Source organism: Leclercia sp. 1548 (assembly GCF_050435045.1).
In the GTDB taxonomy this organism is placed as follows: domain Bacteria; phylum Pseudomonadota; class Gammaproteobacteria; order Enterobacterales; family Enterobacteriaceae; genus Enterobacter; species Enterobacter adecarboxylatus.
In genome coordinates this window covers 286513-401855 of record NZ_JBNDJP010000003.1, presented here as the reverse complement: position 1 = coordinate 401855, position 115343 = coordinate 286513, and the positions used below count along the sequence as shown (strand labels likewise).

Genomic DNA, 115343 nt, shown 5'->3' with positions numbered 1-115343 from the left:
CTCTTCACCGGCACGCCGCTGGCCTACACCGAAGGGGCGCATATTTATCAAAAAGATGGCTGGTACTATCTGCTGGTGGCCGAAGGGGGCACCAGCTATGAACACGCGGTGGTGGTGCTGCGCGCGAAAAGGCTGGATGGCCCGTACGAGCTGCACCCCGAGGTGTCGATGATGACCAGCTGGCATCTGCCCGAGAACCCGCTGCAAAAAAGCGGGCACGGCTCGCTGCTCCAGACCCACACCGGCGAGTGGTACATGGCCTATCTCACCAGCCGCCCGCAGCGTCTGCCGGGCATGCCGTTGCTGGCCACTGGCGGACGTGGCTACTGTTCGCTGGGGCGTGAGACGGGGATTGCGCGCATCGAATGGCGCGACGGCTGGCCGTACGTGGAAGGCGGCAAACACGCCCGACTGACAGTGCCAGGCCCGCAAATGGCCGAGAGCCAGGGCGTGGTGCCGTCTCACTGGCGGGATGATTTCGACGGCGAGCGCCTCGATCCTGAGCTGCAAACCCTGCGCATTCCGTTCGACGATACGCTTGGCTCCCTGCGCGCGCGCCCGGGTTTTTTACGCCTGTACGGTAACGACTCCCTTAACTCGACCTTTACCCAGTCCACCGTGGCGCGTCGCTGGCAGCATTTTGCCTTCCGCGCGGAAACGTGCATGACGTTCGACCCGCGTCACTTCCAGCAGAGCGCGGGTTTGACCTGCTACTACAACAGCAAAAACTGGAGCTACTGCTTTGTCGATTTCGAGGAGGGGCAGGGCAGGACCCTGAAGGTGATCCAGCTTGACCACAACGTGCCGTCGTGGCCGCTGCACGAGCAGCCCATCCCGGTGCCGGATGAGGCGCAGAGCATATGGCTGCGGGTGGATGTCGATCGTCTGGTCTACCGCTACAGCTATTCGTTTGATGGCGAGACGTGGCAGACCGTGCCCGTGACGTATGAGGCGTGGAAACTGTCGGATGACTATATCGGTGGGCGAGGCTTCTTTACCGGGGCCTTTGTCGGGCTGCACTGTGAGGATATCAGCGGCGACGGCTGCTACGCCGATTTCGCGTACTTCAGCTATGCGCCAGTCACGGCGTAAACCCTCAGGCCGGGTAGCCCAGCGCGCGTGAGAGCTGGCGCCCGGCCTCCTGCAACTGCTCGCGAAAACACGCCAGTTCATCGTCGTTAACGCGGGAGGTCAAGGTCGACAGGCTCAGGGCGGCAATCACGCGGGACTCATGATTACGCACCGGCACCGAGACGCAGCGCACCCCCTGCTCGTTCTCTTCGCTGTCCAGGGCATAACCCTGCTCACGGGTCTGCGCCAGCGCGGCCAGCAGCGCCTCGCGCGAGGCCAGGGTCGCGGGCGTAAAGGTAGTGTACTCATATCCGTCGAGCAGCGTGTTCAGCTCGACGTCGCTCAGCCAGGCGATCAGCACTTTGCCGATGGCGGTGGCATGCACCGGCAGGCGACGGCCAATGCGCGAGTAGGCGATGGCAGCAAGCTTGCCTTCAATCTTCTCGATATAGACCCCTTCGCGCCCGTCCAGAATGCCCAGATGGGTGGTCTGCCCGGTGCGCTCCGACAGGTCTGTCAGCCAGTGCTTCGCTTTCTGGCGAATATCCATCGTACTCACCACAAAGTGGCCGCGTTCCACCAGCTTCATGCCAGGGCGGTATTTACCGTTCTCCGGGTTCTGATCGATATACCCGTGCAGTTGCAGGGTTTTGAGCAGCGAATGGAGCGTGCTCTTACTCAGGCCCATCTGTTTACTGATGTCGGTGATTTTAAGTTCCGTCGCCTGTTCGTTAAACAGATCGAGGATCTGTAAGGCACGTTCAACAGATTGAATAATAGGCATAAGTTCGGCACATCCGCACGGGAATTAAGGCCAAAACGTACCCTGTTTACGCTGAAAAATCAATCGACCCGGCAGGCGGGTTTTTGTTCAGCCTGATATTCATGGCGCAAAAATTTGACTTAAGTGATCGTTAAGGCTTATCGCCCTTGCCTGAAAGGATAGGCTGTACCTATTACCACATTTTCATTGTTCTCTTACACTCATTAAGCGTAAGGCTTTACGCATTTTGCATAGCTCGTTTAAAAGGTATTTGGATGACTGCTTCTAAAACTTGGATCGCTTTAGGTACGATTGCCAGTCCGGCTACTGGGACGTTATTTTCAAAAATTCTCACTTCGCATAATCATAAATATATTCTCTGGTATAACGGCGAGAAGCTTTTTAAGCCCGGCGATGAAATCCATGTTTGCCATAACCGTTTATTCGTTAATGACGAGCTACGTGATATTAATATTCTGCAAATAGACAAATACAGCCACACCCTGTGGCGCGTGATGCACAACATGTCCAGCTGCCCCGGCCATCGTGACCCGGAAAGCAAGGAATGTATTGCCACGGTAAAATGTATTTTTAAGCGGTGCCCTTACGGCAAGGTGCGGGTATCGGCAAGTTAATCAACCGGTGAACTTATATTATCCCGAGCGGATAAGATGAATATCAGGAGGGCCGTCACCCTCCTGCATTTTAAAAATAATAGGGATTATTCACCGAGGGTGGCGACCATCACCGCTTTAATGGTGTGCATGCGGTTTTCTGCCTGGTCAAATACCACGCTCGCCGCCGACTCAAACACCTCGTCCGTCACTTCCATCCCGCCGTGCAGATCGAACTCCTTCGCCATCTGCTTGCCCAGCGTGGTCTGGTCATCGTGGAACGCCGGCAGACAGTGCAGGAACTTCACGGCCGGGTTACCCGTCAGCGCCATCATCTGGCTGTTCACCTGATAGCCACGCAGCAGCGCAATCCGCTCCGCCCACTTCTCTTTGGCTTCCCCCATCGACACCCACACGTCGGTGTAGATAAAGTCTGCGCCCTTCACGCCCGCCGCCACATCTTCGGTGAGGGTGATCTTGCCGCCGTTCTTTTCTGCCAGCGCGCGGCACTCTGCCACCAGGCTCTCTTCCGGCCAGCAGGCTTTGGGTGCCACCAGGCGCAGATCCAGCCCGGTGAGCGCCGCCGCTTCCAGCATCGAGTTACCCATGTTGTTACGCGCATCGCCGGTATAGACCAGCACCATCTCGTTAAAGGCCTTGCCCGGGAGATGTTCCTGCATGGTGAGCAGGTCGGCTAATAGCTGGGTAGGATGGAACTCGTTAGTCAGCCCATTCCACACCGGCACGCCAGCAAATTCCGCCAGGGTTTCGACCACATCCTGGCCATATCCGCGATACTGAATGCCGTCATACATCCGGCCCAGCACGCGCGCGGTATCTTTAATTGATTCTTTATGCCCAATCTGGCTGCCGCTCGGCCCGAGATAGGTCACACGTGCGCCCTGGTCAAACGCGGCAACTTCGAAAGAGCATCTGGTGCGGGTAGAGTCTTTTTCGAAGATGAGCGCGATGTTTTTGCCAGTAAGCTTTTGTACTTCGGTACCTTTTTTCTTGTCGGATTTCAGCTGTGCTGACAGGGCAAGCAGGGAGGTGAGCTGTGCAGGGGTAAAATCGAGCAATTTCAGGAAGTGTTTTTTATACAGTTCAGACATTTTATCCTCACATGGCAAAGGCCACTTATTGAATTAAAATTCACTTTATATGTATCAATATTCACTTGCAACCCCGTATCATAAATCTTTCTTACAAAGGTGGAGGCAAACACATCCGTGTGTGAAAATAGAAGTATCTGCCGCACTTTAAAGAGGAACGAGCCATGGCAAACCCAGAACTGCTGGAAGAACAGCGCGAAGAGACGCGACTGATTATTGAAGAACTGCTGGAAGACGGCAGCGATCCGGATGCGCTGTACACCATCGAGCACCATTTCTCTGCGGATGATTTCGAAGCGCTGGAAAAGCTGGCGGTTGAAGCGTTCCGTCTGGGTTACGAAGTGACCGAGCCAGAAGAGCTGGAAGTGGAAGAGGGCGACACCGTCATCTGCTGCGATATCCTGAGCGAAGGCGCGCTGAAGGCAGAGCTGATTGACGCCCAGGTTGAACAGCTGATGGACCTGGCCGAACGTTTTGAAGTGGAATACGACGGCTGGGGCACCTACTTCGAAGACCCGAACGGCGAAGAGGGTGACGAAGACGACGACGAAGATTTCGTTGATGAAGATGACGACGGCGTGCGTCACTGATTAATTTAATACACGGGACATTCGCGTTGCATCGAGGCGGCAACGGCGTGACTCCCCGGTCGCTTATATAAGTCAGTGACTGGGGGGAACAAAGGCAGCCAACGAAGAGGCAGCGTAAAGAGCGACGTGTATTTGCGGCAGCGGAAGCTGCCGCATCCAAAAGGTTAAAAATGGATTACCCGCAGATACTTGCCCCTGTTCTCAACTTCCTCCAGTGCCCAACCCCGCAAGCATGGATTGATAAAGCCCGCAACCCGGCTAACCTGCCGCTGCTGCTCACCGACCATATGGTGTGCGAACTCAAAGCCGCCCAGACCGCGCTATTATTGGTGCGTAAATACGTCGCTGACGAGAGCGGTGCCGACGCGCTGCTGGAGTGGCTCAAGCCCTACGAAGCCTTTACCTTCCGCGAAGGCCCGGAACCGGATTTTGTCGCCCTGCATAAGCAGATTGGCAAAAGCGTGATGCCGAAGACCGACGACCCCTGGGGCCAGGCGTTGATCGACAGCATGGTGCTGCTGATCAAAGAGGAGCTGCACCATTTCTGGCAGGTGCGGGAGGCGATGCTGATGCGTAACATTCCCTACGTCAAAATCACCGCCAGCCGCTACGCCAAAGGGATGCTCAAAGCCGTGCGCACCCACGAGCCGCTGACGCTGATCGACAAGCTGATTTGCGGAGCCTATATCGAAGCCCGCTCCTGCGAACGCTTCGCCGCGCTGGCGCCGTTCCTCGACGAGGAGTTGCAGAAGTTTTACCTGTCGCTGCTACGCTCTGAGGCGCGGCATTATCAGGACTATCTGCGCCTGGCGCAGCAGGTCAGCGATGACGACATCACCCCGCGCGTGAAGCTTTTTGGCGAGATAGAGGCGGAGCTGATCTTATCCCCGGACAGCGAGTTCCGCTTTCATAGCGGGGTGCCGGTTAACATGACATAAGGACAGGGAACGATGAAAAAGGGTTTACGTATCGCCATTGCCGTGGTGCTGGGTATGGTGGCGGCAGGCTGGATCTACCGCGACAAAGCGCCCAACACCGAACAACAGCTCGACACCGCGCTCAGCAGCATGCCGGTGTGGCAGGTGATTAAAGAGCAGGAACCCGAGTTCCGCAAAAAGGTGCAGGACGAGATGCTGGCCCTGCAAAAAGCGGGCAAAAACGAACAGCAGATTATCGACACCGTGCAGCCGAAGATTTTGCACTTGCAGATGGCGCGCCTGCAAAACGCCCCGGACGCCAACGTGGTCGAGTATATGAAGATCAACATGGAGCAGACCGCCGCCATGCAGAAGGTGAGCGATGACAGCTGCTACCGCTTCCTCTACCCGGAGGTGAAGGGCGGCGTCAACCCGATGCGTCTGCTGGATAAACATCTGATGCAGCGCCGCATGCAGGCCGATGTCGACATGATGCGTGCCGCCGCTGGGCCGGACAAACATACCGTGACCCCGCAGGAGATTCAGCAGGCTGAAACCGACGTGGTGCCGATTATTCAGAAGCTGACCGGGAAGTACGGCGACGATATTGAGCTGCTGCAGATGCCGCAAAAAGGGAAGGGCAAAGAGAAGCAGAGCTGCGACCTGGTGCAGGATCTGTGGAACAACGTACTGGCCCTGCCAGAGCCGAACGCCGCCGGGCTGATACGTTATGCGGTGTCGGATCTGTAACGGCGGTTGGGTTACGATGGTTTTTTGGACACTTAGCTGCGGAACTGCACGTCGCCGCTTGCATGGCGGCGTGCGACAGGTATAATCCACAACGTTTCCGCATCCCCTTCAGTGCCGAAGTGGCGAAATCGGTAGACGCAGTTGATTCAAAATCAACCGTAGAAATACGTGCCGGTTCGAGTCCGGCCTTCGGCACCATAAGATGCAAAGATAAGTCGCTTAAGGGCGGCTTTTTTTGTGTCTATAATCCGTCCTACATAAATCTCTCCGCAATTTTTCTTTCAACAGAAGTCAATCTGAGTCAATTCAAATTGAGTCGCTTGGGAGTTGAAGTCTTTCTCCTTAGGCTATACCTCCTTATTGATCCCCATAAATGAAATTTGTGTTTTCCATATAAGTACAGTTATTCCTTGTAATGGAGCAGCAATGTGATCATGCGCAATAAAGAACAAATCGGTATTGCGGCTTCTCACCATAACTTGAACTGGATCATGCCATCTATCTGAATGTTCTTTAAAAGTAATAGTACGATTGCCAGGTAACTCGATTGAGGGGAACACAATGGATAAAGCATTCTGTACTATTGATGAAAAAGAATGGAGAGCGGATGCATTTTTCGCATTGCCGCACGTTGAGCTCCAATCAAAGAGACGAAGTTTGCTCTGTACCGAATGTAAGGGTGACGCATGGTTTAGGCGGTCAAGTTACGGAAATGACGTACCGCATTTTTGTGCCCATCATCAGGAAAATTGTTCATTGGGGACTACGTATGAAGACGTGGGGGAGGGGGATGAAAATAAAGGGATACCTGTATCAGACCCTGATAGTGGCATAATTTTAGATTTGGGGTTAGCTCGAAGCTATGATATTGATGTTAAAATCTCACGAGATCCTTCTGAAATGACTCCAGAAGGACAAAAGTTCACCGGTAAAAAAACTGTAGATGGTGGCAATTATAAATATCCAGAACATTTTACTCTGAAGAACCTGCTTTACAAATTGGTAAAGTCGAAAGGGTTATGTTATATCGATAAAAAAGTAAGATTTAAAGATCAAGTTTTTGAAAATTTACCTGATAATGGCGCTGAACTGTTTGTTGAATTTAATAATGTTGCGCCATGGATGAATGGTGCTCGTAGGATTTTTTGGGGTTTTATTAGTGATGTAGGGCAAACAAATGATGGCAAGATTTGGTTAAATGCGGGTAATATTAGGTCTGGATTAAGCGTCTGTATCAATAGCGAAATATCAAGCGAATTTAAGGAGCAATTTAAGGTTAAGAACAGCTTTGATGAATTAGATGGTTGCCATGCTCTCATTATTGGTACTTGCACCTATGCTACAACAGGCAAGCCAATACTGAGGTGTGGTGAGCTTAATTATATTGTCCTAAGAAGATACAAATCTGATCAGGATTTATAAAGACATCCTGTTTAATACGATGTCTGCGTACTAAATTGTTTTAACATTGCGAATAAAAAAACACTAAGTTCATCAATGTTCAGTTTCCAACAATAAGGAACCTGAGTATTCTTTTTATTCAATGAACTTGGAAGAAAAACAATTTAGCATTTATACTTATTACATATGTTAATCGTTTAAAATGTGAAGTAATTAATTTCAAAGATTGAGTTGCTAAATATTGCAGTACAATTGTTAAACAATTAAATATGGCTTTTCCCTGTAAGGAAAGTTCCATTATGGCCCATAAAAAGTCGCTGATTTTTGTACCACTAACGGGGATCTCTTGTCTTATTATAATGTGCTTCATGGCTCATAATGCTAGGTATTTAAAAATTTCTGCTGAATAGAAACAGCGGTGGATATCGTAGGCATGATGTAAATTTCCATCAAGTATTTCGGTTTTGGTTAGATAGTATCACTGTTCGACTTAGTTTAGGCAATGACCATGTACAAACGACTATTCTAAAGACTGTATAAGGAAGTAAAAGCAGGAATGCACCTGCTTTGAGCATCGCGAGGGTTGTCAAGTTTTGGTAGGAATTCATCCTCTTATCCCGGATCGGACCGTGGTGTCTGTGGATACTACTTTCGTTTTCCTGGTAAAGGGATGCGATTCGCTGCGTCAATTGCTTTCGGATGAATAGGATGTGTTGGAATGAATTACTCATCCTTATAAAGATATTTTTTATAGATTTTCAACCGCCCTCATTTATATTATATTCCTGAATTTCTTGCAGCAAAGGGGGAAGGTTATAAATATCCTCTGGCGTCATGCCCAGAAAATTTTCAAGCAGCGTTTCAGAAGACAGCACAGGTTGTTTTTTACTCCTTTCATATGTTTTAGCGTAAAATCGGCCTTCATCAACCCAGTCAAAATTCCTGTTAATACTTCCAATAAGGATATTGCAGGTATGCCTGTTACCCATCGAACCACCGATAGAATGTTGCCCGGCTGCATACCCAGTTGCCGATCTTGCAATGTAAACAAGGTCTTTGGCGCTCAGATCTGATGCTTCAACACGTTCAGTTGTTTTCTCATTTAATGAAAATTCCTGAGCCCATCTTTCTACCACGTTGCTCAGATAATACTCGAGTGCGTTATAAAAATAGCCCTTCGTGATAATTCTCCAGAATAACCATGCTACATTCACCAAGTCTTGACGCCGGTTTAATTCATCATATAGAACAGGTAAAGCCTGCGACTTGCTATCCATTATACCTATGATATTGAGATGGAATTTTTCATCAAGAACAATACTATCAAAACAACTTAGTTTATCTTCGTCGAGCGTTAAAAATGCTGATGCTGTGGTTTTAATGACACCTTCAAGAGCTAGTTTTTTATAAAGTTCTATTGTCACTTCTCTGGATGGAAAAATGTATTTTCCTGAGTATTTTAACGGCTTCAAGCCCCAATCATCCCCGCAGCCATGAATAAATGCACACAAAATCATAAGTGTTTTAGTTGTAAGTTGATCAATTGACTTTGGCGGAATATTATCAGGGTTTAAAGGATGGCTGTTTCTTGCCGTAATTTTTGCTTTTAATTCACTTATAGCTTGCTTTATTTTTTTTACTTTATCTTCATCGTCGATATAATCAAGCCAATACTCTGCCTCATCTTCATTAGCCGAGTTAATTGCAACCCATGCTGTGTTAGAGGCTAACGTCTGGAAGTAAGATGTTCCTCGAGAGGATAGATTCGGTACTTTCAGAAAATATTCTGCACTAGGAACTTCAATAATATTAAAGTACGACATAAAGAATAGCAAACTCTGGCAACCATCATCTGTGATCCTATCGCTTATAAAATAGGTTAATTTTTCAAGAATATGTTTATTGTTTGAATCATCCAGCAGGATACGATGTGTTTGCTCATAAAATAACAATAACTGGTTTTCACTGATACAGCTAATATCGAAAATAGGCAATTCTTCATTAAATAAAGGCGATGTTCCCATTAAGCAGTTAAAATAAGCGGGGATCTGCTGTTTTGTACCTGACAAAATAAATGCACGTATAATTGAAATATAATCATCGTTTGTACTCTCACTCGCCAATCGGGTGAATATATTACTGATTTTATCGCTAAGCAATAACTTACTGTTGTTGTTCAATGCACTCTGTATCATCAAGGTCAGTGGGGTGCCCACAAATGAAAGTAAGTTAAGCACTGCCTGCCTTTCAGCCTGAAAAGTTTTGGCCTCTCGGGCCAACATAGCTTTAGAAAAATAGTAATCTGCGGAATTCGTCTTTTTTTCTTCCATTTCTCTTACAATTCGTTCACAAACTGAAAGAAAATCATCCTCCCATAAGGCTGATGTATCTTGCTGCTTAGTTTCCGCTACTATACGTACTTTAGACGTACCTGCTTTATTCCTTTTCCCGTTTCGCTTTTTCATAAATTATACCCCCTGAAATATTACATCAAAGTGTACTGCGAACAGATGCTGGACTCAATGATGTATTTAACCGAGCCCTCCTCGAGTGCATCTTGTCCAATGCTGGGTTTCATATAATTAACTTCATCCGTCATCCCAGACATACAAGAAAATTTTAAAAAAGACTTTTACATCAGAATGAAGAGTGCAGTTTGTATAATAATGCCAAAATATTTCAGGCTATCAAGGAAAATCAAAATGCAATAAAAGCGAATAGTTTACTAAAGTTAACATTTTAATTGTCTGTATCCCAGTGTGTGAAATAAAGCTTTAGCTTATCAACAGTAAAACGCCATTTTGGAGTCGTTGGTTTACAGACCGTGTTTTGGTTGCCGAAGAAACCGACCTCATTTACTGCTTCACTCTCTGATCGGGTTTCCAGCCATTTTACAGGAACAAAATATTCTGACTTATCAGGATCGTCTGCATTCTGGCGGTATAGGTCGCTGTATTTAAGGACATCTCTTGCCAGCATTTCACCGCGATCTGTTTTGAGCGTAAAGCTGCTAGCTGGTTCAACGGCGCTCTGAACAATCCCGACGCCGACATAACCTGTAGCCGGGATTTTTACCCAGACGCGATTGCCCGGCTGAAGCTGTTTTAACGTCTGGCTATACCAGCTTCCACCACCGGCACTGATAAACCCGTAACGACGCGCTTCTTCCCAGACTCGGCTTTGCGGATCGCCGAACGAAACATAAAACTCGCCATTCCAGGGTTCCTTCGCACTGATACTTGTTCCGGCAGTGGCCTGCGCGGCATTGGTTTGCGTTTCGCTCGGATCGATAAGCCAGGCGCGGCTTAAGAACTGTTCGTCACCGTGTTGAAACACTTTGAAGAACAGGACGTTAATCGAGATGCCATTTTTGCTTAGATAGTTGACGATGCGCTCGGTGGAAGGATCCAGTTCTGCTGCCACAATGATGATTTGGTGCGACTGGTTGAGCGACTCTTCTTCCAGCTCAGTATTAAAGCGCTGTCTGAATGCATCGCCTAGATTACCGCCGCCGGAGAATTTTTCATAAATCTGCGACAGACGATCGGCGGTTAAGTCATCGACCCAAGAGGCGTAATCCAGTGCCTGCGCGACCACTTCACGCGGCGTGCGGTCACGCTTAAGCTCAATCAGGATCAGTGAGGCATCCGGCGCAATCGCCAGCAGATCGATACGTCCTTTATCGAGCGTATTTTCCTGATGGCCGATAATCATCCACTGATCAGAGAGGATGGTGGGATCGTTTAAAATCATCTTCTCCAGCAGTTGCTCGCTGGCTAGTTTGCTGATGGTGAGCGGCTGGGGATGCTCCCCTATCCGCCAGATAGCATGATGAACCGGCATCGTCTGTTCCTTAGCTTAGGGCTGCATCTGTGAGAGCGTCTGCGAGATGGAGTTGCGTCTGCTGGGCAGATTGCAGACGGGATTTGAGGGTGTCGCAAACATTCAGAAGTGATATGTATTGATCTAAAATCCTTCTTGTCTCACTAATTGGAGGTAATGCAATAAAACATCCGCGAAGCTGAGTTTTATTTATTGACGCCAAGTTTGTTGTTTGCTTGCTAGCGCCCGCGAAATAATCTCGTGATACAGACGAATTCATAAATGTCTCAAGCCATTTAACGTTCAGCTCATTAACGAGAGGTCTAGCCTTAAAAACATGATTTTGGTTAGCTACATAAAATGTGGCATCAGTCCAAACAGCAGTTCTGCCAACGGTATCCCAATCACCGCCTTCTGTTATTAACAAGTCACCTTTTTGAACATGATATTTATCTTTTTCCTCAACGGGAATTTCAATGCTTTTAATATCTGATAGTTGAAGATAACCTCTTTGTACATTTGCTACGCGGAGATATGGGACTGATATAAGCGTTCGCCCTGCAAGATTTCTACCCTTGGTTATTCCACTTTGAATATCTACAACATCTTCAAAGCGACACCACTCCCACCCAACCGGCAATGCAAAAGGTTTTTCTTCATCACTCACTGGCGGCAAAGGTTTTTGCTTTTTAATTTTGCCTTCTTTTACCAGTTGTGCTTTTTCCTGCTCAATACGTTTAAGCAGTTCAGAAGCAGGTTCGTCGCTTGGATCTTGCGGCACAAGTTTACCCATTACAGCCAGTTGCAGTATGGTTTGCTTCAGCGCATCTATACTCGCTTCGGTGGTGAATAGCGTGTCGAAAGGCAGGCTGATTCGCTCCCAGTTTTCGGCGAGTTCTTCGGTATTTTGGCTATCGGTCAGCGTTGTCAGCAGAGTTTCTACCAGTTGCTGATGGGCATCCAGACTGGTCAGCGATTCCTCTTCCAAGTATTCGCAGAGGGACATGAGCTCGTCAACCTTGCAGATAATTCGATTTTGTTCAGCTTTTGGTGGAAGAGCAAATACTGTGGCAATAAGTTTTTCTCTCGATATATTCGGCTGAGCTCCACCAGCCCCCATCCCAATGAAAATTCTCTTGTAAGCTTTTAAAAGGGTTAACAAATATATATTTGAAATTCCACTATATGGGGTGCAAGCACATACTGCTTGATTAGTCGTACCACGAACATTTAAGATTGATGTCTTACCAATTGTTGCCCCATACATCGCAATTAACACGTCCCCGACTTTATTTTCACGAAGTGAACACTCCTGCAAGGCAAATTCTGTGATTTTCTCCTCTGAATCCGAAATAAAATCCGATGAGAGCTCCCCTGATTTAAACCAAGGAATATCACCATTATAATATTTTGAATTAGAGCGACTTGGCGTGGCTCCGGCCCCCCAATCACCTATATCATTTAAATAACACCATTCCCATCCATCAGGTAAATCAAAGGGGGTATTGGTTATTTCAATTTTTCCAAGAGCTTTAGGTTTCCTAATCACTTTACTCTTAACTAATTCATCTCTTTCTTTCGCAATACGCTTTAACAACTCACACGCCGGTTCATCATTCGAGTCCTGCGGCACCAGTTTGCCGCGCACTGCCAGTTCCAGAATCAGCTCACGCAGTTTCTTAATGCCATAGAGGTCGATTTTGCCGTTGCTGCCGCGCCCGGCGGTAGAGCGGGTTTGCAGGGCAGAGGACCAGATATCGATATTGTCGGTAATCAGCTTCTCAACGGTCATCAGTTCGCCCCCTTGTTGCCCGCCAGTGCGGCACCAAGAATATCGCGTAGCTGGTTACGCAGCTCGCTGATTTCCGCTTGCTGAGTCTGGTACTGCGCCAGCAATTCGTCCGGGTCGTGGCTGATGGTTTGGCCCTGGTACGGGTTTTTGATATCGAGGTTAAAGTTGCGGGCGATGATGTCGCCAATGCTCACTTTCCACGCCTGGTTGTTCTCTTCGCGGCTGGCAAAACCATCGGCTTCGCTGCCCCACCAGTCGATTTCAGTCTGGAACTCTTCAAACTTCATCGGCTTGGTTTTACTGTAGTTCTTCACGCCGTCCGGGTACGGATGCTCGTAGAACCAGACGTCTTTGGTTGGCTGACCTTTGGTGAAGAACAGGATATTGGTTTTGATGCCGGTGTACGGGTTAAACACGCCGTTCGGCAACCGCACGATGGTGTGCAGGTTGCACTCTTCGGTGAGCAGTTTTTTGATTTTAGTTTTTACGCCTTCGCCAAACAGCGTGCCGTCCGGTAACACCACCGCCGCACGGCCTTTGTCTGCCAGCACTTCGATAATCAGTTGCAGGAACAGATCGGCGGTTTCACGGGTCTGCATCTCTGCCGGGAAGTTCTTCTCAATGCCGTCTTCTTCGGTGCCGCCGAACGGTGGGTTGGTAACAATTACATCGACCTGCTCATCCCAGGAAGAGAGCGGTTTATTCAGCGTGTTGTCGTGACGGATTTGCACCGGCACTTCAATGCCGTGCAGCAACATATTGGTGGTACACAGCAGGTGCGGGAGTTGTTTTTTCTCTACGCCGTGGATCTGCTGTTGTAGAGTTTTGTGGTCTTCAGTCGTTTTGACGTATTGCTCTTTGACATGGTCGAACGCGCAGGCGAGGAAGCCCCCGGTTCCACATGCCGGGTCCATAATCGACTCGCCTAGTTTCGGATCAATACGGTTGACCATAAAGCGCGTCACTGCACGCGGGGTATAGAACTCACCTGCATTACCGGCACTTTGCAGGTCGCGCAGGATCTGTTCGTAAATATCGCCAAACAGATGACGTTCAGAGCTGCTGCTGAAGTCGATTTCGTTGAGCTTGTTGATCACCTGGCGCAGTAACGTGCCGTTTTTCATATAGTTGTAGGCATCGCTAAACGCCTGTTTGACCACAAAACCACGCGGATTTTTGTCGATTGGCGCGGTGAGGTTTTTCAGCGTTGGGAACAGGTCGTCATTCACAAACTCCAGTAATTCATCACCGGTAATGCCTTCGCTGTTTGCCGCCCAGGTGCGCCACAGGTAACGTTTAGGGATTGGCAACTGGTAGTCGTCTTGTTCCAGTTCCAGTTCTTCTTCCTGAGTGTCAAAAATTTTCAGGAACAGCAGCCATGAAAGCTGCCCGAGACGCTGGGCATCACCGTCCACGCCTGCGTCTTTACGCATAATGTCCTGAAGGGATTTAATGACTGAGCTAATCGACATGTTTTCTTTCCATACTTAAAAAAGGATGCCACCGGGGGCCAAAGCGCCAGGTGGCAGAATAGGGGGTTTGGTTATCAGGCTGAGCGTGGTGGTAACTGGTAAATTTCGCTTTCCAGTTCGTTCACGGCATCTTCATAGGCCTGTTTGCTACCAAAGCTACTTTTGATGATTTCCAGCGGACGACCGAGCGAGTCGAACGGTTTTAGCTTCAACACCTGGATGTCCTCGATTTCCTGCACACCTTCGTCGGCGTATTTATCCAGAAGCGTGTTTAACACGTTCTGCGCTAGCTCTGAGTATTTAGTGAAATAGTTACGCTTGCGAACGTTATCTACACGCTCTTTCCGCGTCAGCGGCGGCTGGCCGTAAACCACATGGCATAATAGATCGAACGGGTCGAGATCTTTGCCCACTTCTTCGGCCAGCACATCCCAAAGCACACCGAGCTGCTCCAGCTCATCAATGATGAGCTGTTTGCGGTCCGCAGAGTGCCACTTACGGATGAAGTCATCAAGCGATGCGTAATCTTTATCTTTAAGCAGCGTCTTGCGGGTGTAATCCTGGAAAGATTCAGTGACCAGCTTGCCGTCGGCATCGTAATACTGTACGCGTTTTGCCAGGACTTTTACGCTGACACCGTTGACGTGAAACTTACGAACTTTGTTTTCATCGTCTTCTTCAAAAGCCCCATTCCCTTTGCCCGAGGTTGGGTCATAGGTTGCAGGTGTCTCTGCAACCCCATTAACCCAATCAGATGGCTCCAGCTCTGGGACTTCGTCTTCAAGTTGGTCGTCGAAATCTGAATCAGGATCGGTAATTTCTTGCGGCGTGGTGCGTATCACTTTTTCTGGCACACCATCAAAGCGTTCATCAGCGAACAATTCGGTGGCTTTTTTAAAGTCGAGAATGGTGAACCAGAGTTTGCCGAACTTCTCATTGATGCGCGTGCCGCGCCCGATGATTTGCTTAAATTTGGTCATCGACTGAATGTTCTGGTCCAGCACCACCAGTTTGCAGGTCTGCGCATCCACACCGGTACTCATCAATTCTGAGGTGGTTGCTATCACAGGATAGGCTTTCTTTGGGTTGATAAAGTTATCCAGTTGCCCTTTGCCGATATCGTCGTCGCCGGTGATTTTCATCACGTACTTTTCGTTCTTTTTTACCTGCTCTGGGTTGAGATTGATCAGTGCCCGGCGCATACGATCGGCGTGATCGATGTCGTTACAGAAAACGATGGTTTTATCCATAGGGTTGGTGCGCTTGAGATAATCCGTGATGGTCTGTGCCACCAGCCAGGTACGTTCATCAATGACCATCGTGCGATCAAAATCTTTCTGGTTATAAATACGGTCCTCAATCAGTTCACCGTGTTTATCAACCTGTCCTTTGGTTGGACGCCAACCCTGTAAGTCGACATCGATATCTACCCGCACCACTTTGTAGGGTGCGAGGAAACCATCTTCGATGCCTTCTTTGAGCGAGTAGGTGTAAACCGGCTCGCCAAAGTAATCGGTGCTGGAGACTTCTTCGGTTTCTTTTGGTGTGGCTGTCAGGCCAATTTGCGTGGCACTGCTAAAGTATTCGAGGATTTCACGCCATGCGCTGTCTTCTGACGCGCTACCGCGATGGCATTCGTCGATAACAATCAGATCGAAGAAATCAGGGGCAACTTGTTTAAACGCTTTTTGATGTTCTTCCGGACCGGTAATGGCTTGGTAGAGGGCCAGTTGGATTTCATAGGCCGGATCAATCGTTCTGCCAGCCACTTTAGCCATTGCGCTGCCAAAGGGCACGAAGTCATTAGTTTTGGTTTGATCAACAAGGATATTGCGGTCAGCAAGAAACAGGATGCGTTGTTTATTTTTTGCTTTCCATAGACGCCAGATAATCTGGAATGCGGTGTAGGTTTTTCCGGTTCCTGTCGCCATGACGAGTAACAGACGCTTTTGCCCCGCAGAAACAGCTTCGACCGTTTTGTTAATCGCCTGAAGCTGATAGTAACGGGGGGATTTACCGGTGCTGTCGTCGTGATAATCCTGACTGATGACAGGCAATTGTTCGGCGGTGAAACCTTTCCAGACGCAGTATTTATTCCACATCTGTTCCGGGGTTGGGAAATCGTTCAGTGTGATTTCAGATTCAAGCTGTGCGGGATTCGTTTTGTCGTGGAAGACAAAACCATCACCATTTGAAGCAAAGACAAAAGGCACGTCGAGTAGGCGAGCGTAGTCCAGACCCTGCTGCATACCCTTGCCGATCTCATGCTTATTGGCTTTCGCCTCTATGACTGCAAGCGGTAATCCCGGTTTGTGGTAAAGCACAATGTCCGCTGATTTCACTGTCAGACGTGCTGCCAGCTTGCCGCGCACCACCACTTTACCATCGCGGAGTTTCACTTCCTGGCGGATCTGCGACATCACATCCCAGCCCGCGTCTTTAACCGCTGGCAGGATGTATTTGGTGATGATGTCTGTTTCAGTCAGATGAGTTTTGTTTACGCCAGCCATAACAGAACACTCCACGATATTGGTTTAGCTCTGATTTTACACAGATTAGTGCGATGCGTAATGACCTGAAACGATGTTTTATACAGCAATTGAAAAATCTTTATTCGTCCGGAAACACGTCACGTTCTCCGAGATCATTTCTCGGATAGCATGATCGGATCCTGTGATGAACATATAGTGCTATTGGCAGTATCTGACATGCCCCCAGTATTCGACATAACCGCCAGCTAGTAATGGAGTGCCTGGATTTTCCGTGGCTATTCATTCCCATTCAAAGGCTAAACAAATTATTGCGATCGTGCTCGTATCGTGGACAATGCTTAACCATATGTTTTTTATATCAACAAAATCAATAGTTTTAATTAAGTCATGGGATGAGCAATGGACAGAAACACTCAGGGTTTTGCGTCATATTGGCGCAATTCCTTAGCAGATGCCGAGTCTGGCAAAGGGGCATTTGAGCGCAGAGATACGGATACATTTACCCAATGGATGAATATCTCAGCGGGACGATTGGATGAGGAAATTGTCAGCGCATTTTTTGAGGGAGAAGTCGATACGGTGAAAACCGTTGAAGTGATCTTACGCCCCGAAGCATGGATCCGTCTGATACAGCATGGCAAAGAGCGAATGGCTGGTGCACCGGGTATCGTCACTCCGTTAGTGACTTCTGCACTACTGAATCGTGAAGGATTTTTATTCCCTACGGGGGAGACCACCATTCCTCGTGATCTGCTCGAGCCTCTCCCCAAAGGCACCTTCTCAATTGGCGAGATGGCGCAATATGACAAATATAAAACCACGCATAATTCGACTACCTTTGGTGAAGATGACGAACAGCAACGCAGTGAGGAAAATGACGAGCAGCGAGCTGAACGTTTTGAAAAACATCAGCTGCAGTGGCAGAAGTATCTGACTGACTCAAAGAATCTCCTGAAGAGCGTTGCCGAGGCATGGCTCTCTACCCACGAGCAATACGAACCGGCTGGATATGGTTATGTTATCAGAGCGAACCAACCCGGAGGGGCCAGTATCCATATCCTGCGCATGTACGATCATCTGCTGTCGTGCAAAAAAGAGGTTCCATTACTAACGCGCTTTGCTTCGACTGAAATGCCATCTGTAGAACCCCTCCTTGCCGCCAATGCCATGTTCTGCGAGCGTCTCGGGCATTCCGGAGATGAGTTCCCTCTGGCAATGGCGCAGCGAGATGCCCTAAGCCATTACCTTACCCAGCAATCGAGCGATATCCTCGCGGTTAATGGCCCACCGGGAACCGGAAAAACCACTCTGGTTCTCTCTATCATTGCCACTGAATGGGCAAGAGCCGCCCTCAATAAATCCGAGCCGCCAGTGGTGATCGCCGCATCAACTAACAATCAGGCTGTGACCAACATCATTGAAGCGTTTGGTAAGGATTTTTCCACAGGCACTGGAGCAATGGCTGGGCGCTGGTTGCCTGGACTGAAAAGCTATGGCGCTTACTTCCCGTCTTCGGGTCGTAAGGCCGAAGCCGCGAAAAAGTACCAGACTGATGATTTTTTCAACCGTGTTGAATCTCTGGAATACGTTGAGGAGGCACAGGTCTTCTACCTGGAGAAGGCAAGGGCGGCGTTCCCATCGTCGGATTGCAGCTCTCCCGAACGCGTAGTGGATCTTCTACACAAATGCTTAATCGAGCACTCCGAGCAGCTTAAGAAAATCAAGCCAGCATGGGATAGCCTGAACCGTATTCGTGAGGAACGGGCCGCAATCAGCGAAGATCTCGATCATTATATTCAGGACAAAAGTGCGTCACTGCTCGGCAGCACGAATGAAATCGCATTTTTGAACCAAGGCAAAAAACAGTGGCAGCAATATCGTGCGGGCGAGTCGATGGTGTATGCGTTTTTCTCCTGGCTCCCCGCAGTCCGTGCAAAACGCCACTACCAAATTAACCTCTTCCTGGACGAGACGTTTGGCACAAGAATGGCAACATACCGGGGTACCGTACCTGAAGGTATCGACGCGTATATCGACGGCCTTGTTGCCCAGGCGCAAACAGAACGGGATGGATATCAGCAGCAAATCGATCTTGCTCAAGAGGTTTCCCGGCGCGAAAGTGAGGCTACTCAATATTGGCATGAACTGACCCAGTCATTAGGGCATACGAGCGAAGAGGAACTGAGCCTGGCTGAAGCTGATGAGCTTGCCGATATGAAGATTCGATTCTCGGCATTCCTTTTGGCGACACATTACTGGGAAGGTCGTTGGCTGATGGATATGGCGGCGATTGATAATCTTCAAAAAGAAAAAGGCCGCAACGGTGCTAAAACTGTTAAGGCCCGCTGGCAGCGCAGGATGAAGCTCACACCTTGTGTTGTGATGACCTGCTACATGCTACCTCACCATATGAAAACCAGTGAATTTGCAGGAAAGGGCAAGCCATTTGATAAAAGCTATTTTTATAATCTTGCCGATCTGTTGATAGTCGATGAAGCCGGGCAGGTACTTCCCGAAGTGGCCGCAGCCTCTTTCGCACTAGCGAAGAAAGCGTTAGTGATTGGGGACACAGAACAGATCGCGCCCATCTGGAACAGTTTACCCAGCATTGATATCGGTAATATGGTGGAGGAGAGCATTCTCCCCGGCGGTACCCAGGAAGAGCTTACGGATGCGTATGCACTGGTGTGTGATTCCGGAAAAAGTGCAGCGTCGGGCAGCGTAATGAAGATTGCCCAGTTTAATTCTCGCTATCACTACGATCCGGATTTAGCCCGTGGGATGTATCTGTACGAACACCGTCGCTGCTTCGATAATATTATCGGATACTGCAATACGCTGTGTTATCACGGCAAGTTACAACCAAAGCGGGGAATAGAAAATGAAACTCTTTTCCCTGCAATGGGTTATTTACATATTGATGGCAAAGGCATGCATGCAAACAGTGGGAGCCGCTATAACGCTTTTGAAGCAGAGACAATAGCGGCCTGGCTCACGGCTCATAAAGAAGAAATCGAACGTCATTACGACAAACCGTTACATAAAGTGGTTGGAGTCGTGACGCCATTTTCAGCGCAGGTCAACGCTATCAAAGTCGCATTACGCAAGCTCGGCATTAACTGTAGCGGTGATGAGGATTCGCTAACAATTGGTACAGTGCACTCGCTGCAGGGGGCAGAAAGAGCGATCGTGCTCTTCTCCCCGGTCTATTCGAAACATGAAGATGGTGGGTTTATCGACAGCGACAGTAGCATGTTAAACGTTGCCGTATCCCGCGCTAAAGATAGCTTCCTGGTCTTTGGTGATATGGACTTGTTTGAGATCCAGCCAGGCTCTTCGCCACGTGGATTGCTGGCAAAATACCTCTTTGCTTCCACCAGCAATGCATTGCAGTTTGAGTTTCAGAAGCGCAAAGACTTAAGCGCAGCACAAACGCAGATCTCAACTTTGCACGGTGTGGAACAGCATGATGCGTTTCTGAACCATACTTTTGGCACTATCGGAAAGAACATAACTATTGTTTCTCCGTGGTTAGCCTGGAAAAAACTGGAACAAACCGGTTTTCTGGATTCAATGATCCAGGCCCGCTCGCGCGGCATTGATATCACAGTTGTAACGGATAGAAATTTCAATATCGAACATACCGATTATCAAAAGCGTAAAGAAAAGCAGCAGAGTCTTAACGAAGCTGTGGAAAAGCTAACTGAAATAGGCATCACTGCGAAACTGGTCAATCGCGTTCACAGTAAAATTGTGATTGGCGATGACGGGTTATTGTGTGTGGGTTCGTTTAACTGGTTTAGCGCTGCGAGAGAGGATAAGTATCAACGATACGATACGTCGATGGTATACCGTGGCGAAAGCTTAAAAGGCGAAATACAAACGATATATACAAGTTTGGAGCAGCGACAGCTATAAACGGGGAGTCTGTTTTTTAGTTCAGACCTGATCTGGCAGTTATCGGTTATTGCTAAAGATGGCTGTCAGATTATATCTGGCTAATATTTTTCATATATTGTGAAACTGGAACCAAAAGCTTTTATTAAACAATTTTAATTACAGTCCTTTTTCCTCAATATCCCATTAACCCAAATCTCCTTCCTGTCCGGGCGCTTATCTTGTGTCAGCCAAACTTCACCAACCTCCATCGCAGTTAAAGAGCTTACTAACGTGTTCAAATCATCCTCATCCATATCCGTAAACCTCCTCCCATCCACCTCCCGTTCCCCATCCCCATACTTAAACGACACATACCAAACTCCACCAGGCTTAAGCGCATCCGCCAACCTCCGCATCACCCCCGGTAACTCCACCGCCGGAACATGCAACAACGAAGCACAGCACCAAATCCCGTCAAACTCTTCCTTCCAGTCTACCTCCGCAAAGGACATCACCTTCACAGAAAACCCGGTATGCTCCCGCGCCAGCTCAACCATCGCAGGGGACGCATCAAACGCCTCTACCTGATAACCCATCTCCTGAAACGCCTTTGCATCGCGTCCTGAACCGCATCCCGCATCCAGCACCCGCGCCCCAGGTGCAAGATGTTGGGTAAAGGTCTCGTAGAGCGAGGACATATCGACATTCACCGTCCCGTCGAAGAAGGTTTGCGCATTGTCCTGATAATATTTAAGCGTCATTAGAATGTGGCCTCGCCTTCGGCTTTCGGTTCCCAGGTATGGAATAGCCTCACTTTGGCAGCGTTCCAGTTATTTTCAAGAAAGTTTTTCCGCGCGGCGGGCTGGTTTCCGGTCTGTTGGACAATGGTTTCATGCAGCGGAAGTTTGCTCTGAATAAAATACTCGTTACGGGCATTTAACCGTTGCAGGAGTGTACGACCAGGCAGGCGCGCGAACTTCCCTTCAGCACCACGATTACAGCACTGGCAGGCCAGCACCAGGTTCCACACACCATTAATATTGGCAACCTTATCGCGGGCTACCCACGGAATAAAGTGGTCAACATCTGCCAACTCAGGATCGCCTGGCGTCAGGCTGATGGGTTTGAAGCAGTAGAAGCAGCGTCCTTTCTGGTAGCCGTTTAAACTGTCGCGACAGCTGGTGATATTCACCCGGCGCGCATTTACATGACTAAACAGCAGCTGGTTATCCTCGTCAAACTCAACGCCAACAAGGTTGCGGGACACGCCCATCGCCCAGGCCTGTTCGACCAGATTCCAGCGCGCAGTGGTCTCAAAAGCCAGGTTCTGATATTGCTGTCGCTCCCCCAGATGATAGAAGTTATCCGTCAGGCGGATGCCGTTATGGGTCTTGCGCTCATCGATGAAAAAGCGTTTTTCGATCTCGCCGCCATTCACATTGTGAAAGGCATCAATCACGTTGGCAAAACCACGCCGCACCGTGGTCTCAATCAGCTGGTTATGAGAAACCTCTTCGTTATTAAACTGCGCGCAGGTTTCCAGAAACTGGCTGCGGCTCGAGGTGATCTGCTTCGGAGCATGTTTCAGATGTTCGCAAAGATGGCGGCTGAACGGCACGGCGAGTTCGTCGAGGGTGATGATGTCGCTGCCTGTCTTATCGATCTCATACAGGGCATGGGCAAGCGCGAACTTGTAAGATGCGACGTTCTTTCCAAAAAGAATCACCCCGCGCCAGTAGTTCTCCAGCGTAGGGTCAGCCTGGTAAAATTCCATCAATGAAATCCTGTTACGGTGGGGGAGGTAGCGAACTACCGAAACCTGTAACAGGATCACATAACAAATGAAAGGTGATGTAAACCGTGAATCAATGGATTTGATGAATTTGTGATCGGTTGCAATTGAAAAGTAGTACGCTGATTGACTGACATCACTCAATGGCGACCATCGGCGCTTTCAGGAGCGTCATAATCATGTAGCCCTATATCATCTTCACTCCGACAGCCGATTCCGTGCTAAATAACCGAAGTAGTCAGGAATCAATAATAACATTGAACTTACGAGGCGTTTTTAGCCCATCCAAACACTCCCCTAAATAAAAATATTAACCATCAACGCTAAACAAATAATTCCCTTAGGTGCATACATTACATTCTATATACGCAAAACCCCCCGCATTTACCCCCCCAAACTCCGTTTATTAGTAGTTGCCTAACCCATGCAAAGCCATATCATTCTGCCGATAACAAATCTCAATTTAGGGAATGAAGATGAAAGACGCGTGGCTGGATACGTGCTCTACAACCATCCAGGACTTCGTGGAACGCTCTACGAGGCTACAGCCAGATAATCTTGATCTGGAATTGGTCGAAAAAATCGATTTTGACTACCAGATTAACCTAAGTCTGCATTTTCGTGTTGAGACGACAGACCACACTCAGGTGGGAAGAGTCAGCGCCGGGAACGGCACCCGCGTTTTTACCAGTACTTTCCAGTACGCCGAGGCTCTCCAGGCTGAAACCAGCGCTGTCTTATCCCGTGCAGAAACCCTTCGTGAAGCTCAGGCGCTGGTCCTTTCCCATCCTTACGGTGCACTTAAAAAAGATCACGAAATCTACTCCCATCCTACGCGCCTCTGTTTAACTGAAGACTGCACTAACTGTAATGGACGTGGGCAGGTCAATTGCTCCTGGTGCTATGGTACTGGTCGCGTGAGCTGCACCACCTGTGGGGGAAGTGGGCAGGTACTGGAACAGCGAAGCCATTTCGATCACTACACCAATCAGTACCGCACGGAGAGCCACTATCGGATGTGCTACACCTGCTCAGGCGGTAAGGTGAACTGCAACCACTGTAGCGGCTCGGGAAACCAGCGCTGTTCCCCCTGTGACGGAACAGGTGAAACAACCCGCATTACCCGGCTTTCCAGCGTTGCCGTGCCTAAATATCAGTTGATCTACCATCGTGAGGATGTGCCGACATTCATTAAAGATGGCCTCTACAAAGCGGGCATCCCGGAACTGGCGAGTTATGGTGCCGTTGAGCTGGCCGATGCCGGTATTGATGAGGGGTTGCGTAACGTTAATTTTATCTACAACGCCAGCGTCCCCTTCGCCAGGTTTACGAGTCAGCTGCGCCAGGCTCAGCTTGCTGAACAGCCTGTTAACTGGATTGTTTACGGGCGTCGTCCGCAGATACTGGATGCGGGACATGTCGTTGAGTTGATGTTAAAAAACGATCTCAATGAGCTTGTTTATCGAAGCACCAGAGGGAAGTTGCTGAATCCGCTTGTTGCGGCGTGTAGCCGTAAAACGGTGGCCACATTTATGGAATCGGAAGCCCATCAGGACATGCTGGATGCGAACCGCGCGGGTAAATCCGGGGAGATGCTCCGCGAAGCGATGAATCGTGGGGTCACTACGACCTATATTGATGAAGCCCTGACCAGCCTGAAAGCCATTACCCAGGCTGTGCAAAACTGGTCGGTGGTGAAGTGGGCAATCTTCAGCGCTGTCATCATCTATCTTTTTATGCCTCTGTATACTGCTTATGGCGACATCTGGATCAGCGACATTGCGACAGGACGGGTTTATCTTACGCCGTTCCTGCGCTGGGATAGTCAGCAGAATTTACTCGCTTCCCTGGAGGTACTGGCGCGTTACTGTGGCTTGTTTATTGTCATCGCTGCCGTTGTTATCTCGTTCCTGGGGTATTTATGGCGCAGGGGCTGGGTCCGCTGGCGAATGGGTCAGCATCTGTCTAAGTGGGCAGTTAACGAGAAGATTTTACGTAGCGGTTGGTTCAAGAGCCTTCTTCTGACCAGCCTGCTCACGACGTCCCTGTTACTGTTTTTCCCGATCTGGGTGACAAATGAGGGGGAACTCTTTGGGCAGTATTCCTTAATTGAATTACTTCGCTGGGTTGCTCAGTCCCTGAGATAATACGACCAGGGCTCCCGGTATTTTTCAGGGAGCCTTTCGCAACCAACAAAAAAGGCGCCCACCGGCGCCTTTCTCATTCCATCGCAATCTCAAGCTTTTCGAAGCTTCCCGGATATCACCCCAACAAAATCCATCACCTGCTGTTGCTTCTGGTCCGACAGTTGACTCACCTCACGCATCAGCGTCTCTAACTCTGGCTCTCCCTGTCGGGATGTCAGGATCATGCAACTTTTCATCACCTTCACATCCACTTTCGTTCCGGTGCTGAACCCGGCTTCATTGAGCCACAGGCCTTTCATGATAAACGCAGGAATGCGGGTATAATCTCCAAACCGCGTCGCATAACTCACGGTAAATACGCGGTCGGTAGATTCAAATACTTCTGGTTGCAGTGATTCTGCAATACAATCGATATCAGTCATGGTTACTATTCTCTTTCAATAGTGATTGTGATGAGCAATACGGGCATGTTGGCGCATGCCCGTATTGCGTTAAATAACACCTGTAAATCTACCCAGTAGATAAAAATAAGTCCAGATTAATATAAAACGTTATAAGCGCGTTTAGAGCGCTTTTAAAATATTAATAATGATGAATACAAATGAACTTTTTAATTAATTTATATGGCTTAACTGCAATAGGGGATATTAAAGGTTTCGTAATAAATATGCAGACATTGCAACTTAAAAAAGGCACTAAATGGATAGTGCCTGTTTTAGGGTACATTTTCCTCTTCAGGTCGCCAGGCCCACCCCCATTGCCCCCCTTATAATCGGAATCGGCGTCAACAAATGCTGATACATCAGCTCCCCCGCCTTATCCGCATCCCGCGCCAGCACGGCATCCAGCAGCCGCTGGTGCTCCCCATGCTTCTCCTCTAACATCGCCACCGACAACACCGTCTTCCGCAACCACACATACCGATACCGCGCCGCCAGATCGAACAATCTTTCCCGCATCTGCAACAAATACCGCGACCCACACCCGGCCACAATCGCCGTATGAAACGCCTGATGGCGCTGGTCCCACTCGTCCAGCATCATCTCGCTGGCGTCGCGGGATTCCAGCTTGTTCAGCAGATGCATCCGGGCGAGGAGGTCGGCTTCCCACTCTTCACCGCCGCGTTCAATGGCGAGGCGGACCAGCATCGCCTCCATATTGGCGCGGGCATCAAAGATATCGAGCAGCTCCTGTTCGGACATCGGGGCCACCCGGTAGCCTTTCTGGTTAATGACCGTGACCAGCCCCTCGGCAACCAGCTGCGACAGCGCTTCGCGCAGCGGGCCGACGCCCAGTTCATACCGGGAGGTCAGCAGGCTCATCCGCAGCTTCTCATCCGGGTGATACACGCCGCGGATAATGTCGTTCTTCAGCCAGCGGTAGCCGTCGATGGCCGTCGCCTGGGAAATAATGGTCATGGTCGTGCTCCTTGAATACGGCCCGGCTTGCACCGGGCGTAAAGATTAGTCCTGCTTCGCCTCGTCAAAACACGCGGCGATAATCGCCAGCCCCTGCTGGAGCTGTTCTTCCTCAACGGTGAGCGGCACCAGGATGCGCAGCACGTTGTGGTACGGGCCGCAGGAGAGCAGGATCAGCCCTTTATCCCGCGCACGCGCCACAATCTGCGCCGTCAGGGCGGCGTCCGGTTTATGGTGGTCGCCCGCTTCAAACAGCTCGATGGCGATCATCGCCCCCAGGCCGCGAACGTCGCCGATCTCAGGATGTTTTTCGGCGATAGCCAGCAGGCCTTCGCGCAAGGTATTGCCCAGTTTATTGGCTTTGCCCAGCAGATCTTCCTGCTCGAACACCTTCATCACCGCCAGCGCGGCGGCACAGGCGATCGGGCTACCGGCGTACGTGCCGCCCAGCCCGCCCGGGGCGATGGCGTCCATCACCTCGGCGCGTCCGGTGACGCCCGCCAGCGGGAAGCCACCAGCTATGGATTTAGCGAAGGTGGTGATATCCGCCGCCACGCCCATCTGCTCCATGGCGAAGAAGGTGCCGGTGCGGCCCGCGCCGCTCTGTACTTCATCGGCGATCAGCATGATGCCGTGCTCGTCGCACAGGTCGCGCAGGCGCTGCATAAAGGCAGGAGAGGTGGCGTAGAACCCGCCTTCACCCTGGACAGGCTCGATCACGATGGCGGCGATATCTTCCGGCGCGGCATCGTTCTTGAAGATGCGGTGGATGCTGGCGATGGCGTCGTCATCGCTGATGCCGTGCAGGGCGCACGGATACAACGCGCGATAGACGTGGCCCGGCATCAGCCCCATGCCTGCTGAGTAAGGGTTCACTTTCCCGGTCAGGGAGAGGGTGTAGTGGGTGCGGCCATGATAAGCCCCGGTAAAGGCGATGGTGCCGTTGCGCTTCGTCGCCGCGCGGGCAATTTTCACCGCGTTCTCCACGGCTTCGGAGCCGGTGGTCACCAGCAGGGTCTTTTTCGGGAAATCCCCCGGCACTTTCTGGTTCAGGGTTTCGCAAAGCTCCAGATAGGGTTCATAGGCCAGCACCTGGAAGCAGGTGTGCGACAGCTTTTTCAGCTGCTCTTCCACGGCGCTGACCACGTCAGGATGGAGATGCCCGGTGTTCAGCACCGCAATGCCCCCGGCGAAATCAAGATATTCACGGCCTTCGACATCCCACACCCGGCAGTTCTCGGCGCGGGCGGCAAAGATAGGGTGGATCTGCCCCACGCCACGGGGTACGGCATTGCTACGACGCTGCATTAACTCTTTGTTGGTGCTCATTGGATGCTCCTGAATTAAAGGCCGATGCACATATATTTGATTTCTAAGTAATCTTCGATACCGTATTTAGAACCTTCCCGACCCAGGCCAGAGGCTTTAATGCCGCCGAACGGGGCCACTTCGTTAGAGATAATACCGGTGTTGATCCCGACGATGCCGTACTCCAGCGCCTCGCCCACGCGGAACACGCGGCTCAGGTCGCGGGCATAGAAATAGGCCGCCAGGCCAAACTCGGTATCGTTGGCCATGGCGATAACGTCGGCTTCATCCTTGAAACGGAACAGCGGTGCCAGCGGGCCAAACGTCTCCTCTTTTGCCACTTTCGCATCACCGGGTACATCTACCAGAATAGTCGGCTGGAAGAAGTTGCCGCCTAATTTATGCAGGGACCCGCCGGTCACCATGCGGGCGCCTTTCGCCACGGCGTCGGCAATGTGTTCTTCCACTTTATCAACCGCCTTGCTGTCGATCAGCGGCCCGATGGTCACGCCCTGGGTCAGGCCGTCGCCGATCTGCATCTTATCCACCGCCTGCTGGAGTTTTTCGGCAAAGCGATCGTAAACGCCGTCCTGCACGTACAGACGGTTGGCGCAAACGCAGGTCTGCCCGGCGTTGCGGAACTTCGAGGCCAGCGCCCCTTCCACGGCTTTATCAAGGTCGGCATCGTCAAAGACGATAAAGGGCGCGTTGCCCCCCAGCTCCAGCGACACTTTTTTGATGTCTTTCGCGCACTGGGCCATCAGCTGGCGGCCAATCTCGGTCGAGCCGGTAAAGGAGAGCTTGCGCACCAGCGGGTTACTGGTCAGTTCGTTGCCGATATCGGACGCCGAACCGGTGACCACGTTAAACACCCCGGCGGGGATCCCGGCCCGGCTCGCCAGTTCCGCCAGCGCCAGCGCGGAGTAGGGCGTCTGGCTGGCGGGTTTAAGCACCATGGTGCAGCCTGCCGCCAGGGCTGGCCCGGCCTTGCGGGTGATCATCGCCGCCGGGAAGTTCCACGGGGTGATGGCCGCCGTCACGCCGATCGGCTGCTTAATCACAATCAAACGCTTATCCGCCTGATGGCCCGGAATGGTGTCGCCGTAGACCCGTTTCCCCTCTTCGGCGAACCACTCTATAAAGGAGGCGGCATAGCTGATCTCGCCTTTGGCTTCCGCCAGCGGTTTGCCCTGCTCAAGGGTCATCAGCCGGGCGAGATCGTCCTGGTTAGCCATCATCAAATCGAACCAGCGGCGCAGAATGGTGGCGCGCTTTTTGGCCGTGAGCGCTCGCCAGGCGGGCAGGGCGCGGTTCGCGGCCTCAATCGCTTCGCGGGTCTCGTCGGTGCCCATTTTCGGCACGCTGCCCAGGGTCTGGCCGTTCGCCGGGTTGGTCACGGCGAGGGTGTCACCGCTGTGGGCGTCGCACCACTCACCTTCTATATAAGCCTGCTGGCGGAATAAGCTGGGATCGTTGAGTTGCATGATGGCTTCCTGTCTCAGAATGATTAACGGGTAAACGCGGCATGTAATGTCTCCACACCAGGGCTCTGCAAGGACCGCCCGGGGTTGTGCTGACTGGCAATCAAGGTCTGAACCTTGCTCACAATATGCGCGCCAATCGGGATTGCCGAGGTCGCAGCCGGTGAGGGGGCATTACAGGTATGGATGGTGCGCGGCGTGGTGACAAATAAAAAATCGTCGATCAGCTTACCGTCTGGCGAAACTGCTTGCGCCCTCACACCTGCAGGCCAGGGATGCAGATCCTTCACCGTCAGGCTCGGGCAATACTTTTGCACCTGTTTCAGATAGCCGCTTTTGCACAGCGAGTTTTTCATCTCGCCCAAGCCCGATCGCAAATTGTTCTGCAGCACCCGGCGAATCCCGGACGAGCCCATAATTTCCAGCATATCGGATAAGGAGAAATCGCCCTTGCGGTAGCCCTCGCGCTTAAAGGCCAGCACCGCGTTTGGCCCCACCGTGACGCTGCCGTCGATCATGCGGGTGAGATGAACGCCCAAAAACGGCATGGCCGGATCCGGGATCGGGTAGATAAGGTGGTTGACGATCTGATTGTGCTCCGGCGCCAGGCGGAAATACTCCCCGCGGAACGGGCAGATGATAAAGCCTGGGTCGATGCCGAGCATTTTCACCAGTCGGTCGGCCATCAGCCCGGAGCAGCTGATTAAGGTGCTGGCTTCAAACTCGCGTCCGTCATGGGTGTGGATCACCACGCCGTCGGCGTGTTCTTTCAGGGCGCAGACTTCGGCGCGATACACCACTTCCCCGCCTTTCGCCTGGAAGCGTTTTGCCATTGCTGCCGCCACCTCGCGATAGCTGACGATCCCGCTGGAAGGGACAAAAATCCCGCCCAGCCCGGTGATATTAGGCTCGCGCTCGCGCAGTTCCGCGCCGCTCAGCCATTCGCGCTCGATGCCGTTGGCGGCGGTGCGATCCCACAGGGCCTGCATCCGCACCATCTCCAGCGCCGAGGTGGCAACCAGCATCTTGCCGCAGATGTCGTAGTGGATATTGTTCTCATCGCAGAAGGCTTTGGTCGCCCGATTGCCCGCCAGGCAGAACTGCGCCTTCAGGCTGCCGGGGGTGTAGTAAACCCCGGCATGGATCACCCCGCTGTTGTGCCCGGTCTGGTGGCAGGCGGGGCCAGCCTCCTTCTCCAGCAGCGCGATGCGGGCGTCCGGGTAGCATTCAATCAGCTGCATGGCGGTCGACATACCGATAATGCCGCCGCCGATAATCACGAAATCATACATCCGCTCAATTCCTACTGATGGGTCTGATAGTGGCGGGTGGCGTAGCTGATATACCCGCGCTGGCGCATCAACTCCCGGCGCAGATCCGGGTGCGGGGTAAAGCGATCCCGGCCATGCAGCCAGAACATATTGTTAATCAGCAGGAATTTACCCACCGGTACGGGAATGGAGACGATGCTTTTGCTGCTCTCCAGCGCGTCAGAAAGTTCGCTCAGCCAGACGCCCTCTTCAAAATCTTTCGGCTGGACGAACTGGTCGATATAGCGCATCACCGGGCGGCCCTGCTGGTCGACGTCAAACACCGGGTGGAACACATCGGCCGCCACGTTTTTGCTCGGCGGTGCCGTCCAGCGCAGCGGGCGGCGGGCCAGAGGATGACTAAAGAATTTATCCAGCGCTTCCCAGTCGTCGAGGTGCAGCAGCAGAGAGTTGCCGCCCTGCATGTTCTGCTCGTCGATTTTCATCATCAGCACGTAGTCGGTCACTTCATCAACAAAAGTGCCGTCGTTGTGCAGCTCCAGCACGCGGTGGGGCTGGCGCAGGTAGCTGTCTGAGTTATCGACATTTTTCACCGTAAAGCGGGCGTAGTACTGGCCGCTCATGGCGTCATAGTTGGAGCGGCCGATGAGGTGCGCGACGGCGGTGGCGATCTTCACCATCTCGTCGGCCTGGGTGACGTTATCCACCCCCTCGGCAGAAATCAGCATCGCGCCCTGGTCACGGCTGAGCAGGGTGTTCAGCAGCAACGGCTGGAGCTGGTTGCCGCACAGGTCATCGAGGATCTTCGCCACCCGAAAGCGCAGAAACGATTTGTACTCCAGGGCCTGAATGGGCCACTGCTCTACCTCCCGCAGGAACTGCTGCGTCACCTCTGCGGAGAACGTCAGTTCCAGCAAACGCGGAGACTGCACGGATGTCGCGATGCTGAAACCGGAGATGGTGCGGGCTAACGCCTCGTCGGGCTGTTGTACGGCGGTAAGTGCATTCATCGAATCAATCCTCTCAGAAAGTATTCAGGAGACAGGGCTGTGCATTTCGTAGCCATAAATTAAAAATATCTACATTCTGGCGAAATGGGCCTGGCCTGGCGTGAATGTTTAAATTTTGTGATGGATGCGAGAAAAACAGGCGAAATGACGGGAAAATGCGCCGCCAGGCGGCGAACGGGCTGAGGCAAGGTGATCGGCCTCACGGAAAAGGCGGGTTGTGCTTAACAAAAACGTGACATATCCATACAAAACTTAACAAATCGTGGCGGGGGTGCTGTACGGCGTTGTAGGGCTCTTCTATACCTTGATTCGTGTTACCTGCGACTCAACCTCAACACAGAGAATAAACGTATGGAACAGACTTCTGGCAAGAAAAGTGAAGCAATTCATAGCGATACTACACAGCATTTCAACCGCTCCATCGGCCTTATCTCTAACTTTTCGCTTGGGTTCACCTACCTCTCGCCGCTGACGGCGGTCTACTCCCTGTTTGCGCTGGCGGTGACGCTGGCAGGGCCGCCAGCGATCTGGTGGATCCCGATCGTGGCCTGCGGGCAGCTGCTGGTGGCGCTGGTGTTTGGCGAAGTGGCATCGCAGTACCCGATTACCGGCGGTTTATACCCGTGGGCACGCCGCCTGTGGGGGCGTAAATATGCGTGGATCGCCGCCTGGATCTACCTGTGGGCGCTGGTGGTGACCATCACCTCGGTGGCGGAATACACCGCTACCTTCGTGGGGTCGCTGTTCGGCTTTGACATCTCGGCGGGCAATATGTTGATCACCTCGGTGGTCCTGCTCCTGATGATGATGGCGATAAACATGTCGGGCACCAAAAACCTCGCCCGGGTCGCCAGGATTGGCTTCTGGTGTGAAATCGTCAGCGTGATTGCGCTCGGGATCTACCTGCTGCTGTTCCATCGCGCGCAGCCTTTCTCGGTGGTCTTCGACTCGATGGGCGTTATCGCCAAAGACGGCAGCTACCAGCCGGCCTTTATGGCGGCGGCGCTGATCGGCCTGTTTATGTTCTTCGGCTTTGAAGCCTGCGGCAACGTGGCGGAAGAGGTCAAAAACCCGAGCAAAAAGATCCCGGTGGCGATGATCCTGAGCATCGTGTTTGGTGCGATCTCGGCGATCATCTCGATCCTCGGCTACCTGCTGGCCTCCCCGAATCTGATGAATATTGTTAACGGCCAGATCGCCGATCCCATCCCGGCGATCCTCAACGAAGCCCTCGGCGAGACCGGTGCCACGGTATTTATCATCATCGCGGTGATCGCCATGCTGTCGTGCATTCTGTCCCTGCAGGCCGCGTTAAGCCGCCTGATCTTCTCCTTCTCCCGCGACCAGATGCTGCCGGGTAGCGCCTGGATGTCGAAGCTGTCGAAAAACAGCGTCCCGGATAACGCAATGATCGTCAGCTGCCTGCTGCCGGTGCTCATCTGCGTGTGGGTCTACTTCCAGCCGGACAACCTGGCGCGCATCACCGCCTTTGCGGTTATCGGCATCTACATTTCGTTCCAGATGGTGGTCCTGGCGGCGCTGCGTCAGCGTCTGAAAGGCTGGAAACCGGCCGGGGAGTGGAGCGTGGGCGGCTGGGGGATGCTGGTTAACATCCTGGCGCTGGCCTATGGCCTGTGTGGGATCTGGCTGCTGGCACAACCGGCTGAAAGCAATGACTTTATGGACCGCTGGACGGTGCTGGTGGGGCTGGCGGTGGTGGTGATTTCTGGCCTGGTGTACATGGTGCTGGCCCGTCCGTTCGGGCGCTCAAATGCGCCGGAAAATGACGCGATCGAGCATGCAAAACGGCTGAACGCAGGACAACCTCTGTAATTTCCCGAACATAAAAACAATGGAGTCGGCTATGCAACACAACTTATTGATCAATGGCGAACTGATTGCCGGTTCAGGTGAGAAGCAGCCCGTCTATAACCCGGCCACCGGCGAGGTGTTGCTGGAGATTGCCGAAGCCAGCCCGGAGCAGGTGGATGCCGCGGTACAGGCCGCCGATCGCGCCTTCCGGCAGTGGGGGCAGACCACGCCCAAAGCCCGTGCCGAGTGTCTCCTGAAGCTGGCGGACGTCATCGAACAGAACGCCAACACCTTCGCCAGACTGGAGTCGCTGAACTGCGGCAAACCGCTGCACTGCGTGCTGAACGATGAAATCCCGGCCATTGTCGATGTGTTCCGCTTCTTTGCGGGGGCAACCCGCTGCCTGAACGGCCTCGCCGCCGGGGAGTACCTGGAAGGGCACACCTCCATGATCCGCCGCGATCCGGTGGGCGTGGTGGCCTCCATCGCCCCGTGGAACTACCCGCTGATGATGGCGGCGTGGAAGCTCGGCCCGGCGCTGGCGGCGGGGAACTGCGTGGTGCTTAAGCCCTCAGAGATCACCCCGCTCACTGCCCTGAAGCTGGCCGAGCTGGCCAAAGATATCTTCCCGGCCGGGGTGATCAACGTCCTGTTTGGCCGGGGGAAAACCGTCGGCGACCCGCTGACCGGCCACGATAAAGTGCGCATGGTGTCGCTGACGGGTTCCATCGCCACGGGCGAGCATATTCTGGGCCACACCGCGTCCTCGATTAAGCGCACCCATATGGAGCTGGGCGGCAAAGCGCCGGTCATCGTCTTTAACGACGCCGACATCGATGCGGTGGTTGAGGGCGTCCGCACCTTTGGTTTTTACAATGCCGGACAGGACTGCACCGCGGCCTGTCGTATCTATGCGCAAAAAGAGGTCTATAACGCGCTGGTGGAGAAGCTGGGCGTCGCCGTGGCCAGCCTGAAAATGGGCGCCCCGGAGGATGAAACCACCGAGCTGGGGCCAGTCAGCTCTGCCGCTCATCTGGCCCGCGTCAGCGAAGCGGTGGACCGCGCAAAAGCCCTGCCGCACATTCACGTGGTCACCGGCGGTAACGTGGCGGGCGGCAGCGGGTACTATTTCCAGCCGACCCTGCTGGCCGGGGCGAAGCAGGAGGACGAGATCATCCAGCGCGAAGTCTTCGGCCCGGTGGTCAGCGTCAGCCTGTTCGACGACGAAGAGCAGGTGCTGGAGTGGGCCAATGACTCACAGTACGGCCTGGCCTCATCGGTATGGACCAAAGATGTGGGCCGCGCGCACCGCATGAGCGCCCGCCTGCAATACGGCTGCACCTGGGTGAACACGCACTTTATGCTAGTGAGCGAAATGCCGCACGGCGGCCAGAAGCTGTCCGGCTACGGCAAGGATATGTCGATGTATGGGCTGGAAGATTACACCGTGGTGCGGCATGTGATGGTTAAGCACTAACGGCACTGCCCGACGGCGCTTCGCTTGCATGGTCTGCGGTTTAACAGGCCGGGTAAGCGCAGCGCCACCGGGCGTAAATGTCATGACTGCGCGCAACCACTAACCAAATCCAGTAATTGGTTTTTTATCGATTGTGCATCTGCCGCCATATCAACTGTCGCAAAATGAATCTTATGTCCTTGCGTGACGATAAATTCATTCAGCATATACCCAACGGCAGGGTGCAACAGCATGCCTGAAGCGTTAAGGGATAACGGATCGTCATTGTTCTCCTGAGTGCGCAGATAGGTATACAGCTGATAAATATAGCCACTGCGCAACGTGGTATCTCGGTGCCAGCCCTTCGTAAGGATCGCATTAAATTTGGTATCAACAATGATGCGTTTCTTATTAACCCTGTGTTCAAGAACGATATCTGACTTCATCGTCGGGAAGATATCAGCACTCCCAGCACTTTGATCGCTCAATGCCCATTTCAGCTCTTTTCCGGCCGCGACATGCCAGATGTCTTTTTCAAGATGGACCCGATAAAAGCCCGCGATACCTTTCTCAAATAACTTTCTCATCCAGGCCTCGTTATTTGAAGGGGAGGGTAAAAGGTGGTGACCCTGATCCTCGGTGGGTAACAGCAACTGATAGGCCAGCTGTGCGGCATCCACCATCGGTTTATCGGCCGCGTCATGGCGACCAAAGCGCGTCACCGAGGGCAGTTCGCGGTTGTCAGGGTACTCACCGTTTATACCTTCCCGACGCAACGCCATTGCCGCAAAGCGGCAATCTGCGGCCAGTGCAGGTTTGGTGATGAGCGGGGTAAGCCGTTCTAACGCACAGCGAACGTAGCGATTTCGTGGCGTATCGAGGGTCATCTCCTGGAACTGACATGCAACCCGGCCGCGATCTAATAGCTGATGGCTGGCCGTATGCAGAATATCAATGCGTCCTCGAACCCGATTCAGAGAGGCATGCCGGGTTTGATAGCCCATGCTTAAATTACGGCGGCGGCGCAGCGCAATTTCATGTAGAAGGATCTTCGCCACCAGATCGGGGATTTCATCTGGGTTATCTTCCACAGCTACATTGCGTCGCCCAAGTTCCCGAAACAAGTCGGAAGCGTATAGCATCAGTAGCCAGAGATTGCGCACGGGAATGCGTGCCGTCTTATGTTGCTCGCTCTCGGAAGTCATTGTGCTAATAACACTTTTCTAGCGTCGTTAACTTTTTTCGGGGCATCGAACCAGTATTCGGCGAGTAAAGGGCAAATCTCCGTCTCGACGACTTGTTCATACCAGGCTACGGCTTCGCCAATCTTCTGGCCGGTTGCCGGGGTAACATAGCTGTGTCCGATACAGAATTGCGGTCCCAGAGTGACATCATTCGCCAGCATTTCATTCAATGTCGTCAGTCGTGATTCGATTAAGGTTAAAACGTCCAGCTCGACGGCAAACTTTTGGTTCACCCAGCTTTTCCACGCCTCGTTAAATACGGGCTTCAGGTCGATAAACGCAAAACGGCGACGCAAGGCTAAGTCGAGGAGTGCCAGAGAACGGTCGGCAATGTTCATGGTGCCGATGATATATAAATTCTCGGGAATATAGATTTTCTCATCCGGATCCGTGCGATAGGAGAGTTCCAGCGCCTCATTCGGAGTGCGTTTATCGGCTTCCATCAGGGTGAGAGTTTCGCCGAAAATTTGTGCCGGATTACCGCGATTGATCTCCTCAATAATCACTACATATTTTGCAGCAGGGTTATTAAGCGCTTTATTGATGGCATTAACGAATGGCCCATCGATCAGTTCCAGCCGTCCCTCTTTCCCCGGGCGCCAGCCGCGAATAAAATCTTCATAAGAGAGATTTGGATGGAACTGAACCGCGCTGATCCGCTCAGGGGCTTGCTCACCCATCAAACAGTATGCCAGACGGCGTGCTAACCAGGTTTTACCCGTGCCGGGAGGGCCTTGCAGGATCAGGTTTTTCTTGTCTTTAAGTCGCTGGAGGGTGAGCTTAATTTTATCTTCATCAAGGAAGCAGCCCTCGTCGAGCAGATTGCTGATGAAGTAAGGTTTATGAGCATTTTTGGCTGGTGGCGCACTCTCTTCGACCGATTCTTCAGTAACGCTCTGTACTTCGCTTTTATCAAAGTTCAGGTATTCATAGTTACCAGCATTGAGGAACCTTAACTCATCATCCTTTCGCAATATCTGCAGGTAATAATAGATTGAATTTTCAACCGTATTGTTATTCGGATGATCTGCTTTAATTTCGTCCAGGTAGTTTTCTTTCAGTTCCTGAGAAGTGAAATAAGGACTCTCTTTTTGCAGGCATAAGGTCTTAATTTTATTCAGCAGATAAACTTTCCATGTTCGATTTTCCACCTCATCTTTTGACTGGGCGACATCTGTATTCCACGCCGTCAACGAGAGTTCTGGAAAACTATGGACAGGGAAGTTTGGCTGGGTAAAAGCCTGTTTGAGAGCCTGCATAAGACTTAGGTAGCTTTGCCCGCTGCAGCGGCCTTTCACACCATTTTTCAGGATTTTAATGTTCAGGACTTTCTGGATGTAATATTGCGACTGGCTATCTAAGGTGGGGTAAAACCACGGACGGATCCAGTACAGCCCCATGGTCAGGTTCCAACCGACATTGTGTACGTTTGAAGTGACATCATAAACTATAGAAAAAGCGCCAGGGTCGACATCCGGATCATCCGCGAATCTGATTGCCTGGGTAAACATCTCCCAGAGAAACTCAATGTCATTGTCGGTGCGGGTCTTTTCGTAAGCAAAAAACCAGGATTTTTGGTTGTTGAGCAGAGGGATGCCATCAAAAGAATCGGGTACAGGTTCGTTCACACCCAGTAGGTCCGCCAGCCTGGCGGCAATCACTTTGCGATTCGCATCGGTAAGGCTGCGATTGAACAATCCCATCGTTGTAAACGGGCAAATGTCTTTTAACGGATGAGGTTCGCCCTGAGCAGGTTTGTCCTGCAGGTGTGACATCCCGCCAACGTCAGCGGCAATCCGATGGATACCTTCGACTAGCTCCTCTCTACGATTTCGCCAGGTCAGTAATTTGCTGGCAAAAGCCTGATAAAAAGTTGCCCACGCAAATCTGGTATCGTGTTCAGCCGCGTTCATATTCTCTCCAGTAAAATTTTTCGGTATTTATCATTCTGTTGTCGGAATTTTACGGGATCTTAGGACGCAATGCCTAACTACCCAAAACAGGGATCACATAAGGGATATATGCATTCTATATGGATCATTTCCCCGTCCCTCTATATACTTTGCATATAGCGTTAAAGAAGAGAGGTTATCATGCCCACCCCAACACGCACTGCGCCTAAAAAATTCCTTTTCCAGCTCCGTTCTGTTGATAACGAATTTGGTGTCAGCGAAGACACCTTTGCCCGGCTAATGGCGGAGTTGTCCCTGAACCAGACCGAGTTAGTCCACAAGGCGTTACGCAACCTTGCTAAAGAGGTGCTGCCCTCATACGAACAGGACGATGGCCCGTTGACCGACGCACAACATAAAGCGATCAGAAAAGTGTCAGGCCTCGATATTTCAGAGGACGATCTGGACTCTCCATTATTCAAATAAGCAGGATGCTTATGGCTAATAATTACAACCCGTTACCCGCAATCGGTGACATTATCTGGTGTAAATTTCCTCAACATGAGGATCTGGGCCATCCGGGGCCAAAAGCGCGTCCCGGACTGATTCTGAACGTCTTCCCGGATCTGCATGCCGTCCTGATCGTCTATGGAACCTCACGGACGGACCACGTCTATCAGGGCGAATTTGTCATCGACGATCAACTGGATACGGCAGGGTTAAGCTGGCCGACAAAGTTTGATCTTAATCGCCTGCAAAAATTGCCTTTTAACACCGAGTGGTTTGCGGTGGCACCAGGCGTGGAGATCGCTACGCCGTTGCCAAAAATGGGCGTCATCCCGCCGGTATTTATTCCCGTTATGCGTGCCGCCTGGGCTAAAAGAAGGTAGCAGTCGTTGCCCGGCGGCGCTTCGCTTGCATGGCCTGCGGTTTAACAGGCCGGGGAAGCGCAGCGCCACCGGGTTTAAAGGGTGACGGAGTATCGGGCTAAAATCCTAATAACATGCGGTTATATAGACAGCGATGGAAAAGAGTCCATACCATCAGGCCAGTCATTTTAAAAAATATAAATTCTGAGTTCACAATAAGATATCAGGGATGATGTTTATTTTTATGAGATCTCTCACTGCTATATTTATCGCCGCATTAATCCTGGGCGGAACATTTATCTACATCACCGCATCTAACATAAACGAGATGACGGTTTACAAAGAAACCGACCGCTACCGTTATTACACTCTCACTTATAATGAAATTCAAAACGCGCCGAGAATTTCCCAACATTACTACTTTGAATCTCATCCTGGCGACGGATATCCCCCTTCGAATGACATTATTTTTAAAGACACGACTAATGCTGAGCCGCTTCGTGTCTACCTCATCAATTTAGGGTATATCAAAGAAAGGCGAAGAAAGCGTGGAATGGAAGTGTGGTGCCAGCCCAAAAAAGAGTGCAGGGATCGCTTCTATTTATACGTTGATAAACATGCTAAAGAAGTGAGGCTAACCTCTATCCAGGACTGAACCTCATGCTTAACGCCCTTAACCATCTGACCCTTGCCGTCAGCAACCTGCCTGCCAGCATCGCATTCTGGCGCGATCTTCTCGGCCTGCGCCTGCACGCCGAATGGCACACCGGAGCTTACCTTACCTGCGGCGATCTCTGGCTCTGCCTCTCTTATGACGAGACGCGACAATTCATTCCGCCGCAGAACAGCGATTACACCCACTACGCCTTTTCTGTTGAACCGGAACACTTCGACGCCGTCGCGCAAAAGCTGAAAGACGCTGGCGTAACGGTCTGGAAAGAGAACAAAAGCGAAGGGGCGTCGTTCTATTTTCTCGACCCGGACGGGCACAAACTGGAACTGCATGTGGGCGATCTTGCCGCGCGTCTGGCGGCGTGTCGGGAGAAGCCTTACGCGGGAATGGTTTTTACGTCAGATGAAGCGTAACGGGAGGCGAGGGCCTACAAAGGAAAAGTAGGCCGGGTAAGCGCAGCGCCACCCGGCATTCAACCCTTACAGCGACTTCACAAACGTCAGCAGGTCTTCGTTCAGCTGGTCCTGATGCGTCAGCGCAAAGCCGTGCGGCGCGTTGTCGTACACCTTCAGTTCCGCGTTGCCGATCAGCTCTGCCGCCACTTTACCGGTGGTTTCGAACGGCACGATCTGGTCGTTGCTGCCGTGGATCACCAGCGTCGGCACATCAACTTTCGCCATATCCGGGCGGAAGTCGGTTTCGGCAAAGGCGGTTACGCAGTCGAGGGTGCCTTTCAGCGATGCCAGCAGGGCGATGTTCAAGGTCTGGGTCAGCGCGCCTTCGGAAACCGTCTGCCCGGCATTGGTGCCGTAGAACGGCGTAGCGAAATCGCTGATGAACTGGGCGCGATCTTTCAGTAGTCCGTCGCGAATACCTGCGAAGACCGACTGATCCACACCCTGCGGGTAGGAGTCAGACTTACCGAAGATCGGCGTTACCGCACCCAGCAGCGCCAGGCCAGCCACGCGATCGGTGCCGTAGGTGCCGATATAACGGCTCACGTCGCCGCCGCCCATCGAGAAGCCCACCAGCGTCACGTCGCGCAGATCCAGCGCGGTGATCAGGTCGTTGATGTCAGAGGCAAAGGTATCGTAGTCATAGCCATTCCACGGCTGATCCGAACGGCCAAAGCCGCGGCGGTCGAAGGCGATAGCGCGGAAACCGCGTTCGGCCAGATAGTTGAGCTGGCTGTCCCACATGTCGGCATCCAGCGGCCAGCCGTGGCTGAACAGAACCGGTTTACCGGCACCCCAGTCTTTGTAGTAAATCTGCGTGCCATCTTTCGCTTTAATCGTCGCCATAGTGTCTTCCTCAAAGTGTTGTTGTAGGTTCTAAACCGGCGCCACCAGGTAGCGGGTCGCCGGAGGTGCATCGCCCTGATGAAAAGCCAGCACGCGGCTTTGCAGCAGGTGGTCATTCATGGTGTGGCGCTCCTGCAGGCGCAGGTGTTCCACCCAGGAGCCCATCAGGAAGGTCTCGATATAAAGACCCGGCTGGTCGATATCTTCATACACCGCCCAGCTGATGGCTCCCGCACGGCGGCGCACCCGGCGCAGCTCGTGGACGGCCTTCAGGAACTCGCTTACCGCTTCAGGGTCAATTTGATACTCGCAGGAGACCAGCACCGGGCCGCGCTCGTTGGGGATGCTCTCCCGCGCGTCATCGGCAATCAGGCCGCTGGTGTCGAGGTTCAGGTTAGGATCTTTCTCCAGCTTCCAGCGCAGCACCGTGGCGCTGGCGAGGAGCATCCCGATGGTCGCCACGCAGAGTGACGTGGCGGTGTTCACGTGCGAGGCAATCTGTCCCCAGATGGCGCTGCCTGCGGTCATCGAGCCGAAGAAAACCGTCAGGTAGACCGCCAGTGCCCGGGCTTTCACCCAGCGTGCGGCGCTGCGTTGCGCCCCCAGGTTGAGGGTGGAGAGCACAGCAATCCACGCAAAGCCGGTGAAGAACTCAAACAGGTTCAGCAGCCAGAAGTGGCGCACGAAGGCCAGAGCCAGCATGGTGAGAGCAAAGACCAGGCTCGCCGCCACCATCAGTTGATCGGCGTTCAGACGCTGGCGAAGACGCGGCAGCAGCACCGCCCCGGCAATCGCCCCCAGTCCGATGCAGGCCAGCATAATGCCGTACCCTGCCGGGCCGAGACCCAGCTCACGACGTGCCACCAGCGGCAGCAACGCCCAGCCCGCACTGGCGAACACGAAGAACGCCACGGTACGAATCAACACGTTACGCAGCACCGGGGCAGCATGAACGTAGCGCACGCCGGCGCGCACCGCCGAGAAGAAGTGCTCCGGTGGCAGGCGCTGCACCGATGCCGCTGGCTTCCAGCGCCACAGCACCCAGGCCACGCCCAGCACCGACAGGGCATTGAGCATGAACACCATCCACGGCCCGGCCAGCGAGAGCAAAAAGCCCCCCAGCGCCGGGCCGATGGCGCGACTGATGTTAACCCCGAGGGAGTTCAGCGCCACCGCCGGACCCAGTTCGGCTTTGCTCACCAGATCCGGCACCACCGCCTGGAACGGCGGCGAACTCATGGCGCTGCCAACGCTCAGCAGAAACGCTGCGGCCAGCAGCACCGTCGGCGTCACCTGCCCGGTGAACGAGAGGATCGCCAACCCCGCTGCGGCAATAAACATCCACAGCTGGGAGAAGAGCAGGTACTTACGCCGATCGACGATATCCGCCATCACCCCGGAGGGCAGGGCAAAGAGAAACATCGGCAAGCTGCTTGCCGCCTGCACCAGGGCGATATCCAGCGGATCGGCGCTCAGGGTCAGCATGCTCCAGTTGACCCCCACGTCGCTCATCCATGAGCCGACGTTCGAGACCACCGTGGCGATCCACAGCATACGGAACACCCGCTGATGCAGGGGCTGCCAGGTGGACATCGCCGGGGCAGGCGGATGCTCCACGTGCGAGTCGGTAATCTGGGTCATGCGAATCTCTCCGTAACACGCGAACGTACCCGCCACGCGCCGGGGCCGGTGATCGCCAGCGTGGTGAAGATGATCAGCAGCAGCCAGCCAAACTGACCTTCAGCAATCGACCAGCCCGGATGCACCACCAGCATCGCCACCAGCAATACGGCGATGATCGGTACGCAGGCCAGACGGGTTGCCACGCCGAACAAGATCAGGATCGGGCAGATCACTTCGGCGACGATCGCCGGGATCAGGCTGAAGTACGGCCCGAAGCCAAAGGGATCTTCGATCCGCGTCAGTTCTTCGCTGAAATGCAGCACCTTCGGCAGGCCATGCACGTACAGCAGCAGCAGGCTGCCGGTGATACGCAGGAAGAACAGCCCCAGGTCAATCCGGGGCGGGGTCTGATGTGAAGTTGAGTTCATCATGATTAAAACGCAAAGCAGCTGCAGCCCAGCGCTCCCCAGAAGGCGTTATCGTCGGCCACCGGCATCTCTGCCGTGCGGGCAAAGTCATGCGCGTGGTTGTGTACGCCGCACGGGCCGCTGCAGTGGTGAACAGCCTGCATTCCCACGCGGGTAGCCTGAGGCGGTGCGCTGCGGTAGTGACCCGGCACTTTCACCACCGGCGACCACTCCGGCAGGACCGGGATCGCAGGCGGAGCCAGTGGACCAAAGCTGCCTGCGGCGTAGACGATATTGCCATCCACCACCGTCAGTACCGATTCGATACCTTTGATTTCCTCTTCCGGTACGCGGAAGAAGTCTTTGCTCAGTACCGCCAGGTCGGCGAGCTGGCCCTTTTTGATCTGGCCTTTCTGGTTCTGCTCGTTAGAGAACCACGCGCTGCCCTGGGTCCAGAGCATCAGGGCGGTGTCGCGATCCAGACGGGCGCTGTGATCGTACATCTGCATCCCGCCGACGGTGCGGCCAGAGACCAGCCAGTAGAGCGCGGTCCACGGGTTATAGCTCGCCACGCGGGTGGCGTCGGTGCCCAGACCCACCGGTACGCCGGTCTCGAGCATGCGGGTGACTGGCGGAGTATGGCGCACCGCTTCCATCCCGTAACGCTCGGCGAAGTACTCGCCCTGGAAGGCCATGCGGTGCTGCACGGCAATGCCGCCGCCCAGCGCCTTGATACGGTCGATGTTGCGTTGGGTAACGGTCTCGGCGTGGTCGAAGAACCAGTGCAGGCCATCAAAGGGGATCTCGCGGTTCACTTTCTCGAAGACGTCCAGCATCCGGCTGATGGACTCATCGTAGGTGGCGTGCAGACGGAACGGCCAGCGGTGCTCCACCAGATGACGCACCACGCGCTCGAGTTCGTCTTCCATGCCAGGCGCCAGATCCGGGCGCGGCTCGAGGAAATCTTCGAAGTCAGCCGCCGAGAAGACCAGCATCTCGCCTGCGCCGTTATGGCGGAAGAAGTCGGTGCCCTGGCCCGGTTTGAGCATATCGGTCCACTTCTCGAAATCTTCCAGCTCGTGGCCGGGACGCTGGGTAAACAGGTTGTAGGCGATACGGATCGTCATCTGCTTTTTCTCATGCAGTTCGGCGATCACTTCGTAGTCTTCCGGGTAGTTCTGGAAACCGCCGCCCGCGTCGATGGCGCTGGTTAAGCCCAGACGGTTCAGCTCGCGCATAAACTGGCGGGTGGAGTTCACCTGCTGCTCCAGCGGCAGTTTTGGCCCTTTGGCGAGGGTCGCGTAGAGGATCATGGCGTTCGGACGGGCGATCAGCATCCCGGTCGGGTTGCCGTTGGCGTCGCGCTGGATCTCACCGCCCGGTGGGTTCGGCGTATCTTTGGTATAGCCGACCACTTTCAGCGCCGCGCGGTTGAGCAGGGCGCGGTCGTACAGGTGCAGGATAAAGACCGGCGTATCCGGTGCGGCTTCGTTGATCTCGTCTAAGGTTGGCATCCGGCGCTCGGCAAACTGAAACTCGTTCCAGCCGCCCACCACGCGTACCCACTGTGGCGACGGGGTGCGCAGCGCCTGCTCTTTCAACATCCGCAGGGCATCGGCCAGTGACGGCACACCTTCCCAGCGCAGTTCGAGGTTATAGTTCAGCCCGCCACGGATCAGGTGCAGGTGCGAGTCGTTCAGGCCCGGGATGGCGGTGTGACCTTTCAGATCCACCACTTTGGTGGCGTCGTCGTGGTATTGCATCACTTCCGCAACGGTGCCCACGGCAAGGAATTTGCCGTCGCGCACGGCAACCGCTTCGGCGAGGGGATTTTCACGATCGACGGTATGAAACTGGCCGTTTACCAGAATCAAATCTGCTTTAGCAGAGGAAGTCATAACTGCTCCTGACTGAGAGGGGAAATGTCAGGATTATTGGAACCGGTTACCTAAAAAAACCAGTTATACAATGGGATAGGTATACCAAAGTATAACTATACCTCCGTATAACTATACGAAAGGTTAATTATACAAAGAGATAATTACGCCGGGCGTAAGGGAGACATAGGATGCAGGCAACGCATCGTCGCAGCGTCCTGCGGCGGGTTTCACCTGTTAACCTCACTGGATACCATTATGTCTAATTCAAAGCTCGAAGTGTTAACCCCTGATAACTGTCAGATGATCTTTATCGACCAGCAACCGCAGATGGCGTTTGGCGTGCAGTCTATCGATCGTCAGGTGCTGAAAAACAACGTGGTGGCGCTGGCGAAATCGGCCAAAGTGTTCAACATCCCGACCATTATCACCACCGTTGAGACCGAAAGCTTCTCGGGTAACACTTTCCCTGAACTGCTGGACGTGTTCCCGGGTAAAGACATTCTGGAACGTACTTCCATGAACTCCTGGGATGACCAGAAAGTGCGTGACGCCCTGAAAGCCAACGGCAAGAAGAAAGTGGTGGTATCCGGTCTGTGGACCGAAGTGTGCAACAACACCTTCGCCCTGTGCGCGATGCTGGAAGGCGACTACGAGATCTACATGGTGGCTGACGCTTCTGGCGGCACCTCGAAAGACGCCCACGACTTCGCGATGCAGCGCATGATCCAGGCTGGCGTGATCCCGGTGACCTGGCAGCAGGTGATGCTGGAGTGGCAGCGTGACTGGGCGCGTAAAGAGACCTACAACGCGGTGATGGATATCGTGCGTGAGCACTCCGGTGCCTACGGCATGGGCGTTGATTACGCTTACACCATGGTGCACAACGCGCCGTCTCGCCAGAAGAGCGAGCACGAAACCCTGGCCCCGGTTCCAGCCCCGGTCCGCTAAGTGTGTCGCGGCAGGCTGGGCCCTCATCCGGCCTGCCGTTGATCTCTCTGGAGTTCATCATGAGTACTGGGTTAATTTCCCTCGCGGCAGGCGTGTTGATTGGCCTGCTGTACGCGCTGCTGAAAGTGCGCTCTCCCGCCCCGCCCGCGCTGGCGCTGATTGGCCTGCTGGGTATGCTGGCCGGTGAACAGGCCACCCGTCATTTTTTGCATGCTGACGACACCGCGCAAAAAGCGCCCGTCACCCTCTCCACAGGAGCCTCGTCATGAAAGCCTGGGTTGTTTCGCTGAGCTGTGGAATTCTGGCAGGGGTGATTTATGCCGCAATTGATGTACACTCGCCCGCACCCCCGGTCGTCGCGCTGCTGGGGCTGTTTGGCATGCTGGTGGGTGAACAGCTGATCCCGATTGGACGCCGTCTGTTCAGCCGTCAGCTGACGATGACCTGGTTTCGCCACGAATGCGTTCCCAAAATCAGCGGCACTGCGCCTCCACCCGGTCCCGGCGACGGTCGCGAGGGTTAATCACGTTTTCGTTTGAGGAAAGAGAGCATGCCGCAGCGCATAGCCATCATTGATGATGAACGGTCTGTTCGCAGCGGGTTAAGCAACCTGCTGCAGTCGGAGGGGTACGCCACAGAAGCCTTCGACTCGGCGGAGGGGTTTCTCAGCCATCCCACCGCGCTGGCAGACGCGGCGCTGGTGATTGCCGATATCCGCCTGCGGGGGATGACCGGACTCGAAATGCTCGACAAACTTCGTCTCATCGCCACCTCGCCACCCCCACTTATTTTTATTTCCGGTCATGCGGATGACAATATGCAACGCTACGCTGTTGATCACGGCGCCGTTGCTTTTTTGCGCAAGCCGATTAATGTCGAGGTATTGCTGGCGCACATTCAGCGCGCGCTCACAGCCTGACAACCGCGACAAACCTCCCCACGAGAACCATTAATGAAGAACAATAAGGAACGTGGATGAACAACTCATCGCTGCCTGCTCGCTGGCCCGCCCCCGGAAATTTGTCCGAAGGGCGGGCTTTTGTGCTTAAAGAAGACGTTATTTTTACCCCACTGGGGCAGGAGGGGAGCCTCTGCTGGCTGAATGCCCGTCTGCCCAGTTCCGGCGGGTCGTTTATTATCGCCACCGGGGTGAGCGATGAAGAAGAGGCCAGCGCAACGCGCCTGCTGCGCAACGAGTTTGCCCTGCGGGAGTACCTGAGCGACGACTGGGCCATCCGCCCGGTCGCCAGCACGCAGTACCACGGGCGCTTTGCACTGGTTTATGCCCCCTTTTCGTTTGTACTGTTAACAAGGATTGTCGGCGCGCCGATAGCCTGTATCCAGAGCTTCCTCGATCTGGCGATCCGCATCAGCCTGCCGCTGCGCCTGATGCACCTGCGCAACCTGGTACACGGGGATATCAAGCCCGGCAATATTTTCATTCACGACGATAACAGCTGTCGACTGGGGGGCTTTGGCCTGTCGTCCGGCACCTCGCAAGAGCTACAGCAGGCGCGGCTGGCGATCATCGGCGGCACGCCGGCCTATATGTCGCCGGAACACACCACCCGCACCCAACGCGCGGTGGACAGCCGCAGCGATCTCTACAGCCTGGGCGTTGTGCTTTACGAACTGCTCACCGGCAGCCTGCCGTTTGAACCGGGAAGCCAGGATCAGGGCAAATGGGCGCACTACCATATCGCCTCCGAGCCGCGCGCCCCCGGCGTGGTGTGCCCCGGTGTGCCTCCCATGCTGTCGGCCATCGTCCTCAAGCTGCTGGCAAAAAAACCGGAGAACCGCTACCAGACCGTTGACGGCCTGATCGCCGACCTGCGCCGCTGCCAGGCTACTCTAAGTGGCGACGGGGATATTGCCGCCTTTACCCCGGGCCTGCAGGATCGCTCTCCCGCGTTTTATCTTACCGACACCCTTTACACCGCCCATCCGCAGGCGGCGGATCTTATTCACGCCTTCGATCGGGTCAGCCGCGATAACCTCGCCGGATTCGTGGCGATCAGCGGCCCGTCCGGGATCGGAAAATCTTCGTTGATCGCCTCCGGGCTGAAGGCCCTGCAACACCGCAGCGTGCTGCTGGCGGTGGGCAAGGTGGATCAGTTTTCCCCCACGCTGCCCTATGCGGCGTTAACCTCGGCGTTTCGTACCCTGGTGCTGCACCTGCTGGGGCTGTCGGCGGAGGAGGTGGCCCAATGGAAGGTGCGCCTGTCGCGCGAGCTGGAGGGCTACGAAGCCTTAGCCGTCAGCCTGGTGCCGGAGCTGCGGCTGCTGCTGGATAACAAGCCGCGCTTTACCAGCGACACTTTCTCCATCGACACCCGGGCGCGTTTCAGCCATATGGTGCTGGCGCTGGTGAAAGCCTTCGCCAGCGCGGGCTGCCCGCTGGTGCTGCTGCTGGACGACATCCACTGGATCGACGCCGCCAGCCTGCAAATCCTGGAGTATCTGCTGATCCACGCCAGCACCGTGCCGCTGCTGATGGTGGTGGCGCACCGGGATGCCTGCTCGCTGCCGGACAGCGCCCTGCATCATCAGCTGGCGAATCTGCATCTGGCCTCGCGTAATACCACCGAGCTGCGCCCGGAGCCGCTGTCGGTGAAGGCGGTGTCGCTCTGGCTGGCGAATATCTTTCATACCCGCTCGGCCAGCACTCTCGATCTGGCCGGGTTGATCCACGAGAAAACCGGCGGCAACCCGCTGTTCGTCCATGAGTTTTTCCGCCGGATCGTCGATGACGGGCTGGTAGCACATAATAAATATCAGGATAAATGGCACTACGATCTGCACGCCATCCGCACCCGGCACTACACCGAAAACGTGGTCACCCTGGTGCTACAGCAGCTGGAGGAGATGCCGGACGACACCCGGCGGCTGCTGGGCAGCATCGCCTGCCTGGGCGGTAGCGGCGAGCTGGAGATGGTCTGCCGGGTCGTGTCGATGTCCACGGCGGAGATCCGCTATGCCCTGCATCCGGCGGTGACGGCGCAGCTGATCGCCCTCAGCGACGAAGGCTATGCCTTTACCCACGATCGGGTGCAGGAAGCGGCCTTCGCCCTGCTGGATAACGCCGAGCGCAGCCGCCTGCACTTGACCACCGCCAGCCTGCTGGCAGAGTCGGCCCGTCAGGCGGCGGGCAATGAGATCCTGTTCCGCGCCGTGCATCACGTCACGGCGGCGCTGGACTGCATTCAGCCTGCGCCCCAGCGCCAGATGTTCCGCGAGCTGAGCCTGCTGGCGGCCCGCCGCGCCCGGCGTTCGGGGGATTACCTGTCGGCCCTGAGCTACATTCAGACCGCCCGCGCGCTGGGCAACGCCGGTTCGCTGCCGGAGAGCGCCAGCGACTTCACGCTGGACAGCGAAGAGGCCGGGTGCCAGTTCGCGCTGGGCAATCTCGACGGCACCCGTCGGCTGTGCGACCGCATTCTTAGCTCCGCCGGCGGGCTGGCGGAAAAAGCGCTGGCGGCCAACCTGCTGACGGAAGTCTATATGCGCCAGTCCGACAACCGGCTGGCGCTGGAGGCGGCGCTGAGCTGGCTGGCGGTGTTTGGCATTCACGTCAGCCGCTACCCGGAGACCGCCGAGTGCGACGAGGCCTGGCACAGCCTGTGCAACCGCGTCGGCGATAACCCGCAGGGCCATTTTGCCGCGCTGCCGCGGATGAACGACGGTGACACCGAAGCGGTGATGAACCTGCTCAACAGCGCCTGCGTGTTCGCCAGCTTTACCAGCTCGCGCCTGCATTTCGTTCTGCTGTGTCGGATGCTGCACCTGACGCTGGATCACGGTATTACCGGCGCGTCTGCCCCGGCGATTGCGTGGTTCGGGGTGCTGATTGGCCACCGTTATGCCGAGTATCGTCTCGGTTTCCAGTACGGCACCCTGGCGCGGGAGCTGGTTAGCCGCCACGGCTACGACGCTTTCGAAGCCAAAACCCTGCTGCCGCTGGATCAGCTCAGCGTCTGGACCCAGCCGCTCTCCTTCACCATCGAGTGCGCCAAAGCCTGCTTTACCTCCGCCGTGACGCACGGGGACATGACGATGGCCTGCTTTGCCGCCTGCCACCAGGTGATCAACTTCCTCACCCGGGGCGATCATCTCGATGGGGTGCTGACCAGCATCGAGCGCGGGCTGGCCTTTGTGCGCAAAACCCATTTCCAGGATGTCGAGGCGATCCTGCTCATCCAGCGCCATTACGTGGAGCACCTGCGCACACCAGTGAGCGGCCACTGGAGTGCCAGCGATGTGCTGCCAGAATCCCTCCTGCCCGCCGCGCCGGAGCAGGCTACGGAGCAGACCTCCACCATGCTGTTCTGGTTCTGGCTCTATCGTGGCATGGCCCACTTCGCCTGCGGTGAATTCCCGCAGGCGGCAGATAATCTTGCGCAGGCCGGGCGCTTTGCCTGGTCTGCCCCCGGTCATATTCATCTGCTGGATTACCATCTCTACAGCGCGCTTACGCTTTCGCAGCAGCTGACCCCGGAGACCTTTTCCGCCGATCTGCGCCGCCAGATCCACCTTCACTACGACAAAATTGTTCTCTGGGCGCGGATCAATCCAGGCACCTTTGCCGATAAAGAGGCGCTGATCTACGCCGAGATCGTGCGGCTGGACGGGATGAACAGCATCGCCCTTGAGCAGTACGAGAAGGCGGTGCGCCTGTCACGGGAAGGGGGCTTTAATCCGTTCAACGCCCTGGCGCACGAGCTGGCGGGGCGCTTCGCCCATGCCTGCGGCTACACCACCGCCGCCGATGCCCATTTCCGCGGGGCGATGACCGCCTGGGGACGGGCCGGGGCGCAGTCTAAGGTGCGCCAGCTGGAGCGGGATTTCCCGTACCTGCTCTCCCCCGGCCAGGCCAATGCCTGGGACACGGTGGCCTTTGCCCGCAACGAAGAGATCCGCGACCTGCAGAGCGTGATCAAGGCCTCGCGTGCCCTCTCGGAGGAGATCAATCTTGAGCGGCTGATCGAAACCCTGATGACCATCCTGCTGGAGCGGGCCGGGGCGCAGCGTGGCCTCTTGATTCGGGTAAATGACAACAACATCCCGGAGATCGAGGCCAGCGCCAGCACCACCACCGACGGAGTGCGGGTGCAGATCCGCAAAGAGGTGCCGATGGCCACCGACATGCCGCTGACGGTGCTGGCGGCGGTGATCCGCACCGGGCAGGAGATCCACACCGGCAAACCCGAAGAGTTTCATCCCTTCAGCCAGGATCCCTATCTGGTGACCTCCGGCGCGGCGGTGATGTGCGTCCCGATGTTCAAGCAGGCGCGGCTGGTAGGGGTGCTCTATCTGGAGAACCGCCTGATGCCGGAAGTCTTCACCGTCGAACACTCCCGGGTGGTGAGCCTGCTGGGGGCACATGCCGCCATCTCTCTTGAAACCGCCCGCCTGTACGCCGAACTGCTGGAAGAGAACCTCCAGCGCCGCCGGGTCGAGAAAGAGCTGCGGGCCAGCCAGACCTCGCTGATGCTGGGGGAGCAGATCAGCCACACCGGCAGCTGGCGCTGGGAGCTGGAGCAGGATCTGATGTTTATGTCGGAAGAGTACGCCCGCATTCTGGGGCTGCCGGAGAAACAGAAGATGATCTCCATGGCCGAGTTTCTGACCTTTGTGCATCAGGATGATTATCCGCGCATCAGTACCCTGGTGACCGAGAGCGTGCGCGACGGCCTGACCATGCGCGCCGAGTTCCGCATAATCCGCGCCGACGGCGCCACCCGTACCATTCTGGGGATTGGCGATCCGGTGGGGGTGGGCAGCGAGGTGAACGAGTATTATGGCATCATCACCGACATCACCACCCAGCGCAGGGCCGAAGACGCCATGCGCGTCGCCCAGGCAGAGCTGACCCGCGTTTCGCGCGCTACGACCGTCGGGCAGTTAACCTCGTCCATCGCGCATGAGATCAACCAGCCGCTGATGTCGATTGTCGCCAATGCCGGGGCAAGCCTGCGCTGGCTCAACCGCGATCCAGCCCGGCTGGATAAAGCCCGCCTCGGGCTGGAGGAGATTGTTTCAGAGGGCGAGCGGGCAGGGGAGATCATCCGCAGCCTGCAATCCCTTACCCGCAAGCAGGATCCGGTCTTTGCCCGCATCGATCTGCACCATCTGGTGCGGCACATCATCACCCTGTCGCGCAGCGAGCTGGAGCAGCGACGCATCAGCGTCAACTATGCCCTGGCGGCAGAAGACAGCTTTATCGTGGGGGACAGCGTGCAGATCCAGCAGGTGTTGCTGAACCTGGTGATGAACGCGATAGAGGCAATGGCCGAGATCGCGGATCGCCCAGGCACGCTGGTGCTCTCGACGTCGAATCCTGAAGGCGGGGGGATTACATTTGAAATGGCTGACAGCGGCACCGGCATCGAACCGGGGTTAACCGAGCGTATTTTTGACTCGTTCTACTCCACCAAAGCCCAGGGGATGGGGGTGGGGCTGACCATCAGCTATAGCATTATCGAGCGCCACCGGGGCAAGCTGACGGCCCGCAATCGCGAGCCGCATGGCTGCGTTTTCGCCTTTACGCTGCCGCTGGCAGCCAGCATGGTGTGACGCTGACGGCGGATTTCAGGTCAGGCGCTCTGCGGCCCTGACCCGATCCGCCAGCGAGCGGGCCTGCATCTTATCCATCACCCGGCGGCGATGGCCTTTCACCGTGATTTCGCTTCTCCCGGCTCTGACGGCGGATTTCAGGCCAGGCGCTCTGCGGCCCTGACCCGATCCGCCAGCGAGCGGGCCTGCATTTTATCCATCACCCGGCGGCGATGCACTTTCACCGTGATTTCGCTTCTCCCGGCTCTGACGGCGGATTTCAGGCCAGGCGCTCTGCGGCCCTGACCAGATCCGCCAGCGAGCGGGCCTGCATCTTATCCATCACCCGGCGGCGATGGACTTTCACCGTGATTTCGCTTACCCCCAGCTCGGCGGCGATCTGCTTATTCAGCAGCCCGCTGATCGCCAGCTGTAACACCTGTTGTTCACGGGGCGTCAGCGAGAGATGGCGCTGCTTCAGGGAGTACTGCTCGCGCAGGTGCAGGGCATTCTCTTCCGCCTGCTTAAGCGCCGCGCTAATCGAGTCGATCAGATCGTTCGACGCCACCGGCTTAGTGAGAAACTCGTATGCGCCGCCTTTTATCGCCTTCACCGACATGGGAATGGTGCCATATCCGGTGAGATAGATAATCGGGATCTCACGCCCGCTGGCCTTTAGCGTATCCGCCACCTCAAACCCGCTGATGGTGGGCATCTGCATATCGAGGATCACGCAGGAGGGCACATCTTCGAACCTGTGTTGCAGAAAAGATTCTGCCGAAGAAAAGTCGAGGGCGTTCAGCCCGGCAGACTCCAGCAGCCCGACAACGGACCGCCTGACAGCGTGATCATCATCAACGACATAGACAATGTGTTCCATTAATAGCCCCAATGTTTCAGCCTGACAGAGATGAGAGGATTTTCGCTCAGCGTGAAAACTACCTCCCGGATGTTCAAGCGGTTATGGCGGCAGTTTTATGAACGCAGCAACTTTAACACATTAATTCTCATTATCATTTAACAATATGATAACTGTATGAAAGCGACAGGTGAGATATCAAAACCGCTTTTCACATCGGATAAGCGTAGGCCAGAAATGGTCAAATTGTCGTCAATTGAGAGGCGGGAACGGCCAGTTTTATGCAGCGAGTGCTTGCCAGATGCACGGACGATCCCCTCTCCCGTTTGGGGAGAGGGTGAGGGGATTACTCGCCCACCCGTTCAATACGGTTTCCATCGGGATCCGCAATCCAATAGAGAAGAGGGAACGGCCAGTTTTATGAAGCGGGTGCCTGCCAGACGCACAGACGATCCCCTCTCCCCTTTGGGGAGAGGGTTAGGGAGAGGGGAATTACTTGTCCACCCGTTCACTACGGTTTACATCAGGATCCGCAATCCAGTTGAGAGGGGGAAACGGCCAGTTTTATGAAGCGAGTGCCTGCCAGACGCACGGACGATCCCCTCTCCCCTCTGGGAGAGGGTTAGGGTGAGGGGATTACTCCCCCACCAGCTCAATACGGTTTCCATCAGAATCCGCAATCCAATAGAGAAGAGGGAACGGCCAGTTTTATAAAGCGGGTGCTTGCCAGATGCACGGACGATCCCCTCTCCCCTATGGGGAGAGGGTTAGGGTGAGGGGATTACTCACCCACCAGCTCAATACGGTTTCCATCGGGATCCGCAATCACGGCTTCATAATAGCCATCGCCGGTCATCCGTGGGGCGCTTAACAGCGTGTGGGTTGCCCGCGCCTGCTCCGCCATCCGATCCACATCCGCTTTGCTGCCGACGTTCAAAGCGATATGCGCCCAGCCGACAAATTCCGCATGCGACGGCGTATCGGCCAGATCCGGGACGGTCATCAGCTCGATGGTTGGCCCGTCGCTGAGGGTCATAAAGTGGGACGCAAACCCCGGGCGATTTTTACTCAGGTAGCGTTCGTTGCGGCGTGCGCCAAATACCGACTCCCAGAAGTCTACCTGGGCGTCCAGGTTACGGGTCCAGAGTGCGACATGTGCAATATTCATATCATCCCTCGCTGCGGGCGGGTTGGTTGGCGGTAACGGTAACGGAGAGCATGGCGACGACCAGCATCAGCAGCATAATGACCATAAACGCCTGGGTTAAGGAGGTGGCATGCGCCATATAACCGATAATGGCAGGCCCGGCGAGCACGCCGAGGTAGCCCATCGTGGTAATTGCCGGGACGGCGACCGCCTGCGGCATGCGGGTCTGACGGCCAACGGCGGAGAACATCACCGGCACGATATTGGCGCAGCCAGCACCCACCAGCACATAGCCCACCAGCGACAGCTGCCACTGCGGAACAAAGGTCACCAGCGCAAAGCCGACTGCGGCCACGATCGCGCCACCCACCACCGCGCGCAGGGCGCCCGTGCGGGCGATAAGCCGATCGCCGGTTAAGCGGAAAATCGTCATCGCCACCGCAAAGCAGGTGAAGCCCAGCCCGCCCAGCGACTCCGGTACGCCGCGCACTTCGGTGAGGAACACCGCGCTCCAGTCCAGCACTGTCCCTTCGGCGAGGAACACCGCAAAGCAGATAGCACCAATCAACAGCACCACGCCGCGCGGCACGGCAAACGCCGGGCCGGTGGCGGGATTGGCCCACGGCAGCAGACCTTTCAGGCTGGCGGCGAGCATCAGAATAACGCTCAGGATGATGATCAGGCAGGCGACAACGGCGCTGGCACCCAGGGTCAATAAGAGGGTCATCGCCCCGGCCCCCGCGATGCCGCCGACGCTGTACATGCCGTGAAAACCGGACATCACCGGCTGAGGGGAGTCGCGCTCGACAATGATCGCCTGAATGTTCATGGCGCAGTCCGTTACCCCTACGCCCACGCCGAACAGCAGCAGGGCGGCGGCCAGCAGGCGCGGGTCCGGGATGATGGCCAGCAGCGGCGTGGTGAGCATAACGATCGCCAGTGCCGTGACGATCACCCGACGGCAGCCGTAGCGGCTGGTCAGCATCCCGGTGAGCGGCATCGCAATCAATGCCCCCATCCCCAGACAGAGCAGCAGCGAGCCAAGGGTGGCCTCGTTAACGCCGGTATTGGCTTTGGCGTAGGGCACCAGCACCGCCCAGGTGGCGGTCACGTATCCGGCAATAAAAAAGACGATCCGGGTGGCAAGCCGATGGACGGCTCCGGTGGTCTGATGGGTCATTTCACATCCTTATAAGGTTTCAGTAAGGGAGAGGCCGGCGTTTTGTGTTGCACCTTCTCCCCCGGGCGTGAATTTGCAGTCTCAGGCTTAAACAGGAAGCCGTCATAAGGGTGGGTAGCGGGCACCTGCTGACGGTAATCATCATAGTATTTCATCGTGACGCTCCGGTTTCGGGCCTGGTGGATTGACAGAGCGCGCCGACATGCAACATTATGCGCATTGTTGCTCGATTCAAATCCAGAGAAGATAATTTATGCTCGATTATGCAGCTTTCCCGGAACAACGACAAGATCTGATCCGCCAGATCCTGCAGGAAAATGGCCGAGTGGTCTGCGCCGAACTGGCGACCCGGATGCAGGTGTCGGAACATACCATTCGCCGTGATTTACAGGAGCTTAGTAAAGAGGGGATCTGTAAGAAGGTCTATGGCGGGGCAGTGCTGCAGCTGGCGGATGCCGGAAACTTTCACAGCCGTGAGCAAAAAAATCACGCAAAAAAAGCCACGATCGCGCAGAAAGCGGCAACCCTGATCAAAGCAGGAAGCTGCATTTTTATTGACACCGGTACCACCAACCTCGCGCTGGCGAAGGCCCTGCCGCCGGATCTGGCGATCACCGTGGTAACTAACTCCCCGGCCATTGCCGCGGAACTGCTGCATCACCCCTTGTGCGAGGTGATCATCACTGGCGGTCAGATCCAGCGTACCTCCGGCGGTGCGGTGGGGGCCACAGCGGCCAACCAGATCCAGGGGATTATTTTCGATCAGGCGTTTATCGGCGGCTGCGCGATGGATCCGGGGATGGGACTGACCGGGTTCGACTTTGCCGACTGCGAGTTTAAAAAAGCCGTGATCGCCCAGAGCAGCCAGACCATCGTGGCGCTCACCACCGATAAAATCCCCGGCGTGGCACGCTTTGTGGTGGCGAAAAGCCGTGATATCGACGTGCTGGTGGTGGAGGCGAGCCTGGATAATGAGGCGATGGCGGCCTTAGCGGCGCAGGATGTGCGGGTGATGAGTGCCTAACGTACCTCAAACACCACCGCTATCCAGTTAACTTTGGTGTAGGGCGGAAACGCGGGGCAGGGGTCGATACGGGTACAGGCACCTGACCAGATAAAGGTGTCCTCATCAATCCTGTACCAGTGCGGATTGCCCTGCACCGCGTCGCCAACTACCGCCGCCTGCACGCGGATACGGCTCCCCGCAGGCAGCTCACTGGCCACAGGCGAGAACACCGACGGGTGCTCTTTGCGCGTATAGACTTCCATCAGGGTCTTTACCTGGGCGGTAACGGGATATTCGGTAAACTGGCTCATGGTAGCTCTCATGACGGCACACTCTTTGTCATTAACGATATAAGTCGCTCTCTATCTCGCGCTCACGATAAAGCGTGAAACTGTCAGTCTGTGTCATGCGAAAGTCTGAATGAGACAGATTTCACCCCCGCTTGACCCATGACAAAGCAGCCAGCCCCGGCCCCTTCCTATAATCAGGCCCGTTTATCTTTTCACTGGTGCTCACCATGGCGTATCAACTCAACCTGAACTGGCCGGAATTTTTAGAAAAATACTGGCAAAAGAAACCTGTCGTTTTAAAGAACGCCCTGCCCAACTTTATCGATCCTATCAGCCCGGATGAGCTGGCAGGGCTGGCGATGGAGCCGGAAGTGGACAGTCGCCTGGTCAGCCATAAAGAGGGTAAATGGCATGCCAGCAACGGTCCGTTCGAGCACTTCGACGGCTTAGGCGATACCGGCTGGTCGCTGCTGGCGCAGGCGGTCAACCACTGGCACGCACCGGCTGCGGAGCTGGTACGCCCGTTCCGTGTACTGCCGGACTGGCGTCTCGATGACCTGATGATCTCCTTCTCCGTCCCGGGTGGCGGCGTGGGGCCGCATATCGACCAGTACGATGTGTTTATCATTCAGGGGATGGGCAGCCGCCGCTGGCGCGTAGGGGACAAGCTGCCGATGCGTCAGTTCTGTCCGCATCCGGCGCTGCTGCATGTCGATCCCTTTGAGCCCATCATCGACGAAGATCTGGCCCCGGGAGATATCCTCTACATCCCACCTGGATTCCCGCATGACGGCTTCACCCACGAGACGGCACTTAACTATTCGGTGGGCTTCCGTGGCCCGAACGGCCGGGATTTGATCAGCAGCTTTGCCGATTACGCCCTGGAAAACGATCTGGGCGGCGAGCATTACAGCGATCCCGATCTGACCTGTCGCGAGCACCCGGGCCGGGTGGAAGAGTACGAACTTGAGCGCCTGCGTCAGATGATGATCGCGATGATCAGCCAGCCGGACGACTTCAGAGACTGGTTTGGCAGCTTTATCTCCACCCCCCGTCACGAGCTGGATATCGCCCCTGCTGAGCCGGAATACACCACGGAAGAGGTGCTGGACGCACTGCTGGGCGGCGAAACCTTAACTCGCCTGAGCGGACTGCGAGTGCTGAATATCGGCGGCAGCTTCTTCATCAACAGCGAGAAGCTGGAGACGGTAGACGCAACGGCGGCAGATGCGCTGTGCCGCTACACCGAGCTGGGTCAGGCCGAGCTGGGCGCTGCCCTGCAAAATCCGGCGTTTGTGGAAGAATTGACCGGGCTGATCAACCAGGGCTACTGGTTCTTCGATGAGTAATCGTTAGCAAGTCATCGTTAAGACGGCGCGGGGCGCAGACCCCACGCCGCTATCGCTAAGCCGCGAGGATATGACAGGCCTTCCAGTAATCAAGCAGGCGGTCGTCATCGTTTTCTCGCTCGGCTTTCGTTTTCATGGCCCGGGCAAGATTCTCTCTCGACACTTCCTGGCCTTTTTGTACAACTTCTAAAACCGCTTCACCAAGAGCCAGGGATATTTCGGTACGATTGGCTTCTACCATATATGCCTCCATGTTGAGTGCGTGACAGTAATTATGCCGCATAATAACGTTGCTGGAATATTTATAGGCGCATTCTTATATATTTCGCTTGTTCTTTAAACGTGCCGGGAAATATGTTTCGAAATGCTAATGAGGCGGTAAATAAATTATTTATGGTCTACAGTTAGTTTCGTGACACAACCCGTAGAAACCTGATGAGGAGAATTAATTATGGTAAACAAGAGTGAAATCAAGGAACATGCTCCGGTTGTTGCAAGCTGCGGTCACCACGTCGGTACAGTTGACCATCTTGACGGCGAGCGTATTAAGCTGGCAAAAAACGATTCCGAGTCTGGCGGCAAACACCATTATATTCCGCTGGAGTGGGTCGATAAAATTGACGGCAATAAAGTCGTGCTGAATAAAAATCACGAAGAAACCTTTGCCGCCTGGCAAGAGGCGTGATTAACAGAATTGCCATAAAATAATATTTAAACGCTGGTGTTATGCCAGCGTTTAAATACGTTTTAAGCGAAGCGGAATATACCCGCATTGCCGCTGCGTTAAAGGAGTGATACTGTTTTATTTTTAATAGCTTCCTCCAGGCGCAGGTATGTCCAACACAACGCTCCATAATCCCACCGCTGCAACGAAAAAAACCTTTTCCGTGGCAGACTTTAAGGTGTTTGGCGAGCGCTACGGTATCGACTATCGCTTCCCTCTGCTGACGGATACCAGTGCCAACACCAGCCCCGTTCTGCACGGCGATGTCGAAGAGATGATCCTGCCGTCCGGCATCTCGTTAACCCATTCCGACGTGCGCGTGCTGCAACCCTATGAAACGACCTCCCGCCACAGTAGCCCCCTGTATGTACTGGTGGTGCTGGAAGGCTGTGTAACCCTGACCCTCAGCGGCGAAGTCTACTCGGTGCGACCCGGCATGGCGTTTAGCGCCAGGCTCAGTGAACAGCAGGCCATGTCTGCCCGTCATGATGCCGATATCGCCCTGAAAACCCTCTCCTTTGGCGTTTACCCCGACGATGCCCGTCGTGAAAGCCTGCTCGCCTCGCTGCTGGAGCAGTGGGAGAAGCTCAATGCGCCCACCTTTGTCTGGCAGGTACCGGATTTTGTGCTGGCCGGTATTCAGCATGCCCGGCAGCGCGAGCGCAGCAGTCTGTCGCGCCAGCTGTTACTGGAAGGGGTGATGTATCAGCTGCTGGGCCATGGCCTGCACCTGCGTGAGCAGCAGGGTACGGCGCTGCCTGGCACCACCGGCGGCGAGCACGCCCGCCTGGAACAGATCCGTCATCTGCTGGCACAGTCCCCTGAGCAGGATTACACCCTCGCTCAGCTGGCCGCCCGGGCGGCGATGAGCCCCAGCAGCCTGCGCAGCAAGTTCCGTCAGGCCTACGGCTGTACGGTGTTCGACTACCTGCGCGACTGCCGTCTTAGTCTGGCGCGCCGCTATCTGCTGGAAGGCCACAGCGTGCAGCAGGCGGCGTGGATGTCGGGCTATCAGCACGCCACTAACTTTGCCACCGCCTTTCGTCGTCGCTACGGCGTCTGTCCCGGCGCGGTGCGCAGCGACCGTTAATCCGCTTTTCCCCATTCGCCAACGCCTTTTGTGCGGTTTGGCATTGCGCATACGTACTCTGGCGGCGCGCATAGCTATCTTCGAAATGAAAAAGGTAATAATTCTTATTAACAATTAGAAATGCCTTTGGAGATTTTCATGTTCGCTAAAACGCGGCTGACACTGCTGGTGGGATGGGTTACCGGGAGCGTCGCACTCCCCCTGATGGCGCAGGAGACGCCGAAAACCGAAACCGTGGTGGTGACCTCGCAGATGCAGAGTGGTGCCACCAAGCTGGCGACCCCGGATATCGAGACCCCGCAGGCGGTGTCTATCGTCACCCGCGAGCAGTTCGAAGAGCAGGGCGCCACCAGCGTGCGTCAGGCGGTGAGCTACACGCCAGGGGTTTACAGCAACCAGATCGGCGCTTCAAACCGCTTTGACTACATTGTGCTGCGCGGCTTCTCGGACGGCAGTCTGGATAACGTCTATCTCGACGGGTTGAAGATGATGGGGGACACCAACTCTCACAGCTCATTGGTGGTTGACCCGTGGTTCCTGGAAAATATCGAAGTGGTGCGCGGCCCGGCGTCGGTGCTGTATGGCCGTTCCTCACCGGGCGGTATTGTGGCGCTCACCTCGCGTAAACCGTCGTTCGATCCGGGCGGCGAGATCAAGCTGTTCGCCGGGAATAACGATCAGCGCGGGGCGATGTTTGATGTTACCGGTGCGCTGGACGACAACGACCGGGTGGCGGCGCGTCTGAGCGGTATGACCCGCTATGCCGACTCCCAGTTTGATCCGCTGAAGGAAGAGCGTTACGCGCTGATGCCGAGCCTGACCTGGCGCATCACCGATAACACCCGTCTGGATCTGATGGCCTATCTGCACCGCGATCCCGAGGGCGGCAGCCACTCCGGCCTGCCATACGACGGCACCGTGGTGCCACATGACGGCAAAATGATCTCCAATACCTTCTTTGAAGGCGAGGACGATTACGATAAGTACGATCGTCGCGAGAACATGGTCGGCTACAACATTGAGCATATGTTTGACAGCGGCTGGTCGGTGCGCCAGAAGCTGCGCTATCTGCATACCAAAGTGGAGCTGAATCAGGTCTATGCCGCTGGCTGGCTGAACGAAACCGAGCTTAACCGCGGGTATTCCGGCTCGGACGAGAAGATGGATGCCATCACCCTGGATAACCAGATCGACGGCAGCTTCGATACCTGGGCAGTGAACCACCGGGTGCTGATCGGCCTCGATTATCAGGATCGCAGCAACGACACCACCGGCTACTACGGCGGCTTCCCGCCTATCGACGCCTTCCACCCGGTGTACGGCGCGAAGCCGGATTACATCACCATGTACAGCCAGGAGAAGCACAAGCTGCGCCAGACGGGCTACTACCTGCAGGATCAGCTCTCGCTGGATCGCTGGCGTCTGACCCTGGGCGGTCGCTACGATCAGGTGAAGGTCTCGAACATCGACAAGCTGAACGATACCCGCAGCGATCTGGACAAGAACAACTTCAGCAGCCGTGCGGCGCTGTTATACCTGTTTGATAACGGTATCGCGCCGTACATCAGCTACTCCACCGCCTTTACCCCGACCAGCTTTGCCGATGCCAACGGCGATCTGCTGGATCCAATGAAAGGCAAGCAGTGGGAAGCGGGCGTGAAGTTTGAGCCGGAAGGGATGAACAGCCAGTTCAGCGCCTCGGTGTTCCGCATCAACCAGAAAAATATCGCCACCAAAGAGGAGCCGACCGATCCGTACCGCTCTATCGGGGAGATCGAGTCTGAAGGGGTCGAGCTGGAAGCGGTGGGGCAACTGACCGACAACCTGCGTCTGCAGGCGGCCTATACCTATACCGACATCCGCTACAAGAAGAGCAGCCCGGAGGAAGAGGGCAAGCGTGCGGTCTATGCGCCGCGCAATATGGCCAGCGGCTGGCTCAGCTATGACGTCAAAACCGGGCCGCTTGATGGTCTGACGGTGGGATCGGGCGTACGTTACGTCAATGGCGTGACCAGCGACCGCATGAACACCCATACGCTGCCGTCGTACACGCTGGTGGATCTGGCGGTAGGCTATGATCTGTCGAAGGTCGGGCTGACAGGGGTAAGCGCGCAGCTGAACGTCAACAACCTGACGGACGAAAGCTACGTGGCGGCCTGTAACTCGCTCTCATACTGCTACTTTGGTGCCGAGCGCAGCATCGTCGGCAGCGTGTCCTGGAAGTTTTAAGCTGACATTGCCCGGTGGCGCGACGCTGACCGGGCTGGGTTTTTCCCTCTCCCTGTGGGAGAGGGCATCAGGCCGCACGATACCGCACTACGCCTCCATCGCAATATGAATCGCCTCGCCCATCTTCTTTAACGCCTCGCGGTTCTTCTCGTTCGGCGGCAAAGCCACGTTAATCCGCAGACAGTTGCGATACTTCCCCGAGGCCGAAAACAGCGATCCCGCCGCGGCCTGGATCTTCAGGCGACTCAGCTGCTTGCTGACGCATACCATGTCCACCTTCTCCGGTAGCTCCACCCACAGCAAAAAACTGCCCTGCGGGCGCGTAACGCAGATCTCTGCCGGGAAATACTGCCGCACCCAGCACGTGTAGCGCTCCATATTTTGCTGATAAATCTGGCGCATACGGCGCACGTGGCGATGGTAATGACCATCCCGAATAAACGCGGCGACCGCCATCTGCGTACCCGGCACGTTAAACCCACCCGCGGCATATTTCATGTGCATCACCCGGTCGTAATAACGGCCCGGCACAATCCAGCCGACGCGCAGCCCGGGGGCCACGGTTTTGGTGAAGGAGCTGCACAGCAGCACGCGGCCGTCGATATCAAACGAGTGGATGGTGCGCGGGCGCGGGTAGTCCGCCGCCAGCTCGCCGTAAATATCGTCCTCGACGATGACAATATCGTGGCGCTGGGCCAGGGCCAGCACCTGACGTTTACGCACCTCCGGCATGATAAACCCGAGCGGATTATTGCAATTGGGCACCAGGATCACCGCTTTAATCGGCCACTGCTCCAGGGCCAGCTCCAGCGCTTCGATGCTGATCCCGGTCTGCGGATCGGTGGGGATCTCAATCGCCTTGATGTTAAACCCGCGCAGCATCTGCATGGTGCCGTGGAACGACGGCGACTCCACCGCCACAATATCCCCCGGCTGGCACACCGACAGCAGCGCCAGCGACAGCGCCCCGTGACAGCCGTTGGTGATCACAATCTCGTTTGCCGCTACCGTCGAGCCACCGTCCAGCATCAGGCGGGCGATCTGCTCGCGCAGCTCCTGTCGCCCTTCCAGCACGTCGTAGCTCAGCATTTCCCCGGGATGGTGCTGGGCAATGCGGCTCATCTCGCGCCACAAGGGTTTCAGGCTCGGCTGGTTCAGATCCGGCGAACCGCCGCCAAAAGAGATCATTTCTTTATCGGCGCGGGCATCGAGGAGCATCATCACCTCATCCCACTGGGTCACCTCTACCGGACGCTGAACCGGGCGGGTCATCGCCGGAACGGGCGGCTGTGCTTTGCGTGAAGAGACAAAATAGCCGGAGCGCGGCTGGGGGGTGATCAACTGGAGGTTTTCGAGGATCTGATAGGCCTGCTGAATGGTGCTGATGCTAACGCCATGCTCCTGGCTCAGGGCGCGCACCGAGGGTAAACGCTCCCCACTGCGATACAGCCCTTGTTCAATGCGTTGTGCCAGGAGATTGGCCAGATGTTGGTAACGCGTCATGCTGTATCCTTGGTTGTCGCCATACAGATCTAAAAACCAGTACAGATTGCCGCAAAAAACGGCATTCAGATACTGTTTTAGTGGATCTGTATGTTAAACAAAAGTTGTTTTTGAGTCTGTATTGTCCACCCCGATCTCCATGATGATAACCCCACTGACAAGGTGAGGAGCGCATCATGGAATTTTACGAAAACCGGGCAAAAAGGCCGTTTGCGGTGTTTATCTGGATGGGGCGGGCAGTGAAAAGATGGTATCGCATCAACCGCACGCGCCGCATTTTACGCCAGATGAGCGATGAGCAGCTGAAGGATGTCGGGTTGTCACGATTTGATATGTAGCGGATTGCCCGGTGGCGCTACGCTACCGGGCCTACAGAGTGTGCTGTGGCGTTACTCTACGGTGGATTTCCCGGTGTTCTCGGCAATACGGCGCAGATATTCGTTATTTTTAAACGCGACCATGATCAGCTCGAACATCACGCGGGTGCCGATCAGGCTGCACAGCATGCCGAAAAAGCCGGCAATAAGATGCTCGGTAAACATCGAGTAGATGCCGCCGAGCAGAATAAACAGCATGACGATCCAGTAGAAGAAGACCAGTACGCGCGGTGTTAACAGATAATCGAATCCCAGAAGTGATTTCATTTTTTTGTCCTTAAACATGTAATTTAGCGCGTCGATTATAAAGACCGTGGCGGTAATTCATACCTTAATGATTGTCTGAAAACGGCTTTTTATGGTGCAAAATCAGGGGGTTGCTATTTCAGGAGATCGCAGGTTTGGCTTTTTGGCCGCGTGAGTAGCGCAACGGCCTCGTCGTAGCTGCGCACGTTGTTATACCCCATCACCAGCCCGTAGCGTTTGCCCGATCCGCTGTACCACGCCGACAGGGCATTCACCTGCAACTGCTGCTGTTGCCAGCAGTGGGCGATTTCCCGGTCACAGCTGCCTTTGGTTAAAAACGCCACAATATGCATCCCGCCGTCGTTCTGCTCGGTGAAGAACCGCTCCCCGTAGACCTCATGCAGGGCGGCGATCATCCAGTCGCGCCGCTGCTGGTACAGGGCGCGCATCTTTTTCAGATGGCGGAAGAAGTGGCCGTCGTTGATGAAGGCGGTCAGGATCTTTTGCGTCAGCACCGGCTGGCCGCTGGCGAGCAGATCGGCGGTATCGTTAAAGGCCGACACCGTGCTGGCGGGCATCACCACGTAGCCGAGACGCAGCGACGGCATCACGGTTTTGCTGAAGGTGCCCATGTAGATCACCCGATCCTGACGATCGAGGCTTTTCAGCGACGGCAGCACCTTGCGGGTGTAGTGAAATTCGCCGTCGTAATCATCTTCGATGATCCAGGCGTCATTCTGCCCGGCCCAGTCAAGCAGCTGCTGCCTGCGGGGTAACGACAGCGTCACCGCCAGCGGGCTTTGGTGTGAGGGGGTGACGATAACGAAACGGGCGTCGGGATGGTGGTGCAACAGATAGTCGGTGTCCATGCCTGAACGATCCACCGGCACGGTGTGCAGGCGCGGAATGATGCGCCGGAGCAGCTGCTGGCCCATAAAATAGCCCGGATCTTCAAACACCACCTTATCGTTGCGGCTGGCAAGGGTATCGAGGATCAGCCGCAGGCTGCCGCTGTAGCCGCTGGTAATCAGCACCTGATCCGGGGTGCAGGACAACCCGCGGGAAATATTGAGGTAGCTGGCGATGGCCTGACGCAGGGGTGTCCAGCCCATCACCGGCGGACTGAGCATCTCCTCCTGGCGCATGGCGCGCACCGCCTGGCCCGCCAGCAGCAGCCATTTCTTGTACGGGAAACTGTCCAGCGCCGGGATGCCTAGGCGCAAAAAACCGCTGCGTTCGCGCTGGCTGACCAGCGATTCAGGCAATGCACCGGTCAGCGGGTCGGCAGGGGGCGGTGGCGTGACGGGGAGGGTTAAATCCGGGTTCACCCGCGTGCCGCGCGCGCCCTGGCTCACCAGATAGCCTTCGCCGGTGAGAATGGCATAGGCGGTTTCCACCGTTTTGCGCGCCACCTTCAGCTCTTCCGCCAGCACGCGGATGGCGGGCACCTTGTCGCCGGGCTTGAGGATGCCGCGGGTAATGTTGTCCCGGTAGCGGGTATAAATCTGGTGATAGCCCGGCTTCATGTCCTACCTCGTTTCGCGCTTTTTGTATCTTTTTACTATGTCATGAACGGCGTAAATTTGCCCCATCGCATTTCATATGCCGCACATCAAGAGGAAAGACAATGAGCACTCGCGTTAACCACCATAAAGCCACACCTGCCCTCGCTAAAGCGCTGTCCGACCTGAGCATGGCGGTGGGCCAGACCTCCATCGACCCGGCGCTCAAGCACCTGATCGACATCCGTGTCTCCCAGCTCAACGGCTGCACCTTCTGTCTGGATATGCATTCGAAAGAGGCCAAAATTGCCGGGGAGCGCGAGCTGCGCCTGTACCATCTGGCCGCATGGCGTGAGTCACCGCTGTTCAGCGCCCGTGAAAAAGCGGCGCTGGCCTTCACCGAAGCGCTGACCCAGATTGGGCCGCACGGCGTCAGCGACGTGCTCTATCGCAGCGTGGCGGAACACTATTCGGACATTGAGATCTCCGAGCTGAACTTTGCGATCGTGGCGATCAACGCCTGGAACCGTCTGGGGATCACCTCCCGCATGGCACCCGGCTCGCTGGATAGCGCCTACGGCCTGAACAAAGCTAATCTCGAATAAGACCGCGCTCGCGGATCATCGCCACCAGCGCCCGTAACCCCGGCGGGACGTGGCGATGCCCGGGATAGTAGAGGCGCAGCCCGGCAAAGGGCTGCGACCACTCCTCCAGTACGCTCACCAGCTCCCCGCTTTGCAGCTCCTGCTGAATATAGAGTTCCGGTAAAAATCCTACCCCCAGACCCGCTTTCACCGCCCGGATCGAAGCGAACAGATCCGAGGTGGCAAAGCGCGGCGGCACCGCCAGGGCTACCTGCTCCCCACGTCGCGCCAGCTCCCAGCGATAGATCCCGCCGTGGGCCATCCGCATGCCGATCCCCTGGTGATGCAGCAGATCGTCCGGGGTTTGCGGTATGCCGTAACGGGCAAAATAGTCCGGCGTGGCGGTGACGATCTGGCGAATATCGGGGGTCAGCGGCACGGCGATCATGTCCTGCGGGACGGACTCCGCCAGGCGAACGCCCGCGTCGTAACCCTCTGCCACGATATCGATCATCCGCGCTTCGCTTACCGCTTCGACGCGCATTTTCGGGTAGCGGATCATGTAGTCGATCAGCAGCGCATCCAGGAACAGGGTGCCAACATTGTTGGGAACGTTCAGGCGCAGGGTGCCAGCAGGCTCATCGGTATCGCTGTGGATCTCTTCATCGGCCTGACGGATTTCCTGCAACGCCGGGCCGATCCGCGCCACATAGCGTTGCCCGGCGTCGGTAAGCCCCACGCTGCGGGTGGTGCGGTTAAACAGACGGGTTTGCAGGCGGCTTTCCAGCCCGGCAACGGCGTTGCTCACGGCGGTGGCCGACATCCCCAGCTCCTGGGCGGCGGCGCGAAAGCTGCCGCGACGTACCACGGCCATCACCACTTCCAGCTCGGTCAGTCCTGAACGGTGCATAGATTATCCTGAAAATCGAAACAACCTTTGCAGCATAGCGTGGATTATCGCAACGGAGAAGGTATGCCAGACTGGCTTCATCCAGCCTGAGGAGGTTTTTATGCACTATATCGAACAGATCTCTATCAACGGTGAATTTGTCACCCCACACGGCACCGAGCGTTTTGATCTCTATAACCCGGCGACGGCCCGGGTGACAGGACAGGTGCGTCTTGCTGATGAAGTCGATGCAGAGCGCGCCATTGCTGCTGCCAAAGCGGCGTTTCCGGCGTGGGCCAGAACCACGAAGCAGGAGCGCATCGCTGCCCTGCGACGGATGCAGGCTGCGGTGGCGGCCCGTCATGACGATCTGCTGGAGGCGGTAATTGAAGAGTACGGCGCGCCCGCGTCGCGCTCGGCGTGGATGGCAAGCTATCCGGCGGAGGTGATTGCCCAGGCCATCGCGGCGCTGGAGACCTTTGAATTTACCGCCGTCGCCGGTGCGGCCAGGGTCGAGATGACCCCGCTGGGTGTCGCCGGACTTATTACCCCATGGAACAGCGACGCGGGTTTTATCTGCGGCAAGCTGGCGGCCGCGCTGGCGGCAGGCTGCACCGCGGTGATCAAGCCCAGCGAGATGAGCGCTTTGCAGACGCAGATTGTGACCGAGGCTTTGCATGCCGCAGACCTGCCGCCGGGGGTGTTTAATATCGTCACCGGGCGCGGCGACAGGGTGGGCGAGACCATCAGCCGTCACCCTGACGTGGCTAAAATATCCTTTACCGGTTCCACGCAGACCGGCAAAGCGATCCTGCGCAACGCGGCGGAAAACTTTACCCGCGTCACCCTGGAGCTGGGCGGTAAATCCCCAACCCTCATTCTTGACGATGCCGATCTCGACCAGGCCGTTTCGCTGGCGGTGCAGGCCGGGTTGATGAACAGCGGGCAGGCGTGCGTGGCCGGTACGCGCATCCTGGTGCCGCTGTCGCGTCAGGCTGAAATGGAACAGGCGCTGGCCCGGGCCATCGCGGCGGTGAAATCCGGCGATCCGCGTGACAGCACCACCGAGGTTGGCCCGATGGTAAGCGAAAAACAGTGGCAGCGGGTGCAGGGCTATATCCGCACAGGGCAGGAGGAGGGGGCTCGTCTGCTGGCGGGGGGCGCAGGCCGGCCAGAGGGAACCCGGGACGGCTGGTTTGTCCGTCCGACGCTGTTTACCGATGTGCATAACCAGATGGCGATCGCCCGGGACGAGATTTTTGGTCCGGTACTGTGCGTGATCCCCTACCGCGACGAGGAAGAGGCCATTGCCATTGCTAACGACACCGATTACGGCCTGAGTGCGCTGGTGCTGGGCGGTGACGCGGAACGCGCCCGGCGGGTGGCGCAGCAGATCCAGTCTGGCCGCGTGCTGGTCAACACCCTCGCCCATGAGCCGCAAGCCCCTTTTGGTGGGTTCAAACACTCCGGCGTCGGGCGCGAGATGGGCGCGTGGGGGATAAGGGCGTTTATGGAGCCGAAGTCGCTCCTTGGCTAAAACCGCCCGGCGTACTGCCGGGCACGTCGTTCAAACGTCACCCCATATTTCGCTCCTCACCGAAGCATCACGTTTTTGTTTCCTTCATGCTCTCCGTAACCTCACAACGGAGAGATCCTCATGATTGCAGTCCTGTTTGAAGCCAAAGCGCAGCCCGCGCATCAGGCGCGTTATCTGCAACTGGCCGCTGAGCTAAAACCGCTGCTGGCGGACATCGACGGCTTTATCGATATCGAACGTTTTCAGAGCCTGACCACCGAGGGCAAAATCCTCTCCCTCTCGTGGTGGCGGGATGAGGAGGCTGTTCAACGCTGGAAGCAAAACGTGTTTCACCAGGCCGCGCAGGCCGAAGGGCGGGCGTCGATATTTGCCTGCTACCGTATTCGGGTTGCGCAGGTGGTGCGGGAATACGCATCAGAAACCGGAGGAGAGGCTCATGTATGACGTTCATGTGATGTTCAACCCTACACCCGGCGAGCTGGCGCGCTTTGGTCAACTGCTGGGGCAGCATGGCGTGGGGCTGGAGGGCGGCGGCGTCTTTGGCGTGGAGGCGCATTTTCTGGTGGAGGAGGGCGATAAAGCCCGGGCCGTGTTGCTGGATGGCGGGTTTAACGTGCTGGCGGTGCGTAAACCGCTTATCCGTAAGCTGAAACAGGAACGTCCCGGCGAGCTGGGGGAGATTGCCGCCGCGCTGGCCGCGCAGGGGGTGTCCATCCTGACCCAATACAGCGATCATGCGAACCACCTTATTCTGCTGACGGATAATGATAAGCTGGCGGCAGAGATCACTGAGCCGTGGGCAGCCTATGCTAAAGACCCGTTTACCTCCTGATAACAGCACCGCGCTGGAGCTGGCCGTTGCCGCAGTCGCCGCAACGATGGCCGATCCTTCCCGGGTGAAAATGCTCTGCGCCATGATGGACGGCCGGGCGTGGACCGCCACAGAACTCAGCGCCGTGGCGGATGTGGCACCCTCTACCGCCAGCGGGCATCTTACCCGGCTGATGGAGGGGCGGCTGATCACCTGCCTGTCTCAGGGCAGGCATCGCTACTATCGGCTGGCAGGGCATGAAGTTGCGGAGCTGGTGGAGCAGATGATGGGGATGTCCTGGGGGCGCATCACCCCGCCGGAGACGACGGCACCGGAATCAATGCGCCACGCCCGTACCTGCTATGACCATCTGGCGGGCACGGTCGCGGTACAGATATATGACTTTATGCAGGCGGAGGGCTGGCTGGTGGCAGATGGCTCGGCCCTCACCCTGAGCGGGCGCGAGGCGTTCCTGTCTCTGGGCATTGTGTTGAATGCCAGGACCCGACGAAAAGCCTGCTGCGCCTGTCTGGACTGGAGCGAGCGGCGGTTTCATCTGGGCGGTGAGGCAGGCGCGGCGCTGCTGGTGCATATGGATACCAAAGGCTGGATCCAGCGGGTGGCGGGGTTCCGCGACGTGGTGGTGACTGCGTCCGGCAGGCGTGCCATTTGCCAGCACTTTAGCCGCTGAGGAAACCTCCGTTTATTATTTTACGAAGGGAAAAACGGAACCGGGAGTCATTCGCAGGGCGTGATAAATTAATTGCCGTCCTGCCAGAAAGAAAGCCGCATACAGCGTATGCGGCTTATTTGTTCTAGAAGTTAAGCGACCAGGTGGCGCTCATTGTCTGATCGGTGTCGCCGGTGACAAAATTAAGCCGCTGCCAAAAAGTAAGCTCATACTGGCAGTCAGGCGCGTCAATCGAAAAGAATTGCTCATATAAAAATCCTTCTATAAGTGCGTAATGATTTTATTTCGCAGTGACGAATATAAAAACGCATACACTGTTTAATCCTTCGTTACATTTCGCAGCATATCAAAAGGAAATAAAAGCGAGGGTCAGATTGATCTTCTCTCGGTTGGATAAATCTTATCGGGTGGGATATCTCACTGTAATAACAGACGAATAATGCCTTCAAATATGCGCTTTTGCGAGCAACCGCACAAAGTGTCCCTCATGGCCTGAGAATATTCCTACAATCCCCCGGAAAACTGTTAATTGAAAATTTATACATTCTCGATGATTATGAATGAATCCACAGTGATGATAAGGATATAGGCATGATTATAGTATTAACATCCTGTAGATATTTTCAGCAGGGCTTTACCGTGCTGGTTGAACAGTTAATGACGGAGGCGCCATCGTTTCAGCGGGTACTGTATCTTGATGACATTAAAAAAGCGACAAAAGAGGATCTTGTCCGTACAAAAGCCATTGTGGTGGATTATGGCGAATCTAATATCAATGTATTGAATACATTGCTGGATATTAAAAATCGCTATGAACAACGTTATTTTATTTTTATTACCCGGGATGTGTGTTACGAAAGCACGATTGAAAATATTTTGATTAATACCATCGCCGATTACACCATCGATTGTAAAAGCGCCGTAACTAAATTACGCGCCTGTCTTGTCCATCTGGCACAGGAAGATCAGCCGGTCACGATTTTTAAAAACGCGCGCTGGCATCATCTTGAAAAAGAACAGCGGCTCACCCGCATGGAAACCATGCTGCTGCCGTATATTGTGTCGGGGAAAAAGAATAAAGAGATCACCCGCTACCTGGATGTGACCGGAAAAACCGTCAGCCATCATCGGCGTAATATTTACCGCAAGTTCGCCGTGACCAATTTGACCGGGTTGTATAAAAAATTTGATCAACGTGTTTGATGCTGTCAGAGAACTGTATGGAAAAAATGATCGCTGCACAAAAGAGCCTGGAAAAAGCGCTCTTAATCCTGATCGATAATGACGATAACGAAGAGAAGCAGCGCCGGATCTACCAGGAATGTCTGTGCACCATCACCCAGGAGAGTTTCCCTAAGCTTTTACGTATGGATTACTTCGATCTGTTACGGCTGGCCAATGTGCCGTTCACTAACCCCGGCACGTCGCTAGCGGAACTCAATGCCCATCAGGAACTCCACAGCCTGTTCCCGATGGCGATGCTGCATCTCTATAAACGCCTGACGGAATGGATCGCCATTGAAAATTATCTCCTCAGTCAGCAGCACATTTACAGTTAGGTAAGACAGGCGAGGCCTCGCTGGCCCGCTTTCGCAATTCCTGCTCTTAACCTCCTCGTTTCTTGATACTTACCCTGATAACTATTATCTTCGCAGCGTGTGAAGCGAGGATCCCCCATGCGTGAAGAAGATCTGTTCTGCCGTCGGCCTATGGGCATGCGAATGGCAATGATTGTGCGCCAGTGGCGCGCGGTGATTGACGACGCCATTCTCGAGACCGGGTTAACCCAGTCAAGCTGGACGGTGATGATGCAGCTGAAACAGTTGGGGGATAACGTCTCGGTAAGCGAACTGGCGGAGGTGCAGGGTATTGAACTGCCGCCGCTGATGCGCACCCTTTCACAGCTGGAAAAGCAGGGCTATCTGCTGCGCACTACATCGCCTTACGACAAGCGCATCCGGCTGCTGAAGCTCACACCCGAGGGGAACGCGGTGCTGAAAACGCTGACCCAGGTCATCGAAACGTTCCAGGAACGGGTATCGCAGAATATCGCCCCGGATCATCTCGAGATTTTCAGCGCCACACTTAATCAAATCGCCTGCAATTTGCGGACAATCCGCGAAGAAGATAACAAGATCAAATAATCATGACCCCTGAACAAAAGTTTGCCCGCTGGGTAAGGGTGAGTATTGCCTCTTTCCTGCTGATGTTTGTCTATTTTATTGTCGCGGATATCTGGATCCCGCTGACGCCGGACGCCACGGTGATGCGCGTGGTGACGCCAGTCTCGGCGCGCGTCTCCGGCTATGTGGCGGCGGTACATGTGCATAACAACAGTCAGGTGAAGAAGGGCGATCTGCTGTTTGAACTCGACCCTACGCCGTTTCGCAATAAAGTAGAGGCCGCAGAGATTGCCCTGCAACAGGCGCGGCTCGCCAATGAGCAGCTGGATGCACAGATCGTGGCGGCCCAGGCCAGCCTGAAAACCGCCCAGCTTACCGCCCGCAACGACAAAGTAACTTTCGATCGCTATCAGAAACTCAGCACCCTGCAGAACGTCTCGCAGGCGGATCTGGATAAAGTCCGCACCACCTGGCAGAGCAGCGAGCAGAGCGTCGCCAATCTGACTGCCAGCATCCACCAGCTGCGCATTGAGCGCGGCGAGCGGGATGACACGCGTAACGTGACCCTGCAAAAATACCGTAACGCGCTGGACGAGGCTGAACTCAATCTCGGCTGGACGAAGATCTACGCTGAAGCCGACGGCACGGTCAGCAACGTTCAGCTTAGCCCCGGTTTTTATGCCGCTTCCGGCTCGGCGGCACTGGCGCTGGTGAACAATCAGAGCGATATCGTCGCCGATTTTCGCGAAAAAAGCCTGCGCCATACCCACCAGAACACCGACGCCGCGGTTGTGTTTGACGCCTTCCCGGGCCGCGTATTCCGCGCCCATGTTACCAGCAGCGATGCCGGTATCTTAGCGGGACAGGAGGCGGTCAACGGCCAGCTGTCGGAGCCGGAAACCTCCAACCGCTGGGTGCGTGACGCGCAGCGTATGCGCATCCATGTGGCGCTGGATGAACCCCTGCCGAAGCACCTCCCGACCGGGGCGCGCGCTACCGTGCAGCTCTATAACAGCGAAGGTCCGTTTGCCCGCTTCTTCTCCGGGATGCAGATCCACCTCGTCAGCCTGCTGCACTATGTCTATTGATCATCATGTCTATTAATACCCTGGCGCGGGTCTTTACCCCGCACGGCAACATCGTCTATACCGCCAACGACTTTCGCCAGACGTTGCGCATCGTGTTTGCCGGGATGATTGCCCTGAGCGTGTCGAGTTTTTACAGCACCAGCTACGGCGTCTTCTTCGTGATCTACCCGATCATGCTGCTGTCGCTGGTGCCGGTATTTAACCGTCACGTCGCAAAACAGTTTGTATTCAGTTCTGCCCTGAACTGCATCGAAATGGTGTTTATTATCGGCTATCTGGCGCAGTGGCCGGTGATCATGACGCTGGTGGTGTTTGGCCTGTATGTGATGCGTTTTCGCTTTATGAGCCAGGGGCCGCTGTTTCTGTTTGGCTCAATGGGGGTCGTGTGTCAAAGCACCATGCTCAACTTTATGAGCTATCCCACCACCAACTGGCATACGCTGTTGTTCTCGAACCTTGAAGCCAGCGTGATGGCGGTGTGCCTGAGCGCGCTGATGCACTATCTGCTGCCAGACGTCGAGCCGCGCACGCCGCCGCCGCGTCTGGAGAAAGATGCCGCCCGCGTGCGCCATGAGTCGCTGCTCTCCGGGACGGTGGCGACGCTGATTTTTGTCGTGTTCCAGATAAGCGATCTCAGCGATTCGCTGTCGGCGCTGATGGCGGGGATCCTGATCCTCTTCCCGATGCACTATCGCGGGGCGGTGATGAGCTCCCTGTGGCGCGTGGTCGGGGTGGTGATCGGCTGCCTGTACATCCTGCTGGTGCAGCTGGTGCTGTACGATCACAGCAGCCACATGCTGTTGATGATGCCGCTGATTGGCCTTGGGCTGGCCTTTGGCGCGCGTCTGCACGTGATGGAGAAGGTGGGTGCCGGCGTCGGGTTTGCCAGCATCACCACCATCGGGATCATGTTCGGCCAGAATATGCACCCGGACGGCGACCTGGTGTTCAGCGATCTCTACCGCATCGTCTCGGTGACGGTGGCGCTGGTAGCGACCCTGACGGTGGTATTCCTGATGCACATGTTCCTCAACTGCTTTGCGCCGACGCGCTACGTGATCCGCAATACCTGATTCTATTACCGGGTAAGCAGCGGCAGCACATCGGGCAATTGTGAGAGCAGGAACAGAATCAGCCCGATGGTGCCGCCCACCAGGGTGCCGTTGACGCGGATAAACTGCAGATCTTTACCGATGTTCAGCTCAATCTGCCGGGACATATCTTTGGCATCCCAGCCTTTAACCGTGTCGCTGATATGGCGGGTGAGGAACCGGGCAAAATCCGGTGCCACCCGATGAGCGGCCTGCTCCAGATGTTCATTTAGTGAGGCTCGCAGGTTGGTATCCGCCACCAGGGTTTCACCGAACCACAGCCCGGCATTGGCGAGGCGCTGTTTGACGCGGGAGTCGTCGCTCTGCATGTCAGCTTTCAGCCACTGACGCAGGTCGCCCCACATCTCGCCCAGATAGCGGTTAAAGGCCTCGTCGTTCTTCAGATACTCTTTGATGTTCTCGGCTTTGGCCGCGGTTTCCGGATCGTTTTTTAGATTATCCACCAGCTTCAGCACCGCGCGATCGAAGGCCTGACGGATCTGGTGGGTGCGGTCGTGGCTGACGTCATCCAGAATGGCATTCACCGCATTCGAGACCAGCTCGGCGCTCTGATCCCCCAGCCACTCGGTGGGCAAAATCATCGCCTTGCGCGGATGCTCGGTCTTCAGCCATTGGACGATTTGCGCGGCGATAAAGTCGCGGGTGCTGTCGCGCTGCAGGAGCGTGATCAGGCGATTAATCACCGCATCCAGCAGCACCTGGTGACGGTCGTTTTTGGTCATGCTCTCCAGCATGGCGGCGCTGGTTTCACTGAAATCGACCTTATCCAGCGCCTTATGCACCGCCCGTTTAAGCATGCGTTGAATGCGCCCGTCGTCGGTCAGCTCGAGGAAACCGCTCATCACCTGCATGATGTGCTGCCCGACGCGCTGGGCGTTATCCGGCTTGCTGAACCAGTTGCCGATGAGCAACGCCGGTTCGTGCTGGCGGATGAGCGCCACCAGCGACTGGGTATCAAGGAATTTTTCCTGCACGAACTGGCCGAGATTGTCGCCAATCCGATCTTTATTGCGCGGGATAATCGCCGTATGCCGCGAGATAAACGGGATCGGCACCCGGCGGAACAGGGCCACCACGGCAAACCAGTCTGCCAGCGCACCGACCATGGCTGCTTCGGCAATGGCCTTCACCCCCCGTACCCAGAAGGTCTGCGGCAGAAAGAGGGTGGCGATAAAGGTCGCGGCGGCAATCAGCAGCAGCGACAGCGCCAGAAGCTTGGCGCGTTTGAGTTCAGCGAGTTTTTCCATAGGGTTAAGGATAGAGGGAGAAAAGGCGAAGGGGCAAGGGAGCAGGCATTTTGCCCCGATGGCGCTGTGCTTACCGGGGCTACGATGTGTGTTTTCCAGGCCAGGAAAGGCGAAGCCGCCACCCGAGGTGTTACCGCATTCAGACTGAGGTGAAAAATCGCCACAGGATCCCTGCACCGAACACCATCAGCACGACGCCCGCCAGGCGCTCGATTTTCCAGATGTTGTTACTTAACCGCCGTTGTACGCTGGGCAGGGCGATAAAGATTACCACCGCCAAATCCCACACCAGCACCACCGTGACCATCCAGATCCCGCTGACCGATTGCTGAAGCAGCGTCACGTCCGGCCCGAGCAGCGCGGTCATCAGCGCCAGATAAAACAGTGCGTTTTTCGGGTTTAACACCGCGGAACCCAGCCCGAGGAGGAGTTGTCTGCGCCAGCCAGGACAGGCCGATTCGGTATGGTTGAGAGCAAGCGTTCCAGGCTGGCTGCGCACCAGATGCCAGCCAATCCACAGCAGATACAGTGCGCCCAGGAGTTCAATGGCGCTAAAAAGCGGCGTGAACTGGCGCAGCGCACTTGAGCCAACGATGACCAGCAGGATGTACAGCGCGTTGCCTGCGGCGATCCCCACGCATAACCCGGCACTGCCGCGCAGACGATGGCGGGCGGCGAATCCCATCAGCAGAAAGAAATCCGGGCCGGGGCTGAGCAGGGCGACAAAATGCGCCAGCGCGAGAGCCAAAAATGCGGGGGGAAAGAGAGTGGTAAGCAGTTCCATAGTGACCTCATCAGCAAAACTGAGGTCAGGCTACGCTGACGCGAGCGCTAATTATTGTCGGATATTGATCGCCCGGTGGCGTACTGGCGCGGTGTAGCGGCCGTATAGCTGACAAAGGTTTTATGGAAGTGGCTCTGATCGGCAAAGCCGCTCTGATAGCTGACATCAGCAATATCATCCCCGGCGCGCAGACGTGCTTTGGCGAACTCTATCCGGGTAACGTTCAGGAAAGTGCCGGGCGTCAGGCCTGTATCCTGCTTAAAGGTTCTGATAAGCGTCTCTTTGCGCAGCGAAAAGCGCTGGGCTAAGGCGTCCAACGACGGCGGGGTTTGCAGGCTGTGACGTAACGTCTGCTGAAGCGCAAGGCTGGTGGGCCGCAACGGGACGGGCGGCGTTGGCCGGGTGGTCAGCAGGGTGAGAAACCTGTCGATGGCCGTCGCCGAGAGTGTCTCCACGACTGTCAGATACTGGCGAAACAGCGCCTCGCTGCGGATCACCTGCAGGGCGGGCTGATGGTCGGTCTCCAGATACAGCATATGGTAGCTGCGCGGCTGTTCTGCTACCGGGTTACAGCTGTGCGGCATATGCGCGGGTATGACGATCAGATCGCCCGGATAAAGGGTGAACGGTTCGCCGTTGCAGGTGCAGCAGGTCTGCCCCTCCAGAATAGCGCCAATGGAGAGCTGCGCATGGCTATGGCGCTTGTAGGCCTGCGTGCTTTGCCAGGTGCTACGCAGTTCAACGCCGGGCTGGCGAAGGAAGGTCTGATTAACATGGCGTGTGTAGGTCATGGCGAATACCGATCGGAGGGGTAACAGAGTTATAGCATGATGGCAGCGACGATTCCCCTCTTCGTTACCTGGCTTGGGCGTGTATTGATGTCGATGCTATGGGGTGGCTCGAACATGTGAGGGAAGGATATTAAGCGCGTCTGAATATGAAGCCATGCGGCGTATAAAAGCGCGTTGAAGAATATTCCAGTAATAATATATAAGAAGCATATTAATAATAATCATTATGAATGGGTGTGGTTACAGACTAATAAATGCTTGCATCGCCTCGATAGGGTGATATAAAGCAAGAGAGTGACTCAGGGAGAAGGATATCATGGTTGATACCGCTTTGTTTGTTGGAAATATAGCTACGGATGATGTGAAAAAGGTTGCTAACCGGATTTACGATATAATCGTGTCGCCAGGTATCATTCCTGGATTAATAAATGGGGCACTTACCGTTCCGCTTGATTTAGGCTATCTTGCTTTGGGCTATTTTGATACGGATTCGCGTTTTGCTCATCAAACTCAGCGCATTCGCATGGCAGAGGCCATTCATAACGATATTTTAAATTACGAGCACATCACAAATGCAGTTAAGAAAATATTTGAAAGATTTAATACTTATCTTACGGTAAGCCAACAAGATAGTGTATATCGCGCAGTTGTTTCATCCATTGCTGGTCGTCTCGCTGCCGCAAATATTATTTCATCAATAGGTGCCGCAGTCCTCACGCGGGTATCGTTCATTAGTGCAAAGCAAGCAAATAACGGGATCGGCAAAGTCACTATGTTATTGCTTGTTGGCGGGATGGCTGAACGTTCCATTAGCGTTTCTGAAGCGCTTGCTATCCAGGCTCCTGAAACATATGAGTTACTTCACCCTCATGATTATGATCTAACCTACTTTCTTTTTGAACCTGCTGTAAAACCGTTTGTAGAAGCCATTCACATAGGAAACCAACTGGGACAGCCTCATTTTAATAAAATAATAGAAATTGTTGGGCATAAATTAAATGGTAAATAATAGAGCTATCTCATTTTTTTATAAGTATTTTTTGAACGTGTTTGCGTGGGCAATCATTCATGTCTGGAATTTTTTCGAATCCGTTTTATTTATAGGTGGCTTTATACTGTGCATTATGCTGCCTGTCGCGTGGCCCATGAAGTTCGTTTATGCTGTTTTATGGTTGATAATATTCTACATATGTTCAAAAGTCGTAAGCTTTTTAGAAAGCTACCGTGACAGAAACAAAAATAGAGAATAGGGAAATATAATGTCTAATCCTGCTTATTTATGGTTAACAGATGAAAATGGATCGCCTATTGTGGGAGGATGCTGCGTATTGGGCCGTGTAGGATCCATCGAGATAAAATCATTGTCTCATCACATGACTATCCCGACAGATTCACATACGGGGAAATTAACCGGCACGCGAATCCATACGCCAGTTTTGATACAAAAAGAATTTGATCGTATAACACCACTCTTATATCGCGCAATTAGTCGTGGGTACACCTTAAAGTCAGCAGAAATCAAAATGTATCAAACAGTAGATGCGGGAAGGGAGGTTGAATATTTTAATATCTATATGGAAAATGTAAAAATCACGGGCATTACACCCGGCCTTCATCCAGGTTCTGGTACAGGCACCCATTTAGAAAATATTGAGCTTCGCTACGAGTCTATTCAGTGGAAGTATGTTGACGGAAACATCGTCTTTAAAGATAGCTGGAACGAACGCTGCGTCGCTTAAAAGGCGGGGCTGTAAGGTGTTAAACCCTCACTCCATCCGCAGGGTGGCGTGCGCTATATACCTAACTTTACCTGCAAACCCAGCCATTTTGACTACCCTTAATACCCAACGCGGTAAAAAAGGAGGCAACAATGGCCTATCAGACAGTGAATCCTGCCAACAACAAACTCATCAAAGAATACTCTTCTCATACCGATGCTGATGTCGAGGCGGCGCTGAGCACCGCCGATGCGCTCTACCACTCCGACTGGTCGAAGGGCAGCATCGCCAAACGCCTGGCGGTGCTGCACAAGCTGGCAGATCTGATTGATTCCCGTACCGAAGAGCTGGCTAAAATCGCCAGCGTGGAGATGGGTAAACTGATTGCCCAGAGCCGCGGTGAGGTCAAACTCTGCGCGCAGATCGCTCGCTACTATGCGGATAACGCCAAACAATTTCTCGCCCCGGTGAAATACCCGTCTGAGATGGGCGAAGCCTGGGTAGAGCATCACCCCATCGGCGTGGTGATGGCCGTGGAACCGTGGAACTTCCCTTATTACCAGCTGATGCGCGTGCTGGCCCCGAACCTGGCGGCAGGTAACCCTGTGCTCGCCAAACATGCCAGCATCGTTCCGCACTGTGCAGAGACCTTCGCCCATCTGGTGCGTGAAGCCGGTGCGCCGGACGGGGCATGGACCAACCTGTTTATCTCTTCCGATCAGGTGGCGAACATCATTGCCGACGATCGCGTGCAGGGTGCGGCCCTGACCGGGTCGGAGAAGGCGGGTAGCATCGTGGCTGCGCAGGCAGCGAAGCACATCAAAAAATCGACCCTCGAACTGGGCGGCAACGACGTGTTCGTGGTGCTGGACGATGCGGATCTGGAGAAAGCGGTGAAGATCGGCGTCAACGCGCGCCTGGCCAATGCCGGACAGGTCTGTACAGCCGCCAAGCGCTTTATCGTGCATGAGAAGGTCGCGGAGCAGTTCCTGACGAAATACACCGAGGCATTCCGCGCGATTACCATCGGCGATCCGCTTGATGAAAACACCCGCCTGGGGCCGCTGTCCTCGAAAGAGGCGCTTGAGACCCTGACGAAACAGGTGGATGAGGCAGTGAAAAATGGCGCGACGCTGCATTACGGCGGCAAGCCGGTGCAGCGCGAGGGCAGCTTCTTTGAGCCGACCATTCTGACTAACATTACCCGCGATAACCCGGCCTATTTTGAAGAGTTCTTTGGGCCGGTGGCGCAGGTCTACGTGGTCAAAAACGATGACGAGGCGGTGAAACTCGCCAACGACTCCCACTATGGTCTGGGCGGCGCGGTGTTCAGTAAAGATATCGATCGCGCCAAAAAAATGGCCTCGAGAATCGAGACCGGGATGGTGTGGATCAACTGGCTTACCGATACCGCACCAGAGCTGCCGTTTGGCGGCGTGAAGCGCTCCGGCTACGGCCGTGAGCTGTCGGATCTGGGGATTAAAGAGTTTGTGAACCAGAAGCTGGTGGTGATCCGCCGCTAGGTATTCTCCCTTCCCCTCACCCTCTCCCCACAAGGGAGAGGGAACACGCCTGCCGCCCTTTATAAGTGATTCGCATAAATGTGATATGGCGTAATAATTGTGTCGTAAATTAGCTAGCCACCTCACAGTTCGCAGACAAACCATCCCGCCATTCTGGCTAACCATTGGCCTGTTGCTAGTATGAATTCGCTAATCATACACCTGCAAGAGGATACAATGATAAACAGAAACCGTATGATCGTGAACTGTATTGTGGCTTCCCTGGCCTGTTCATGGACTCTGACAACGCAGGCGGAAAGCGCCTCAACCGCAGTAAAAATCGTACGTGATGAGTACGGTATGCCCCATATTTACGCCGATGATACCTACCGTCTTTTTTATGGCTACGGCTATGTTGTGGCGCAGGATCGTCTGTTCCAGATGGATATGGCACGGCGCAGTACCCAGGGACAGGTGGCAGAAGTCCTCGGCAAGACCTTTGTTAAATTCGACAAGGATATCCGTCAGAACTACTGGCCTGATTCAATCCGCCAGCAAATCGCCGCGCTCAGCGCAGATGACAAAGCCATTCTGCAGGGCTATGCCGACGGGATGAACGCCTGGATCGATCGGGTAAACCGCGACCCAGACAAACTGCTGCCGAAGCAGTTCACGACCTTTGGTTTCACGCCGAAACACTGGGAAGCCTTTGATGTGGCGATGGTCTTCGTGGGCACCATGGCGAACCGTTTTTCAGATGCCACCAGCGAAATCGATAACCTTGCCCTGCTGACTGCGCTAAAAGATAAATACGGTGACAAAGGGATGGCGGTCTTTAACCAGCTGAAATGGCTGGTGAACCCGGCGGCACCTACCACCATCGCCCCCCAAGAGAGCCAGTATCCGGTTAAGTTCGATCTCCACACCACGCAAACCGCCGCCCTGTTGCCCCGTTACGATATGTCACCACCCATGCTGGATCGACCGGCCAAAGGTGATGACGGCGGCCTGCTCGCGCTGACGTCGGCGCAAAATCGCGAGACCATCATGGCGCAGTTTGCTCACGGCGGTGCCAATGGCCTGGCAGGCTATCCCACCACCAGCAATATGTGGGTGCTGGGTAAGGGCAAAACTCAGGATGCGAAAGCGATCATGGTCAACGGCCCGCAGTTCGGCTGGTATGCCCCGGCCTACACCTACGGCATTGGGCTGCACGGCGCGGGTTATGATGTTACCGGCAATACACCGTTCGCGTATCCGGGGCTGGTATTCGGCCACAATGGCACGATTTCCTGGGGTTCAACGGCCGGGTTCGGCGATGATGTCGACATTTTTGCAGAACAGCTCTCTGCCGATAAACCAGGGTATTACCTGCATAACGGCGAGTGGATCAGCATGCTCAGCCGGGAGGAAACCATTGCCGTCAAAGACGGGCAGCCGGAGACGTTTACCGTCTATCGCACCGTGCATGGCAACGTGATCAAAACCGACACCGCCACCCAGACGGCTTATGCCAAAGCCCGCGCCTGGGATGGCAAAGAGGTGGCATCCCTGCTGGCCTGGACGCACCAGATGAAGGCCAAAAACTGGCAGGAGTGGACCCGGCAGGCGGCGAAGCAGGCGCTGACCATCAATTGGTACTACGCCGATATCGACGGCAACATCGGCTATGTGCATGGCGGGGCTTACCCGCAGCGTCAGCCGGGACACGATCCGCGCCTCCCGGTGCCGGGAACCGGGAAGTGGGACTGGCAGGGGCTGCTGCCGTTTGATCTCAATCCTAAAGTCTATAACCCGAAATCGGGCTATATCGCCAACTGGAACAACTCGCCCCAGCAGGGGTATCCGGCGTCAGATCTGTTTGCCTTTTTATGGGGCGGAGCGGATCGGGTCACCGAGATCGCCCGACTTATCGATAAACAACCGACCTTTACCTACGAGCAGGCCTGGGATCTGATCCGGCAGACCAGCCGTCAGGATCTCACCCGTCGGCTGTTCTTGCCCGCCCTGCAAAACGCTACTGCGCAGCTGTCTGCCAGCGATCCGCGCCAGCAGCTGGTGAAATCGCTTAGCGACTGGGATGGCGTGAATCACCTCAACAATGATGGCAAAACCCTGCAACAGCCGGGGTCGGCGATTTTAAACGTCTGGCTGACCAGCATGCTGAAAAAGACCGTAGCAGCGGCCGTGCCGCAGCCGTTCGATAAATGGTATAGCGCCAGCGGCTACGAAACCACGCAGGACGGGCCGACCGGGTCACTGAATATCAGCGTGGGGGCGAAACTGCTGTATGAGGCGTTGCAGGGTGATAAATCCCCAATCCCACAGGCGGTGGATATGTTTGGCGGCAGGCCGCAACAGGAGGTGATCCTTGATGCCCTGCAGCAGACCTGGCAGACGCTGTCGCAGCAGTACGGCACTGATATCGCGCAGTGGAAAACCCCGGCGATGGCGTTGACCTTCCGCGCCAATAACTTCTTTGGTGTTCCACAGGCGGCACCGGAAGAGGCCGTGCATCAGGCGGAGTACCAGAATCGCGGCACGGAAAACGACATGATTGTTTTCTCGCCGACATCGCAGGAAGCGCCGGTGCTGGCGTGGGATGTAATGGCACCCGGTCAGAGTGGCTTTATCGCCCCGGACGGCACGCCGGATAAACATTATCGCGATCAGCAGAAACTGTATGAAACCTTTGGGCGTAAACCCTTGTGGTTAACCCCGCAGGAGGTGGCAGCGCATCAGGAGTCGCAGGAGATTTTACAGGTGCAGCGGTAAGCGTGGAGGCGGTTTGCCCTGACTAAGTGCGACCGGGCAATGTTGCCCGGCGGCGCTGCGCCTGCACGGGCCAGGAGTTTTGTCGGCCGGGTAGCGTAGCGCCACCCGGCAACAAAGGCTGTACGGAACCTTAGAAGGTCACACCGCCGCCAACATAGGCACCGTCAATCAGCGTGTGGTTTGGACGACCGTCTTTGCCGTCAACGCTTACGTGGCGGTAGCCCACTTTCAGCGTTACCGGCGTAATTGGCGTCCAGCTTACACCGCCGTTGGCTTCAACGTAGTTTTTAACGCTGTTGTTCAGGCCGTCTGGTGCAACATAACCTTCACCGTATACGTGGATGCTGTCGGTCAGCGCAACGTTCACACCGCCGCCGATTGGGAAGGCCACGCCGTTATCGCCTTTTTTCGGGCCGATGTAGATCGCTTTTGCGCCTGCGTTCAGCATTACCGGGCCAACTTCCAGGTTGTAACCTGCGCCAACGCCGCCGGTCTGGGTACCGTCATCGGTGTTCTTCAGCCAGTTGCTCTCTGCATACAGGCCAGATGAGGATTTACCCATTTCCAGATTCAGGTTGGTAAAGTTTTTACCCTGCTCAATGCTACCGCCCATTGCCAGTGCGGAACCCGATACAGCGGTCAGAGCAGAAAGAAGAAGAATATTCAGTTTTTTCATGTTTTATGCCTCGTCATCAAATTAATCTGAGGGCACCTTAACAAGCGATGTTTATGACTGCAAATGTGACGGGGGCCGCGGTTTTATGCTGATTGTGTAAATTTGTTTCGGGGATATTGTTGCGCAATGGTGAATTTGCGGCGGGGTCAATCATTGATTTTGCCGTGTTTAAGATCGATTTACTTTATTGCCTAAACAGACACTGAATAGCGCGTTAATAACAGCCAGAAACGAATTAATAATCACTACTATCATTACGCCATCTATTTTTAGTTTTACAGTTTATAACCTTTATTTACATTGACTCATGGTTATTTGGTTATAAAACAGGCACTCCCTTTGGTTATTAAAGGGAGTGCAGCATTTATTTTTTCAAGCCCGCAAAGGCCGCCCGAATCTCATCTTCCGGCAGTTTCAGGCCAATAAAGACCATCACGCTGTGCGGCGGCTCGTCGCCCCACGGGCGATCCCAGTCGGCGCTGTAGAGGCGCTGCACGCCCTGGAACAGCAGGCGATTCGGTTCGCCGTCGATCCACAGCATCCCTTTGTAGCGCAGCAGCTTGTCGGCAAACGACAGCAGCAGGTTCTCCATCACGCGGGAGACTTCGCTGATATCCACCGGGTAATCCAGTTCAACCACAATCGACGAGACGTCGTTTTGCTTATCGGCCATGAAGTGGAAGCGCGGCTTCGCGGTGACATTCTCTTCCAGCATAAAGCCGTTGGTGTTGAACAGTTGGGCGAGATCGATATCGCCATGCGTCACGGTGTAAATCGGGGCGCGTGAATTGATGCGCGTCAGCCGCTCGCGCAGCGTCTCGCTCTCACCCGCTACGTCGGTTTTGGTCAGCAGGATGCGGTCGGCGTAGCCTACCTGCGACTGGGCGATGGTGAACTGGTTCATCTGGTCGTCGGCGTGTACCGCGTCAACCAGGGCAATCACGCCGTCCAGCAGGTAGCGCTGGCAGAGGATCTCGTGGGAGAAGAAGGTCTGAATAATCGGGCCGGGATCGGCCATGCCGGTGCACTCAATCACCAGACGGTCGAAGTCGATCTCACCGCGGTCGCGGCTGTCGAGCAGGTCGAGCAGGGCGTCTTCGAGTTCATTCGAGCGGGTGCAGCAGATGCAACCGTTGGTCAGGGTTTTGATCTGGGTAGCGCGATCGCCAATCAGCTGGTCATCAACGGAGACTTCGCCGAACTCATTTTCGATAACCGCGATTTTAAAGCCGTGTTGTTCGTTGAGGATGTGGCGCAGCAGGGTGGTTTTGCCCGCGCCAAGAAAGCCGGTGAGCAGGGTAACGGCAATCGGTGTCATGGTCTCTCCTTTAGCAGCAGCGTACGCCGCCTTCTCCTCCTCCGCCGTAGCGCGCTTCCTGACGCTCGCGGAAGAATTCGTTGTAGGTCATGTACGGCTTATCCGGGTGGTTGGTCTTCATATGTTCAACGTAGTTGTCATAGTCCGGGATGCCAATCAGCATTTTCGCCGCCTGACCGAGATATTTTTTTGCTTCGCCTAAGTTACCAAACATTGCGGGTTCCAGACAGGAAAAGCCCCTCACCCTGATCCTCTCCCCAAGGGGAGAGGGAATATTGACACCCTCTCCCTTTTGGGAAGAGGGCTGGGGTGAGGGGTTGTTTGTGGATTAGTGGTGTGAAGAGGTCTTCACGCCGCCTTCCGGTACGGGCACATACGGGGTCTCTTTATCCGTACGACCGTCGGCGTTACGCACTTTCATCCAGGTTTTAATGCCGTAGAAGATGATGCTGTAGACCACTACCAGGAACAGAATGCTCAGACCCGCGTTGGTGTAGTTGTTCACCACGATATGGTTCATGTTGGCAATCTGCTGCGCGGTCAGGTCACCGCCGCCTGCGGCAATCTTCTCTTTATACTGGTTAGCCATAAAGAAGAAGCCTTCCAGCTGCGGGTTGGTGCTGAACAGTTTCAGGCCCAGCGCCCAGGTGGTGCAGAGCAGCAGCCACAGGGCAGGTACCACGGTCACCCAGATGTACTTGGTGCGCTTCATCTTCACCAGCACCACGGTGCCGAGCACCAGGGCAACGGCCGCCAGCATCTGGTTAGAGATACCGAACAGCGGCCACAGGCTCTTCACGCCGCCCAGCGGATCGACCACGCCCTGATACAGCAGGTAGCCCCACAGACCGACGCAGCCCGCCGTACCCAGAATACCGGCCACCAGCGAGTCGGTTTTCTTCAGGAACGGCACGAAGTTACCCAGCAAGTCCTGGAGCATAAAGCGGCCTGCACGCGTACCGGCGTCCAGCGCGGTAAGGATAAACAGCGCTTCGAACAGAATACCGAAGTGGTACCAGAAGCCCATGTCTGCCCACGGCAGCACTTTGTGGAACACGTGGGCGATACCTACCGCCAGGGTTGGTGCGCCACCGGCACGGTTCAGAACCGACGGTTCGCCGATGTCTTTCGCGGTCTGCATGATCTGCTCAGGGGAGATCACAAAGCCCCAGGAGCTGACGGTTGCTGCCGCGTGGGCGCTTGCATCTTTCAACTGCGCCATGATCAGCGCCGCGTTGTCACCGCCCATCTCATGCAGGTTTGGCATGGTAATGCCCAGGCCTGCCGGTGGGGTGTTCATCGCGAAATAGAGACCAGGCTCGATGATGGATGCCGCCACCAGCGCCATGATCGCCACGAAGGACTCCATCAGCATTGCGCCATAACCGATCAGACGGGCGTCGTTTTCGTTCGCCAGCAGCTTCGGTGTGGTACCGGACGCAATCAGGGCATGGAAGCCAGAGACCGCGCCACAGGCGATAGTAATAAACAGGAACGGGAACAGGGCGCCTTTCCACAGCGGACCGGTACCGTCAACGTACTGGGTCACCGCAGGCATTTTCAGCTCTGGGTTGATGATCACAATGCCGATCGCCAGCCCGACGATTACGCCGATTTTCAGGAAGGTAGCCAGGTAGTCACGTGGCGCCAGAATCAGCCATACCGGCAGCAGGGCAGAGACAAAGGCATAGCCAACCAGCACGAAGGTGATGGTGGTGTCTTTGAAGGTCAGCGCCGGGCCCCAGTACGGGTCGTGAGCAATCACGCCGCCGAAGTAAATGGAGGCCACCAGCAGCACAATACCGATTACGGAGACTTCACCCACGCGGCCCGGACGCAGGAATCGCATGTAGATCCCCATGAACAGCGCAATCGGCACGGTGGAGCAGACGGTGAACACGCCCCACGGGCTTTCCGCCAGTGCTTTCACCACGATCAGGGCCAGCACCGCCAGGATGATGATCATAATCAGGAAGCAGCCGAACAGGGCGATGGTGCCTGGCACGCGGCCCATCTCTTCTTTGATCATCTCACCCAGAGACGCGCCGTTACGGCGGGAAGAGATAAACAGCACCATAAAGTCTTGCACCGCACCCGCCAGCACCACGCCCGCCAGCAGCCACAGCGTACCCGGCAGATAGCCCATCTGCGCAGCCAACACCGGGCCGACCAGCGGGCCAGCGCCTGCGATGGCAGCAAAGTGGTGACCAAACAGCACGTAGCGGTTGGTTGGCACGTAGTTCAGGCCGTCATTGTTAATGACCGCCGGGGTGGCACGTGTCGGGTCGAGCTTCATGACCTTCTGCGCGATATAGAGACTGTAGTAGCGGTACGCCACCAGATAGACCGACACCGAGGCCACGACGATCCACAGGGCACTGATGTGCTCGCCGCGGCGCAGGGCAACCACGGCAAGACAACAGGCACCGAGGATCCCGAGCAGCAGCCAGGGAACGTGCTTAAGTAGTTTTTTAATGTCCATAATAAAACCTGGTTTTTTAGATGAAAAAGGATCAGGGTTCGCTGTGAGAGAAAGTGAGTAATGCTGAGGCGATCTTGCCAGAGCCTTACGCGCGTAAAGGACAGTAAATCGGTGAGTGGTTATATGGCGGGATGAGCGGTCAAAGAAGCGGGCGAGTGGTTGAGGCTCGCCGTAAGGGGGTAAAATTGTGTGAAGGGGATCACGTGATACGGGGGCTTAGTCCAGGGTTTCAAGTACCTGACAGGCGATCTGATTCAGCGCGATGAACTCGCTCCAGCTGTACTGCTGCTGATAATTCAGCACAAACTGTTTTTCCACCTGGCAAATTAAGGGGCGAGTTTCATAGATACTGCACAGCTTTGTCTCCATGCAGTAGTGGCGGCAAATGCCGTCGCCACGGTCGAGAAACCGGGTTTCATCGGCCCGGTTAACGTGGCGGCAACAGGCGCCGCACTGATTGCAGGGGAACGCTGGCGTGAGAATCATAAGGATTTTAGCCAGTCGTTGACCGAGGCAAGGTTTCCTGCCTCAAAGGGCAGATCGATGTTGCGCCGTTCAATTTCCTGGCACAGCATGAACTCCCGCTCCAGCTCGCTGTTGACCAGGCTAAGGTGGTGGGAGAAAAACGCCAGCTCTTCGGCATTCATTGAAAACTCAAGGGCTGCCAGCTCCTTCAGGTAGCGATCCAGCTCGATATTCACCTTCTCGTAATACACGAGGCCACGCTGGAATTTATCCTGGAAGCGGTCCAGAAAAGCCCAGACGCTTTTCATGACACTGCTGTGTTCCAGAAAGTAATGCATGACCAACGTCAGCAGGCCGGTCGCCAGCGCGCCACAAAACGCTGCCAGTTCCGGACCGAAGGGGAAGGCAAAAAGCGTCGCCAACTGCTCGTTGATAATGACGCCAGCAGTTACCGCAACACCGGCGGTAATAATTTTGCTGACCGCTTTCATCAGCTCGCCCGGCGTCAGGTTTTGTGGGTTAAAGACCATCAGCTTCAACGCCTGCACCAGGTTATTCCACATCTCCCGTATCAGCCTCACCGCCATTTTTTGCGTGGTGAAGACGATATTCATCAGGGTGGTCGTGACGGTGGATAATACGCCGCCGATGGCACCGTCTTTAAAGGCAATAAGAAATTCTTTGAACTTTATGCGGATACGCTCCCATACGGCACGTAGTGCATCGCCAAGATCGCCCATCAAATCGCTGGCCTGGAAGTTGTGACGATGGCGCTGGATAATGGCCGGAATGCGTTCGCGAAATTCGAACCATACCTCTGCCAGCACCAGACCCAGCATCTGACGTGTGCCCATTTTGAAGCCGTTAGTTAACGACGCTTGTGAGATATTCAGGGCAAATTTGCTGCTGGTATAATACGCCTGGCTCAGGGTGGCATTGTAACGAGCCCGGGCTTTTTCATCCGCCTCGCGCATTTTTTCAAAATCGGCACCGGCTTTATTCTCCAGCTTTTTCAGCCGTTTCTGTTCCTGTTCCGTGAGTGCCGGTTTGCTTTTCAGTACAGCGATTTCTTGTGTCGTTGCCTGGTATTCCGCCTGTAACACCTTAATGAAATCGCTCATCGGTTTGGCTTTTTTGGCCTTGTTAAGCGATTCGTTGGTGAATGTCAGGTTGCTGGCGTCATTCGCCAGGTCGGCACCGTCCATCTCCGCCAGAATGCGTCCGGCATCGTGGTGAATTTCGTTGGCCGCAATGATGTGATCGAGATTGGTCACACCGTTGGCGGCGAAGGTCTCCCCGGTGTAGCTGTCTTGTAAGTGTCCCGCTTCGCGCTGTTTTTTGCCCTCACGGTTGGTATTGATGTAATTTTTATGATGATGGTAGTGAGTCGAGTTGTAGTCTTCGCGCTGTTCATAGCGCTGGCGCTCTGCTTCGGTGCCATAAATGTTTTGCCGGACATTATGGATGGTATTTACATCACCACCGGTTTTGTCTTCGAACAGTAAAAAGTCGAGCCCGAATGAAGTGGTCAGGCTTTTCACGACCGTGGTGTGCAACTCGGCTCCCCAGTCGAAGGTTGTTGTGCTCATGAGACATTCCCTGAATCAGTATGCCGGGCTGGAGCCCGGCAGCAAGGTTAGGCTTTTGCTAAAAAGCGGATATATTCCTGGTCTGACGTTTCCAGAGCCTTATCCAGTGCCTGTTTGTTCAGCACGTTGATGCCGTTTTCGTCCACTTCAAGCTCAATCACGCCCTGGTCATTGATCACCGCCTCGTCCTGGGCATTGGTAACCGGTTTGAACAGCGGAGTGGTGATGACGTCGGTCATGATGGCGGCGAGCATGTACCCGTTCTGAATTGCCCGCAGGACGGATTCAGGTTCGTTAATCTCTTTCTGACCCGCCGCAATTTTTTGATGGGTCGCTTTCAGAATGTCGAAATAACGTTCGAAACTTTCATGCATGCGTACCAGCGAGTGATAGATGCTATCCACGTAGTGGTTAACGTTGATCAGATGGGCTTCGGCCTGATCCATCTGAGCAATTGCTTTACGCACCTTGCGTGCCATCTCCTGGGCATTTTCCAGCGCCTTTTCGGCATGGTTGTTGTAAGCCCAGCCCATAATGGCGATCAACGGTGCCACTACGGCACCGCCCAGCACCATAGCGCCGCCAGCCATACCCCAACCGCCTGCTGCCAGAGACCCGCCGCCGATAGCAGCCATGGTGGCGTTATAGGCAGCGGCACCAGAGAGGGCAGCAATTGGCGTGCCGGTAGAGGCCGCCGCAAACGCCATAACCCCGCTGTAGACGGCAAAGCCTGCCGCAGCACCAGAGGTACCTGCACCAATGACGGTGCCCAAAAATTCAGTTGCGGAGATAGAGAGTTTTTCAATCTGGTTCAGACGATGCTGGGGAACCTGCACGTTCAGATCGGTCTGTCCCTCTTTGGCCATTTTTTCTAACAATGCTTTAGCGATGGTGTTGAATTCTTTGAATTCAGTACCGATTTGCAGCTCTTTCTCGCCCAGTCGTTCAAGCTTTTGCGAGGAGAGGGTATTGGCCGCTTCGAAAGTCTCTTTGCGATTATCAAAGCGCTCCTGGGCACCATCAAAAATATCGTTGGCTTCGGATTTTTTCTGGTAACCGTCGTATGCTTTTTTCCCGCCAAAAGCGGTCGCCGCCGCCGCAACGCCCAGAATGATAAAAGGTAAGGCCATGTTTTTCTCCGTTGTATGTCGTCTGTAATGCAACGCCCGTCTTAATCCACAGACTCAGGGACCGCTGCCAGGTAATCTTCTAACGTTTTAACAAATGAGGTTTTCAGCCAGGCTGGTTCCAGCAACTGAATGTTGGGCAGCCAGTAGAAGAGCAGCGGCAGGATTTGGTTCTCATGGGCGGCATGGCAGCGCAGGGTGATGCCCTGCTTATCTTCCGCCAGAATTTCCTGGCCGGGCAGCAGATCGCGGCGTTTGAAATAGTGCGCAATGTGGGTGGGAATAAATACCTCGACTTCGAACGTCTCTTCGCTAACCCAGGGATCGCGATTTTTTTCCAGCAGTTCGAGGATGTCATTATCCGGCGTGAAGGTTTCGCTGCGAATATCCAGCCACTGCACCAGGCTTAAAGAAAACGATTTCAAACGCTCTTCTTCGGTGGCTTGTAAATACCATATGTTCTTTTTGTTAATTACTTTATAGGGGTTAATCTGTCGCGATTTTCCTTTATACAGGATATGGCAAACCTGCTGGCCCTTAATCGCCTTTTCAAAGCCTGCTAACAGGCTGTGAATATCTTTTGGCCCTGTACGCTCGGCATCGTTGCCGAAGATCATGATATGGTTATCTTCGACCCGTGACTCCAGCTTGTCCCAGAAGTCGCGGCCTGTGGCCGGGAAAAAGTCATCCACATTCAGAAAGTTAGCAATGACATGATGTAAACCCGGTTCTGCATGGCCCGGGCGGGCATGAATAAGCCGGTACTGCCCGTCTCCGCAGCGCTCTACAATGGGCGAAAGTGCATTAAGATCGCGATAAACCGTGCGCTCAGTAATATTAAATTTATGCATCAATGCCTGGCGGCTCACCACGCCGTGTAAATGAAGCTCCAGCAGAATATCTACCAACCTTTCAGCCGAGCGACTCCTGGTCGGAATTGTCATATTAGCTTTCCTGTTATTTTAGCCAGTGCTGTGAATTATGCCGGCGCGACTGACAAAATATGTCAGTGCAAAATTCGGCATCAAAATTTGTCTTAGGTTATAACGGCCAGGAAGGGGATAAACATTAGTGATTTTTACAACGGAGGGATAAAAGCGCGGTGTGGATCGGATCCGCCGGGGTAATTTCCCCGGCGTGGGGATGAATTAACGTTCGAGTTCGGAATCGGCGAGCGGTGCCGGCAGAGGGACTTCGGTCGGGATGTTGAGCCAGTCAGACTTGCCGTAAAAGACGGCGTTGATCTGCGTTTGATAGAGCAGGTGGGTACGAAAACGCTGGAACAGCTTTTTATCGGGCGCGAAATCCGCCTGCCAGAACTGGTTCAGCGGCCCCTGCCAGGTTAATCCTTCGATGTCGTACAGCGCTTTGCCCATCACCTTGAGCGGCTTGTTATGGATCAGCGCCGATAGCCCTGCGGTGCTGTTAACGGTGATCACCCCGCGGGTGTGGGTCAGCAGGGCGGGCAGGGAGAGATCGTGGATATAAATCACCCGGCCAGGAATGCCGTACTTTTCAGTCAGCGTGTTAATCAGGGTGCCGTAATAGCGGTGACCACGATCCATCGGGTGATGCTTGAACACCAGATGGTGCTCTTTTGACGCATGGCGGGCAAAGGAGCGGATCACGGTTTCGATATAGTCACGCACGTCTTTATACGGGCTGTGGTGGATAATCTGGCTGTCGTTATAGACCTGCAAAATCGCCAGGTAGTATTCGTTATCCAGCGTGCCGGTGATATGGCTCAGCATGTGGCGCTGCTTCCAGCGATACCACAGTTTGCGGCGACCGGCGCGGAACCAGCAGCGCATCTCGTACCACGGCGAGAACGACTTGTGGTGGCGATAGCCCCGGTAGCGATGGCGGCCAAACCAGCCTGCCGCGTAGTAGAGCATGGCATGGGAGGCGCGGTTAAAGGCGCTGGGTTTCCACGGCGTCGGGGTTTTCACCTCCGGCAGCGGTTGCTCGCGATAATACTTCGCATCGATGGGCATCGAAGAGAAGGCGTTCACCCCCCCTTTTTCCAGGGTGATATAGTACGGGCGGAAATAGCCCTCTTCAAACGCGAGGAAATCGATGGATTTGCTGCGCGCCCACTTCTTCGCTTCGATGTGCATCGGGCGGCAATCGCCAAAACAGACGATGGTGTCGAAGGCGTAGGTTTTATGCAGTTCGCGCAGCCAGAAGGCAAAATTCTTCACGGAGCCGGTGTAGTGCAGCGCGGTCTCTTTCGCGGCATACCAGGCGTCTCCGGCATTAAAGCAGACCTGCTTCACTTCGCGGTGGCTGCTCTGCAACCAGCTCGCCAGACGTGAAAAGCAGGGACCCATCGGTCCTTGCAGTAAAAGATACCGACGGCCATTCAGCAGGTGGCGGATAGCTTGCTCTTCCATTGTTTTTCCCAGATCGGTTCCGTTGATGAGACATGTTTGTTAGCGACTTGATGACCGCTTTTCTTTAATAAATCGGGATAAATAGTTTTCTAGCGAAGCGTCTGAGCCAGATAGCTCAGTTTGAGTTGCCAGCGCTGCCAGCGGCTGGCTTTCTGCGAGGATGAGTTTCCCTGTACCGCCAGCTGGCGGATCAGCTGTTCAGGGCTCATCCACAGGCCGCTCTGCCAGTCGATGTAGCGCGGATAGGCGACCAGCGTCAGATAGACCAGCGCGGCCAGCGGCAGGGTGCGCTGACGGCGTTCAGCAGGATGGATATCTTCGGTCAGCCCCCAGCCGCTGTAGAACGGCTGGCCCCAGGTGGTGACCTTCACCCCCTGGACCAGCGCTTCAAACCCGCTGAGGGAGGTCATGGTGTGCAGCTCATCGACATGGGGATAGAGACTGGTCAGGCCGAGATCCAGCACCTGGCTGTCAACGCAGCGTGCCAGGCATTCGGCCGAGATAGCCCCGGCCCGGTTGCCCGCCACCACGTCCGGGTGCGGTTTAAACAGGATATGCGCGTCCGGCCGGGCGGCGCGCACCGCCCACAGCAGCTGCTCGTTGCTGCGGATCACCGGGCTGCCGGTCAGGATCGAGGCATCGCCATCTACCTGGCCCACCACCAGCACCAGCGCACGCCCGTCGCCTGGCGGCGTGAAGGGCTGCACCGTACCAACGTTATATTTGCTGACCCCATGCTGGCGGAGCAGATCCACCAGCGCGGCACCGCGTTCCAGCTCCTGCTCGCTGAGCGGCTGCTGATTAAGCAACTGCTCCAGCCCGCTCGGACGGCGGCTGTCAAAATAGATCCCCACCGGGTCGATGGAGAGCGAGGAAGGACGGCACAGATTCGAACCCAGCCCCCGGGAGCGGATAAAGCCATCTTCCACACGGATCGGGTTCGCCAGTTCAGGGTAGCGGCTACCCCAGACCAGCACCTGCTCGTCGTCTGCCAGCTGGGCAGGCGGGGTGCGCACAAAGTGCAGCTCCGTGGCCAGCGGCTGGCAGAAGGCGCGCATAAAGGCGCGTTTCCACAGCGAGAAGCCCACCATATAGAGACGGCGATAGCGCGGGGCGGGGGTCAACTGCCCCGCAATAATCTGCAGCACCTGCTCCACTTCGCAGCGCTGGCCCAGAACCGGGTCCAGATAGCGGGGATAGAGGATCAGCGCCGCTGCCACCAGCTGCGGCAGGCTCACCTGCGCCTGGCGACGCGGGCAGGTTTTGCTGTCGTGGGTCAGCCCCCAGCCCGCGTAAAACGGCATGCCGAAGCAGTAGACCGCTTTGCCCAGCAGCAGGGCTTCAAACCCCATCTGCGAGGAGACGGTATAGACAGCCTCCACTTCATTCAGCAGGGCGTGGGGATGGCAGTGATCGGTGACCCGCTCCACGTCGTCCAGCTGCATCTGCGCCAGCACGCCGCGCTTCTTGCCCAGCCGGGTGTCCGGGTGGGTGCGCAGCAGCAGGCGGGCGCCAGGGTGGTTACGCCGCGCCGCCGCGACCATCGCCTCAAAATCCTCAGTGGTTGCGAGCGCGCCGGGAATGGAGAGATCTCCCGCCACCTGGTCAATCAGCAACACCTTAGGGCGAGGATCGTTGTGCAGGCGGGTGGCCAGCGCATCGGGTAACCCGCTGTCTGCGGCGTAACAGTTGTACTTGGTGATGCCCAGACGTAGCAGTTCGCGGGTCAGCGCTTCCGCCCGCGCCACCATTCTGGCATCGCAGGGCGTAGCGATCAGCTGCTCAAGGCGGCTGGGCTGGCGAGCGTCATAGTAAATTCCCACAGGATCGGCGATCAGGGAGACGGCCTTGCCCCCTCTGGCGGGGTGGCCAATATACCCGATAAAGCCATCTTCCAGCTGCCAGTACGGCAGCCCGCGTTCATGGGCTTTCTGTTTGATCTGTCGGGTATTGGCTTTCTGGCCCCAGCCGACCAGGACATCGTCCTGCGCCAGCTGCATGCTGGCCTTGAAGGCGTGTAACGGGCGACCAAGCATCGGCTCGATCTGTGCTTTTCGGGCCAGGATCCCGGCTGAACCTGTGTAAAATTTCATTCGCGCTCTGTGCATCAGAAAACGCCCCGCGTCACTGCGGGGCGTGGGACTCAGAAGTACTCTGCGTCAGGGAAGGATTTGGCAACGCTGTCTTTGGCAGAGGTGAGGATTTCGGTATCGATGGTAGGCCAGGTAATGCCGATGGTCTCATCGTTCCAGCGGATACCGCGGTCGCTCTCTGGCGCATAGTAGTTGGTGGTTTTGTACAGGAATTCTGCGGTGTCGCTCAGGGTCATAAAGCCGTGGGCGAAACCTTCCGGGATCCACAGCTGGCGCTTGTTTTCGCCAGACAGGTGCACGCCCACCCACTGACCAAAGGTCGGGGAGCTTTTACGGATATCCACCGCCACGTCGAACACTTCACCGGCCACGCAACGCACCAGTTTGCCCTGCGCATGCGGTGCCAGCTGGTAGTGCAGGCCACGTAATACGCCCTTAGAGGACTTGGAGTGGTTGTCCTGGACGAAGTTTACGCTGCGGCCAATGGCCGCTTCGAACTGCTGGTGGTTGAAGCTTTCGAAGAAGAAACCACGGTCATCGCCAAACACTTTCGGCTCAAAGATGAAGACGTCGGGAATGGCGGTCTGAATTACGTTCATGATTACGGCCTGATTCATAAATGGGGCTTAACGCCCCAGGAGTTAATGATGACTACTTGAGCATTTTCAGCAGATATTGCCCGTAAGCATTCTTCGCCAGCGGCGCGGCTAATTTGCGCACCTGGTCGGCATCGATAAACTTCAGACGGTAGGCAATCTCTTCAGGACAGGCCACTTTCAGCCCCTGACGGGTTTCGATGGTCTGGATGAAGTTGCTGGCCTCAATCAGGCTCTCATGGGTGCCGGTATCAAGCCAGGCATAACCACGGCCCATCATGGCGACGGACAGATCGCCTTGCTCAAGGTAGATACGGTTCACGTCGGTGATTTCCAGCTCGCCGCGCGGCGACGGCTTCAGGCTTTTGGCAATCTCAACCACGCGGTTGTCATAGAAGTAGAGGCCGGTTACCGCATAGTTGCTCTTCGGTTCCAGCGGCTTCTCTTCCAGAGAGATTGCGGTGCCTTCATGGTCAAATTCCACCACGCCATAACGCTCAGGATCGTGTACATGATAGGCAAAGACGGTGGCGCCCGCAGGTTTGGCTGCGGCGGCTTCCAGTTGTTTCTGCAGATCGTGGCCGTAGAAGATGTTATCGCCCAGCACCAGCGCGCAATCGTCGCCGCCGATAAACTCTTCGCCGAGGATAAAGGCCTGGGCCAGACCGTCCGGGCTTGGCTGCACTTTATACTGCAGATTCAGGCCCCACTGGCTGCCGTCACCCAGCAGTTGCTCGAAGCGCGGCGTATCCTGCGGGGTGCTGATGATCAGGATATCGCGGATACCAGCCAGCATCAGGGTGCTCAGCGGGTAGTAGATCATCGGTTTGTCGTAGATTGGCAGCAGCTGTTTGCTCACCGCCATGGTGACCGGATAGAGACGAGTCCCTGACCCACCGGCCAGAATAATACCTTTACGCTTGTTCATAATCCTTCAATTCTTCTGTTTTGCTGTAGAGGGGCGCAACGCCCTCACTACCATCTGTTTGATTGCTGTAAAGGGAAGCTAAAAAAGCCGCTCCCTGACAAAGGTCCGTGTCGCTAAAACAAGGCACGCATAGCATACCTTGATGCGTTTACTTTCCAAGAATTTCAGCCAGCATGCGATCAACGCCGATCGTCCAGTCCGGCAGCGTCATCCCGAAGGTGCGCTGGAACTTGCTGGTATCGAGGCGTGAGTTATGTGGACGCTTAGCCGGGGTCGGGAAGGCGCTGGTCGGAACCGCATTCACCTGAGTGACAGCCAGCTCAACGCCCGCCGCGCGAGCGGTCGCGAATACCCGCTGGGCATAGTCGAACCAGGTGGTGGTGCCTGAGGCGATCAGGTGATAAAGCCCGGCAACGTCGGGTTTATCCTGCGCGATACGAATCGCATGGGCTGTGCAGTCGGCCAGCAGCTCTGCGCCGGTCGGTGCACCAAACTGATCGTTAATGACCGACATCTCGCTGCGCTCTTTACCAAAACGCAGCATGGTTTTGGCGAAGTTGGCGCCACGGGCAGCATAGACCCAGCTGGTGCGGAAGATCAGATGACGGGAGCAGAGCGCGGCAGCCTGTTCGCCCGCCAGCTTGGTTTCGCCGTAGACGTTCAGCGGCGCGGTCTGGTCTGTCTCTACCCAGGGTTTTTCACCGCTGCCGTTGAAGACGTAGTCGGTGGAGTAGTGCACCAGCCAGGCGCCCAGCGCCTCGGCTTCTTTGGCGATGGCGGCAACGCTGGTGGCGTTGAGCAGCTCGGCGAAGTCGCGTTCGCTCTCGGCTTTATCCACCGCGGTATGCGCGGCGGCGTTGACGATCACGTCCGGCTTCAGTAGACGCACGGTCTCGGCCACGCCTTCCGGGTTGCTGAAGTCACCGCAGTAATCGGTAGAGTCAAAATCCACCGCCGTGATACGACCCAGCGGCAGCAGCGCGCGCTGCAGTTCCCAGCCTACCTGGCCATTTTTGCCGAACAGCAGAATATGCATCAGTTACGCTCCTGATAGTTCTTCGCGATCCAGTCCTGATAGCTGCCGCTTTTCACGTTGTTGACCCACTGCTGGTTATCCAGATACCACTGCACGGTTTTACGGATGCCGGACTCGAAGGTCTCCTGCGGCTGCCAGTTCAGCTCGTGGCTCATTTTGCTGGCATCGATGGCGTAGCGGCGGTCGTGGCCCGGGCGGTCAGTCACGTAGGTGATCTGGTCGCGGTAAGAACCGGTTTTCGGCACCATCTCGTCGAGCAGGTCGCAGATGGTGTGCACCACGTCCAGGTTCTGCTTCTCGTTGTGGCCGCCGATGTTGTAGGTCTCGCCCACCACGCCGGTGGTCACTACGGTGTAGAGCGCACGGGCGTGATCTTCAACGTAGAGCCAGTCGCGGATCTGATCGCCTTTGCCGTAGATCGGCAGCGCTTTGCCATCCAGCGCATTGAGGATCACCAGCGGGATCAGCTTCTCAGGGAAGTGATACGGGCCGTAGTTGTTAGAGCAGTTGGTGACGATGGTCGGCAGGCCATAGGTACGACGCCATGCGCGCACCAGGTGATCGCTGGAGGCTTTTGACGCGGAGTACGGGCTGCTTGGCGCGTACGGGGTGGTTTCGGTAAACAGCGGTAACGCTGTACCTGCGCTCACTTCATCCGGGTGCGGCAGATCGCCATACACTTCGTCGGTGGAGATGTGATGGAAACGGAACGCCTGCTTGCGGGCTTCATCCAGCTCGCTCCAGTATGCGCGGGCCGCTTCGAGCAGCGTATAGGTGCCGACGATATTGGTTTCGATAAAATCGGCCGGGCCGGTAATGGAGCGATCCACGTGGCTTTCAGCGGCCAGATGCATCACCGCATCCGGCTGGTGGGTGGCGAAGACCCGATCCAGCTCCGCGCGATTACAGATATCCACCTGCTCAAAGGCGTAGCGGTCACTTGCGGCTACGTCAGCCAGCGATTCGAGGTTGCCCGCATAGGTGAGCTTATCAAGGTTGATCACCGCATCCTGGGTATCACGGATGATATGGCGAACAACAGCAGAACCGATAAAACCGGCTCCACCGGTTACAAGGATTTTCATAAGCGTTTTTACTTTTTCTATTGGATGAAATGTTCACCAGAACACAGCCTCTGCTATCCGTTCAGGCCGTGTTTTAGCGGCAGGCACATGGGGAAACAAGGCCTGATGCAGGTTGGGAATACGGTATTCCCGTGCTGTTCTGTTTTAACTCATTAACGAGTACGTGTATTCCTTCGCATTATTCGCCAGCGTTTGACGTTTTTGCCCGGAATTTACCAGCAGCGATAAGGTGTCGATCCACTTTTGCGGATCGTTGTTCAGCAGCACGCCATTGATATTTTGCTCGATAAAGTCGCTGTACGGGGCGCAATTACTGTAGACCCCCACCGCGCCCATGCGCACGAAATCATAAAATTTTACCGGCCCGCGCGCCATATTAAATTCTGATTCCAGTAACGGGGCCAGGCCAATATCAACCCGGTGATGTTGCGTGTAGTCCAGATAGTTCTGCCAGCTCATCGGGTGTAATACCGTCACACGCGGCAGGTCGCGGTACAGTTTATAGATTTCGTGCTCGCCAAAAATTTCGAAACTGGCCTGCGGGCACTGGTTCAACACGCCTTCGACCACTTCCCGCAGCCAGTACTTTTCTGCCTGGTGCGAGCTGGAGCCATGATAGGCAATCTTGACCGGTCGGGTTACGGCCAGCAGCCGCGGTGTCGGCTGGGCAGGCACCACATCAGGGTTAAGGTGCGCATATTTATTGGCCAGATAGGGCGTCGAGACCCAGATGGTATCGCAATGGGTGGTGATCCAGCGGTGCTGGGCCGCAGAACGTCGGATAATTTTCGTCCGGTAGGCTTTGGGTAACGCCGTTAAGGCTGACGGATCGAACAGATCGTCATCCATAAAATAGACCACCTGGGAGAGGTCATCCATGTTGCGCGCAATTTCGCGTTGCCACTGCGAGGAGATAAAGCGAATGACCACGATGGCGGCCCCTTTATCCACTTCGATAGCCGACGTGGTTAAGGTATCCACCAGCTGACAAACAGCGTCGGGAAAACGGCTTCTGATCGCCGCTTCAAAATAGGCCAGCGTCGGTGAGTTTCCTTCATGCAGGATCAACAATGAACGGCACTCGGGCCAGCTGTCCGGCTGCGTCTCACTGCTTTGCTTATTCAACTTCAGATACGGTTTAAAGAGTGCCTTTCTGATCAGTTCGTCCATGGCAGCACCACATTAGGAGTATGACTTAACGAGAAATCGGGACGGTCATAGCTCAGGTTGGGATTGTATGCGGGATCGTGCTGGAGCCGCTGCGCCCAGCGTTTTTTCATGTAGCGCAGTTCTCCCTGGGAACGCGCCAGCTGTTCTGGCGTGACATCTTTGCCGCGGGAGACCGACTCATGATGGTACAGCTCGGCAAAGGGAGTCCAGACGATCCGCCAGCCTGCCTCACCCATCCGCAGACAGTAATCCACGTCGTTGAAGGCGACCGGCAGATTGACCTCATCTAAGCCGTTCAGGGATAAAAAGAGCTGGCGAGGGGTAAGCAGGCAGGCCGCCGTCACGGCCGACAGCTCCTGAGCGCTCACCGCCCTGCGTTGGTAACCGGGTTCATCGGCGGCCAGCCCACTGTGAAAGTGATCGGCGCACCCACCCGGCCCGACGGCGTCGCCCGCATGCTGCACCCGGCCATCGCCATAAAAGAGCCTCGCCCCGACAATCCCCACGCCCGGACGCAGCAGGTGCGAGACCATCTCATCCAGCCACAGAGGGTTGATAACCTCGGTGTCGTTATTCAGCAGGCAGATAAGCTCGCCCGTGGCCTCGCGAACCCCGGCATTGTTGATGGCGGAGTAGTTGAACGGATGATCCCAGGCGATAACCCGGACCCCGTAATCACGGGTAATACGGGCAAAATAAGCCAGTGTTTCAGGATCGTCGCTCTGGTTATCCATCACCATGATTTCGATATTCGGATAACGGGTGTGCTGCACCAGGCTTTCAATGCACGGCCTGAGATGCGCCAGACCATTGCGGGTGGGAATAATCACCGACACCCGTGGCAGCTCTGCCGGAAGCGGCCAGCGCCAGCGGCAGATCCCGTGTGGGGCAGACTCCAGCGTTACCCCGACGGGCAGGTCCTGCAGCAGGCTTGCCAGCGTTTCGTAGCCATCCTGCTGCGGGAGCGTGTCCGGGACATGCATCAGCAGGGCAGGGATGTGGGCGATATCCTGCGGTGCAAGCTGGTGGGCCAGCTGCAACCATCCGCGATAACTGTCAGCCCCATCCTGCGGGATGGCGGCCGTGCCCTGTTCCTGCCAGAGGCCGCACCAGCCGATATAGTTCTGACTGTGCAGCAGCGTTTCGTTCCAGTCTGGCTTGAAGGCTGGCGAGTGGCGCTTGCCTTTCTCATCCAGCAGATCGTGATCGCCATAGATCCATTTTGCATCCGGGGTCTGGCGCAGCTGGTGTGCCAGCCACACTAACGCAGCCGGGGCGAGTTCTGCACCCACGGGAATGGCCCATTGCCATTCACCCGCAGTCCTGCCTGCGGCAGGGGGCTGTTCCAGCACGGTAATGTGCGTTGTCGGATAACAGAGTGCCGCGATACTGGCCAGCGTGCGCTGGCGTGCCGCCTCATCGCCGCCGTTCACCAGATGCAGACAGACGCGGGGCAGGTTGCCCCAGCGGGTCAGCAGACGATCAATCAACCTGCGCTCACCGGGCTGGACGATGTCAAAATTCGCCAGCCAGTGTTCGTAGGCGTGCAGCGGCCTGTCGTCGCGGATCTTGCCCACCAGGTCGTAAGCCTGCTGTAAATCGGTAAACCACAGATGCCACGACAGCCCCAGACGTTTGCGCTTTTGCGCATTCAGACGCTGATAAAAAGGCCACACCCGGCGTAAACGACGCCAGAGGCTCTTGCCCGCAGACACCTGCGCAAAGCGGGTAATGTTCAGCTCACACTCTGCCCCTTCGCTGCTGGCGAGCAGCCCCACCTGGCAGGCACCCACCGGCAGCCAGACCAGCTCCTGTAGTGTGCCGCGGCGGGTAATGGGAAGAACCTGTTCATGCCAGGTCCCTTCGCTGCACTGCCAGCGCAGGCGGGTTTCACCCCGTGGCTGGCGGGCACGCAGGGTGCCCTGGATCAGGAACCAGCCCGCACGGGATAAAGAGGTGTCTGGCAGCGCCAGAGGGTGCCAGTGATAATCGCTATGCATTAGAGGATTCACTACCCGGAAGTGGGGAAGGCCACTTCTGACTCCTGTCGAATAAGGGGAAAATGTCTTTTAGCCGATTAACTTTTTAACGCGGGTCGCCAGCCAGGAGTCGCTCTTCTGGGGACTCTCTTCTTCTGGCAAGGCATCCAGCTGCGCCTGCAACGCTGCCATTTCTGCTTTGACTTTAGGGGCCAGCGCGGCCGCCAGCAGGCAGGTTTCGTCATTGCGATCGTGCGCTTTGAAATAGGCTTTGTGTTTTACGCGGTTTGCCGAGGCGGCACTGCCGCGCAAGTGTTTACCGAGTAAGAACTCTTCCAGCGATTTAACCGCGTAATGGTTGACCCGTACTCCGTTCCAGACCACTTCTGCACTGACACCAGGGCCATGTTTAGGGTGTAAAACAAGGTGGTTGCCCAGCGCATCGATATAGCGGCCATAGCGCAGGTCAGCACAATGTGGATTATGAAAATGGTTCACGCGCTCGGGCTTCACCACGCTTTTGAAGTTGTGGTGAACATTAAATTTTATAGGTGCATGGCGAGTGAAACGTTCGGTGACCAGACCATCCTCGGCAAAGAGTTCACCACTGGAGCCAAAAATGGCCCAGTTAAGGGCAATGGCGCTAACGCTTTCATCAGTAAACTGTGAAGCGAAGAAATCTACGACATTTAAATCGGGCGATAAGGGCAATAAAAATTCATCGGCATCGATAAAGGCAAGCAGATCAATATCACGGGAACAGCTACGTAAAATACGTTCGTAGGCCGGGAGCTGCGGTTTTTGATTTACTAAATCCGGTTGATCGATAACCGTCACAATCCCCAGGCGCGCCAGGGAAGAGAGCAACTCGCGGCTTCCGTCACGACTGCCATTATCTGCAATTACAAAACCCTTCACGCCTAACACCCGGTGATACGCTATCCACTCAAGCAGGCCTGCAAATTCATCTTTAACGATGGCGGCAATATAGAGGTTCACATTTTTATCCAACCGATTATCGGAATGCTGCGCCAGCTACCAGCGAAACGCTGGTAGCTGGCACAAAGGAAAACTTATCAGGCAGGGGAGAAGTTCAACTCCGTTAGCCATGTAATCAAGCCATCAGACTCCAGCCCGATGGAGATTTGAGACGAGAAGGGCACATTAACACTAAAGCCACAGCTTAAGCGGGGATGATTATCCGCGGGTTCCTGCAGGATGGCAGCTATTACATCAGGGCGTTTGACATTTAACGGATAGCTATAGGTCGCGTAATCGTTCTTGATGGCAAGATGTGGAGAGCGTTCGCCCTCTGCCAGTAACCAGCCGCGAACTTCAATGCGGCCATGGTTCAGTGTTAAAGGCCCATGCTTGGACGTTGTATCAACGTTCCAGCGCAACTTCGCATTGGAGGTAATCAATGGTGTTGCAGAAAGCGTGTAACGGTTTGTCATTCGGTTTAAACACTCAAGTTATTATTAGTATTAGGTTGGATGAACTACTTACACAGTAAGCGACCAAATTATAGAAAACTTTAGTAATTCATAAGGCCGGATTAACGCTCCGTTACTCGCTTAATCATACGGAACAGCAGTCTGTGCTCCACTGGGGCAAGGAAATGAATGCAATCCAGAGGTTGTAGGGACAGCGAATTTTTGAAATATAACTATAGATCAGTCAGATCCAAAAAGATCCCTTGTGTAGACCTTATCCGCTACGTCACTTAACTCGCTCGCCATTCTGTTGCAAAGTATCACATCGCTAGTGGCTTTAAATTCTTCTAATTCGCGAATGACGCGGGAGTTAAAGAAACTCTCTGCTTTGATGGTGGGTTCAAAGACCACCACCTCGATCCCCTTCGCCTTAATGCGCTTCATGATCCCCTGAATGGCGGATGAGCGGAAGTTATCGGAACCCGCTTTCATGACCAGACGGTGGATCCCAACAACCTTAGGCTTGCGGGCGATCACGCTGTCGGCAATAAAATCCTTACGGGTCGTATTAGCATCGACAATTGCGCGAATCAGGTTGTTCGGCACTTCCTGATAGTTCGCCAGCAGCTGTTTGGTATCTTTCGGCAGGCAATAGCCGCCATAGCCAAACGAAGGGTTGTTGTAGTGCGTACCAATACGCGGATCCAGACCGATACCTTCGATAATCTGACGGCTGTCCAACCCATGAGACTGAGCATAGGTGTCCAACTCGTTGAAATACGCAACACGCATAGCGAGATAGGTATTAGCAAACAGCTTGATTGCTTCGGCTTCGGTACTGCCGGTTAACAGCACCTGTACATCCTGTTTAATGGCACCTTCTTTCAGCAGATCGGCAAAACGCTGCGCCCGCTCGCTGCACTCACCCACGACGATACGTGACGGATGAAGATTGTCATACAGAGCACGGCCTTCACGCAGGAACTCGGGAGAGAAAATCAGATTATCCGTACCAAACTCCTGACGCATGCGCTCAGTAAAGCCCACCGGGATAGTGGACTTAATGACCATAACGGCATGCGGATTAATACTCATCACATCGCGGATCACGGCTTCGACGGTATTCGTGTTGAAGTAATTGGTCTCAGGATCGTAATCAGTCGGGGTAGCGATAATGACAAATTCTGCACTTTCATAGGCTTCGAATTTATCCAGCGTGGCCCGCAGATTAAGTGGCTTGTTGGCTAAGTAATCTTCAAGCTCTTTATCAGCAATAGGGGAAAGACGCTGGTTAATCTGCTCGACTTTTTCAGCTACGACGTCAAGGGCAATAACCTGATGATGCTGAGCCAGAAGAACAGCATTCGAAAGACCGACATAGCCGGTTCCAGCAAGAGTTATATTCATACTTTGTACCAACATAAATATTAATTGTTATATTTAAATTAAATTTGTAGCATTACATTCCGAAGGTTAAGGCATTTACAATGCGATTTTATTTATTTTAAAAACACAGGCGGTTCATTTTATTTGTGTATAAATTTAAAGATGGATGAAGATTTTCTTTTTCTTTTATACTTATAGAACTTCCATGTTTTCTAGATATCTCGGATGTAAAACAAAAATTCTCTTTAGGAGGAGTAATGATAAACCTAGAAGCAATCTCAATAATTACTTTTGTTGGTTTTTCATGCTCAATAACATCATAGTCAATACTTGCCCCTGAAAAAATGTGCACAACACGTTTATATTTATTAACGAAGTAGGGGAGCATGTTTATTGAATAAGAATCACCGAAGAATACAATGGTATCATCATGCATAGATAGATCGTTTTGGAAAACCCTTACCCATCCCCTATTGTTTATTTTATTATCATATATGATTTTTTTATAAATTTCTGAGAAATCGGCCTTTAATATTGCTTGCGATTTTTTTGGTGTTGTTTTTATCCCTAAATCACCACTAACCTGCTGAATATAAAATGGATATCTAAGTTCATTAGATTTACTGTTGTTACCTGTTAATTTATTGTCCAAATATTCAGCAACTTGTAATGCAGCAAAATCACTCCAGTGAGTGTCTATTTTAGAATAAGAAGAATCACCTATATCCTTTAGTAACTCTAATGGATAGATGATATCGTTATTAATAGATAATAATTGCTCTATAGGAGTTTTATCTGATTTCTTAAATGGGTAATAAGATTCTAATACATTCTCTTTTGCTGGAGCCAGGCAAAATATAAATTCAATTCCTTTCTCAGTCATATGATATTTGGTGTTCTTAAAATAATTCTCCCAAATCTTAAGGTCGTTTGGTTTTATCGTTTTTAACCCAAGGAATTGATCTTTACTTTGATTGGTATCATGATCTAAGAAAAGATACCCATCATGACCTACAAGTACCTTTTGCGCTGAACTGATTGATATTGTTGCTACGATATAATCAGTTTCATCAATAGTTACTCCAAAATAAAATGTTTCTAGAGTGGTAATTGCATAGCTAAAGCCACACATTACATCAACTAAGTTTCCAAATTTAGTTGCTACATCATTTCTGTTTGTATTGCATGAGTACTTTTTTTTCTTCCCTTTGCTAAGAATGAAAAAGTCAATTGCTAAACCTCGATAAAGTAGCCAACCTGATAAGTGTATAGCAGAATAATTTGATTTTTCGTAAATTGAATTGTTTGGACTATCGATTGAGAATTTAAAATCCTCAAGGTCAGGTCTCTTAATAGATAAGCTTATATTATATTTCATCATTATTAAGCCGAAATATTTTTTGCGTGAGCATTTAGATTAAATTCGACGCAAGCGAGTCCTACACTGTTCACAGCATAAATTTGTATTTCTGATAATTCAACATCAGGGAGTATTATAGTTGTTTGGAATCCGCATTTTATTTCATCACTTATTCCTGCTCGCAGTACATCAGGTCGGTCATATAGTGTTGTATCGTGCGGAGATACTAGATAAGTGTTGTTTACTACGGCAACTACATTATGCAGGGCTGCTTTAGAGTTTTCAACAGCCCATCCTCTTAAAGTCAGGATGTTCTTTTCTTTCGTTAATATATCAACAACGCCACGGCCCATTTTTTTAGAAGTGCGGTAAAAGGGTTCTAAAATATTTTTATTAACTGGTTCATAAGAGCTTTCTTTAAGTTTGATTTTAATTCTTTCAATTTCATTTTTAACTTTTCTTATAAACCATAATGGTAGTGTTTGATCAACATGATTTAAATCATGGTTATTAAAGAACGTTATGTTTCTCCCAAGACTTTCTTTCATAGTGGTTGCACGCCCTCGTGCAGACTTTTTGTTTATAAATTCAGCACGCGATTTAATTACATAATGGTTAAGCCTGATTCCAGTCCATTCTATGATATCGCTTATACCATCTATTTTTTCTTGTTTTCTGCCGCTAGTCATAACAAAGTTTTTTTCAGTTTTGATTTTAAAGGCATGGGGGGTTGGCCCTGTACCTATAACATCGCGTACGCGAACAATTGATTTGTAATGTTTGTTTACCGGGTGGTCATCTGTTGCTCGCTTGGTAAATCTCTCAATGACTAACCCACTATCAGGTAAAATTGAATGTGAAGAACCATAAACGGCCCAGTTAAGTGAGATAGCCCCATTAGATTGATCATGTAATAAAGGTGCTATTATATCCAGACCATCCTCGAAGTTGTCTGGGTGTATAAACTCATCAGCATCGATAAACGCAACCCATTTATCTTTATCAACCAAAGACAAAATTTTATTATAAGCGCTAAGTTGAGGTGGGCTGTTGTTTTCTGTTGGATGTTCAATTCTTGTAATAATATTTAATTTATCAAGATGGTACAGCAGCTCACTACTACCGTCATTGCTTATATTATCAGCAATATAAAAATCCGTGATGCCAAGTGCCATATGATAGGCTAGCCATTCCAATATATAAGGCTGTTCATTTTTGAGAATAGCTGCGATAGAAATCATGTCTGCTCCAATGGAGTAAGTAAAAGTTGAATATATAATATTAATCTGATGTTTTGCTGGGATCATTCGAAGCTATCTATTAATTTTCTACACAGCTTAAATTTTTTTACATCAATTAATATATTGTATAAATCAATAGTTCGCTGGGTTACATGGAAAATGGATTTTTAAAAGATCATAGGCATGATTGCTTTTTTGGATAATTGAATGAAATTATTAAAAATACAATTCAATATTATGAAGTATTAATTAAGATTTAAATATCTTGGCTATGTGATGAAGTTTTCAAATAGAAAAATCTTCTCTTATCTTTGTCAAATTCTTACTATAGTAAGGATCATTATCAAGATACTTATCCCATTTCGATTTCATAAAATTCACTTCCTGAGCAAAACGGGCAATTTTTTCCGGTGAATCTTCCGCGCCACGGCTAATTGATTCGTAGTGGTAGAGTTCTGCATAAGGAGTCCAGAGATTTCGATATCCCGCCTCCCGAACTTTAAGACAAAAATCTACATCGTTAAATGCGACTTTAAGATTCTCTTCATCAAGACCCGAAACCAGATCAAACACTTCTTTACGAATAAGAAGGCAAGCGGCAGTGACAGCAGAAAGTGATTGTGTCAGCAATAAACGGCTAAAGTAACCGGGATGATGGCGAGGGAAGTGTTTATGTGAATGCCCACCGACACCACCAATTCCAAGAATAACGCCGCCATGCTGTACAGTATCATTGCTGTAATAGAGCTTCGCACCAACACAACCAATTTCAGGTCGCAGGCATTGACTCACCATTTCAGTTAACCAGTCAGGATTAATCACTTCAACATCATTGTTGACCAGGCCAATAACAGTGCCTTTGGCATGACGCGCACCAAAGTTGTTAATTGCTGAGTAATTAAACGGGAAGTCATACGCGAGCACTTTAACGCGTCGATCTTCTTGCTGGATCTGGGCGAAAAACTCCAACGTGTCGGCTTCTACGCTGCCATTATCCAGGATCAGGATCTCGTAGTTGGTATAGGTGCTTTTCTCAAGAATACTGCGAACAGCGGTTTCGGTCAGTGAACGTCGATCGCGGGTAGGGATCAGCAAGCTAACCAGTGGGGCGGGTTCCGGTATCGGATAACGTACCCGGTAAGTATTTGGCACCAATCCCGCATCAACTTCTACGCCCGGTTGCTGGGCTGCAAAATAGTCACGCAATGCTTTGATTCCCGCATCGGTAGTATAACTTTTTTCGCCAGATGCCAGCGCAGTGGAGCCTTCGATGGTACGCCAGTGGTAGAGCACGCGAGGAATATGCACAATATGCTCGGCTTGCACATGAGGCAAGCAGCGCAGCAGCAGATCTTGATCCTGGCTACCTTCTACACCCAGACGGAATCCACCGATTTGTTGAAGCAATTTGCGGCGATATACCCCGAGGTGAGAAACATAGTTTTGTGAGAAGAACAGATCCGGGTTCCAGTCGCTTTTGAAATGGGGATCAAAGCGCTCGCCACGACCGTTGAGCTTGTCTTCATCGCTGTAAAGAATCTGAGTTTCTGGCTGCGCACAAATGGCTTGCGCCATAAACAGCAGAGCGTGTTCCGGCAGGGCATCATCGTGATCCAGTAAGGCCACAAAATCGCCTTTGGCAATTTCCAGGGCGCTGTTAGAGGCTGCCGAAATATGACCATTCTGTTGGCGGTAGACCACGTTAATACGAGGATCTTTAGCTTCATACTCACGGAGCACACGTTGAACATGTTCTTTTGGCGATTTGTCATCTGCGATGCACAGTTCCCAGTGCGGGTAGCTTTGCGCGATCACAGAGTCTAAACAGGCGCGTAAGTAAATTTCTGCCGGGTTATATACCGGCATCACTACCGAAATGACAGGAGGTTTAGCCATCGCCGCCATTATCGCGTTAACTTCCGTTTGGTTGGGCAGTGAAGGTGTTTCGACGGTTTCGATCCACTCTTCATAGTCTACGGAAGGCAAGGTAAAGCTAAAGGTCTCGTTATAGAGTGCGACCAGACGATCCATTGACAGAGTACCGCTTTCAGCGGCAATCGATTCCTTGATCTTCGCCAAATCCATTTGACGATAACTTTGGTGCTCCTGCTGAATACGTGCCAGTAATGCAGATTCTATTTGGGTATCGTTGATAGCTGTAATTTCGAACTGGCTAACAGAGAATAAATCTTCTTGTTCCAGTGGATCAAAACGCAGTGCAACCAGCGGAGATTCCAGATAAAAAAGACGGCTAGCCGTTACTGCTTTTTTATAGGGTAAGGTAACGGTTTCAAATTCATTGAATCCTTTCCCTGTATCCAGATAGAACTTGGCTAACCCTTGTTTTCCTGAACAGTCCAGAGTCAGGTTAAACTGATACCACCCTTTTTCTGTGTGTGGCAGATGCTTTAAATCAAGAATAAAGTACGGATCATTCCCTTCTGATTTCCATCCATGCAAACGGTTAGGGTCTACGGAAAGTTGGTTCAATGTGATCCAGGGTAAATGCACTGCTGATTCAACCGGGCTTAATACTGATGCTGTCGTCCAGTCAGCACAGGGTTTTCTTCCCAGTAGTGAGCCATAACGTTTGAAATGCTCTCTTGCAGATAATCCTGTCTGGCTGACATCCTGATAGGTCTGCAAATACCATTGCTCATCAAAATGCGTGAGCAGCGCTTCCTTGTTAAGTTCAACTGTCATGGTTATTTTCTCATGTTGTCTGGCAGGCAATGACGTTGTTCTGCCTTTCCGTGCAGGATGTAATGAAGTAATGGGTTGATAGCGCCTTGCGCCACGTCTGCGTAAGTTTGCAGATACCAGCGCGTATCAAATAATGCGCTTGGGCTATACCCCTTATTCGCGCCAATCTGGATAAAGTGCTCGATGGCCGACAGACCGCTGTCTGCAACTTCCGGGTAACGGTGCAAATACCATAATTCATCGAACAGGCCAGACGCAGCGATACGTTCTGCATTGCTCATTGAGACAGATGGTGTGGCTGTTGGGCTTTCTTTAAAGGTACGACCCAGCGCACGCACAGGTGCGGTCAATTTCCATGAAACGGTCTGCTTCAAATTCTGCGCACGATCTTTTGCTTTCTGAAGTTGCAGCTCTTTTTGTTGGAGTTCACGAGTTAACTGCTCGGTATGGCGAGTCATAATAGCCAGTTCACGGAAACGCTCACCGATATTGGCTTCAAGTGCTTCGTTTTGCTTAACCAGTTCAGTCGCACGGTTCTCAAGTTGGGTTTGATCAGTGCGCCATGTTTGCTGTTGCAGGAGGTATTCTTCAGCCATTTTTGCCAGAGCTTGTTCACGCTCTTCTAGTTTTTGGGTAAGGACCGTGATTTCAATAACCTGCTTATTCAGCTTTTGATCCAGTGCATCTAACTGCTGTTGATGCTCTTCAGTCAGTTTCTTATGTTCGTTTGTGGATGTCTGTTCACGCTCTTCCAGCCATTGTGTCAGCGTGGCGATTTCAGTAAAACGTTCACTCAGGCTTTGATTCAACTGACTCAATTGTTGCTGAGATTCAGCTTGTTCTGCGTGATGCCGCTGAAGCAATACCGCGAGTTCATCACGGACCAACTCAAGTTCACTATTTTGTTTATCGATTGTCTGAGTGCTTTCTGCGAGGCTATGGCCCAGTTGAGTAATTTCACCAGCACGAGCATCTAAGGTGCTCACCAATTCCTGCTCACGCGTCTGCCAGATTTGCTGTTCCGCTTCAAACTGCTCCAGCAAAGTGCGACTTGCTGCGAGATCAGTAGTCAGGACATCGCACTTAATTTGTAGCTCATCATGGGCTTCAGTCAGTGTTTGTTTCTGTTGTTGCCATTGATTGGTTTCGGTCGCCAGAGTTTTACTGAGTTCATCCCGTTGCTGATGTGCTGCAGTCAATGCGGTAGTTAGCTCATTAATCTTCTGTTGCCAGTGGTTAGCTTCGGCCGCCAGAGTCTGACTGAGTTCGTCCTGCTGCTGGTGCGCAGTAGTCAACGCGGTGGTCAGCTCATCGATATGCTGCTGTAAAGCGCTGAGTTGTTGTGAATACTCATTAAGCACTACGTTGTTTTTATTGAGTGCGAGAGTCAACTGCGCGGCACGCTGGGTCTCATCATTAAGGAGCAGTGATTGTTCATGCAGTTGCTGTTGTAGGGCACTTTGCTGTTCCTGCGCTTCTGTTTGTTGCTCCAGTAGTGACTGCTTTTCTTGCGCAATGAGGTCACGCTCTGCAGCCGTCTGGGTAAATCGCTCCTGAGTTTCTGCAAGCATAGTTTCCAGTTTTTGCTGGCTCGCCAGATTCTCGTCACGCTGTTGCTCGCATACGTTAAGGGTCGTTTGCAGTTCGATGGCGTGTTGAGAGGACTTCGCCAGCTCCGCAGTTAATGCACTCACCTGCTGCGTCTGGAGAACAAGCTCGGCGGATTGATCGGCGTGTTGTGCAAGTTTACTTTCCAGCTCTTTTATCGCGTGGTGCTGGGCCGTAATCTTTTCTGCAAGGCGACCCCTTTCCAGGGCTTGTTGCTCCATAACATCCTGAGCTTCTGCCTGCTGGTTTGCTTGCAACGCGACCATCTGGCGCTTTATTTCACCGTTTTCCCAGCTATAACCGCAGGCTTTACCCAGGCGGGAGAAGACTTCCTGTACTTGTCGCGTTGCAGATGCATTCCCTGAAAGATCGTACAGGCTCATCATCTCTGATGATTGCTCGCTACCTACACCAATCACACCCAAGCCGTGACCGTGGGCGAACTCAAAGTGAGGATACTGTTGCTTAAGCTCATCCAGCAGCTGGAATACCCCGAAGCCGCGTTCGCGCACGTTGGTGTCATGCATGATGACAACGGCTCTGTCAGACAGCTTTGGCAGCCAGCTTTCAAAATCATGACGCACCGCTTCAAGAGTATGCAGGCCATCAATATGCAATAAATCAATGCTGCCTTGCGGGAAGTGCTCTAACGCCTGATCGAATGTGCTGCGCACGAGGGTGGAAAAGTCAGAGTAATGTTGTTGGTTGTGTTCGGAAACCTGACGATAAACCTCTTCGCCATACTGGCCTGCATGCTCATCGCCACCCCAGGTATCTACTGCATAGCATTGGGTTTCGAGATCTAACTTCGTTATTGCCTGACAGAAAGAGAAATAGGAGCTGCCGTAATGGGTACCCAGTTCAACAATTTTGCGAGGTCTCAGGGTATCGACCAACCAGAAAGCAAAAGGAATATGTTCTAACCAGGCGGATTGTGCAATGTAAGACGGACGCCAGAAAATAGGGCGTTTAAAAATGAAATCCAGCTCGGTATTGGTTTGTTTCACTGATGCTTGCTTGCGGTTTGCCTGTGAACGGCTGCTTTGCTGAGTGCCCATGGGGATATCTCTTCAATATAAAATTATTAATTAGCGTGATCGGTAGGGTGACCACTTTATGATTAGGTAGTGAGAGGCCAGAGTCGCATAGGGACTCTGGTCCTGGTTTTTAGCGCATGAAATTATTAATCCTGATGCTCACGCAGGGTCGCAAGACCCATTACGATCAACCCGTATAACAGGCATAGCAGTACACCGATGGTGGCAAGGTTATAGAGGCGGCGTGGGTATTCAGCATCTTCGGCCAGGGTTGGCTGACTAATCACCAGGAGGTGCTTAAGTTTGCGGTACGCCTCGATTCTGGCTTGTTCCAGGCTGATCAGACCGGTTTTGTAAAGGTCTGCAGCGAGCGTGGCCTGAGTTTGTACATCCATATAGCTGGCGGTCACTTCGTTCATCGAATTTTTATCCGCACCGGTAAGTCTGGATTGTTCCTGCGCCAGTTGCTCGGTCAAAGCATCAACTCGGGCTTGAACAGAAACAACAGCAGGTGCGGTAGCTTTCATGTAGCTTTGCAGTTGTTTTAATTGTGCCTGTTGCTGGGCCAGTTGACCTTCAATCTGGCTTACGACACCCATGCGGGCCGTGCTGGTCGATTCTGGACTAATAAGGTGATGGGTATTTTGAAACTCCAGCACTTTGGCTTTTTCGGCCTGTAATCGCTGGTAGGCGTGATCGACTTCTTTTTCTACAAAGGCCAGTTGTTCGAGCGCGACCTGGTGTCCTAGTTTATTAATAAAGCCTTCGGACTCTTTCAGCATCACACCTACCACTTTCTGACCATAGGCAGGATCAAACGCCTGCAATTCAATCGTCAGCACACCGGAGATATCATCCATGCGTAATGTGAGGTGTTCGCGGTAATACTTCAGAAATTCCTCGCGGCTGACATTGTCAGGCAGGCGAGAGAAGTAATCGACTTTATGGCTCTGGTAATGGGCTTTCAGTCCCAGTTCTTTATCCAGCTTGTTAAGCAGATCGGCAGATTTGAGATAGTCTTGAATGAGCAGCACATCCTGATGATTATTTCCCCCTAGCCCCAACATAGAAAGAGCATCGGGCAGCATTTTAATCTGGTCTGCTTGCTTGACCACTAACTCTGCCCGACTCACATAGCGATCGGAGGCAATGAATCCGAAATAGATAACAGCGATAGCAAAGCAAGCCACTACCCACTGAAAACTGCCGAGTTTGAGGCTTTTTTTCCATGAGCGGTGGGCAAGTTTATAACCGCTGGAATCAATAATAAAATGTTTTGGTTTGGTTTTTAATTTGTGCAGCTTGCGCATCAAACCGGAAGATTTGTTAGAGCGGGTTGGCTGGATCATGTTTTTTGGCTTGTTATAGTTTCTGATAAATACTGATGGCATCTTCGATATTGTCGAATATTTCAAGCGAGCTGTTACGCAGCAAAATACCCATATCGCACTGTTGGCGTAAGTTCTTCATATCGTGAGAGACCATGATCAGACTGGCGGTCTCGCGTTTTTGATTGAAGACATCAATACATTTCTGTTTAAAGCGGGCATCACCTACGGAGGTGATTTCATCGGTCAAATAGATTTCAAAATCGAAGGCCATACTGACGGCGAAAGAGAACTTTGATTTCATGCCGCTGGAGTAAGCTTTAATCGGCAGTTCAAAATGTTGGCCGATTTCCGAGAACTCTTTCACCCATTCTTCAATGGCCTGCGTATCGCGCACACCATGGATGCGGCAGACAAAGCGAGTATTTTCCCTACCAGTCATACTGCCTTGAAAACCACCCCCCAATGCAAGTGGCCAGGAGACACGACAGTGGCGGGTGACTTTTCCTTTGCTTGGCGTATCCATGCCACCCAGCAGGCGCAGCAGCGTTGATTTACCCGCCCCGTTGGCACCCAAGATACCGATGTTGCGATCGCGGGGTAATGTGATACTTACGTCACGTAGCACATAGTTTCGTCCAAATTTGGTGGGGTAATATTTTGAGACGTTATCTAAAATGATCATCGTTATTCGCTTTAGCTGGCAATCAGACGACGATGGCTTAAACGGTAGCAACTCATCGCAAAAGTCAGCAGCACTAATGTGACGCAGGACAAATACACTCCGCTGACATTCGGGCTTTCATATCCAGCAATCCAGCCTGAGCGAATCAGCTCAATAGCATGTACCAGCGGATTCCATAAAAACCAGTGCTGAAACTGCGATGGCACGGTTGCCAGGGGGTACATAACGCAGGAGATAAACATAAGGGGCATCATCAACAAATCGAGAAACTTATTCGCTTCTTTAAATAAACTGCCCAATACGCAAAAAACGATCCCTAATGAAAATGAAAAAATCATTAGTAGGAAATAGATAATGATGACTTCTAAAGGATCGCTGGGAATGGCATCAAAACCAAACCACAATAACCCCAGCACCAGAATGCAGCCAACTACCAGACCAATAATGGCTTCAAGAATGAAACGAGCAACAAAGGTCGCAAAAGGGGTCACTTGTCGATAGCAAAATAATCCCATATTGGCATTGACTGCCGATTTTAACTGGCTGACCACTTTGTTAAAAAACATAAACGGCAAATAACCCGCTGTAATAAATACCTGCACCGGAACACCACCAAAACCACTCTGGCTACGCATTCCAAACACAACACTAAACAGGCTAATCATCAACAACGGATCCAGCAGCGCCCAGGCATACCCCAGCCGGTAACTCC

At 54.1% G+C, this 115343-nt stretch carries 101 protein-coding genes, 1 tRNA gene and 1 pseudogene (2 of these 103 only partly in view); 40 read left to right on the top strand and 63 right to left on the bottom strand.

Going from position 1 to position 115343, the window contains the following annotated elements; all coding sequences use genetic code 11:
- A protein-coding gene (locus tag ABIE02_RS11410) for a glycoside hydrolase family 43 protein (RefSeq protein ID WP_336994930.1) crosses the window boundary here: on the top strand, nucleotides 1–1092 show its 3' portion. 528 nt of this gene lie to the left of the window's left edge; only the last 1092 of its 1620 coding nucleotides appear in the window; the start codon falls outside the window, past its left edge; the stop codon is at nucleotides 1090–1092.
- 4 nt (nucleotides 1093–1096) lie between these two features.
- Here ABIE02_RS11410 and ABIE02_RS11405 read toward each other — a convergent pair whose 3' ends face one another.
- The gene (locus tag ABIE02_RS11405) at nucleotides 1097–1855 is read right to left on the bottom strand and encodes an IclR family transcriptional regulator (protein ID WP_336994929.1); all 759 of its coding nucleotides are present in this window, start codon (nucleotides 1853–1855) and stop codon (nucleotides 1097–1099) included.
- 254 nt (nucleotides 1856–2109) lie between these two features.
- Here ABIE02_RS11405 and ABIE02_RS11400 point away from each other — a divergent pair, with 254 nt between their 5' ends.
- The gene (locus ABIE02_RS11400) at nucleotides 2110–2469 is read left to right on the top strand and encodes a hypothetical protein (RefSeq protein ID WP_336994928.1); all 360 of its coding nucleotides are present in this window, start codon (nucleotides 2110–2112) and stop codon (nucleotides 2467–2469) included.
- 86 nt (nucleotides 2470–2555) lie between these two features.
- Here the strand turns inward: ABIE02_RS11400 and argF are convergent, their stop codons facing one another.
- Complete coding sequence (argF, locus tag ABIE02_RS11395) at nucleotides 2556–3560, bottom strand: ornithine carbamoyltransferase (RefSeq protein ID WP_336994927.1); 1005 nt, start codon at nucleotides 3558–3560, stop codon at nucleotides 2556–2558.
- Nucleotides 3530–3835: a putative translational regulatory protein ArgL gene (gene argL, locus ABIE02_RS11390; RefSeq protein ID WP_371320495.1), complete on the bottom strand. Its 306-nt coding sequence runs from the start codon at nucleotides 3833–3835 to the stop codon at nucleotides 3530–3532. Before argL ends, argF begins: the two co-directional genes overlap by 31 nt.
- Here argL and rraB point away from each other — a divergent pair.
- The 5 genes from rraB to ABIE02_RS11365 all read left to right on the top strand — a co-directional run bounded on the left by rraB (nucleotide 3725) and on the right by ABIE02_RS11365 (nucleotide 7239).
- Nucleotides 3725–4150 carry a ribonuclease E inhibitor RraB gene (gene rraB, locus ABIE02_RS11385; protein ID WP_032616269.1) on the top strand — a complete coding sequence of 142 codons (426 nt, stop codon included), beginning with the start codon at nucleotides 3725–3727 and terminating at the stop codon, nucleotides 4148–4150. The two genes, argL and rraB, sit on opposite strands and share 111 nt — an antisense overlap.
- Nucleotides 4151–4320: 170 nt before the next feature.
- Entirely contained in the window at nucleotides 4321–5088 is a 768-nt protein-coding gene (miaE, locus tag ABIE02_RS11380) for a tRNA isopentenyl-2-thiomethyl-A-37 hydroxylase MiaE (RefSeq protein ID WP_285126919.1), read from the top strand.
- Between the two features lie 54 nt (nucleotides 5089–5142).
- Nucleotides 5143–5817: a topoisomerase II gene (locus tag ABIE02_RS11375; RefSeq protein ID WP_375341695.1), complete on the top strand. Its 675-nt coding sequence runs from the start codon at nucleotides 5143–5145 to the stop codon at nucleotides 5815–5817.
- 113 nt (nucleotides 5818–5930) lie between these two features.
- Nucleotides 5931–6015: transfer RNA gene (locus tag ABIE02_RS11370), tRNA-Leu, on the top strand.
- A 363-nt stretch (nucleotides 6016–6378) separates the two neighbouring features.
- Entirely contained in the window at nucleotides 6379–7239 is an 861-nt protein-coding gene (locus ABIE02_RS11365) for a hypothetical protein (protein WP_336994926.1), read from the top strand.
- A 737-nt stretch (nucleotides 7240–7976) separates the two neighbouring features.
- Here the strand turns inward: ABIE02_RS11365 and ABIE02_RS11360 are convergent.
- From ABIE02_RS11360 to hsdR, 5 genes are all read right to left on the bottom strand, one after another.
- Nucleotides 7977–9683, bottom strand: a complete 1707-nt coding sequence (locus tag ABIE02_RS11360) for a hypothetical protein (protein WP_336994925.1) — start codon at nucleotides 9681–9683, stop codon at nucleotides 7977–7979.
- A 274-nt stretch (nucleotides 9684–9957) separates the two neighbouring features.
- Nucleotides 9958–11061 carry a nuclease gene (locus tag ABIE02_RS11355; RefSeq protein WP_336994924.1) on the bottom strand — a complete coding sequence of 368 codons (1104 nt, stop codon included), beginning with the start codon at nucleotides 11059–11061 and terminating at the stop codon, nucleotides 9958–9960.
- Nucleotides 11062–11071: 10 nt separating this feature from the next.
- Nucleotides 11072–12832 (bottom strand): restriction endonuclease subunit S, encoded by a 1761-nt coding sequence (locus ABIE02_RS11350; RefSeq protein WP_336994923.1) that lies wholly within the window; start codon nucleotides 12830–12832, stop codon nucleotides 11072–11074.
- Nucleotides 12832–14304: an N-6 DNA methylase gene (locus tag ABIE02_RS11345; RefSeq protein ID WP_336994922.1), complete on the bottom strand. Its 1473-nt coding sequence runs from the start codon at nucleotides 14302–14304 to the stop codon at nucleotides 12832–12834. The genes ABIE02_RS11350 and ABIE02_RS11345 overlap by 1 nt, the downstream gene beginning before the upstream one ends.
- A 74-nt stretch (nucleotides 14305–14378) precedes the next feature.
- On the bottom strand, nucleotides 14379–16814 hold the full coding sequence (hsdR, locus tag ABIE02_RS11340; RefSeq protein ID WP_336994921.1) for an EcoAI/FtnUII family type I restriction enzme subunit R: 2436 nt from the start codon (nucleotides 16812–16814) through the stop codon (nucleotides 14379–14381).
- A gap of 381 nt (nucleotides 16815–17195) precedes the next feature.
- Here hsdR and ABIE02_RS11335 point away from each other — a divergent pair, with 381 nt between their 5' ends.
- A complete protein-coding gene (locus tag ABIE02_RS11335; protein ID WP_336994920.1) occupies nucleotides 17196–20714 on the top strand; it encodes an AAA domain-containing protein in 3519 nt (1172 codons plus the stop codon).
- Between the two features lie 134 nt (nucleotides 20715–20848).
- Here ABIE02_RS11335 and ABIE02_RS11330 read toward each other — a convergent pair whose 3' ends face one another.
- Nucleotides 20849–21436, bottom strand: coding sequence for a class I SAM-dependent methyltransferase (locus tag ABIE02_RS11330; protein ID WP_336994919.1), 588 nt, complete (start codon nucleotides 21434–21436; stop codon nucleotides 20849–20851).
- Nucleotides 21436–22449, bottom strand: a complete 1014-nt coding sequence (locus ABIE02_RS11325) for an HNH endonuclease (RefSeq protein ID WP_336994918.1) — start codon at nucleotides 22447–22449, stop codon at nucleotides 21436–21438. The genes ABIE02_RS11330 and ABIE02_RS11325 overlap by 1 nt, the downstream gene beginning before the upstream one ends.
- A gap of 494 nt (nucleotides 22450–22943) precedes the next feature.
- On the opposite strand from ABIE02_RS11325, the gene ABIE02_RS11320 reads away from it, so the two are divergent.
- Nucleotides 22944–24614: a DnaJ-like cysteine-rich domain-containing protein gene (locus ABIE02_RS11320; RefSeq protein ID WP_336994917.1), complete on the top strand. Its 1671-nt coding sequence runs from the start codon at nucleotides 22944–22946 to the stop codon at nucleotides 24612–24614.
- A gap of 89 nt (nucleotides 24615–24703) precedes the next feature.
- Here ABIE02_RS11320 and ABIE02_RS11315 read toward each other — a convergent pair whose 3' ends face one another.
- The 6 genes from ABIE02_RS11315 to glaH all read right to left on the bottom strand — a co-directional run bounded on the left by ABIE02_RS11315 (nucleotide 24704) and on the right by glaH (nucleotide 31102).
- On the bottom strand, nucleotides 24704–25036 hold the full coding sequence (locus tag ABIE02_RS11315) for a SymE family type I addiction module toxin (RefSeq protein WP_032616295.1): 333 nt from the start codon (nucleotides 25034–25036) through the stop codon (nucleotides 24704–24706).
- Between the two features lie 312 nt (nucleotides 25037–25348).
- Entirely contained in the window at nucleotides 25349–26032 is a 684-nt protein-coding gene (gene csiR / locus ABIE02_RS11310; protein WP_103792636.1) for a DNA-binding transcriptional regulator CsiR, read from the bottom strand.
- 45 nt (nucleotides 26033–26077) lie between these two features.
- On the bottom strand, nucleotides 26078–27361 hold the full coding sequence (gene gabT / locus ABIE02_RS11305; RefSeq protein WP_077226565.1) for a 4-aminobutyrate--2-oxoglutarate transaminase: 1284 nt from the start codon (nucleotides 27359–27361) through the stop codon (nucleotides 26078–26080).
- A 14-nt stretch (nucleotides 27362–27375) separates the two neighbouring features.
- Complete coding sequence (gene gabD, locus ABIE02_RS11300; RefSeq protein WP_336994916.1) at nucleotides 27376–28824, bottom strand: NADP-dependent succinate-semialdehyde dehydrogenase; 1449 nt, start codon at nucleotides 28822–28824, stop codon at nucleotides 27376–27378.
- Between the two features lie 23 nt (nucleotides 28825–28847).
- Nucleotides 28848–30113 carry an L-2-hydroxyglutarate oxidase gene (gene lhgO, locus ABIE02_RS11295; RefSeq protein WP_336994915.1) on the bottom strand — a complete coding sequence of 422 codons (1266 nt, stop codon included), beginning with the start codon at nucleotides 30111–30113 and terminating at the stop codon, nucleotides 28848–28850.
- A gap of 11 nt (nucleotides 30114–30124) precedes the next feature.
- Complete coding sequence (gene glaH, locus ABIE02_RS11290) at nucleotides 30125–31102, bottom strand: glutarate dioxygenase GlaH (RefSeq protein WP_032616300.1); 978 nt, start codon at nucleotides 31100–31102, stop codon at nucleotides 30125–30127.
- Between the two features lie 351 nt (nucleotides 31103–31453).
- Here glaH and ABIE02_RS11285 point away from each other — a divergent pair, with 351 nt between their 5' ends.
- A complete protein-coding gene (locus ABIE02_RS11285; protein WP_032616301.1) occupies nucleotides 31454–32935 on the top strand; it encodes an APC family permease in 1482 nt (493 codons plus the stop codon).
- Between the two features lie 31 nt (nucleotides 32936–32966).
- Nucleotides 32967–34391: an aminobutyraldehyde dehydrogenase gene (gene patD / locus ABIE02_RS11280; RefSeq protein ID WP_336994914.1), complete on the top strand. Its 1425-nt coding sequence runs from the start codon at nucleotides 32967–32969 to the stop codon at nucleotides 34389–34391.
- An 80-nt stretch (nucleotides 34392–34471) separates the two neighbouring features.
- Here patD and mcrC read toward each other — a convergent pair whose 3' ends face one another.
- On the bottom strand, nucleotides 34472–35575 hold the full coding sequence (gene mcrC / locus ABIE02_RS11275; protein ID WP_103792642.1) for a 5-methylcytosine-specific restriction endonuclease system specificity protein McrC: 1104 nt from the start codon (nucleotides 35573–35575) through the stop codon (nucleotides 34472–34474).
- A complete protein-coding gene (locus ABIE02_RS11270) occupies nucleotides 35572–37527 on the bottom strand; it encodes an AAA family ATPase (RefSeq protein ID WP_059308841.1) in 1956 nt (651 codons plus the stop codon). The genes mcrC and ABIE02_RS11270 overlap by 4 nt, the downstream gene beginning before the upstream one ends.
- A 180-nt stretch (nucleotides 37528–37707) precedes the next feature.
- Between ABIE02_RS11270 and ABIE02_RS11265 the strand changes: the two genes are divergently transcribed.
- The 4 genes from ABIE02_RS11265 to ABIE02_RS11250 all read left to right on the top strand — a co-directional run bounded on the left by ABIE02_RS11265 (nucleotide 37708) and on the right by ABIE02_RS11250 (nucleotide 39461).
- Nucleotides 37708–37992 carry a hypothetical protein gene (locus ABIE02_RS11265; RefSeq protein WP_032616303.1) on the top strand — a complete coding sequence of 95 codons (285 nt, stop codon included), beginning with the start codon at nucleotides 37708–37710 and terminating at the stop codon, nucleotides 37990–37992.
- Nucleotides 37993–38003: 11 nt separating this feature from the next.
- Nucleotides 38004–38396 carry a hypothetical protein gene (locus tag ABIE02_RS11260; protein WP_230431150.1) on the top strand — a complete coding sequence of 131 codons (393 nt, stop codon included), beginning with the start codon at nucleotides 38004–38006 and terminating at the stop codon, nucleotides 38394–38396.
- A 208-nt stretch (nucleotides 38397–38604) separates the two neighbouring features.
- Nucleotides 38605–39030: a hypothetical protein gene (locus ABIE02_RS11255; RefSeq protein WP_223610441.1), complete on the top strand. Its 426-nt coding sequence runs from the start codon at nucleotides 38605–38607 to the stop codon at nucleotides 39028–39030.
- Between the two features lie 5 nt (nucleotides 39031–39035).
- Nucleotides 39036–39461, top strand: coding sequence for a FosA8 family fosfomycin resistance glutathione transferase (locus ABIE02_RS11250; protein WP_230431151.1), 426 nt, complete (start codon nucleotides 39036–39038; stop codon nucleotides 39459–39461).
- Between the two features lie 66 nt (nucleotides 39462–39527).
- Here ABIE02_RS11250 and ABIE02_RS11245 read toward each other — a convergent pair whose 3' ends face one another.
- The 4 genes from ABIE02_RS11245 to ABIE02_RS11230 are packed head-to-tail and all read right to left on the bottom strand — an operon-like array spanning nucleotide 39528 to nucleotide 44277.
- Nucleotides 39528–40349 carry an alpha/beta fold hydrolase gene (locus ABIE02_RS11245; RefSeq protein WP_032616306.1) on the bottom strand — a complete coding sequence of 274 codons (822 nt, stop codon included), beginning with the start codon at nucleotides 40347–40349 and terminating at the stop codon, nucleotides 39528–39530.
- 30 nt (nucleotides 40350–40379) lie between these two features.
- The gene (locus ABIE02_RS11240; protein ID WP_059308837.1) at nucleotides 40380–41990 is read right to left on the bottom strand and encodes an MFS transporter; all 1611 of its coding nucleotides are present in this window, start codon (nucleotides 41988–41990) and stop codon (nucleotides 40380–40382) included.
- Nucleotides 41987–42400 carry a DoxX family protein gene (locus tag ABIE02_RS11235; protein WP_375341694.1) on the bottom strand — a complete coding sequence of 138 codons (414 nt, stop codon included), beginning with the start codon at nucleotides 42398–42400 and terminating at the stop codon, nucleotides 41987–41989. Before ABIE02_RS11235 ends, ABIE02_RS11240 begins: the two co-directional genes overlap by 4 nt.
- A gap of 5 nt (nucleotides 42401–42405) precedes the next feature.
- Nucleotides 42406–44277, bottom strand: a complete 1872-nt coding sequence (locus ABIE02_RS11230; protein ID WP_032616309.1) for an amidohydrolase — start codon at nucleotides 44275–44277, stop codon at nucleotides 42406–42408.
- A gap of 237 nt (nucleotides 44278–44514) precedes the next feature.
- On the opposite strand from ABIE02_RS11230, the gene ABIE02_RS11225 reads away from it, so the two are divergent.
- From ABIE02_RS11225 to ABIE02_RS11205, 5 genes are read left to right on the top strand one after another with little or no spacing between them, the layout of a single operon-like run.
- The gene (locus ABIE02_RS11225) at nucleotides 44515–45207 is read left to right on the top strand and encodes a hydrolase (RefSeq protein ID WP_032616310.1); all 693 of its coding nucleotides are present in this window, start codon (nucleotides 44515–44517) and stop codon (nucleotides 45205–45207) included.
- Between the two features lie 59 nt (nucleotides 45208–45266).
- The gene (locus tag ABIE02_RS11220) at nucleotides 45267–45476 is read left to right on the top strand and encodes a DUF1427 family protein (protein ID WP_032616311.1); all 210 of its coding nucleotides are present in this window, start codon (nucleotides 45267–45269) and stop codon (nucleotides 45474–45476) included.
- On the top strand, nucleotides 45473–45730 hold the full coding sequence (locus ABIE02_RS11215) for a DUF1427 family protein (RefSeq protein ID WP_103792647.1): 258 nt from the start codon (nucleotides 45473–45475) through the stop codon (nucleotides 45728–45730). The genes ABIE02_RS11220 and ABIE02_RS11215 overlap by 4 nt, the downstream gene beginning before the upstream one ends.
- A gap of 27 nt (nucleotides 45731–45757) precedes the next feature.
- Nucleotides 45758–46126, top strand: coding sequence for a response regulator (locus ABIE02_RS11210; protein WP_032616313.1), 369 nt, complete (start codon nucleotides 45758–45760; stop codon nucleotides 46124–46126).
- A gap of 56 nt (nucleotides 46127–46182) precedes the next feature.
- Nucleotides 46183–51780 carry a trifunctional serine/threonine-protein kinase/ATP-binding protein/sensor histidine kinase gene (locus ABIE02_RS11205; protein ID WP_336994913.1) on the top strand — a complete coding sequence of 1866 codons (5598 nt, stop codon included), beginning with the start codon at nucleotides 46183–46185 and terminating at the stop codon, nucleotides 51778–51780.
- 15 nt (nucleotides 51781–51795) lie between these two features.
- Here the strand turns inward: ABIE02_RS11205 and ABIE02_RS11200 are convergent.
- The 6 genes and pseudogenes from ABIE02_RS11200 to ABIE02_RS11175 form a co-directional block, all read right to left on the bottom strand.
- A pseudogene (locus ABIE02_RS11200) lies at nucleotides 51796–51912 on the bottom strand (LuxR C-terminal-related transcriptional regulator); the annotation flags it as partial.
- A 5-nt stretch (nucleotides 51913–51917) separates the two neighbouring features.
- A complete protein-coding gene (locus ABIE02_RS11195) occupies nucleotides 51918–52004 on the bottom strand; it encodes a hypothetical protein (protein ID WP_404806915.1) in 87 nt (28 codons plus the stop codon).
- Nucleotides 52005–52039: 35 nt separating this feature from the next.
- Nucleotides 52040–52639: a response regulator transcription factor gene (locus tag ABIE02_RS11190; protein WP_032616315.1), complete on the bottom strand. Its 600-nt coding sequence runs from the start codon at nucleotides 52637–52639 to the stop codon at nucleotides 52040–52042.
- 760 nt (nucleotides 52640–53399) lie between these two features.
- On the bottom strand, nucleotides 53400–53786 hold the full coding sequence (locus ABIE02_RS11185; RefSeq protein ID WP_117386289.1) for a VOC family protein: 387 nt from the start codon (nucleotides 53784–53786) through the stop codon (nucleotides 53400–53402).
- Nucleotide 53787: 1 nt separating this feature from the next.
- Nucleotides 53788–54945 (bottom strand): MFS transporter, encoded by a 1158-nt coding sequence (locus ABIE02_RS11180; RefSeq protein WP_032616324.1) that lies wholly within the window; start codon nucleotides 54943–54945, stop codon nucleotides 53788–53790.
- Entirely contained in the window at nucleotides 54942–55100 is a 159-nt protein-coding gene (locus ABIE02_RS11175) for a hypothetical protein (RefSeq protein WP_336994912.1), read from the bottom strand. The genes ABIE02_RS11180 and ABIE02_RS11175 overlap by 4 nt, the downstream gene beginning before the upstream one ends.
- Nucleotides 55101–55198: 98 nt before the next feature.
- Between ABIE02_RS11175 and ABIE02_RS11170 the strand changes: the two genes are divergently transcribed.
- Nucleotides 55199–55969: a DeoR/GlpR family DNA-binding transcription regulator gene (locus ABIE02_RS11170; protein ID WP_317519221.1), complete on the top strand. Its 771-nt coding sequence runs from the start codon at nucleotides 55199–55201 to the stop codon at nucleotides 55967–55969.
- Here the strand turns inward: ABIE02_RS11170 and ABIE02_RS11165 are convergent.
- A complete protein-coding gene (locus tag ABIE02_RS11165) occupies nucleotides 55966–56262 on the bottom strand; it encodes an SH3 domain-containing protein (RefSeq protein ID WP_317519220.1) in 297 nt (98 codons plus the stop codon). The two genes, ABIE02_RS11170 and ABIE02_RS11165, sit on opposite strands and share 4 nt — an antisense overlap.
- Nucleotides 56263–56468: 206 nt before the next feature.
- On the opposite strand from ABIE02_RS11165, the gene ABIE02_RS11160 reads away from it, so the two are divergent.
- The gene (locus ABIE02_RS11160) at nucleotides 56469–57590 is read left to right on the top strand and encodes a cupin domain-containing protein (protein ID WP_059308832.1); all 1122 of its coding nucleotides are present in this window, start codon (nucleotides 56469–56471) and stop codon (nucleotides 57588–57590) included.
- 55 nt (nucleotides 57591–57645) lie between these two features.
- Here ABIE02_RS11160 and ABIE02_RS11155 read toward each other — a convergent pair whose 3' ends face one another.
- The gene (locus tag ABIE02_RS11155) at nucleotides 57646–57831 is read right to left on the bottom strand and encodes a DUF2767 family protein (protein ID WP_155166264.1); all 186 of its coding nucleotides are present in this window, start codon (nucleotides 57829–57831) and stop codon (nucleotides 57646–57648) included.
- A gap of 210 nt (nucleotides 57832–58041) precedes the next feature.
- Between ABIE02_RS11155 and ABIE02_RS11150 the strand changes: the two genes are divergently transcribed.
- The 3 genes from ABIE02_RS11150 to foxA all read left to right on the top strand — a co-directional run bounded on the left by ABIE02_RS11150 (nucleotide 58042) and on the right by foxA (nucleotide 61633).
- The gene (locus ABIE02_RS11150; RefSeq protein WP_032616329.1) at nucleotides 58042–58275 is read left to right on the top strand and encodes a DUF2171 domain-containing protein; all 234 of its coding nucleotides are present in this window, start codon (nucleotides 58042–58044) and stop codon (nucleotides 58273–58275) included.
- Between the two features lie 148 nt (nucleotides 58276–58423).
- Nucleotides 58424–59404: a helix-turn-helix domain-containing protein gene (locus tag ABIE02_RS11145; RefSeq protein ID WP_077226545.1), complete on the top strand. Its 981-nt coding sequence runs from the start codon at nucleotides 58424–58426 to the stop codon at nucleotides 59402–59404.
- A 120-nt stretch (nucleotides 59405–59524) separates the two neighbouring features.
- Nucleotides 59525–61633 (top strand): ferrioxamine B receptor FoxA, encoded by a 2109-nt coding sequence (gene foxA, locus ABIE02_RS11140; RefSeq protein WP_336994911.1) that lies wholly within the window; start codon nucleotides 59525–59527, stop codon nucleotides 61631–61633.
- Nucleotides 61634–61720: 87 nt separating this feature from the next.
- Here foxA and ABIE02_RS11135 read toward each other — a convergent pair whose 3' ends face one another.
- Nucleotides 61721–63136 carry a PLP-dependent aminotransferase family protein gene (locus ABIE02_RS11135; protein WP_336994910.1) on the bottom strand — a complete coding sequence of 472 codons (1416 nt, stop codon included), beginning with the start codon at nucleotides 63134–63136 and terminating at the stop codon, nucleotides 61721–61723.
- 176 nt (nucleotides 63137–63312) lie between these two features.
- Here ABIE02_RS11135 and ABIE02_RS11130 point away from each other — a divergent pair, with 176 nt between their 5' ends.
- Nucleotides 63313–63474, top strand: a complete 162-nt coding sequence (locus tag ABIE02_RS11130; protein WP_032616332.1) for a DUF1127 domain-containing protein — start codon at nucleotides 63313–63315, stop codon at nucleotides 63472–63474.
- Nucleotides 63475–63525: 51 nt separating this feature from the next.
- On the opposite strand, the gene ABIE02_RS11125 is transcribed toward ABIE02_RS11130, so the two are convergent.
- Both ABIE02_RS11125 and ABIE02_RS11120 read right to left on the bottom strand, forming a co-directional pair.
- On the bottom strand, nucleotides 63526–63780 hold the full coding sequence (locus tag ABIE02_RS11125; protein ID WP_059308829.1) for a DUF4282 domain-containing protein: 255 nt from the start codon (nucleotides 63778–63780) through the stop codon (nucleotides 63526–63528).
- Between the two features lie 113 nt (nucleotides 63781–63893).
- Nucleotides 63894–65285 (bottom strand): PLP-dependent aminotransferase family protein, encoded by a 1392-nt coding sequence (locus tag ABIE02_RS11120; RefSeq protein ID WP_336994909.1) that lies wholly within the window; start codon nucleotides 65283–65285, stop codon nucleotides 63894–63896.
- 101 nt (nucleotides 65286–65386) lie between these two features.
- On the opposite strand from ABIE02_RS11120, the gene ABIE02_RS11115 reads away from it, so the two are divergent.
- A complete protein-coding gene (locus ABIE02_RS11115) occupies nucleotides 65387–65866 on the top strand; it encodes a carboxymuconolactone decarboxylase family protein (RefSeq protein ID WP_032616335.1) in 480 nt (159 codons plus the stop codon).
- Here ABIE02_RS11115 and ABIE02_RS11110 read toward each other — a convergent pair.
- Entirely contained in the window at nucleotides 65853–66755 is a 903-nt protein-coding gene (locus ABIE02_RS11110) for a LysR family transcriptional regulator (protein ID WP_336994908.1), read from the bottom strand. The two genes, ABIE02_RS11115 and ABIE02_RS11110, sit on opposite strands and share 14 nt — an antisense overlap.
- Before the next feature lie 100 nt (nucleotides 66756–66855).
- Here ABIE02_RS11110 and ABIE02_RS11105 point away from each other — a divergent pair, with 100 nt between their 5' ends.
- The 9 genes from ABIE02_RS11105 (at nucleotide 66856) to ABIE02_RS11065 (ending at nucleotide 74057) form a co-directional block, all read left to right on the top strand.
- A complete protein-coding gene (locus ABIE02_RS11105; protein ID WP_336994907.1) occupies nucleotides 66856–68271 on the top strand; it encodes an aldehyde dehydrogenase family protein in 1416 nt (471 codons plus the stop codon).
- A 120-nt stretch (nucleotides 68272–68391) separates the two neighbouring features.
- A complete protein-coding gene (locus ABIE02_RS11100; protein WP_032616338.1) occupies nucleotides 68392–68715 on the top strand; it encodes an antibiotic biosynthesis monooxygenase family protein in 324 nt (107 codons plus the stop codon).
- Nucleotides 68708–69103, top strand: coding sequence for an amino acid-binding protein (locus ABIE02_RS11095; RefSeq protein ID WP_077226540.1), 396 nt, complete (start codon nucleotides 68708–68710; stop codon nucleotides 69101–69103). Before ABIE02_RS11100 ends, ABIE02_RS11095 begins: the two co-directional genes overlap by 8 nt.
- Complete coding sequence (locus ABIE02_RS11090; protein ID WP_032616341.1) at nucleotides 69078–69773, top strand: ArsR/SmtB family transcription factor; 696 nt, start codon at nucleotides 69078–69080, stop codon at nucleotides 69771–69773. Before ABIE02_RS11095 ends, ABIE02_RS11090 begins: the two co-directional genes overlap by 26 nt.
- A 591-nt stretch (nucleotides 69774–70364) precedes the next feature.
- Complete coding sequence (locus tag ABIE02_RS11085; protein WP_336994906.1) at nucleotides 70365–70976, top strand: helix-turn-helix domain-containing protein; 612 nt, start codon at nucleotides 70365–70367, stop codon at nucleotides 70974–70976.
- Between the two features lie 17 nt (nucleotides 70977–70993).
- A complete protein-coding gene (locus ABIE02_RS11080) occupies nucleotides 70994–71332 on the top strand; it encodes a hypothetical protein (RefSeq protein WP_336994905.1) in 339 nt (112 codons plus the stop codon).
- 117 nt (nucleotides 71333–71449) lie between these two features.
- Nucleotides 71450–71917, top strand: coding sequence for a MarR family winged helix-turn-helix transcriptional regulator (locus ABIE02_RS11075; RefSeq protein ID WP_336994904.1), 468 nt, complete (start codon nucleotides 71450–71452; stop codon nucleotides 71915–71917).
- Entirely contained in the window at nucleotides 71917–72984 is a 1068-nt protein-coding gene (locus ABIE02_RS11070) for an HlyD family secretion protein (protein ID WP_336994956.1), read from the top strand. Before ABIE02_RS11075 ends, ABIE02_RS11070 begins: the two co-directional genes overlap by 1 nt.
- A gap of 5 nt (nucleotides 72985–72989) precedes the next feature.
- Nucleotides 72990–74057: a DUF2955 domain-containing protein gene (locus tag ABIE02_RS11065; protein WP_059308817.1), complete on the top strand. Its 1068-nt coding sequence runs from the start codon at nucleotides 72990–72992 to the stop codon at nucleotides 74055–74057.
- Nucleotides 74058–74062: 5 nt separating this feature from the next.
- Here ABIE02_RS11065 and ABIE02_RS11060 read toward each other — a convergent pair whose 3' ends face one another.
- The 3 genes from ABIE02_RS11060 to ABIE02_RS11050 all read right to left on the bottom strand — a co-directional run bounded on the left by ABIE02_RS11060 (nucleotide 74063) and on the right by ABIE02_RS11050 (nucleotide 76918).
- Nucleotides 74063–75343, bottom strand: a complete 1281-nt coding sequence (locus ABIE02_RS11060) for a DUF445 domain-containing protein (protein ID WP_059308816.1) — start codon at nucleotides 75341–75343, stop codon at nucleotides 74063–74065.
- Nucleotides 75344–75482: 139 nt separating this feature from the next.
- Nucleotides 75483–76127, bottom strand: a complete 645-nt coding sequence (locus ABIE02_RS11055) for a LysE family translocator (protein WP_336994903.1) — start codon at nucleotides 76125–76127, stop codon at nucleotides 75483–75485.
- Nucleotides 76128–76174: 47 nt separating this feature from the next.
- The gene (locus ABIE02_RS11050) at nucleotides 76175–76918 is read right to left on the bottom strand and encodes a helix-turn-helix transcriptional regulator (RefSeq protein ID WP_336994902.1); all 744 of its coding nucleotides are present in this window, start codon (nucleotides 76916–76918) and stop codon (nucleotides 76175–76177) included.
- A gap of 316 nt (nucleotides 76919–77234) precedes the next feature.
- On the opposite strand from ABIE02_RS11050, the gene ABIE02_RS11045 reads away from it, so the two are divergent.
- From ABIE02_RS11045 to ABIE02_RS11030, 4 genes are all read left to right on the top strand, one after another.
- Nucleotides 77235–77927, top strand: coding sequence for a hypothetical protein (locus ABIE02_RS11045; RefSeq protein WP_336994901.1), 693 nt, complete (start codon nucleotides 77235–77237; stop codon nucleotides 77925–77927).
- 250 nt (nucleotides 77928–78177) lie between these two features.
- Nucleotides 78178–78657: an Hcp family type VI secretion system effector gene (locus tag ABIE02_RS11040; protein WP_336994900.1), complete on the top strand. Its 480-nt coding sequence runs from the start codon at nucleotides 78178–78180 to the stop codon at nucleotides 78655–78657.
- A gap of 131 nt (nucleotides 78658–78788) precedes the next feature.
- Nucleotides 78789–80159: an NAD-dependent succinate-semialdehyde dehydrogenase gene (locus ABIE02_RS11035; protein ID WP_285126897.1), complete on the top strand. Its 1371-nt coding sequence runs from the start codon at nucleotides 78789–78791 to the stop codon at nucleotides 80157–80159.
- A 216-nt stretch (nucleotides 80160–80375) separates the two neighbouring features.
- Nucleotides 80376–82913, top strand: a complete 2538-nt coding sequence (locus tag ABIE02_RS11030) for a penicillin G acylase (protein ID WP_336994899.1) — start codon at nucleotides 80376–80378, stop codon at nucleotides 82911–82913.
- A 130-nt stretch (nucleotides 82914–83043) separates the two neighbouring features.
- On the opposite strand, the gene ABIE02_RS11025 is transcribed toward ABIE02_RS11030, so the two are convergent.
- From ABIE02_RS11025 to ABIE02_RS10900, 26 genes are all read right to left on the bottom strand, one after another.
- Entirely contained in the window at nucleotides 83044–83589 is a 546-nt protein-coding gene (locus ABIE02_RS11025; protein WP_130587890.1) for a YfaZ family outer membrane protein, read from the bottom strand.
- A gap of 364 nt (nucleotides 83590–83953) precedes the next feature.
- Complete coding sequence (gene yjiA, locus ABIE02_RS11020; RefSeq protein WP_336994898.1) at nucleotides 83954–84907, bottom strand: GTPase; 954 nt, start codon at nucleotides 84905–84907, stop codon at nucleotides 83954–83956.
- A gap of 10 nt (nucleotides 84908–84917) precedes the next feature.
- Nucleotides 84918–85121 carry a YbdD/YjiX family protein gene (locus ABIE02_RS11015; protein ID WP_032616354.1) on the bottom strand — a complete coding sequence of 68 codons (204 nt, stop codon included), beginning with the start codon at nucleotides 85119–85121 and terminating at the stop codon, nucleotides 84918–84920.
- Nucleotides 85122–85235: 114 nt separating this feature from the next.
- Nucleotides 85236–87389, bottom strand: coding sequence for a carbon starvation CstA family protein (locus ABIE02_RS11010; RefSeq protein WP_032616355.1), 2154 nt, complete (start codon nucleotides 87387–87389; stop codon nucleotides 85236–85238).
- A 216-nt stretch (nucleotides 87390–87605) separates the two neighbouring features.
- Complete coding sequence (locus ABIE02_RS11005; protein WP_059308807.1) at nucleotides 87606–87875, bottom strand: YkgJ family cysteine cluster protein; 270 nt, start codon at nucleotides 87873–87875, stop codon at nucleotides 87606–87608.
- Nucleotides 87872–89443 (bottom strand): cobalamin adenosyltransferase, encoded by a 1572-nt coding sequence (locus ABIE02_RS11000; RefSeq protein ID WP_285126894.1) that lies wholly within the window; start codon nucleotides 89441–89443, stop codon nucleotides 87872–87874. Before ABIE02_RS11000 ends, ABIE02_RS11005 begins: the two co-directional genes overlap by 4 nt.
- A gap of 47 nt (nucleotides 89444–89490) precedes the next feature.
- Nucleotides 89491–90573: a hypothetical protein gene (locus tag ABIE02_RS10995; protein WP_059308805.1), complete on the bottom strand. Its 1083-nt coding sequence runs from the start codon at nucleotides 90571–90573 to the stop codon at nucleotides 89491–89493.
- A 41-nt stretch (nucleotides 90574–90614) separates the two neighbouring features.
- On the bottom strand, nucleotides 90615–91514 hold the full coding sequence (locus ABIE02_RS10990; protein ID WP_150870147.1) for a helix-turn-helix transcriptional regulator: 900 nt from the start codon (nucleotides 91512–91514) through the stop codon (nucleotides 90615–90617).
- Nucleotides 91515–91718: 204 nt separating this feature from the next.
- The gene (locus tag ABIE02_RS10985; protein ID WP_112300418.1) at nucleotides 91719–92963 is read right to left on the bottom strand and encodes a capsule biosynthesis protein; all 1245 of its coding nucleotides are present in this window, start codon (nucleotides 92961–92963) and stop codon (nucleotides 91719–91721) included.
- 89 nt (nucleotides 92964–93052) lie between these two features.
- Nucleotides 93053–95056: a capsular polysaccharide biosynthesis protein gene (locus ABIE02_RS10980; RefSeq protein ID WP_336994897.1), complete on the bottom strand. Its 2004-nt coding sequence runs from the start codon at nucleotides 95054–95056 to the stop codon at nucleotides 93053–93055.
- A 50-nt stretch (nucleotides 95057–95106) separates the two neighbouring features.
- A complete protein-coding gene (rfbC, locus tag ABIE02_RS10975) occupies nucleotides 95107–95655 on the bottom strand; it encodes a dTDP-4-dehydrorhamnose 3,5-epimerase (protein WP_059309150.1) in 549 nt (182 codons plus the stop codon).
- Between the two features lie 52 nt (nucleotides 95656–95707).
- Nucleotides 95708–96580, bottom strand: a complete 873-nt coding sequence (gene rfbA, locus ABIE02_RS10970) for a glucose-1-phosphate thymidylyltransferase RfbA (RefSeq protein ID WP_059308801.1) — start codon at nucleotides 96578–96580, stop codon at nucleotides 95708–95710.
- Between the two features lie 148 nt (nucleotides 96581–96728).
- Nucleotides 96729–97616 (bottom strand): dTDP-4-dehydrorhamnose reductase, encoded by an 888-nt coding sequence (gene rfbD, locus ABIE02_RS10965; protein WP_059308800.1) that lies wholly within the window; start codon nucleotides 97614–97616, stop codon nucleotides 96729–96731.
- Nucleotides 97616–98701 carry a dTDP-glucose 4,6-dehydratase gene (gene rfbB / locus ABIE02_RS10960; protein WP_016236890.1) on the bottom strand — a complete coding sequence of 362 codons (1086 nt, stop codon included), beginning with the start codon at nucleotides 98699–98701 and terminating at the stop codon, nucleotides 97616–97618. The genes rfbD and rfbB overlap by 1 nt, the downstream gene beginning before the upstream one ends.
- Nucleotides 98702–98845: 144 nt before the next feature.
- A complete protein-coding gene (locus tag ABIE02_RS10955) occupies nucleotides 98846–99871 on the bottom strand; it encodes a glycosyl transferase group 1 family protein (RefSeq protein ID WP_059308798.1) in 1026 nt (341 codons plus the stop codon).
- Complete coding sequence (locus tag ABIE02_RS10950; RefSeq protein WP_336994896.1) at nucleotides 99859–101871, bottom strand: glycosyltransferase family 2 protein; 2013 nt, start codon at nucleotides 101869–101871, stop codon at nucleotides 99859–99861. Before ABIE02_RS10950 ends, ABIE02_RS10955 begins: the two co-directional genes overlap by 13 nt.
- Nucleotides 101872–101940: 69 nt before the next feature.
- The gene (locus tag ABIE02_RS10945; RefSeq protein WP_336994895.1) at nucleotides 101941–102849 is read right to left on the bottom strand and encodes a glycosyltransferase family 92 protein; all 909 of its coding nucleotides are present in this window, start codon (nucleotides 102847–102849) and stop codon (nucleotides 101941–101943) included.
- 77 nt (nucleotides 102850–102926) lie between these two features.
- Nucleotides 102927–103304 (bottom strand): hypothetical protein, encoded by a 378-nt coding sequence (locus ABIE02_RS10940; protein ID WP_336994894.1) that lies wholly within the window; start codon nucleotides 103302–103304, stop codon nucleotides 102927–102929.
- Nucleotides 103305–103523: 219 nt separating this feature from the next.
- Nucleotides 103524–104690, bottom strand: coding sequence for a nucleotide sugar dehydrogenase (locus ABIE02_RS10935; RefSeq protein WP_336994893.1), 1167 nt, complete (start codon nucleotides 104688–104690; stop codon nucleotides 103524–103526).
- A gap of 97 nt (nucleotides 104691–104787) precedes the next feature.
- Nucleotides 104788–106050 (bottom strand): hypothetical protein, encoded by a 1263-nt coding sequence (locus ABIE02_RS10930; RefSeq protein ID WP_144884319.1) that lies wholly within the window; start codon nucleotides 106048–106050, stop codon nucleotides 104788–104790.
- 2 nt (nucleotides 106051–106052) lie between these two features.
- A complete protein-coding gene (locus tag ABIE02_RS10925; protein ID WP_186371202.1) occupies nucleotides 106053–107270 on the bottom strand; it encodes a glycosyltransferase family 2 protein in 1218 nt (405 codons plus the stop codon).
- Between the two features lie 285 nt (nucleotides 107271–107555).
- The gene (locus ABIE02_RS10920; RefSeq protein ID WP_144884315.1) at nucleotides 107556–109973 is read right to left on the bottom strand and encodes a glycosyltransferase family 2 protein; all 2418 of its coding nucleotides are present in this window, start codon (nucleotides 109971–109973) and stop codon (nucleotides 107556–107558) included.
- A gap of 2 nt (nucleotides 109974–109975) precedes the next feature.
- Entirely contained in the window at nucleotides 109976–112639 is a 2664-nt protein-coding gene (locus ABIE02_RS10915; protein WP_144884313.1) for a class I SAM-dependent methyltransferase, read from the bottom strand.
- A gap of 125 nt (nucleotides 112640–112764) precedes the next feature.
- The gene (locus ABIE02_RS10910) at nucleotides 112765–113967 is read right to left on the bottom strand and encodes a sugar transporter (RefSeq protein WP_144884311.1); all 1203 of its coding nucleotides are present in this window, start codon (nucleotides 113965–113967) and stop codon (nucleotides 112765–112767) included.
- Between the two features lie 13 nt (nucleotides 113968–113980).
- The gene (locus tag ABIE02_RS10905) at nucleotides 113981–114631 is read right to left on the bottom strand and encodes an ABC transporter ATP-binding protein (RefSeq protein ID WP_144884309.1); all 651 of its coding nucleotides are present in this window, start codon (nucleotides 114629–114631) and stop codon (nucleotides 113981–113983) included.
- A gap of 11 nt (nucleotides 114632–114642) precedes the next feature.
- Nucleotides 114643–115343, bottom strand: partial view of an ABC transporter permease gene (locus tag ABIE02_RS10900; protein ID WP_144884307.1) — the 3' portion only. 100 nt of this gene lie beyond the right edge of the window; 701 of the gene's 801 nt are visible here — the last part of the coding sequence; its start codon lies off the right edge, out of view — the gene reads right to left on this strand; it ends in the stop codon at nucleotides 114643–114645.

Excerpts from the sequence above, each read along its gene's own strand:
- ABIE02_RS11405 (WP_336994929.1), bottom strand. The coding sequence starts at position 1,855 with ATGCCTATTATTCAATCTGTTGAACGTGCCTTACAGATCCTCGATCTG.
- ABIE02_RS11400 (WP_336994928.1), top strand. The coding sequence starts at position 2,110 with ATGACTGCTTCTAAAACTTGGATCGCTTTAGGTACGATTGCCAGTCCG.
- argF (WP_336994927.1), bottom strand. The coding sequence starts at position 3,560 with ATGTCTGAACTGTATAAAAAACACTTCCTGAAATTGCTCGATTTTACC.
- rraB (WP_032616269.1), top strand. The coding sequence starts at position 3,725 with ATGGCAAACCCAGAACTGCTGGAAGAACAGCGCGAAGAGACGCGACTG.
- argL (WP_371320495.1), bottom strand. The coding sequence starts at position 3,835 with ATGGTGCTCGATGGTGTACAGCGCATCCGGATCGCTGCCGTCTTCCAG.
- miaE (WP_285126919.1), top strand. The coding sequence starts at position 4,321 with ATGGATTACCCGCAGATACTTGCCCCTGTTCTCAACTTCCTCCAGTGC.
- ABIE02_RS11375 (WP_375341695.1), top strand. The coding sequence starts at position 5,143 with ATGGTGGCGGCAGGCTGGATCTACCGCGACAAAGCGCCCAACACCGAA.
- ABIE02_RS11365 (WP_336994926.1), top strand. The coding sequence starts at position 6,379 with ATGGATAAAGCATTCTGTACTATTGATGAAAAAGAATGGAGAGCGGAT.
- ABIE02_RS11360 (WP_336994925.1), bottom strand. The coding sequence starts at position 9,683 with ATGAAAAAGCGAAACGGGAAAAGGAATAAAGCAGGTACGTCTAAAGTA.
- ABIE02_RS11355 (WP_336994924.1), bottom strand. The coding sequence starts at position 11,061 with ATGCCGGTTCATCATGCTATCTGGCGGATAGGGGAGCATCCCCAGCCG.
- ABIE02_RS11350 (WP_336994923.1), bottom strand. The coding sequence starts at position 12,832 with ATGACCGTTGAGAAGCTGATTACCGACAATATCGATATCTGGTCCTCT.
- ABIE02_RS11345 (WP_336994922.1), bottom strand. The coding sequence starts at position 14,304 with ATGTCGATTAGCTCAGTCATTAAATCCCTTCAGGACATTATGCGTAAA.
- hsdR (WP_336994921.1), bottom strand. The coding sequence starts at position 16,814 with ATGGCTGGCGTAAACAAAACTCATCTGACTGAAACAGACATCATCACC.
- ABIE02_RS11335 (WP_336994920.1), top strand. The coding sequence starts at position 17,196 with ATGGACAGAAACACTCAGGGTTTTGCGTCATATTGGCGCAATTCCTTA.
- ABIE02_RS11330 (WP_336994919.1), bottom strand. The coding sequence starts at position 21,436 with ATGACGCTTAAATATTATCAGGACAATGCGCAAACCTTCTTCGACGGG.
- ABIE02_RS11325 (WP_336994918.1), bottom strand. The coding sequence starts at position 22,449 with ATGGAATTTTACCAGGCTGACCCTACGCTGGAGAACTACTGGCGCGGG.
- ABIE02_RS11320 (WP_336994917.1), top strand. The coding sequence starts at position 22,944 with ATGAAAGACGCGTGGCTGGATACGTGCTCTACAACCATCCAGGACTTC.
- ABIE02_RS11315 (WP_032616295.1), bottom strand. The coding sequence starts at position 25,036 with ATGACTGATATCGATTGTATTGCAGAATCACTGCAACCAGAAGTATTT.
- csiR (WP_103792636.1), bottom strand. The coding sequence starts at position 26,032 with ATGACCATTATTTCCCAGGCGACGGCCATCGACGGCTACCGCTGGCTG.
- gabT (WP_077226565.1), bottom strand. The coding sequence starts at position 27,361 with ATGAGCACCAACAAAGAGTTAATGCAGCGTCGTAGCAATGCCGTACCC.
- gabD (WP_336994916.1), bottom strand. The coding sequence starts at position 28,824 with ATGCAACTCAACGATCCCAGCTTATTCCGCCAGCAGGCTTATATAGAA.
- lhgO (WP_336994915.1), bottom strand. The coding sequence starts at position 30,113 with ATGTATGATTTCGTGATTATCGGCGGCGGCATTATCGGTATGTCGACC.
- glaH (WP_032616300.1), bottom strand. The coding sequence starts at position 31,102 with ATGAATGCACTTACCGCCGTACAACAGCCCGACGAGGCGTTAGCCCGC.
- ABIE02_RS11285 (WP_032616301.1), top strand. The coding sequence starts at position 31,454 with ATGGAACAGACTTCTGGCAAGAAAAGTGAAGCAATTCATAGCGATACT.
- patD (WP_336994914.1), top strand. The coding sequence starts at position 32,967 with ATGCAACACAACTTATTGATCAATGGCGAACTGATTGCCGGTTCAGGT.
- mcrC (WP_103792642.1), bottom strand. The coding sequence starts at position 35,575 with ATGACTTCCGAGAGCGAGCAACATAAGACGGCACGCATTCCCGTGCGC.
- ABIE02_RS11270 (WP_059308841.1), bottom strand. The coding sequence starts at position 37,527 with ATGAACGCGGCTGAACACGATACCAGATTTGCGTGGGCAACTTTTTAT.
- ABIE02_RS11265 (WP_032616303.1), top strand. The coding sequence starts at position 37,708 with ATGCCCACCCCAACACGCACTGCGCCTAAAAAATTCCTTTTCCAGCTC.
- ABIE02_RS11260 (WP_230431150.1), top strand. The coding sequence starts at position 38,004 with ATGGCTAATAATTACAACCCGTTACCCGCAATCGGTGACATTATCTGG.
- ABIE02_RS11255 (WP_223610441.1), top strand. The coding sequence starts at position 38,605 with ATGATGTTTATTTTTATGAGATCTCTCACTGCTATATTTATCGCCGCA.
- ABIE02_RS11250 (WP_230431151.1), top strand. The coding sequence starts at position 39,036 with ATGCTTAACGCCCTTAACCATCTGACCCTTGCCGTCAGCAACCTGCCT.
- ABIE02_RS11245 (WP_032616306.1), bottom strand. The coding sequence starts at position 40,349 with ATGGCGACGATTAAAGCGAAAGATGGCACGCAGATTTACTACAAAGAC.
- ABIE02_RS11240 (WP_059308837.1), bottom strand. The coding sequence starts at position 41,990 with ATGACCCAGATTACCGACTCGCACGTGGAGCATCCGCCTGCCCCGGCG.
- ABIE02_RS11235 (WP_375341694.1), bottom strand. The coding sequence starts at position 42,400 with ATGAACTCAACTTCACATCAGACCCCGCCCCGGATTGACCTGGGGCTG.
- ABIE02_RS11230 (WP_032616309.1), bottom strand. The coding sequence starts at position 44,277 with ATGACTTCCTCTGCTAAAGCAGATTTGATTCTGGTAAACGGCCAGTTT.
- ABIE02_RS11225 (WP_032616310.1), top strand. The coding sequence starts at position 44,515 with ATGTCTAATTCAAAGCTCGAAGTGTTAACCCCTGATAACTGTCAGATG.
- ABIE02_RS11220 (WP_032616311.1), top strand. The coding sequence starts at position 45,267 with ATGAGTACTGGGTTAATTTCCCTCGCGGCAGGCGTGTTGATTGGCCTG.
- ABIE02_RS11215 (WP_103792647.1), top strand. The coding sequence starts at position 45,473 with ATGAAAGCCTGGGTTGTTTCGCTGAGCTGTGGAATTCTGGCAGGGGTG.
- ABIE02_RS11210 (WP_032616313.1), top strand. The coding sequence starts at position 45,758 with ATGCCGCAGCGCATAGCCATCATTGATGATGAACGGTCTGTTCGCAGC.
- ABIE02_RS11205 (WP_336994913.1), top strand. The coding sequence starts at position 46,183 with ATGAACAACTCATCGCTGCCTGCTCGCTGGCCCGCCCCCGGAAATTTG.
- ABIE02_RS11190 (WP_032616315.1), bottom strand. The coding sequence starts at position 52,639 with ATGGAACACATTGTCTATGTCGTTGATGATGATCACGCTGTCAGGCGG.
- ABIE02_RS11185 (WP_117386289.1), bottom strand. The coding sequence starts at position 53,786 with ATGAATATTGCACATGTCGCACTCTGGACCCGTAACCTGGACGCCCAG.
- ABIE02_RS11180 (WP_032616324.1), bottom strand. The coding sequence starts at position 54,945 with ATGACCCATCAGACCACCGGAGCCGTCCATCGGCTTGCCACCCGGATC.
- ABIE02_RS11175 (WP_336994912.1), bottom strand. The coding sequence starts at position 55,100 with ATGAAATACTATGATGATTACCGTCAGCAGGTGCCCGCTACCCACCCT.
- ABIE02_RS11170 (WP_317519221.1), top strand. The coding sequence starts at position 55,199 with ATGCTCGATTATGCAGCTTTCCCGGAACAACGACAAGATCTGATCCGC.
- ABIE02_RS11165 (WP_317519220.1), bottom strand. The coding sequence starts at position 56,262 with ATGAGCCAGTTTACCGAATATCCCGTTACCGCCCAGGTAAAGACCCTG.
- ABIE02_RS11160 (WP_059308832.1), top strand. The coding sequence starts at position 56,469 with ATGGCGTATCAACTCAACCTGAACTGGCCGGAATTTTTAGAAAAATAC.
- ABIE02_RS11155 (WP_155166264.1), bottom strand. The coding sequence starts at position 57,831 with ATGGTAGAAGCCAATCGTACCGAAATATCCCTGGCTCTTGGTGAAGCG.
- ABIE02_RS11150 (WP_032616329.1), top strand. The coding sequence starts at position 58,042 with ATGGTAAACAAGAGTGAAATCAAGGAACATGCTCCGGTTGTTGCAAGC.
- ABIE02_RS11145 (WP_077226545.1), top strand. The coding sequence starts at position 58,424 with ATGTCCAACACAACGCTCCATAATCCCACCGCTGCAACGAAAAAAACC.
- foxA (WP_336994911.1), top strand. The coding sequence starts at position 59,525 with ATGCCTTTGGAGATTTTCATGTTCGCTAAAACGCGGCTGACACTGCTG.
- ABIE02_RS11135 (WP_336994910.1), bottom strand. The coding sequence starts at position 63,136 with ATGACGCGTTACCAACATCTGGCCAATCTCCTGGCACAACGCATTGAA.
- ABIE02_RS11130 (WP_032616332.1), top strand. The coding sequence starts at position 63,313 with ATGGAATTTTACGAAAACCGGGCAAAAAGGCCGTTTGCGGTGTTTATC.
- ABIE02_RS11125 (WP_059308829.1), bottom strand. The coding sequence starts at position 63,780 with ATGAAATCACTTCTGGGATTCGATTATCTGTTAACACCGCGCGTACTG.
- ABIE02_RS11120 (WP_336994909.1), bottom strand. The coding sequence starts at position 65,285 with ATGAAGCCGGGCTATCACCAGATTTATACCCGCTACCGGGACAACATT.
- ABIE02_RS11115 (WP_032616335.1), top strand. The coding sequence starts at position 65,387 with ATGAGCACTCGCGTTAACCACCATAAAGCCACACCTGCCCTCGCTAAA.
- ABIE02_RS11110 (WP_336994908.1), bottom strand. The coding sequence starts at position 66,755 with ATGCACCGTTCAGGACTGACCGAGCTGGAAGTGGTGATGGCCGTGGTA.
- ABIE02_RS11105 (WP_336994907.1), top strand. The coding sequence starts at position 66,856 with ATGCACTATATCGAACAGATCTCTATCAACGGTGAATTTGTCACCCCA.
- ABIE02_RS11100 (WP_032616338.1), top strand. The coding sequence starts at position 68,392 with ATGATTGCAGTCCTGTTTGAAGCCAAAGCGCAGCCCGCGCATCAGGCG.
- ABIE02_RS11095 (WP_077226540.1), top strand. The coding sequence starts at position 68,708 with ATGTATGACGTTCATGTGATGTTCAACCCTACACCCGGCGAGCTGGCG.
- ABIE02_RS11090 (WP_032616341.1), top strand. The coding sequence starts at position 69,078 with ATGCTAAAGACCCGTTTACCTCCTGATAACAGCACCGCGCTGGAGCTG.
- ABIE02_RS11085 (WP_336994906.1), top strand. The coding sequence starts at position 70,365 with ATGATTATAGTATTAACATCCTGTAGATATTTTCAGCAGGGCTTTACC.
- ABIE02_RS11080 (WP_336994905.1), top strand. The coding sequence starts at position 70,994 with ATGGAAAAAATGATCGCTGCACAAAAGAGCCTGGAAAAAGCGCTCTTA.
- ABIE02_RS11075 (WP_336994904.1), top strand. The coding sequence starts at position 71,450 with ATGCGTGAAGAAGATCTGTTCTGCCGTCGGCCTATGGGCATGCGAATG.
- ABIE02_RS11065 (WP_059308817.1), top strand. The coding sequence starts at position 72,990 with ATGTCTATTAATACCCTGGCGCGGGTCTTTACCCCGCACGGCAACATC.
- ABIE02_RS11060 (WP_059308816.1), bottom strand. The coding sequence starts at position 75,343 with ATGGAAAAACTCGCTGAACTCAAACGCGCCAAGCTTCTGGCGCTGTCG.
- ABIE02_RS11055 (WP_336994903.1), bottom strand. The coding sequence starts at position 76,127 with ATGGAACTGCTTACCACTCTCTTTCCCCCCGCATTTTTGGCTCTCGCG.
- ABIE02_RS11050 (WP_336994902.1), bottom strand. The coding sequence starts at position 76,918 with ATGACCTACACACGCCATGTTAATCAGACCTTCCTTCGCCAGCCCGGC.
- ABIE02_RS11045 (WP_336994901.1), top strand. The coding sequence starts at position 77,235 with ATGGTTGATACCGCTTTGTTTGTTGGAAATATAGCTACGGATGATGTG.
- ABIE02_RS11040 (WP_336994900.1), top strand. The coding sequence starts at position 78,178 with ATGTCTAATCCTGCTTATTTATGGTTAACAGATGAAAATGGATCGCCT.
- ABIE02_RS11035 (WP_285126897.1), top strand. The coding sequence starts at position 78,789 with ATGGCCTATCAGACAGTGAATCCTGCCAACAACAAACTCATCAAAGAA.
- ABIE02_RS11030 (WP_336994899.1), top strand. The coding sequence starts at position 80,376 with ATGATAAACAGAAACCGTATGATCGTGAACTGTATTGTGGCTTCCCTG.
- ABIE02_RS11025 (WP_130587890.1), bottom strand. The coding sequence starts at position 83,589 with ATGAAAAAACTGAATATTCTTCTTCTTTCTGCTCTGACCGCTGTATCG.
- yjiA (WP_336994898.1), bottom strand. The coding sequence starts at position 84,907 with ATGACACCGATTGCCGTTACCCTGCTCACCGGCTTTCTTGGCGCGGGC.
- ABIE02_RS11015 (WP_032616354.1), bottom strand. The coding sequence starts at position 85,121 with ATGTTTGGTAACTTAGGCGAAGCAAAAAAATATCTCGGTCAGGCGGCG.
- ABIE02_RS11010 (WP_032616355.1), bottom strand. The coding sequence starts at position 87,389 with ATGGACATTAAAAAACTACTTAAGCACGTTCCCTGGCTGCTGCTCGGG.
- ABIE02_RS11005 (WP_059308807.1), bottom strand. The coding sequence starts at position 87,875 with ATGATTCTCACGCCAGCGTTCCCCTGCAATCAGTGCGGCGCCTGTTGC.
- ABIE02_RS11000 (WP_285126894.1), bottom strand. The coding sequence starts at position 89,443 with ATGAGCACAACAACCTTCGACTGGGGAGCCGAGTTGCACACCACGGTC.
- ABIE02_RS10995 (WP_059308805.1), bottom strand. The coding sequence starts at position 90,573 with ATGGCCTTACCTTTTATCATTCTGGGCGTTGCGGCGGCGGCGACCGCT.
- ABIE02_RS10990 (WP_150870147.1), bottom strand. The coding sequence starts at position 91,514 with ATGACAATTCCGACCAGGAGTCGCTCGGCTGAAAGGTTGGTAGATATT.
- ABIE02_RS10985 (WP_112300418.1), bottom strand. The coding sequence starts at position 92,963 with ATGGAAGAGCAAGCTATCCGCCACCTGCTGAATGGCCGTCGGTATCTT.
- ABIE02_RS10980 (WP_336994897.1), bottom strand. The coding sequence starts at position 95,056 with ATGAAATTTTACACAGGTTCAGCCGGGATCCTGGCCCGAAAAGCACAG.
- rfbC (WP_059309150.1), bottom strand. The coding sequence starts at position 95,655 with ATGAACGTAATTCAGACCGCCATTCCCGACGTCTTCATCTTTGAGCCG.
- rfbA (WP_059308801.1), bottom strand. The coding sequence starts at position 96,580 with ATGAACAAGCGTAAAGGTATTATTCTGGCCGGTGGGTCAGGGACTCGT.
- rfbD (WP_059308800.1), bottom strand. The coding sequence starts at position 97,616 with ATGCATATTCTGCTGTTCGGCAAAAATGGCCAGGTAGGCTGGGAACTG.
- rfbB (WP_016236890.1), bottom strand. The coding sequence starts at position 98,701 with ATGAAAATCCTTGTAACCGGTGGAGCCGGTTTTATCGGTTCTGCTGTT.
- ABIE02_RS10955 (WP_059308798.1), bottom strand. The coding sequence starts at position 99,871 with ATGGACGAACTGATCAGAAAGGCACTCTTTAAACCGTATCTGAAGTTG.
- ABIE02_RS10950 (WP_336994896.1), bottom strand. The coding sequence starts at position 101,871 with ATGCATAGCGATTATCACTGGCACCCTCTGGCGCTGCCAGACACCTCT.
- ABIE02_RS10940 (WP_336994894.1), bottom strand. The coding sequence starts at position 103,304 with ATGACAAACCGTTACACGCTTTCTGCAACACCATTGATTACCTCCAAT.
- ABIE02_RS10935 (WP_336994893.1), bottom strand. The coding sequence starts at position 104,690 with ATGAATATAACTCTTGCTGGAACCGGCTATGTCGGTCTTTCGAATGCT.
- ABIE02_RS10930 (WP_144884319.1), bottom strand. The coding sequence starts at position 106,050 with ATGATGAAATATAATATAAGCTTATCTATTAAGAGACCTGACCTTGAG.
- ABIE02_RS10925 (WP_186371202.1), bottom strand. The coding sequence starts at position 107,270 with ATGATTTCTATCGCAGCTATTCTCAAAAATGAACAGCCTTATATATTG.
- ABIE02_RS10920 (WP_144884315.1), bottom strand. The coding sequence starts at position 109,973 with ATGACAGTTGAACTTAACAAGGAAGCGCTGCTCACGCATTTTGATGAG.
- ABIE02_RS10915 (WP_144884313.1), bottom strand. The coding sequence starts at position 112,639 with ATGGGCACTCAGCAAAGCAGCCGTTCACAGGCAAACCGCAAGCAAGCA.
- ABIE02_RS10910 (WP_144884311.1), bottom strand. The coding sequence starts at position 113,967 with ATGATCCAGCCAACCCGCTCTAACAAATCTTCCGGTTTGATGCGCAAG.
- ABIE02_RS10905 (WP_144884309.1), bottom strand. The coding sequence starts at position 114,631 with ATGATCATTTTAGATAACGTCTCAAAATATTACCCCACCAAATTTGGA.